Origin of the sequence: Erythrobacter westpacificensis (assembly GCF_039542285.1) — a bacterium.
GTDB classification, from domain to species: domain Bacteria; phylum Pseudomonadota; class Alphaproteobacteria; order Sphingomonadales; family Sphingomonadaceae; genus Alteraurantiacibacter; species Alteraurantiacibacter westpacificensis.
In genome coordinates this window covers 555,448-670,422 of the sequence record NZ_BAABHV010000009.1, presented here as the reverse complement: position 1 = coordinate 670,422, position 114,975 = coordinate 555,448, and the positions used below count along the sequence as shown (strand labels likewise).

General features: G+C 63.7%; 99 protein-coding genes and 4 pseudogenes (2 of these 103 cut by a window edge). 54 read left to right on the top strand and 49 right to left on the bottom strand.

The annotated features are described in order from the left end of the window. Nucleotides 1-364, bottom strand: partial view of a recombinase family protein gene (locus ABFX23_RS07940; protein ID WP_346032547.1) — the 5' portion only. Its footprint begins 1,301 nt before the window's first position; only the first 364 of its 1,665 coding nucleotides appear in the window; it begins with the start codon at nt 362-364; the stop codon falls past the left edge of the window. Then, the gene (locus tag ABFX23_RS07935) at nt 361-783 is read right to left on the bottom strand and encodes a DUF2924 domain-containing protein (RefSeq protein ID WP_346032546.1); all 423 of its coding nucleotides are present in this window, start codon (nt 781-783) and stop codon (nt 361-363) included. Before ABFX23_RS07935 ends, ABFX23_RS07940 begins: the two co-directional genes overlap by 4 nt. A gap of 584 nt (nt 784-1,367) precedes the next feature. Between ABFX23_RS07935 and ABFX23_RS07930 the strand changes: the two genes are divergently transcribed. The 3 genes from ABFX23_RS07930 to ABFX23_RS07920 all read left to right on the top strand — a co-directional run bounded on the left by ABFX23_RS07930 (nt 1,368) and on the right by ABFX23_RS07920 (nt 3,679). After that, nucleotides 1,368-2,903, top strand: coding sequence for an ADP-ribosylglycohydrolase family protein (locus ABFX23_RS07930; RefSeq protein WP_346032545.1), 1,536 nt, complete (start codon nt 1,368-1,370; stop codon nt 2,901-2,903). A gap of 153 nt (nt 2,904-3,056) precedes the next feature. Beyond that, complete coding sequence (locus tag ABFX23_RS07925) at nt 3,057-3,404, top strand: hypothetical protein (protein WP_346032544.1); 348 nt, start codon at nt 3,057-3,059, stop codon at nt 3,402-3,404. Continuing rightward, complete coding sequence (locus tag ABFX23_RS07920; protein ID WP_346032543.1) at nt 3,404-3,679, top strand: HGGxSTG domain-containing protein; 276 nt, start codon at nt 3,404-3,406, stop codon at nt 3,677-3,679. Before ABFX23_RS07925 ends, ABFX23_RS07920 begins: the two co-directional genes overlap by 1 nt. A 164-nt stretch (nt 3,680-3,843) precedes the next feature. Here the strand turns inward: ABFX23_RS07920 and ABFX23_RS07915 are convergent, their stop codons facing one another. From ABFX23_RS07915 to ABFX23_RS07870, 10 genes are all read right to left on the bottom strand, one after another. Beyond that, a complete protein-coding gene (locus ABFX23_RS07915) occupies nt 3,844-4,677 on the bottom strand; it encodes a hypothetical protein (protein ID WP_346032542.1) in 834 nt (277 codons plus the stop codon). Continuing rightward, the gene (locus tag ABFX23_RS07910; RefSeq protein WP_346032541.1) at nt 4,674-5,399 is read right to left on the bottom strand and encodes an META domain-containing protein; all 726 of its coding nucleotides are present in this window, start codon (nt 5,397-5,399) and stop codon (nt 4,674-4,676) included. The genes ABFX23_RS07915 and ABFX23_RS07910 overlap by 4 nt, the downstream gene beginning before the upstream one ends. 107 nt (nt 5,400-5,506) lie before the next feature. Continuing rightward, entirely contained in the window at nt 5,507-7,303 is a 1,797-nt protein-coding gene (locus tag ABFX23_RS07905; RefSeq protein ID WP_346032540.1) for a hypothetical protein, read from the bottom strand. A gap of 127 nt (nt 7,304-7,430) precedes the next feature. Then, nucleotides 7,431-8,141: a hypothetical protein gene (locus ABFX23_RS07900; RefSeq protein ID WP_346032539.1), complete on the bottom strand. Its 711-nt coding sequence runs from the start codon at nt 8,139-8,141 to the stop codon at nt 7,431-7,433. Next, nucleotides 8,126-9,622, bottom strand: coding sequence for a hypothetical protein (locus tag ABFX23_RS07895; RefSeq protein ID WP_346032538.1), 1,497 nt, complete (start codon nt 9,620-9,622; stop codon nt 8,126-8,128). Before ABFX23_RS07895 ends, ABFX23_RS07900 begins: the two co-directional genes overlap by 16 nt. Continuing rightward, a complete protein-coding gene (locus ABFX23_RS07890) occupies nt 9,619-11,988 on the bottom strand; it encodes a hypothetical protein (RefSeq protein WP_346032537.1) in 2,370 nt (789 codons plus the stop codon). The genes ABFX23_RS07895 and ABFX23_RS07890 overlap by 4 nt, the downstream gene beginning before the upstream one ends. Continuing rightward, complete coding sequence (locus tag ABFX23_RS07885) at nt 11,985-13,259, bottom strand: serpin family protein (RefSeq protein ID WP_346032536.1); 1,275 nt, start codon at nt 13,257-13,259, stop codon at nt 11,985-11,987. The genes ABFX23_RS07890 and ABFX23_RS07885 overlap by 4 nt, the downstream gene beginning before the upstream one ends. Next, complete coding sequence (locus ABFX23_RS07880) at nt 13,256-14,578, bottom strand: hypothetical protein (protein WP_346032535.1); 1,323 nt, start codon at nt 14,576-14,578, stop codon at nt 13,256-13,258. Before ABFX23_RS07880 ends, ABFX23_RS07885 begins: the two co-directional genes overlap by 4 nt. 50 nt (nt 14,579-14,628) lie before the next feature. Then, on the bottom strand, nt 14,629-15,048 hold the full coding sequence (locus ABFX23_RS07875; protein ID WP_346032534.1) for a hypothetical protein: 420 nt from the start codon (nt 15,046-15,048) through the stop codon (nt 14,629-14,631). Beyond that, nucleotides 15,024-16,541 (bottom strand): hypothetical protein, encoded by a 1,518-nt coding sequence (locus tag ABFX23_RS07870; protein ID WP_346032533.1) that lies wholly within the window; start codon nt 16,539-16,541, stop codon nt 15,024-15,026. Before ABFX23_RS07870 ends, ABFX23_RS07875 begins: the two co-directional genes overlap by 25 nt. A gap of 183 nt (nt 16,542-16,724) precedes the next feature. On the opposite strand from ABFX23_RS07870, the gene ABFX23_RS07865 reads away from it, so the two are divergent. Then, nucleotides 16,725-17,258 carry a hypothetical protein gene (locus ABFX23_RS07865; protein ID WP_346032532.1) on the top strand — a complete coding sequence of 178 codons (534 nt, stop codon included), beginning with the start codon at nt 16,725-16,727 and terminating at the stop codon, nt 17,256-17,258. 539 nt (nt 17,259-17,797) lie between these two features. On the opposite strand, the gene ABFX23_RS07860 is transcribed toward ABFX23_RS07865, so the two are convergent. Beyond that, nucleotides 17,798-18,850: an IS110 family RNA-guided transposase gene (locus ABFX23_RS07860; protein WP_346032531.1), complete on the bottom strand. Its 1,053-nt coding sequence runs from the start codon at nt 18,848-18,850 to the stop codon at nt 17,798-17,800. Between the two features lie 59 nt (nt 18,851-18,909). Between ABFX23_RS07860 and ABFX23_RS07855 the strand changes: the two are divergent. Continuing rightward, a pseudogene (locus tag ABFX23_RS07855) lies at nt 18,910-19,920 on the top strand (IS3 family transposase); the annotation flags it as partial. 212 nt (nt 19,921-20,132) lie between these two features. On the opposite strand, the gene ABFX23_RS07850 reads toward ABFX23_RS07855, so the two are convergent. Next, a complete protein-coding gene (locus ABFX23_RS07850) occupies nt 20,133-20,549 on the bottom strand; it encodes a hypothetical protein (RefSeq protein WP_346032530.1) in 417 nt (138 codons plus the stop codon). Between the two features lie 187 nt (nt 20,550-20,736). On the opposite strand from ABFX23_RS07850, the gene ABFX23_RS07845 reads away from it, so the two are divergent. The 3 genes from ABFX23_RS07845 to ABFX23_RS07835 are packed head-to-tail and all read left to right on the top strand — an operon-like array spanning nt 20,737 to nt 23,703. Then, nucleotides 20,737-22,782, top strand: coding sequence for a Tad domain-containing protein (locus ABFX23_RS07845; RefSeq protein WP_346032529.1), 2,046 nt, complete (start codon nt 20,737-20,739; stop codon nt 22,780-22,782). 4 nt (nt 22,783-22,786) lie between these two features. Continuing rightward, complete coding sequence (locus tag ABFX23_RS07840) at nt 22,787-23,296, top strand: TadE/TadG family type IV pilus assembly protein (RefSeq protein WP_346032528.1); 510 nt, start codon at nt 22,787-22,789, stop codon at nt 23,294-23,296. Beyond that, the gene (locus tag ABFX23_RS07835; RefSeq protein WP_346032527.1) at nt 23,293-23,703 is read left to right on the top strand and encodes a TadE/TadG family type IV pilus assembly protein; all 411 of its coding nucleotides are present in this window, start codon (nt 23,293-23,295) and stop codon (nt 23,701-23,703) included. The genes ABFX23_RS07840 and ABFX23_RS07835 overlap by 4 nt, the downstream gene beginning before the upstream one ends. 734 nt (nt 23,704-24,437) lie before the next feature. Here the strand turns inward: ABFX23_RS07835 and ABFX23_RS07830 are convergent. Next, on the bottom strand, nt 24,438-26,729 hold the full coding sequence (locus ABFX23_RS07830) for a TonB-dependent receptor domain-containing protein (protein WP_346032526.1): 2,292 nt from the start codon (nt 26,727-26,729) through the stop codon (nt 24,438-24,440). 163 nt (nt 26,730-26,892) lie between these two features. Here ABFX23_RS07830 and ABFX23_RS07825 point away from each other — a divergent pair, with 163 nt between their 5' ends. The 3 genes from ABFX23_RS07825 to ABFX23_RS07815 all read left to right on the top strand — a co-directional run bounded on the left by ABFX23_RS07825 (nt 26,893) and on the right by ABFX23_RS07815 (nt 30,209). Further along, complete coding sequence (locus ABFX23_RS07825; protein ID WP_346032525.1) at nt 26,893-27,597, top strand: class I SAM-dependent methyltransferase; 705 nt, start codon at nt 26,893-26,895, stop codon at nt 27,595-27,597. 723 nt (nt 27,598-28,320) lie between these two features. Continuing rightward, on the top strand, nt 28,321-29,043 hold the full coding sequence (locus ABFX23_RS07820) for an IS6 family transposase (RefSeq protein WP_346032524.1): 723 nt from the start codon (nt 28,321-28,323) through the stop codon (nt 29,041-29,043). A gap of 143 nt (nt 29,044-29,186) precedes the next feature. Next, nucleotides 29,187-30,209: an IS110 family RNA-guided transposase gene (locus ABFX23_RS07815; protein ID WP_346032523.1), complete on the top strand. Its 1,023-nt coding sequence runs from the start codon at nt 29,187-29,189 to the stop codon at nt 30,207-30,209. Between the two features lie 378 nt (nt 30,210-30,587). Here the strand turns inward: ABFX23_RS07815 and ABFX23_RS07810 are convergent. Beyond that, nucleotides 30,588-31,759 (bottom strand): annotated as a pseudogene (locus ABFX23_RS07810) (IS3 family transposase). Between the two features lie 168 nt (nt 31,760-31,927). On the opposite strand from ABFX23_RS07810, the gene ABFX23_RS07805 reads away from it, so the two are divergent. Then, on the top strand, nt 31,928-32,320 hold the full coding sequence (locus ABFX23_RS07805; RefSeq protein WP_346032522.1) for a PilZ domain-containing protein: 393 nt from the start codon (nt 31,928-31,930) through the stop codon (nt 32,318-32,320). A 73-nt stretch (nt 32,321-32,393) separates the two neighbouring features. Then, nucleotides 32,394-32,480, top strand: a pseudogene (locus ABFX23_RS17750) (IS6 family transposase); the annotation flags it as partial. Nucleotides 32,481-32,744: 264 nt separating this feature from the next. Here ABFX23_RS17750 and ABFX23_RS07800 read toward each other — a convergent pair. Further along, nucleotides 32,745-33,263 (bottom strand): annotated as a pseudogene (locus tag ABFX23_RS07800) (IS110 family RNA-guided transposase); the annotation flags it as partial. 60 nt (nt 33,264-33,323) lie between these two features. Between ABFX23_RS07800 and ABFX23_RS07795 the strand changes: the two are divergent. The 8 genes from ABFX23_RS07795 (at nt 33,324) to ABFX23_RS07760 (ending at nt 40,053) form a co-directional block, all read left to right on the top strand. Then, entirely contained in the window at nt 33,324-34,040 is a 717-nt protein-coding gene (locus ABFX23_RS07795) for an IS6 family transposase (RefSeq protein WP_346032521.1), read from the top strand. A gap of 66 nt (nt 34,041-34,106) precedes the next feature. Further along, nucleotides 34,107-34,295 carry a hypothetical protein gene (locus ABFX23_RS07790; RefSeq protein ID WP_346032520.1) on the top strand — a complete coding sequence of 63 codons (189 nt, stop codon included), beginning with the start codon at nt 34,107-34,109 and terminating at the stop codon, nt 34,293-34,295. After that, entirely contained in the window at nt 34,292-34,996 is a 705-nt protein-coding gene (locus ABFX23_RS07785; protein WP_346032519.1) for a nuclear transport factor 2 family protein, read from the top strand. The genes ABFX23_RS07790 and ABFX23_RS07785 overlap by 4 nt, the downstream gene beginning before the upstream one ends. Next, complete coding sequence (locus ABFX23_RS07780; protein WP_346032518.1) at nt 34,993-35,763, top strand: nuclear transport factor 2 family protein; 771 nt, start codon at nt 34,993-34,995, stop codon at nt 35,761-35,763. Before ABFX23_RS07785 ends, ABFX23_RS07780 begins: the two co-directional genes overlap by 4 nt. Continuing rightward, nucleotides 35,763-36,548: a nuclear transport factor 2 family protein gene (locus tag ABFX23_RS07775; protein WP_346032517.1), complete on the top strand. Its 786-nt coding sequence runs from the start codon at nt 35,763-35,765 to the stop codon at nt 36,546-36,548. Before ABFX23_RS07780 ends, ABFX23_RS07775 begins: the two co-directional genes overlap by 1 nt. Nucleotides 36,549-36,552: 4 nt before the next feature. Continuing rightward, nucleotides 36,553-37,347 (top strand): nuclear transport factor 2 family protein, encoded by a 795-nt coding sequence (locus ABFX23_RS07770; RefSeq protein ID WP_346032516.1) that lies wholly within the window; start codon nt 36,553-36,555, stop codon nt 37,345-37,347. A 4-nt stretch (nt 37,348-37,351) separates the two neighbouring features. After that, nucleotides 37,352-39,514 (top strand): PQQ-dependent dehydrogenase, methanol/ethanol family, encoded by a 2,163-nt coding sequence (locus tag ABFX23_RS07765; protein WP_346032515.1) that lies wholly within the window; start codon nt 37,352-37,354, stop codon nt 39,512-39,514. Between the two features lie 26 nt (nt 39,515-39,540). Continuing rightward, nucleotides 39,541-40,053, top strand: a complete 513-nt coding sequence (locus ABFX23_RS07760; RefSeq protein WP_346032514.1) for a nuclear transport factor 2 family protein — start codon at nt 39,541-39,543, stop codon at nt 40,051-40,053. Here ABFX23_RS07760 and ABFX23_RS07755 read toward each other — a convergent pair. The 6 genes from ABFX23_RS07755 to ABFX23_RS07730 all read right to left on the bottom strand — a co-directional run bounded on the left by ABFX23_RS07755 (nt 40,010) and on the right by ABFX23_RS07730 (nt 47,713). Further along, nucleotides 40,010-40,855 (bottom strand): OmpA family protein, encoded by an 846-nt coding sequence (locus ABFX23_RS07755; RefSeq protein WP_346032513.1) that lies wholly within the window; start codon nt 40,853-40,855, stop codon nt 40,010-40,012. The two genes, ABFX23_RS07760 and ABFX23_RS07755, sit on opposite strands and share 44 nt — an antisense overlap. Nucleotides 40,856-40,857: 2 nt before the next feature. Then, the gene (locus tag ABFX23_RS07750; RefSeq protein WP_346032512.1) at nt 40,858-42,402 is read right to left on the bottom strand and encodes a hypothetical protein; all 1,545 of its coding nucleotides are present in this window, start codon (nt 42,400-42,402) and stop codon (nt 40,858-40,860) included. A gap of 28 nt (nt 42,403-42,430) precedes the next feature. Next, nucleotides 42,431-43,357, bottom strand: a complete 927-nt coding sequence (locus ABFX23_RS07745; RefSeq protein ID WP_346032511.1) for an alpha/beta hydrolase — start codon at nt 43,355-43,357, stop codon at nt 42,431-42,433. Nucleotide 43,358: 1 nt separating this feature from the next. Then, nucleotides 43,359-44,339 carry an alpha/beta hydrolase gene (locus tag ABFX23_RS07740; protein ID WP_346032510.1) on the bottom strand — a complete coding sequence of 327 codons (981 nt, stop codon included), beginning with the start codon at nt 44,337-44,339 and terminating at the stop codon, nt 43,359-43,361. A 60-nt stretch (nt 44,340-44,399) separates the two neighbouring features. Beyond that, nucleotides 44,400-47,000, bottom strand: a complete 2,601-nt coding sequence (locus ABFX23_RS07735; RefSeq protein ID WP_346032509.1) for a TonB-dependent receptor plug domain-containing protein — start codon at nt 46,998-47,000, stop codon at nt 44,400-44,402. Between the two features lie 233 nt (nt 47,001-47,233). Continuing rightward, on the bottom strand, nt 47,234-47,713 hold the full coding sequence (locus ABFX23_RS07730; protein ID WP_346032508.1) for a MarR family winged helix-turn-helix transcriptional regulator: 480 nt from the start codon (nt 47,711-47,713) through the stop codon (nt 47,234-47,236). A 166-nt stretch (nt 47,714-47,879) separates the two neighbouring features. Here ABFX23_RS07730 and ABFX23_RS07725 point away from each other — a divergent pair, with 166 nt between their 5' ends. The 6 genes from ABFX23_RS07725 (at nt 47,880) to ABFX23_RS07700 (ending at nt 55,424) form a co-directional block, all read left to right on the top strand. Beyond that, nucleotides 47,880-50,303 (top strand): TonB-dependent receptor, encoded by a 2,424-nt coding sequence (locus ABFX23_RS07725; protein WP_346032507.1) that lies wholly within the window; start codon nt 47,880-47,882, stop codon nt 50,301-50,303. 264 nt (nt 50,304-50,567) lie between these two features. Continuing rightward, on the top strand, nt 50,568-51,731 hold the full coding sequence (locus ABFX23_RS07720) for an acetyl-CoA C-acetyltransferase (RefSeq protein WP_346032506.1): 1,164 nt from the start codon (nt 50,568-50,570) through the stop codon (nt 51,729-51,731). A gap of 26 nt (nt 51,732-51,757) precedes the next feature. Further along, complete coding sequence (locus ABFX23_RS07715; RefSeq protein ID WP_346032505.1) at nt 51,758-52,210, top strand: MaoC family dehydratase; 453 nt, start codon at nt 51,758-51,760, stop codon at nt 52,208-52,210. Next, the gene (locus tag ABFX23_RS07710) at nt 52,207-53,049 is read left to right on the top strand and encodes an HpcH/HpaI aldolase/citrate lyase family protein (RefSeq protein ID WP_346032504.1); all 843 of its coding nucleotides are present in this window, start codon (nt 52,207-52,209) and stop codon (nt 53,047-53,049) included. The genes ABFX23_RS07715 and ABFX23_RS07710 overlap by 4 nt, the downstream gene beginning before the upstream one ends. An 81-nt stretch (nt 53,050-53,130) precedes the next feature. Further along, a complete protein-coding gene (locus tag ABFX23_RS07705; protein WP_346032503.1) occupies nt 53,131-53,958 on the top strand; it encodes a S1/P1 nuclease in 828 nt (275 codons plus the stop codon). A gap of 11 nt (nt 53,959-53,969) precedes the next feature. Continuing rightward, nucleotides 53,970-55,424 carry an AMP nucleosidase gene (locus ABFX23_RS07700; protein WP_346032502.1) on the top strand — a complete coding sequence of 485 codons (1,455 nt, stop codon included), beginning with the start codon at nt 53,970-53,972 and terminating at the stop codon, nt 55,422-55,424. A gap of 89 nt (nt 55,425-55,513) precedes the next feature. Here the strand turns inward: ABFX23_RS07700 and ABFX23_RS07695 are convergent, their stop codons facing one another. The 3 genes from ABFX23_RS07695 to ABFX23_RS07685 all read right to left on the bottom strand — a co-directional run bounded on the left by ABFX23_RS07695 (nt 55,514) and on the right by ABFX23_RS07685 (nt 60,471). After that, nucleotides 55,514-58,027: a TonB-dependent receptor gene (locus tag ABFX23_RS07695; protein WP_346032563.1), complete on the bottom strand. Its 2,514-nt coding sequence runs from the start codon at nt 58,025-58,027 to the stop codon at nt 55,514-55,516. A 191-nt stretch (nt 58,028-58,218) separates the two neighbouring features. Further along, nucleotides 58,219-59,142 carry an isopenicillin N synthase family dioxygenase gene (locus tag ABFX23_RS07690; protein ID WP_346032501.1) on the bottom strand — a complete coding sequence of 308 codons (924 nt, stop codon included), beginning with the start codon at nt 59,140-59,142 and terminating at the stop codon, nt 58,219-58,221. A 9-nt stretch (nt 59,143-59,151) separates the two neighbouring features. Beyond that, entirely contained in the window at nt 59,152-60,471 is a 1,320-nt protein-coding gene (locus tag ABFX23_RS07685; RefSeq protein ID WP_346032500.1) for a NupC/NupG family nucleoside CNT transporter, read from the bottom strand. Between the two features lie 130 nt (nt 60,472-60,601). On the opposite strand from ABFX23_RS07685, the gene ABFX23_RS07680 reads away from it, so the two are divergent. Both ABFX23_RS07680 and ABFX23_RS07675 read left to right on the top strand, forming a co-directional pair. Beyond that, entirely contained in the window at nt 60,602-61,297 is a 696-nt protein-coding gene (locus tag ABFX23_RS07680; RefSeq protein WP_346032499.1) for a queuosine precursor transporter, read from the top strand. Next, nucleotides 61,294-61,722, top strand: coding sequence for a cytidine deaminase (locus ABFX23_RS07675; protein ID WP_346032498.1), 429 nt, complete (start codon nt 61,294-61,296; stop codon nt 61,720-61,722). Before ABFX23_RS07680 ends, ABFX23_RS07675 begins: the two co-directional genes overlap by 4 nt. On the opposite strand, the gene ABFX23_RS07670 is transcribed toward ABFX23_RS07675, so the two are convergent. Then, a complete protein-coding gene (locus ABFX23_RS07670) occupies nt 61,723-63,297 on the bottom strand; it encodes an alkaline phosphatase D family protein (RefSeq protein ID WP_346032497.1) in 1,575 nt (524 codons plus the stop codon). It abuts the gene before it with no gap. Nucleotides 63,298-63,499: 202 nt separating this feature from the next. Here ABFX23_RS07670 and ABFX23_RS07665 point away from each other — a divergent pair, with 202 nt between their 5' ends. Beyond that, nucleotides 63,500-64,216: an HAD family acid phosphatase gene (locus tag ABFX23_RS07665; RefSeq protein WP_346032496.1), complete on the top strand. Its 717-nt coding sequence runs from the start codon at nt 63,500-63,502 to the stop codon at nt 64,214-64,216. A 1-nt stretch (nt 64,217) separates the two neighbouring features. Here the strand turns inward: ABFX23_RS07665 and ABFX23_RS07660 are convergent, their stop codons facing one another. Genes ABFX23_RS07660 through ABFX23_RS07650 form a run of 3 tightly spaced genes read right to left on the bottom strand, consistent with a single transcriptional unit; the run spans nt 64,218 to nt 69,771 of the window. Further along, nucleotides 64,218-65,564, bottom strand: a complete 1,347-nt coding sequence (locus ABFX23_RS07660) for a TolC family protein (RefSeq protein WP_346032495.1) — start codon at nt 65,562-65,564, stop codon at nt 64,218-64,220. Next, nucleotides 65,561-68,692: an efflux RND transporter permease subunit gene (locus ABFX23_RS07655; protein ID WP_346032494.1), complete on the bottom strand. Its 3,132-nt coding sequence runs from the start codon at nt 68,690-68,692 to the stop codon at nt 65,561-65,563. Before ABFX23_RS07655 ends, ABFX23_RS07660 begins: the two co-directional genes overlap by 4 nt. Continuing rightward, nucleotides 68,689-69,771 carry an efflux RND transporter periplasmic adaptor subunit gene (locus ABFX23_RS07650; RefSeq protein WP_346032493.1) on the bottom strand — a complete coding sequence of 361 codons (1,083 nt, stop codon included), beginning with the start codon at nt 69,769-69,771 and terminating at the stop codon, nt 68,689-68,691. Before ABFX23_RS07650 ends, ABFX23_RS07655 begins: the two co-directional genes overlap by 4 nt. A 186-nt stretch (nt 69,772-69,957) precedes the next feature. Between ABFX23_RS07650 and ABFX23_RS07645 the strand changes: the two genes are divergently transcribed. From ABFX23_RS07645 to ABFX23_RS07625, 5 genes are read left to right on the top strand one after another with little or no spacing between them, the layout of a single operon-like run. Next, on the top strand, nt 69,958-70,572 hold the full coding sequence (locus tag ABFX23_RS07645) for a CerR family C-terminal domain-containing protein (RefSeq protein WP_346032492.1): 615 nt from the start codon (nt 69,958-69,960) through the stop codon (nt 70,570-70,572). Beyond that, on the top strand, nt 70,569-72,011 hold the full coding sequence (locus tag ABFX23_RS07640) for an efflux transporter outer membrane subunit (protein ID WP_346032491.1): 1,443 nt from the start codon (nt 70,569-70,571) through the stop codon (nt 72,009-72,011). Before ABFX23_RS07645 ends, ABFX23_RS07640 begins: the two co-directional genes overlap by 4 nt. Continuing rightward, nucleotides 72,008-73,297, top strand: coding sequence for an efflux RND transporter periplasmic adaptor subunit (locus ABFX23_RS07635; RefSeq protein ID WP_346032490.1), 1,290 nt, complete (start codon nt 72,008-72,010; stop codon nt 73,295-73,297). Before ABFX23_RS07640 ends, ABFX23_RS07635 begins: the two co-directional genes overlap by 4 nt. Beyond that, the gene (locus tag ABFX23_RS07630) at nt 73,294-76,572 is read left to right on the top strand and encodes an efflux RND transporter permease subunit (protein ID WP_346032489.1); all 3,279 of its coding nucleotides are present in this window, start codon (nt 73,294-73,296) and stop codon (nt 76,570-76,572) included. Before ABFX23_RS07635 ends, ABFX23_RS07630 begins: the two co-directional genes overlap by 4 nt. A 51-nt stretch (nt 76,573-76,623) precedes the next feature. Continuing rightward, the gene (locus ABFX23_RS07625) at nt 76,624-77,322 is read left to right on the top strand and encodes a Crp/Fnr family transcriptional regulator (RefSeq protein ID WP_346032488.1); all 699 of its coding nucleotides are present in this window, start codon (nt 76,624-76,626) and stop codon (nt 77,320-77,322) included. 15 nt (nt 77,323-77,337) lie between these two features. Here the strand turns inward: ABFX23_RS07625 and ABFX23_RS07620 are convergent, their stop codons facing one another. Continuing rightward, nucleotides 77,338-78,018, bottom strand: a complete 681-nt coding sequence (locus ABFX23_RS07620; protein ID WP_346032487.1) for an OmpW/AlkL family protein — start codon at nt 78,016-78,018, stop codon at nt 77,338-77,340. Between the two features lie 214 nt (nt 78,019-78,232). Here ABFX23_RS07620 and ccoN point away from each other — a divergent pair, with 214 nt between their 5' ends. The 10 genes from ccoN to hemN are packed head-to-tail and all read left to right on the top strand — an operon-like array spanning nt 78,233 to nt 87,515. Continuing rightward, a complete protein-coding gene (ccoN, locus tag ABFX23_RS07615; protein WP_346032486.1) occupies nt 78,233-79,888 on the top strand; it encodes a cytochrome-c oxidase, cbb3-type subunit I in 1,656 nt (551 codons plus the stop codon). Nucleotides 79,889-79,899: 11 nt separating this feature from the next. After that, nucleotides 79,900-80,706 carry a cytochrome-c oxidase, cbb3-type subunit II gene (gene ccoO, locus ABFX23_RS07610; protein WP_346032485.1) on the top strand — a complete coding sequence of 269 codons (807 nt, stop codon included), beginning with the start codon at nt 79,900-79,902 and terminating at the stop codon, nt 80,704-80,706. After that, nucleotides 80,703-80,873, top strand: coding sequence for a cbb3-type cytochrome c oxidase subunit 3 (locus ABFX23_RS07605; protein ID WP_346032484.1), 171 nt, complete (start codon nt 80,703-80,705; stop codon nt 80,871-80,873). The genes ccoO and ABFX23_RS07605 overlap by 4 nt, the downstream gene beginning before the upstream one ends. Beyond that, on the top strand, nt 80,866-81,777 hold the full coding sequence (gene ccoP, locus ABFX23_RS07600) for a cytochrome-c oxidase, cbb3-type subunit III (protein ID WP_346032483.1): 912 nt from the start codon (nt 80,866-80,868) through the stop codon (nt 81,775-81,777). Before ABFX23_RS07605 ends, ccoP begins: the two co-directional genes overlap by 8 nt. Then, nucleotides 81,764-83,218, top strand: a complete 1,455-nt coding sequence (gene ccoG / locus ABFX23_RS07595; protein WP_346032482.1) for a cytochrome c oxidase accessory protein CcoG — start codon at nt 81,764-81,766, stop codon at nt 83,216-83,218. Before ccoP ends, ccoG begins: the two co-directional genes overlap by 14 nt. Then, nucleotides 83,218-83,676 carry a FixH family protein gene (locus ABFX23_RS07590; protein ID WP_346032481.1) on the top strand — a complete coding sequence of 153 codons (459 nt, stop codon included), beginning with the start codon at nt 83,218-83,220 and terminating at the stop codon, nt 83,674-83,676. The genes ccoG and ABFX23_RS07590 overlap by 1 nt, the downstream gene beginning before the upstream one ends. Then, nucleotides 83,673-85,787 (top strand): heavy metal translocating P-type ATPase, encoded by a 2,115-nt coding sequence (locus tag ABFX23_RS07585; protein WP_346032480.1) that lies wholly within the window; start codon nt 83,673-83,675, stop codon nt 85,785-85,787. Before ABFX23_RS07590 ends, ABFX23_RS07585 begins: the two co-directional genes overlap by 4 nt. After that, the gene (ccoS, locus tag ABFX23_RS07580) at nt 85,784-85,939 is read left to right on the top strand and encodes a cbb3-type cytochrome oxidase assembly protein CcoS (protein ID WP_346032479.1); all 156 of its coding nucleotides are present in this window, start codon (nt 85,784-85,786) and stop codon (nt 85,937-85,939) included. Before ABFX23_RS07585 ends, ccoS begins: the two co-directional genes overlap by 4 nt. Further along, nucleotides 85,936-86,169, top strand: coding sequence for a hypothetical protein (locus ABFX23_RS07575; RefSeq protein ID WP_346032478.1), 234 nt, complete (start codon nt 85,936-85,938; stop codon nt 86,167-86,169). Before ccoS ends, ABFX23_RS07575 begins: the two co-directional genes overlap by 4 nt. Nucleotides 86,170-86,201: 32 nt before the next feature. Further along, a complete protein-coding gene (gene hemN, locus ABFX23_RS07570; RefSeq protein ID WP_346032477.1) occupies nt 86,202-87,515 on the top strand; it encodes an oxygen-independent coproporphyrinogen III oxidase in 1,314 nt (437 codons plus the stop codon). A 74-nt stretch (nt 87,516-87,589) separates the two neighbouring features. Here the strand turns inward: hemN and ABFX23_RS07565 are convergent, their stop codons facing one another. Together ABFX23_RS07565 and ABFX23_RS07560 are read right to left on the bottom strand one after the other, a co-directional pair. Continuing rightward, complete coding sequence (locus tag ABFX23_RS07565; RefSeq protein ID WP_346032476.1) at nt 87,590-88,444, bottom strand: class III extradiol dioxygenase family protein; 855 nt, start codon at nt 88,442-88,444, stop codon at nt 87,590-87,592. Further along, entirely contained in the window at nt 88,441-88,848 is a 408-nt protein-coding gene (locus ABFX23_RS07560) for a protocatechuate 4,5-dioxygenase subunit alpha (RefSeq protein WP_346032475.1), read from the bottom strand. Before ABFX23_RS07560 ends, ABFX23_RS07565 begins: the two co-directional genes overlap by 4 nt. A gap of 147 nt (nt 88,849-88,995) precedes the next feature. Here ABFX23_RS07560 and ABFX23_RS07555 point away from each other — a divergent pair, with 147 nt between their 5' ends. Together ABFX23_RS07555 and ABFX23_RS07550 are read left to right on the top strand one after the other, a co-directional pair. Next, nucleotides 88,996-89,286 (top strand): DUF4212 domain-containing protein, encoded by a 291-nt coding sequence (locus tag ABFX23_RS07555; protein WP_346032474.1) that lies wholly within the window; start codon nt 88,996-88,998, stop codon nt 89,284-89,286. A gap of 13 nt (nt 89,287-89,299) precedes the next feature. Further along, complete coding sequence (locus ABFX23_RS07550) at nt 89,300-91,075, top strand: sodium:solute symporter family protein (protein WP_346032473.1); 1,776 nt, start codon at nt 89,300-89,302, stop codon at nt 91,073-91,075. A 195-nt stretch (nt 91,076-91,270) separates the two neighbouring features. On the opposite strand, the gene acs is transcribed toward ABFX23_RS07550, so the two are convergent. Beyond that, nucleotides 91,271-93,205 (bottom strand): acetate--CoA ligase, encoded by a 1,935-nt coding sequence (gene acs, locus ABFX23_RS07545; protein WP_346032472.1) that lies wholly within the window; start codon nt 93,203-93,205, stop codon nt 91,271-91,273. Nucleotides 93,206-93,271: 66 nt separating this feature from the next. Continuing rightward, entirely contained in the window at nt 93,272-93,910 is a 639-nt protein-coding gene (maiA, locus tag ABFX23_RS07540; RefSeq protein ID WP_346032471.1) for a maleylacetoacetate isomerase, read from the bottom strand. Nucleotides 93,911-94,025: 115 nt separating this feature from the next. On the opposite strand from maiA, the gene hmgA reads away from it, so the two are divergent. The 3 genes from hmgA to ABFX23_RS07525 all read left to right on the top strand — a co-directional run bounded on the left by hmgA (nt 94,026) and on the right by ABFX23_RS07525 (nt 97,399). After that, the gene (gene hmgA, locus ABFX23_RS07535) at nt 94,026-95,303 is read left to right on the top strand and encodes a homogentisate 1,2-dioxygenase (RefSeq protein WP_346032470.1); all 1,278 of its coding nucleotides are present in this window, start codon (nt 94,026-94,028) and stop codon (nt 95,301-95,303) included. Then, nucleotides 95,300-96,607, top strand: coding sequence for a fumarylacetoacetase (fahA, locus tag ABFX23_RS07530; RefSeq protein ID WP_346032469.1), 1,308 nt, complete (start codon nt 95,300-95,302; stop codon nt 96,605-96,607). The genes hmgA and fahA overlap by 4 nt, the downstream gene beginning before the upstream one ends. Nucleotides 96,608-96,703: 96 nt before the next feature. Beyond that, nucleotides 96,704-97,399 carry a pirin family protein gene (locus ABFX23_RS07525; RefSeq protein ID WP_346032468.1) on the top strand — a complete coding sequence of 232 codons (696 nt, stop codon included), beginning with the start codon at nt 96,704-96,706 and terminating at the stop codon, nt 97,397-97,399. Between the two features lie 34 nt (nt 97,400-97,433). Here ABFX23_RS07525 and ABFX23_RS07520 read toward each other — a convergent pair whose 3' ends face one another. From ABFX23_RS07520 to ABFX23_RS07505, 4 genes are read right to left on the bottom strand one after another with little or no spacing between them, the layout of a single operon-like run. After that, on the bottom strand, nt 97,434-98,633 hold the full coding sequence (locus ABFX23_RS07520; RefSeq protein WP_346032562.1) for an ABC transporter permease: 1,200 nt from the start codon (nt 98,631-98,633) through the stop codon (nt 97,434-97,436). Nucleotides 98,634-98,662: 29 nt separating this feature from the next. Beyond that, on the bottom strand, nt 98,663-99,385 hold the full coding sequence (locus ABFX23_RS07515) for an ABC transporter ATP-binding protein (RefSeq protein ID WP_346032467.1): 723 nt from the start codon (nt 99,383-99,385) through the stop codon (nt 98,663-98,665). After that, nucleotides 99,382-100,671 carry an efflux RND transporter periplasmic adaptor subunit gene (locus ABFX23_RS07510; RefSeq protein WP_346032466.1) on the bottom strand — a complete coding sequence of 430 codons (1,290 nt, stop codon included), beginning with the start codon at nt 100,669-100,671 and terminating at the stop codon, nt 99,382-99,384. The genes ABFX23_RS07515 and ABFX23_RS07510 overlap by 4 nt, the downstream gene beginning before the upstream one ends. After that, on the bottom strand, nt 100,668-102,134 hold the full coding sequence (locus ABFX23_RS07505; protein WP_346032465.1) for an efflux transporter outer membrane subunit: 1,467 nt from the start codon (nt 102,132-102,134) through the stop codon (nt 100,668-100,670). The genes ABFX23_RS07510 and ABFX23_RS07505 overlap by 4 nt, the downstream gene beginning before the upstream one ends. Nucleotides 102,135-102,282: 148 nt before the next feature. On the opposite strand from ABFX23_RS07505, the gene ABFX23_RS07500 reads away from it, so the two are divergent. Genes ABFX23_RS07500 through ABFX23_RS07485 form a run of 4 tightly spaced genes read left to right on the top strand, consistent with a single transcriptional unit; the run spans nt 102,283 to nt 105,721 of the window. Continuing rightward, on the top strand, nt 102,283-103,341 hold the full coding sequence (locus tag ABFX23_RS07500) for a HupE/UreJ family protein (RefSeq protein ID WP_346032464.1): 1,059 nt from the start codon (nt 102,283-102,285) through the stop codon (nt 103,339-103,341). A gap of 2 nt (nt 103,342-103,343) precedes the next feature. Further along, nucleotides 103,344-104,303, top strand: coding sequence for an MBL fold metallo-hydrolase (locus ABFX23_RS07495; protein WP_346032463.1), 960 nt, complete (start codon nt 103,344-103,346; stop codon nt 104,301-104,303). Between the two features lie 4 nt (nt 104,304-104,307). Beyond that, a complete protein-coding gene (locus ABFX23_RS07490) occupies nt 104,308-105,150 on the top strand; it encodes an XdhC family protein (protein WP_346032462.1) in 843 nt (280 codons plus the stop codon). After that, nucleotides 105,143-105,721: a nucleotidyltransferase family protein gene (locus tag ABFX23_RS07485; protein WP_346032461.1), complete on the top strand. Its 579-nt coding sequence runs from the start codon at nt 105,143-105,145 to the stop codon at nt 105,719-105,721. Before ABFX23_RS07490 ends, ABFX23_RS07485 begins: the two co-directional genes overlap by 8 nt. Here ABFX23_RS07485 and ABFX23_RS07480 read toward each other — a convergent pair. The 10 genes from ABFX23_RS07480 to ABFX23_RS07435 all read right to left on the bottom strand — a co-directional run. Continuing rightward, a complete protein-coding gene (locus ABFX23_RS07480; protein WP_346032460.1) occupies nt 105,718-106,530 on the bottom strand; it encodes a nuclear transport factor 2 family protein in 813 nt (270 codons plus the stop codon). The genes ABFX23_RS07485 and ABFX23_RS07480 overlap by 4 nt on opposite strands. Next, on the bottom strand, nt 106,527-106,940 hold the full coding sequence (locus tag ABFX23_RS07475) for a lysozyme inhibitor LprI family protein (protein ID WP_346032459.1): 414 nt from the start codon (nt 106,938-106,940) through the stop codon (nt 106,527-106,529). Before ABFX23_RS07475 ends, ABFX23_RS07480 begins: the two co-directional genes overlap by 4 nt. 3 nt (nt 106,941-106,943) lie before the next feature. After that, entirely contained in the window at nt 106,944-107,732 is a 789-nt protein-coding gene (locus ABFX23_RS07470) for a heme-dependent oxidative N-demethylase family protein (protein WP_346032458.1), read from the bottom strand. After that, on the bottom strand, nt 107,729-108,166 hold the full coding sequence (mce, locus tag ABFX23_RS07465) for a methylmalonyl-CoA epimerase (protein WP_346032457.1): 438 nt from the start codon (nt 108,164-108,166) through the stop codon (nt 107,729-107,731). The genes ABFX23_RS07470 and mce overlap by 4 nt, the downstream gene beginning before the upstream one ends. Before the next feature lie 23 nt (nt 108,167-108,189). Beyond that, nucleotides 108,190-108,987 carry an HAD-IIA family hydrolase gene (locus tag ABFX23_RS07460; protein WP_346032456.1) on the bottom strand — a complete coding sequence of 266 codons (798 nt, stop codon included), beginning with the start codon at nt 108,985-108,987 and terminating at the stop codon, nt 108,190-108,192. 190 nt (nt 108,988-109,177) lie between these two features. Next, nucleotides 109,178-110,638, bottom strand: coding sequence for a biotin carboxyl carrier protein (locus ABFX23_RS07455; RefSeq protein WP_346032455.1), 1,461 nt, complete (start codon nt 110,636-110,638; stop codon nt 109,178-109,180). Next, on the bottom strand, nt 110,638-111,147 hold the full coding sequence (locus tag ABFX23_RS07450) for an acetyl-CoA carboxylase biotin carboxyl carrier protein (protein ID WP_346032454.1): 510 nt from the start codon (nt 111,145-111,147) through the stop codon (nt 110,638-110,640). The genes ABFX23_RS07455 and ABFX23_RS07450 overlap by 1 nt, the downstream gene beginning before the upstream one ends. Further along, nucleotides 111,144-112,187: a PEP/pyruvate-binding domain-containing protein gene (locus ABFX23_RS07445; protein WP_346032453.1), complete on the bottom strand. Its 1,044-nt coding sequence runs from the start codon at nt 112,185-112,187 to the stop codon at nt 111,144-111,146. Before ABFX23_RS07445 ends, ABFX23_RS07450 begins: the two co-directional genes overlap by 4 nt. 3 nt (nt 112,188-112,190) lie before the next feature. Then, nucleotides 112,191-114,032 carry a PEP-utilizing enzyme gene (locus tag ABFX23_RS07440; protein WP_346032452.1) on the bottom strand — a complete coding sequence of 614 codons (1,842 nt, stop codon included), beginning with the start codon at nt 114,030-114,032 and terminating at the stop codon, nt 112,191-112,193. A gap of 166 nt (nt 114,033-114,198) precedes the next feature. Further along, nucleotides 114,199-114,975, bottom strand: the 3' portion of a protein-coding gene (locus ABFX23_RS07435; protein ID WP_346032451.1) for an alpha/beta hydrolase. Its footprint extends 90 nt past the window's final position; only the last 777 of its 867 coding nucleotides appear in the window; its start codon lies off the right edge, out of view; it ends in the stop codon at nt 114,199-114,201.

Here is a 114,975-nt window from a genome sequence, read left to right as displayed (position 1 = left end):
TGGTGGTCGTGTTGAAGGCCTGGGTGATCGAGACAAAGCTGGTGCCAGCCTTGTCGAGCGCTTCCACCAGCTTGGCAAAGTCGAGCAGCGAACGGGTCAGTCGGTCGACCTTGTAGACGACGATGATGTCGACCTTACCTGCAGCGACGTCTGCCAGCAGCGCCTTGAGGCCAGGCCGCTCGAGCGTCCCCCCAGAAATGCCGCCGTCATCGTATGGCGTCTCCAGCAGCTCCCATCCTTCGCTTGCCTGGCTCTTGATATAGGCGGCACAGGCCTCGCGCTGGGCATCGAGCGAGTTGAACCCCTGCTCGAGACCTTCCTCGCTCGACTTGCGGGTATAGATGGCGCAGCGAACAGGTTTCATGCCGACCTCCGCCGCTTCTGCGAAAGGCCGAAGAAAGCAGGGCCCGACCAGCGCGTGCCGGTAATCGCGCGGGCAACTTCGCTCAGCGAGTTCCAGGTCTTGCCGTCCCAGCGAATGGTCTCATCGCTCTCGATGAGGACGACATGGAGCGTGCCTTTCCACTCGCGCACGAGCCGCTGGCGTGGGGGCGGGGCCTCGGCGCTGGCCCGGGCGCTTGCGCGGGCCAGCCGCTCGCTGCTGCGGTTCGAGAGATGGCCGTGGGCGCGGGCCTGGAGCTCGTAGGCGAGCGCGAGGCGCAGCAATGCCGCGCTTGCCTTGGGCGCGGCGGTGCCGGTGAGGCTGGCGAGACGCTGGCGCAGCTGCGCGCGGCCAAGTGTGGGGAGAGCGGCGAGTTCGTTGTCGAGGTTTGCAGGTTCCATTGATCCTTGTCCGGTTTGCTAGGCGAACAGCAAGTGCTGCTCGCACCGAACAAGGCCCCAAGGTGCATGTGAGCACCGGGGCGAGATATGGCCAGGGACCGTCCCTGTGAATCGCTGATCACAATGGCGAGGCAACGCGGTTAGTCCAGAAGAAACCGAAGGCGATCGTGTATTTAACGAACCCACGCTTGCAGGCTTCGGAAAAAACGCCTATTAACAAGGGGAAGGCGCGGCATCCTCCCAACGGCTAGATCGCGCCTTCTCTCCCCATCATGACTGAATAGGTACGTCCAGTGTCACGCTGTAGGGAAGGGGTTTTACGTCTCGACCGGTGTGAGTTGCGGGGTATCCGGTCCCGCAACCGCATCAAGGGCGGATGATATTTGAAGCTCTGGCCTTGCGGCCTCCAAGCTAGCTTGAATTACCTCGTTTAGGCTTCTCTCCGCCGCCGCCCGATAAGTTTCGACGACCGTCCTAGAAGGGTTGCGGCCATCCCCGTTGGATTGTCGCCCTTCTATTAGGAGTCCACTCAGTGGACCGCGTGACTAAACAGTCGCTTCTAAAATTCGAGCGAAGCCAGATAGTTGTTGCCTATCAGCGCCAGCTATGGCGCAACCGTTCGCCCTGATGAGGAGAACAGCCGCATGCGTACCAGCCAGTCCCATCCGCTGCAGATTGCCGAGATACCGGTCAAGGAAGGCATGGGGAGCATCGGGATTACGTTTTGCCCTGGCAAGAAACAGCCGGCCGCAGCAACCGGCGCCTGGGACCGCGACCTGGGGCTCGACATCGCTGCCATCGCCGACTGGAACGCTGCGGCGGTGGTGACCTTGATCGAGGACCACGAGCTGCGCAGTCTCGCTGTCGAGAACCTGGGCGAGGCGGTACGCAGCGCGCACATGTCCTGGTACCATCTGCCGATCCCCGACGTGAGCCCTCCGGGAGCGAGCTTCGAGGCTGAATGGTCCAGCGCGGGCGCAGAACTGCGCCGCATCCTTGGGGCAGGGTTCAACGTGCTCGTCCACTGCAAGGGGGGGCTTGGCCGAGCGGGCACCATCGCCAGCCGCCTGCTGGTGGAGCTGGGGTGGGATCCCGATCAGGCGATAGAAGCCGTGCGCGCGGCGCGGCCGGGAGCGATCGAGACCTCGGCCCAGGCAGCGCATGTCCGCGAAGTATCTGCTGTCATGCCGGATCTGCCCCAACAGACTACGAATGCGTGTCGTGATCGTGCAGTCGGCGCACTTGTCGGCCTGGCTGTTGGCGACGCGCTCGGCACGACGCTTGAGTTCAGCGCGCGTGACACCAGGCCGCAGGTCACCGACATCGTGGGCGGTGGACCTTTTCGCCTCAAGGCCGGTCAATGGACCGATGATACTGCCATGGCCCTTGCACTTGCGGCCAGTCTCGATGCCTGTGGCGGTCTCGACGAGCAGGACCTGATGGAGCGCTTCGCCAGCTGGCGCGACACCGGAGAATATTCGGTGACCGGCACTTGCTTTGACATCGGCAATACAGTCGCCGGCGCGCTACGGCGTTTCAAGGCAACAGGTGACCCTGTCGCGGGTTCGACCGACCCGATGAGTGCAGGCAATGGTAGCTTGATGCGGCTCGCGCCCGTTGCCATCCGCTATTGGCGTGACCCCGAACGGCGTGCAGATGTTGCTGCCCGCCAGAGCCTGACCACGCATGGGGCGCCCGAGGCCATCGCTGCCTGTGTCGCTTATGCCGATCTCGTTGCCGAGGCCATCTCCGGGGAACCGAGAGACGAAGTTCTGCACCCTCGCGATCACGATCATGCGGGCAAGGTCGCGAGTATCATGGCGGGCTCGTGGCGCGGCAAGCCACGCGATGCGATCAGGGGGTCAGGCTATGTCGCCCATTCTCTCGAGGCTTCGCTTTGGTGCATTGGCCGGACAGGAACGTTTGCTGACGCGGTCATTCTTGCAGCGAACCTTGGCGAAGATGCCGATACCACAGCAGCGATCACCGGGCAGCTTGCCGGCGCGATCTATGGATTGAGCGCGATACCCGCAAGCTGGCTGGACAAGCTGGCTTGGCGCGAGCGGATCGAACAGCAGGCAGGCCAGCTGTTCGATCAGTGCCTACAAGGTGGTAGCTGACCGGCAATCGGCTTCCGCTGGCTTTGGCAAACTTTTTCGTCAAACAACCCCATGCACCGTAGCCTGCGCTGGAGGCCGGCATGGAACGCTTTGCGCTGCATAGGTCGTGACAACACGGTTTTTCCTATCCGCAACAGATAGGACTGGAAGACCATGGCGAAACAATCAGGCATCAAGCCAACAAAGATCACGCCGAGCGAGCAGGCTGCACAAGCGAACTGCGAGGATGACAGGGATGTTGCCCCAACCGCGTCTCTGAAAGAAGACCAGGCTCTCATCACGAAGCCTGACTTTCGAGATCACTTTACCAAGCTCGAAGTGCTCGCTCTGTGCATGTTCGAATGTTCTCTCGATACGTTCCGAACTGCTGACGTGTACGCAGACACGCCGCGAGAGGCTGTCGCGATGAAGCGAGAGGCCGCCTCGATCGGCAAGGCGTATGCGAGCCTGCTCATGACAATTGATCGGCTGCAGGAGACCGCCAGGAAGGAGGTTCGCTGATGGCAGGAAAACATCCGCGCAATCTTGCTGGACTTCAGGCAGCCCTCCGCTGCGGAGTGAAGACCCGTAGTGGCGAGCCGTGCCGGGCTCCTGCCATAGCCGGCGCGCTTCGTTGCCGCATGCACGGCGGAAAGGGTTCTGGCGCGCCCAATGGCAATCGCAACGCACAAAAGCATGGCGCCTACAGCAAGAGAGTGCGCAACCTCAGAGCAGCGCGCCAGGCGTTTGAAAAGGCAATGCGCGTGATGATTGAGCAGCTCGACAGCTTCAGCTGAGGCTGACATGGGAGTGGCAGCTTTGCGCCCCACGTCGGTCATTCGAAGCCTTTTCGCTATCGCTCAAAAGCGGTCATCAAATTTGGTTCATGCAGACCAATGGGAATGGTGGCAGGCGGGAGGCGCAGTGCTGACCTCTTTGATGCCAAGCCGCCCCTGCTGCCTCAGAATCCCCAGAACCGGTTGCAGTCGATTGGGTCGAGGCCTGGATCGCGCAGCCGGCGGTCCGCTTCGCGCTGCGCCTGCTCGACTGCGCATTTGTTGGCGCGTTCCACGATCTGTTTCTCGGTCGCGCCGCTGCGTTCGCCATAACGACGCAAGGCAGGATTGAAGCGTTCGGGCGAGGCGAATGGATTGCTGACGGTCGTCACGCTCACGACCTTGTGGTTTCCGCAGGCTTCAGCCAATGCCGGATCGGGTTCGGACGGTTCGCTGTACCAACCTGTTTCGGCGGTTAGCCCCACACGCATGCTACCCATTGTGTTGGGCTTGTAGCGCGATCCGAAGGCGAGATAGCCTTCATCGTCGATCACGAGAGCTGCGGCGAAGGGAAAAAAGACCAGCGGATCATCTTCACCCTCACGATCGAGAAAGAAGCACCCGTCGCGCAGTACGATGACGTGCTCGGTACTGATCGATAGCACGTCACCTGCAGGTCTCTCTTCCTGCGGGAACGCCCTGATATAGTAGGATAGCTCTGTCGGCATCGCCGGGCGCGCGATTTGCGGCTCTGCTTCAACCGGATCGGGCGGCCATTTCTTGTCGAGATCAGTAAACGGTGCCGGAAGCGGCGCTTCGAGGATCGTGAGGCGGCCGGTCGGCTCTTGCGTGGCGCCACGCGGGATTGCCGTAGGCTCGACGCACGCTGCAGTGTACCTGCCGGATTCCGTGATGATCCTGCCGTTTTCGTCAAGGGTGCACAGCAGAGCTGCATCGTCGGTCCGCGAGCAGGCGGTAGCCAGTGCGACCAGAGGCAGTAAGAGGGAAACCCGCATCATGGCGCCCTGTCTCCCGTCAGAACATGGTCTCGGCCAGCGACAATCAATTCGCCATTGGGGCCGATCATATAGTGCGGATCGTCGCGCATCAGCTCGGCGAACGCATCATCTAGGGCAACATAGTCATCCCGGCACTTCTGTTCGGTGCTGGTGATTTCATCATCGACGATCAGGCGTCCATCGCCAGTTGCGTATGTGCCAAACAGCGTGGCGCATGATGCAAGCCCCTGCCATGTGTCCGATGCAAAACGCAGATGCCGTTCGTCAGGACTGGAACTGGCGGTTTCGCGGTCGATCGCGCGGATCACCCAATCCGTGTCGGCCAGCGCCTGGCCCGGCGGATTCGCGACGGGAATATGCATCGGGTCTGGCGAGCGGTTTTGGCCGTTTTCACTGTCCATGCGAGTGAGTTCGACAACATGATCGCGCGAGCGCAGGCGCAGTGCATCCCCGGACAGGCGGACCTGAGGATAGGCGCGGAATAGCGTTGCAATCGATTCTTCCCATTCGCCCACGCGGCCCGGGCAGGCCATTGAATCGCCGCCCCAGCTGTACACGGCGATGCGCCCTTCGGCGTAGAGCGCGGTGCCACCAAAGGCATTGCAGCCGACAGAGCCGCCCGCCGCATCCGCCGAAAAGGCCAGATATGGCACCGGCTTCGACACCGGTAGCGCTTCACCGTCGATCCGCACGATCCGCCAGCGCCCCTCGATCTCCGCCAATTCGGGGATGGTGAGGTCCGATCGGGTATCCGTCTGGTCGGCGGCTCGCTCATTGCATGCCGGATTGCAGGCAGACAGGGCTGCGGCCAGGAGGACCGCGAAACGTCTCATCGCAGCATCGGCTTCAGGGTGACGTCGCCGCCGGGCAGCGGGACGGTGTAATCGGGATTGATCGGGCAGCTGCTTGTGCAGATGACGTATGGGAAGCTGTGCTCATCGATCCAGCGCACCACCTCGGCCACCCCCGGCTCGGTGATCGGTGTGCCGTCTGGCTGGTTCCCCGGACAGGCGACCGCAATTGCATAAACCGTCCAGCCCGCTTCCGAGCGCGCCCTCCCGACTGGCGTGCAGCCATCGAAATAGGCTGTAACCCCGCCATAACCGTGGGGATTGCCGAAATTCGTGCTGCCGTCGTATTCGATCCAGAGACGGGTCGGATCGGCCAGTTCGCGCTCCCCGATACGGGTAATGAAATAGCGGCGCACTGTCGCGTTGCCGAAATTGTCGCTGGCGCGGGGGGCGAGCTCGGCCATCCTGTTGCCGACCGAAATCGCCAGCGCGCGCGCATCTTCCACTGACGTCCCGGTAAAGCTTGCCGAGCCCACCACATTCGCGCCTGCCACCGCTTCGGCCAGAGTGCCATCGACGATCCGCATCAGTGGTAGCGTCATCTGCACCACGCGCGTGTCGAACGATGGCGCCGCGCCGTCTGCCAGACGACCGGCAAGATAGCCGGTGCGACTCGCCAATAGCAGCACCTCCTCGCCGGGTTCGGGCGTGATGACCGGAGAGCGGCTTTTGCCCTCCAGCGGCGGCATCCGCACGATCAGCAGGTCGCCTGCGTGTTTCCCGCCGCGCCAGCCCTCGCGTACGCGGTAAAGGTAATCGAGCGACAGACCGTCTGCGCGATCAACCGGGCGGATGCCTTCCAGCACGGCGCGCACGACGATGGGCGCAATAGCAAGGTGCTCGCCGAGGGTGCGCGACTCTGAGCCCGCCTTGGGCACCAGCCCCGCCTGTCGAGCCTGCGCGTAATGCCATGATGTCATACCCGCAAAGGCTAGACCGCGTGGATCGACGGGCTGTTCGCCCCCGGGCATCCCCTCTCCGCCAAATCCGATGGCCCTCAACGCCAGCTCGACGCGCTGTTCGGGAGGCATCGCTGCGGCCTTTTCGGCGAGTTCGACCGCCCAAGGGTGGGGCGGGACGCTTTCGGCATCGGTGGCCAATTCTGGATAGCGCGCTGCGGGCACGAGCGTCGCCCGCTCTCCCCTGATCTCCACCGTCATCCGGGTCTCGATAGGTTCGGCGCGGTAGCTGACTTCGCTTCCAAGTTTCGCCAACTTATCGCCCAGAGTCTGGACACGGCAGCGTTCGGTCATTCGGTGATATGAGCCGCCAGTACGCACTTCTCCATCGCGGTCGGTGTGCCATCCATTAGAAGCGAAATCGCAGTTTTCCGCGTCAACGCTGTATTCCGGCCCGAAGGTAACGCGGGTCAGTTCCTCGCCGCGATAGGGTCTGCCGCGCCGGTCGGCGAGCAGCCATTCACCGCGCACGAAATCTTCCCGCGGGACGGTCGCTCCCACATCGATCTTGGCGAACACCCATGTTTCGCCGCCGCGCTCGATCCGGATGGTGTCGCTATCGACCGGAACGATGTGCACTTCGCCTGCATCGAACGGGGCAAGCGGGGCCTGCGGTTGGCAATGCGAGGCAAGGCGCGTGTAATCGTCAAGCGCGTATCGGCCATCGCCCCTATCGCGCAGTTGGCCCTGCGTCAGCTCACAGCCGCTGCCGAAGGAAAACATCGGGCTCCAGATATTAAGCCTGTCTTCCGGCGAGACACCTGGCCCGGACACGGGCCGCCATTCACCATAGAGCGCCTTCACCGCATCGGTCATGGGCGCGAGTGTTCCTTGCTCTGACGACTGCGGCGCAGGGGGCAGCGGCATGGCTGGCGGCTCGCGCGCAGGGCCGGAAGCCGCACAGCCTGAAAGCGCGATTGGACCGACGAAAGCAACAAGCAATCTAAGAGACATCGACGTAATCCATGCAAAGATTTTCCGCGTCGCGCGGTCGCGAAGCGGGTGGCGGGGGCGGAGCGGGTGGTTCCGGCTCCGGTAACGGAGCGACCGGTGGCGGGATAACGGACGGGCCTTCGCGATAGCCGGGCGGCGGCACAAATTCGGGCGGTGGTTGCGGGAACATCAGTCCGCATTCCTGCTCCGCGCTCCGCATGCCGACGCTGGCCAGCGTTTGCAGCACCGCGTCGCAATCGGCATCGCCATAGCAGGTCCCCCAGAAAATCGGCTCTTCCTGCTCTTGCCATATCGCCACCGCTGCACTTGTCGCGCCGTCGTAATGGTTGGTGATCAGATAGCGCGTTCCGCCGTCGGCCAGATGCTTGCGAAAGGCGGGCCTGCTATTGATGGTAATGGGATCGCCCCACTGATCGTCTTTCATCGCCTTTCCGAACTGATCGAGGACATAATCGAACCGCAGGTCGCCCGAACGCCAGACCAGGTGAACACTGTCGTCCCCCAGCGGGCATTCGCTCGCACCGTTCAAGCAGGTTTCTGTCGCGCCATCGAGGGTGAGGCCGACCGGAAAGAAGAAACTCATGGTGCCGAGCGATATGCCCGCAGACGGTCGCACCGCCGGTTCGGGCACGACGATATCGGTCGGCTCACCGCAAGCCGCGAGCCCCGCTATGAGCGCGACGATCAGCCGCCGCCACATTGCAGGCCATCCGCATTTGCGGTCAGCGTCACGCCGCGCGGGTTGACGCGGAAGCCGCCTTCCCAACCTGCCCACAGGACGCGCACCGTTGTGCTCGGTGCCAATCTGCAGCTGAGCGTGCCGTTCGAAGTGGTGCATTGGGCCGCCTCAAGGTCTGCGAACACCTGCAGATCGTCCAACCGCCCCACTTCGGGCAGGTGAGACAGGAGGGCCGCTTCCTCGCGCCCGAAACGGATGCAATCCATGTAGGAGAAGGGATCGGGTTCGGGTTCCGGCGGCTTGTCTATCGCGTCGGGGATCGGACGGTCTTCGGCCACGGCGGCGAGGCGGGCCAAGAGGCTGTCGGTCGTTTCACGCCAATAAGAATCATCGTCAGCCGGCGTGCCGCCCGAAAGCCCCATCCACAGCGCGCCGTCTACAAGTGGTCCGTCGATTAGCGTGACATCGCCCGGGTTGGCGCGCAGCCGGGCAATGGCTTCGGGCGATCCGGTCAGGTCGAACCCCGCGACGCGCGGCTCCCCGCCGGATCGAAACCGGTTTCCCGCTTCGGCGACCATCCATGCGTGGCGGCGGAGCAGCGCGTCATTCTCGAGCGTTTGGGGATCAAGCGACAACACCATAGTGTGGGCGAGATTGCTCAGCGGCCCTGCGCCTGCGTTTTTTTTCGCATCGCCAAGCGCACGATCGACCAAGTCCACCGAAGCCTGTTCGGGCGGAACGCGCGTTTCGTCCAGCAGCGCAGCATCTGTTACCTGCACCGCATAGGGAAGCAGGCCGCGCTGTTGCAGCCACCGGCGGGCTTCGCGCGCAGGCAGCGGCTGCGCGAAGCGCACGCGGATGCGGTCTGGCCGGATGGTGTCCAGGCCGTCGGATGCAGCAGATTCGGCAGCGCCAAGCGGCGGGATCATGGACAACCAGCCCTCGCGCGTGCCTAGCCCGGCGCGGACCAGCGGGAAAGCAGTCGTTTGCAGATCGTCATACAGCGCGAAGCGGCCAAGCAGGCGACCTTCGCCGTCGCGGAAAACCAGATAGGTTTCGCCGCTGCGCACGGCCAGCGTGCCGGGATGGCAGCTGTTGAGATTTCGCACACCGGCGATCGCATATTCGGCCTCGACCGGATAGGGGAAGGGCGTGACCCGGCCATTTTCGTCCACCCAGTGCATTGGCTGCGGATCGCGACTGTCCGGCGTTGCTTGCGCCACCAGGAGCGTGAAGCGATCGGGCGAGCGGCCCTTGATCCGGTCGATGACATGGAACGTCGTGGACGAGATGCCCCAGCGCGGATCGCTGTCAAAGGCACTGCGCGTCTCGCCTGCGACTGCGATATCGACCGTGGCGCCGGCCTGCATCATCTTGCCGGTGAAGAACGCTGCGGAAGCCTCGCCGACCGGTTCGGGGACCTGCGTATAGAGACATGCGGCAGCCGGACTGCTGGCCAGCAGTGTCGCCGCCGTGAGCGCAGGGAGGAAAAAACGCATCATGGCTGTTCTCCGACAAGTCCTGCCTCAACCAGTGCCGCCTGGATTGGTGCAATGGCTGCGCGCAGTTCGTCCAGCGGCATTGGTTCCGGGTAAAGCGCGAGCGGGCGCACCATGCCATCGGCTTCGATCCGGGCAGGGGGCATTGCGGCGGTCACGAACCATTTGCCTTCGGTGCGCGCCGCGCCTTCGCCGCCTTGCACATAGGCGGCATGGCGATAGAGCCGGTCGCTGAGGTGCAGTAACCAGCGCGAACCCGGCTCGAGCGAATCCGGCAGGCCCGGCAGCAGCACTGGCTCTTCCATCGCTTGCCCGTAGCGGGTCACGCCCGCCTCGTCGGTACGCACGCCCGAAGCGAGGCGCTGGCGCAGCTCATTGCCAACATCAGCGGAGCCCTTCAGCACCTCGATTACCCGCCAGCGGACCGACGATGAATAGCCATCAGGCCCGGTGTCGGCGATGTCGATACCGACCGGCTCGGCCACCACCACATCGCTAGCCACGAGCGCGCGTGTTTCCACCGTCTGTCGGCCGTTCATGTCCTCCTGCGCACCAATCGGATCGAAACCGGCAGCGCGCAGGGTCTGTATTTCGCGCAAGGTCCGACCGAAGGCGATCAGGAAGTGCGTCTGCTGCAGCGATCCGGCTTTCGACGGCTTTTGCGCGACCCAGCGATCTTCGGTCTCACCGGGACGGGGCGGCTCTGGCCGCATGATTGGCGTCCCGGCCACGAGTTCTCGAATTGCCGAGAAGTCGGGATGTGCTTCCAGCGGATACCAGATCGCGTCGGGATCGCTGCGGATCGGCAGATCCTGCCGGTAGATCGCACTCTGGTTGTCCATTTCCAGGCGAACCAGCGGAGGCACTGTGAAATTGCCCGCCACAGCGGCCTGCGAGAATGGTTCCAGTTCACGCACCCGCACGCCGACATAGCCACCAATCGGCTCGATATAGATGTCACCTTCCAGCGCCGCCTGTCCCATCTGCGTGGCGATAGCGTCGCGCGCCTCCGACAGCGCATTCCCGCCCTGCGGCACGATCTGCGCGGTCACGTGCGGTTGCAGCGCTGCGGGCACAAGCGCTTCGCGCGTCGCCCCATCGGTGTGGAACATATGCGCGGTGCCCTGATTTTCATCGACCCAGATTTGCGCCACGATGTCGCCACGCTCCAGCATCATGCCGTCTCGCCAAGCGCGCAGTTCCGCGACCCGCGCCATGTCGGCGGCATAGTCCGCTTCGGCGGCGGCGCGACTGCTCAGTTGCCGTTCGCGATCTGCGATCCCCGCCTCGCGCCGCTGTGCATCCCACACCTCGCGCGGAAGAAATCCACGCACCACGCGATAGGGTCCGGGACAGGCATCGGTGCCGACCAACTCTGCCGGTGGATTTACCTCGCCCGGTTGCAGACCCATCAGGACAATGTCGGTGTTTGCGAACACGCGCGCGCCGCCCAGACGATTGAGCACGGAGACCCGCGCCGGATCGGACAGGTCGAGCGCGTCGCTCGCCTGCCACAGGGCCATGCGTGGCTCCTCGCCTTCGGGGTAAAGCATCAGACAGCCATCCTCGAGCGCGAGGCGCGCGGGCACGTCGGGCACGCCCACCAGCGTGCTGGGGTACATATCGGTGCGGAAGGCGAATTGCGGGAAGCTTTTCACCCGCGCGTCGCCAGCGGCGGGCGCAGGCGGCGCAGCAATCGGCAGCGGGCGCGCTTCCACCAGATTGATGTAATCGGGCAGTTCCAGTTCACCGCGCGCCGCCGCCGCCCGGATCGGCGCGGCCTCCTGCGCCAGTTCGACCTGAACGATCCCGAAGTTCTCGCGCGAGCCTATCGAAGCCCAGCGAAAACCGAGCCGCTCGAAATCTGCGATGAGCCGCTCCTGCGCCGCGCGCAATTCGATCAGTGTGGGGCCGGGTCGGTCGACCGGCACATAGAGCGGGTCGCTGGTATACTTCGCCAGTGTCACCGCCGCATCGCGGGTGAAGGCAACCATCACACCATAGGTCGGGCGATGCTGAATCCAGAGCCCTGCAAAGGTATCGCCTTCCTTTTCGTGCAGCGTCTGCGCCAGCAAGCCGATGGAATCGTCGGGCGCTTGCGGCGGGAGCGGTGGCCCCGGCTCGGTACGCGGGCCGATCGCGCCGCGGTTCTGGATCTCCATCCGCCGCTCGGCCTCTTCCACGCTGACGCAATAGGCGCGCGCGTACCAGGCATTTTCGGAGAACTGCCCTTTGTAATTCTCGATGCCATCGATCTCTTCCGCCGTCAGGTTGGGGCAGGTTTCCGAGAGCGGTTTTTCGTCCTGGGCCATGGCAGGCGCGGTGTGCGCCAGCGCGACCAGGCTGGCGGCGACAAGCAGGCGTTTCATTCGGCTTTCTCCACTTGGGTCGGGTCGGCGATGCGCCCGAAGAAGATAAGCGCGCCGCTGGCGCGGTCGCGAATGGTCAGTAGAAACGGGCGGTCGACGATCATTTGCGGCAGATCGTCAGGCAGGCGGCGAGAGGCCGTAACCACGATTTTGACCGCCGTCACCGCCGCCGCTTCGGTGCCTTTCTCGTCCACGCGCAGGAAGGTGGCGTGGGCGACATCGTCGATCTTCAGCGGTTCGGCGGCCATGCCGGAAAAGTCCGCGCAACCTGCGCTGAAGGCGCATGGCATTCCGGCGGCAATCAGCGCAGCCTTCACACTATCGTCGAAGCGCGCCTCGAAGCGAGGCAAACGCAGCAGGATTTCGCGTTCTTCTGCCGCTCCGAGATCGAACTTGCCGTCGCTGCCCTGCGTGGCGAGATTGAATGAAAGACTGTCGAGATCGCGTTCCCAGCGGCGCAGCGTCGCCATGTCTTTGGGCAGGAACACTTCCATCGTGAAGCGCCCATCCTGGCCATAGGGCAATTGCACCGCCTGCCCGTCGCGCGTTTCGCGGTAAGCCATCGGCGCGATGCGCTCCATCATGTAGATGTCTTTCTTGGTCCCGTCGCCGCGGGTAAATTCGCCGGTAGAGCCGTCTTCGAACGGCACCGACCAGTCGGCTTTGAACCACACCGCATTGGTCAGCACGGCCGCAGTAAGATCGCTGAACCAGCTGGCATCGACGATCTTCGTGATCCGCTCGCCCGTCTGCTCGCTGACCCAGCCATTGATCGTGTCGGCAGAGCCTTGCGGATCGCCGCCAAAATCTACCGCTCGCGCGGTGGCACCAAAACCGTCACTGGCCGCGCGCAGATAATCCGGCGTGAAGGTCAGACGATCCGACAGCCACAAGGCATTGGCGACCGACAGCGCAACCTTGTCGTCCCCCGTGCGGGTCAGGAACCGGTCGTAATCCCATATGCCCAGCTCCGGGCGGGTGGCAGCATCCCAACCCAGCAGCGTGCGCATTTCCGCCTCGGCCTGCCCGCGTGCACCGGGCAGGGCGAGGCCGATGCCTTCGCTGAGCGACAGCGGCGAGATAAACAGATTGTCGTTCGGCTCAGCAGCTTCGGCAAGTTTCGGATAGAGCTGCGCCGCAAGCCGCGCCTGTCCGGCAGTGATGTCGTAGGGGATGGTCTGTTCGACGCCGTCCGCAACGGACTGCTCGGGCGTGGTCGTGCATCCGGTGGCCAGCAAGGCGCAACCGATTATCGTCAGAAGTGTTCTCATCTGTCCTGCTCCAGAAATTCGGTGAGCCATTCGGGAAGTGGGCGGAGATAGCCTTCGGGCGTGCGGCAAAGGCCGGATACGAGGCTGGTCCCTGCCGGACATTCGGATGCGTTCATCACCGGGCGCGGCGGGGTGTCGATCGTCATGGCGGCGGTGATCGGAAGCAGGGCGATGCCGTCTTCCGTCACCTGCCGGTTCGCCTCCTGCCGCCGGTCGAGCCATGCCATCGCGCGGCGCGCCTGCGCTTCGTCGAGGCCATAGCTGTTTTGCAGGCGTCGCAGCGCATTGGCGTTGTCATCCACGGCATCCTGCCGATCCTGCGCAGAGGCGCTTTGCAGTCCTTCGACCTTGATGACCTTGCCCGGCCCGCAAGCCGCGTGGATCGGGTTTACCAGTTCGGGCACGTCGACTTCGTGAACCGAGCCCATGAAGGTCACCACTTCGCCCACCCGCGCATAGCGAGGCGTTTCCGCCGATCCGAAGGCGAGATAATTCGCGCTGTCGACGAACAGCTGCGCGCCGAACGGAAACAGCACCAGCGCATCTTCGCGGTCGGCAGCGCGAAAACAACCGTCCTTGAGCACCACCTTCACTCGGCTGTTGATCGCATTGAGCGCGCCCGCCGGCCGGTCATGGCGCGGGAAGATGCGGATATGCGGGGCCACGGCGGCGGGCACGGCCTCGTCTTGCAATGCTGCACGCGGAGGATTGCTGATCGGAACGACAGGGGCGGCATGGAACACCAGTTTGACTGGCTCGGGCAGGGTCACGCCCTTGCGTTTGACCAGCGCCCGGAATTCGTCCTCCGAGACACTGATCTGAGCGGTGACGACCTGTGTGGCAACACCTGTCGACTGGATCACGCGATCATCGCGGAAAGTGTCCCACATGAAATCAGCGGCGGCCATCAGCTCTTCCTGCGACCAGCGTACGGTTTCGCCGCGGAAGGTGGGATTGCGGCTATATTTGCGCAGCGTGGAAGGGCCATCGCGCAGGAATTCGAAGACGACACCGAGTTCGCCTTCATTGTCGTAATGCAAAGTCTGGAAATTTCCGCGTTCTTCCCGTCGCAGGCGGTCGGCCAGCGCCTGAACCTCGTCCGTCACGCTATTCTGAAACTCGGCAACGCGCATGAATTCCGCATCCGCAGCATCCTGCTCTGCAGTGCGCGGTACGGGCGGCGGGGCCTCCACCGGGTCAAACGCAGCAGGCGGTGCTGACAGGATCGTGGCAAGGCCGTCTGCGTTGAATTCAGCCCGGAACGGCTGCGATGCTTCTGAGACGTTCCCATCCGGGCTGTTTGCGGTGCATGCTGCCAACCCCGCAGACGCACTCAATATTGCCAGATTGGCAGCGGCTCCTCGCATCCTCATTCGGCAACCTCCTTCATTGCATGCAGCCGCATCACGTTATCCATCGGGCACCCGGAAGGGATGCTAACCTCATAGAAACGCTCGATATCCAAAATCGGCCATCCCTTGCCGTTCTCGCGCAGAATACCGCCGCCGCCCTGCATTTCCTGGCCGAAGCGGATGGTGTTGCCGGTGCGCGGTTCGTAAAGCCCGTCGCTGTTCGCAGTCAGCACCACGCCGGGATCGAACAGCACCGGGAAATTGCGCCTAGACGATACGATGCATCCGTCGCGAATTTCGAGTGTGCCGCGATAGAGCGCTTCGCCCGCAAAAGCGTCGCGCGCGATAGTGATCGGCCGCGGCTGTATTGGCGCGCTCTGGCATGCGCCGAGGAGCAGCGCGCCCGCCAGGGCTACCAGTCTCCAGGTTGTCGGCATTCGAAAATCTCCGGCCCCGAATAGAGATAGATCGGCCCGTCGCGGTCGGGATAAATCCACAAATCGGGCAGCCCCTCGCGCTCGGCGACGATGCGGAAGCCGGGCAGCACCATGCCTTCGTCGATAAAGCCGTTGGGGTGATCCCACAGCGCCGCGCCTTCATCGGCCCAGAAAATCATATTGGAATTGCGATTGGTTGCGATGAGAACCTTGGGTCGCTCGGACGGATCGCGTTCCTCGAACCGGCATACGCCATTTTGTGCCGGCTGCAGCTTCTTGGGCGGTGACGGCAGGCGGAACGGTTCGGTTGCTGATACGCTCTGCATCTCGGGCGGCAGAGGTGCCGGCGGAGGCGGCACAGGCGGATTGCCCCAGATGCCATATTGCTTCGCGCATTGCGTGGGGTGCGCGCGCGTGCCACGCAGGCGGTTGTCCGCCATCGTCTGTTCCTGTTCCAGCAGGCAGGCATTGGCGCGGCGCATCGCTTCGACGCTGCTGATCCCTTCGCGGTCGCGATATTCACGCACCGCGAACCAGTCACTGCCATAGCCTGCCGCCTGATCGAGCGAGGTCACAGCCACCACCGGGTGTTCGCCACAGGCAGCGGTAAGTTCCGCCGGGGGATCATTCACCTGACCACGATAGCCAAGCTGCAAGCGTGTCCCGACCCGTCCGAACCCGCGAGTGTCGGTTGAAACGCGGGGACGAAAGGCGAGGTGCCCCTGCGCATCACGCCAGACACCAGCCTCGAACGGAAACAGGACAAGCGGATCATCCTCCCCCTGTTCGTCGATGAAGAAGCAACCGTCACGCAGGACGATGGCATCGAAACTCGCCAAAGCAGGCGGCGGGACAGACGATAACTCTGCCTGCGCAAAATAGCGTATCTGGCCTGCCACATCGGGCGCGAGCGGTGGCAAATCGGGATTGGCGCGCGGTTCGAAGCGCAGCAGCAGGTTGGCGGGAATGTCCCAGCCTTGCTCTTTTCGCAGCGTGTCGAACCCGGCGCGCGGCATGACAATGGACAGCCACGGCACACTCATATTCCCGAAACCGGGATAGGCCCGTTCGGGACCGATGCGTTCCGCCCAATCACGAACGATCCGGTCCTGATCCGACCGCGAAAAATCCGCCTGCCCGGCGCGGAACAGCGGGTCCGATGTGTAACGCGCCAGCGAGGCCGCCGGATCGCGCAGGAAGAAGGCGATACCCTGCACAGTTCCCAGCCCATCGTTTTCCGGCCCGTCGGTCCACCGCCACTCGATGCCGCCGAAATTGCCGATCTCGCCGCGCTTCAGGCGGCGCAGCATCGGCAGGTGCTGGTTCTCCAGCGCTTCGGCAAAGCGCATCCGCCGGTCTTCGACAGTCGGCACATAGGTGTCGGGACCAAGCCGCGTGATCGGCGTGTAGGGCGGTGCCTCGACGATCGTGGCGTAACCGTCGTTATCCGCGCCAGAATTTTGTGCGGAGCAAGCCGCCAGTGTTGCGCACAAAGCAGCAGAGAGCCGAATCAATACACCATCTCCCAATGTGATGCTGTATCATGATTCATTCTCGCTGAACGGCATTGAAACGAAATGTTTTCTTGAAATCAAAAGCTTCCGCTTTTGTAGGCTTTTTCCCGATCCGAGATAATCCGTTGAGCTTAGTCGCCCTGGACTGATATGCATTCCGGTATGAAGATATCCCGCTCCATCTGGCTGGTTTCAGCTATTGCCGCAGTCGTGATAGCGGCCGGGGGAAGCTGGTATGCTTTTGCGCCGAGGCTGGCGATTGCGGCACTCAGCGATTGGGACGCTGCTCCCGAGGAGTTGCTAGCCCTGTACGATCGGCCGAGCGTGCGAGCAGCATTCGAGCGGCAAATGTTGCCTCAGGTCGACACCTATGAGCCGTCCTATTCGAAGGATGTCGTCCTGGATGCGATGTCGGACCCGCGTGCAGTGCGGATGTTCGTCAACGAACCTTACGGCGAATGGCAGTTCGCAGCCGCCGCCGGTTTGCCCGCAGATTTTCCCGAGGGGGAATCTGCAGGCCCAATGCCCCGCCTAATGGAAATTACCGATAGTTGGTCATTCGACTGGTCTGGACTCAATAAGATCGTTGCGACACCGTCGGGCCGCAACGAAGTAAGTGGCAACAAATATCGCTTCGAGCGGGATGGCCTCAGCTGGCGTCTGGTCGCCATCGATCTTACCGTGCCTATCGGATGAGAGGCCAAGAAGGGCGTCTTCCCAAGATCGTTCGCGGCTGCAAGTCTTCGAATTGGGGGAGGCAGCCGAATGGCGGCTTTGGACCGTTTGAACACCGGAAGCTGACAGTCTCCTCTCGGCCCCATTTCGGCCGGCCCGAATGACCGCAATCTCTGGTGTGGACATTGGCCCAAGCGCCGTCTGGCTGGTGACACTGCGCGTGCTGCGACCACGGACGAGGTGAAGGACCTGCGCCGTGAGGCCCGTGATCTGAAGGAATGTGTGGCCGATCTCACCCTCGAGAACCGTCTGCTCAAAAAATGTATGACCCGCCCTGTCCATGCAAGGGTCGATTGGTGTTGACGGTGCCAGTCTGCACAAATGTATCCGGCCTCTCGCGAGTGGGCCGCTGTTGCGGCCAGGCCTTGATGAGATCCGCGCGCCTCGTTCCCAGATAAATGCTTCGGGCTTTCTGCCCGCTTTTTTGACGGGGCTTACGATGCGCTGGTCTACTGTCTCGTCATCACTCTTACGAACCTCGCAGTTGGTGGCGGCGCCGTTCAGCCGAACGCTGGAACGCGCCGCTCGTAGGTGGCGCCCGGCTTGGTCAGAATCACCCAGACAACGCGAGCGATCTTGGCAGCCAGGGCGACCGTGACCTTGTTCTTGTGCATCCTGCTCTCAAGCCCGTCGAGCCATGGGCCCAAGCGGTCCCTGCTTCTATCGAGATGTGTAACACAGGATCGAGCACCATGGACGATCATCCTTCGCAGGTATTTATTGCCGCGCTTGCTGATGCCAAGCAGCTTAGTCTTCCCGCCGGTCGAGTGTTCGCGCGGCACTAGACCGAGCCAGGCAGCGAGATCACGTGCCCTGCGGAACTGACGTCCCGACCCTGCCGCCGCCAGCAGAGCGGTCGAGGCCAGCGGTCCGATGCCCGGCACAGTCATCAGGCGCCGTGCGGTATCGCTGCGCGCGGCGATGGCTTCGATCTCGTGGTTCATGGCTGTGATGCGCTGTTCGAGTTCCATCATCTCGCCGTAAACCTCCGTCAGGATCCGGCGCATCGAAGGGGTGAGCTCGTTGGTCTCATCCGCAAGCACGCGCGGTATCTCGGCCTTGAACTTGCCTGCGCCCTGATGGATCGCGATACCATACTCGAGACAGAAGGCGCGCATCTGGCTGATCAGCCTCGTTCGATGGGCGATCATCCGGTCTCGCACCCGGTGGAGTGCTTGCAGGTCGATCTGCTCCGGTGTCCTTATCTCTACGAAGCGCATCGTCGGCCTAGTGACGGCTTCCGCAATGGCTTCCGCGTCGATGATGTCGTTCTTGTTCGACTTTACGAAGGGCTTCACGAATTGTGCCGGCACGATCCTAACTGTGTGCCCCATCCCTAGCAGCTTGCGCGCCAGCCACTGCGAACCGGGGCATGCTTCCATCCCGACCAGAACCGGCGACGCGCGTTCGAAAAACTGCAGCAACGTCTCCCGCCTGAATGTCGCCTTCTGAATCGGTGCATGGGCCGCATCGAGGCCGACAACGTGAAAGACTGTTTTGCCAATGTCGATGCCGAAGACGGCTGCATCTCTTGGTTGGTTGCGTATGCTCATAATTACCTCCTTCTCAGTCCGCCGAATGTGCATGGAAGGACAGGGCGGGTCATCCCATTAAGCATGACCGGGCTTGGGGACGACGACGCATGAGGTATCCCGCATCCGAGAAGCTGGAGATCATCCGGATCGTCGAGCAGTCGCACCTGCCCGCCAAGCGCACGCTGGACCAGCTCGGCGTGGCACGGCGAACCTTCTACCGTTGGTATGACCGTTACCTCGAAGGCGGGCCGGAAGCACTGGCAGACCAGCCATCCACGCCGAGCCGGGTATGGAACCGCATCGGAGACGATATCCAGCAGCAGATCGTCGAGATGGCGTTGGAGAAGACCGATCTCAGCCCCCGCGAGCTAGCGGTGCGCTTCACCGACGAGAAGCGCTATTTTGTCTCCGAAGCCACGGTTTACCGGCTGCTCAAGGCCCACGACCTGATCACCAGCCCGGCCTATACCGTGATCAAGGCAGCAGAGGCGTTCCACACCAAAACCACGCGGTCCAACGAGATGTGGCAGACGGACTTCACCTACTTCAAGATCATCGGGTGGGGCTGGGTCTATCTCTCGACCGTGCTGGACGATTACTCGCGCTACATCATCGCCTGGCGGCTGTGCTCCACCATGTGTGCCAGCGACGTCACCGATACGCTCGATATGGCCCTGGCCGCCTCAGGCTGCGATCATGCCAATGTGCTGCACAGGCCGCGCCTGCTGTCGGACAATGGACCCAGTTACATCGCGGGCGAACTGGCCGACTATCTCGATGGCAAGCAAATGGACCACGTGCGCGGCGCGCCCTTCCATCCGCAAACGCAGGGCAAGATCGAGCGCTGGCACCAGACGCTCAAAAACCGCGTCCTGCTGGAGAACTACTTCCTGCCCGGCGATCTCGAACAGCAGATCGAGGCGTTCGTCGAGCACTACAACCACCAACGTTATCACGAGAGCCTCGACAACGTGACACCTGCCGATGCCTACTTCGGCAGGGCACCGGCCATCATCAAGCAACGAGAAAGGATCAAGCGAAAGACACTCGAATATCGGCGCTTGCAACACCGCAGGCTCGCCGCCTAAATATCAATCCAGGACGAGGCCCACGCTCCGTAAATCTACGCCGAGAATTGTGCCAAATGTTCTGACGACGGACACACCATGCCTGCCAAACCCGCTTCACACTTGTTTGTTTCCAACGAGAACGGCGCGCTTGAACACGCTTTAAGGCGGGAAGATAGGATCGATACTCCGCAGAAGCCGCGTTCGCGCGACGCCTGCGTGTTGATCTGGTCCTAGAACTCCGAGTGTCCACGCACAGTGGGTGCCGGAACAAATGTCGTCGGTGAATTAGATCCAATCGGCGCCTGGGCCTCGGGGTTATAGTCCTCGATCAGCGGTTCGATGCCGGCATCGGCGTCGTCGGCATTTTGGTCTTCGGTATCATCCGGCTCGACAATTGTATCAGGGACTTCATACCACGAGGCGTCAGCTACGCTAGCGTCGTGACCCTCGCTGGAGTGAGCCAGCGCGGCCCGAGATGTTGGTTCGATGCTCCCGGAAACCCCAAGATTTTCATCGGCTCCGGATTTACCTGCAATGACCTGCTGCGTTGCAGCTTCCAGTCGACTGGTTTCCTCGGTGTCTTCGAAAATGAAGGCGACGCCTGCGAGGAAAAGGCAGGCAATCAAGAACGTTGGCTTGCTTTTCACGATTTGTCTCCTGCCGCGATTGCCCCGATTGGTGGCGACAGGGGCCTAGCTAGAAAACTCGAAAAAGTTCTTAACACGTTTCCTCGGGGAGATCCTTCCTGCCCCGGCGAGTGTAACCGAGTGATAACGATTTTTTAAGGCCGATCAGCGAAATGGCATTGGCTATGTGTTAAGAAGAGGCGTCAAAATGCGCGCGAGTAACAAGGTCAGTCAGTTCCTTGACAAGCTAGTCGCTTGCACCCGAGGCGGCGTCACTACCCTTGCCACTCTGGCTCTTCCCGTCGTCATCGGCTCCGCTGGACTGGCCGTCGATCTGAACCGCGGATATCAGCAACGCATCATCAACCAGCGTGCTGCTGACATGGGCGCCTTGGCCGCGGCGATTGCGTTCCAGAACACCAGCGATGCCGCGATTCTTACCCCGACCGCCCGCGATGTAGCGGTTGCGAACGGGCTGGTTGGTGCAACTGTCGTCGCAACGCTCGTCAACGATCTGCCTAACGCCGGCGATCAATCCGTGCGCGTCACCGTGAACGAACTGGTGCCATATACCCTGGCGAGCGTCCTCGGATTATCGGGTTCCTTCGATGTCGCTGCAGAATCTATGGCAAGCCTTTCTGGTGGCACCAGCTTTGCGGCACCGTGCTATCTCGCGCTCGACGGCGGAAAGGCGGCCATTTCGGTAACCGGCGGCGCCTCAATCGACGCACCCAACTGCTCGATCGCAGCGATCGGCGAGATCGAGAACAAAGGCATGCTGATCCGCGGCGCCGATATCATCTCTGGCAGCAGTGACATCTACGTGAACCATGGCGAACTCGACGCAGCAACCCTGCGTTTTGCGGGCAGTTTCAGCAAGCCGCACTGGAACAACGCCGTTCCTCCGCCAGAAGACCGCATTAACGAGGCTACCCCTCTCGCAGACCCTTGGGCGAACAATCCCGATCGCGTTGCCGCGATGGCGCAGCTTGGCAATTTCAGAAGTCCGCCGGCGCTCAGCAATCCGTCGACGCCCGGGGGTAATGACTGGAAGTTCACCTGGAACCCGAGCAGCGCGGTTGCGAGCTTTCGACAAGGGAGCAGCGGCAACTTCATCGTCCCTGCCGGGGTCTACGACATCAAGAAGTTCGAAGTCGCAGGCGGGATCAACGTGACCTTCGAAAACGGCTCCATCATCCGGGTGCGCCAGGGCGTTTCCATCGGGGGTGGTTCGAATGTCAATTTCGGCGACAGCGATGTCTATGTGAACGGCGGCTTCGACAGCGGATCGAACGGCGTCACATTTGGCAACGGTGCGCTCTGGATCGGAAGTGGTCAGGTCCGCTTCCAGGGTACCAATCGCAAGGGTGATGGCGATGTGCTGATCAATGCCGACGTCAGCCTGGGCGGCGGCCAGCACCTCGTCGTCGGTGACGGCAATCACTATTTCGGCGGGCTCGACATCGGGGGCGGCGGCACTGCACGCCTTGGTGCAGGTGATTTCGTCGTTGCCAATGGTATACGCATCAGTGGCAACAGCGAATTGGCCATTGGCGATGGTGACATCACCGTGGGCCCCGGGAACGGCAATCGCGCCATCTTTCTCAGCGGCAGCGCGCGGTTCTTCATGGGCGATGGGCAATTCAGCGCCAATGGCGATATCGATACAGCGGGCGGCAGCCGCCTTGCTTTTGGCCGAACGCCGAATCATTACATCAACGGCAACATGAAAATCGCGGGTTCCGTGCTCTTCGGTGCAGGCCGCTATACCATCAACGGTGATTTCGAGAACGGCACTGGGGGCACCACGTGGCCCTACACCTCAGGATTGACGGGCGAAACTTATGGTAGCGTTCTCGAAGGCGAGAGCGTCTCGGGTTTTGATATGGCGGGCATCAATGTCACCTTCGTTCTGGAAGGCACGATCAAGCTCGCTGGCGGGGCAAAGACCAAGCTCGAAGCGGCGACCTACACCCAGGCCGGCGGTTTCATTTCGGAACTGTTGCTGACGACCGAGAATGATGACGATGCAAACTGGACCGGCGGAAGCCTGAGCTCGTTTGCCGGAACCCTGCATCTGCCAAATGCGCAGGTAAAAATGGCAGGCGGCAACAGCACCAGCACCACAAAGTGCATGACGCTCATTGCCAACACGATTCGCGTCAACGGCGGCGCCGCAACGGGCTCGGCCTGCACGATGATGGAAGACCTGGGCTCAGGCGGCAACAACACGAGAGTCAGGCTGATTGGATAGATCGATGCATATTTTCTCCTTTTCGACCTTGCGGCGTGACGAAGATGGCGTGGCCACCGTGGAGTTCGCCCTTTGGGTCACCGGCTTTTTCATGATCGTCATGGTAGCTCTGGATTTCGGAATGTTCTTCATTGAACGTGGCAAGGTCAACGAGGCCGTCGCAGCATCTGCCGTCGCGTCCTTCGAAGAAGCAGACAACGTCAACTTCGGTGTCCTTCCTGCCTACGTCCGCAGCATCGCCGACAACCAGTCTATTGCGGTAGCAACATCCTGCAATGGCGTGGCCGGAAGCTGCACGAACCTGAACCGCACGTGCGCCTGCCTGAAAACCGATGGGTCCTATGTCGCCGCCGCTTGCGGCAACATCTGCACCGGGCCGGAGGTTACCGGGGGGTCGACAGCGGGATATTATCTGACGATCGAAGCGACCCAGGGCTTTAACCCTGTCGTCTTGCCAGCCGGTATGCTGGCGGATACGTCGGTTACGCAGCAAGCCACGGTTCGCCTGCAATGAACTTCATCCAAAAGCTTCGCCGGGATCAACAGGGTGCCTCGACCATCGAGTTCGCCCTGTTGGCCCCGGCCTTCCTGACGCTGATTTTCGGCACGATCGAGGGTAGCCGGATAGTGTGGACCAAAAACACGCTGGATGAGGTGGCTTTCGCAACAGCGCGGTGCATGTCCGTCAGTCTCGGATGCGAAACCGAAACGCAGCAACAGGATTTCGCTGTCGACCGCGCGGCCTCCTACGGTATCGCAATCGTGGCGGCAGACGTGACCGCCACAGCCGATGCGGACTGCAACGGATTTCCTGATTCGAGCCGCATCACAATCACACACGATTTCAATTCGGTGATGGGTGGCTTCATGCCGAGTATGGCGGCCGATCTGGAGGCCGATAGCTGCTTTCCGCAGCTTTAAGCGATAGCGCACGAGCCGGTGAAGGCGCGCCTGTTCGTCTATACGGAATAAGGCGTGCTAATTGACCGCGTGGCTGGCTGGGAGACGCCCGAACGCTACGTTTTCAGCATGATTCCACAGATGGAACTTTCTGTCGCCGACAGATCGGCTCGGCCTCGACGCGATGGTCGCGTAATTCGTGATCGCGTTGCTGGTCATCGTGGCAGGGCTAAGGATGGACCTCGCACAGAGGCTGCGAGGACGAGGACAGGCTGCTATAAGTAAAAAAGTCACGCTAATGTTGATCTATCGGCCTAGTGAAATAGGTCGGATGAAGAAGGCTCGGCGAGACCGGTCAGTCGGCAAACGGCTCAATTCTTGCCGTTCGCGGGAATCGAGATTCTAGGTTTATAGTTGGGCCGTTTGCTGACTGTCTGCTTGTGGCTCTCAGAGTGCGAAAGACCGCCGTTCACTTTCGGCGGGCCGGGTGGCAGCTACCGACCCTCTCGCATCGTTTGCCAGGTGGGCTATGATTAACAACCTTCACCAAGCGCTGACTAATCGGTCGGCGGCGATCCATCTGCCAGCTACGCACTCTAACCTAAGGTTTCTGATTGTTCGAGAAACTGTCTCGCGCCATTCCGTCTGTAGGCGATGGTTGGTGTGCGCTATAGCCACCGTTTGGTTGTCATCTTTCAAGCATGCCCTCTTTTGATCACGATGGCGCCCGGTGGGTGCCGGCCGCCGTGCCATAATCAGAACTGGTGCCGCAATCCGACGACAACGCTGCGCCCGCGCAGGGGCGACTGGTCCTTGACGAAGGAGGTGTGCACGAAGGCCAGCTCGTTCGTCAGGTTCGTGCCCCGTGCATACAGCTCAACATCACTCGCGCCCGGAATGGCAAAGCGATAGGCAATGGTCGCGTTCACCATATTATACCCATCGGTCGGCGTTTCGTAGAGCGCGACCCCCTCCTGTGCGAACGTACGGTAATACTCCACATCGGCCGACAGCGGCCCAAAGCGCCCCTGATAACGTGCGCCAAGCCGTCCGGGCGGTATGCGGGGCAGATTGTCGCCCTCGCCCTTCAGGTCGGTGGCGACATAATCGCCGAACAAGGTCACCAGCGATTCTGGCGACACGGTGTAACTGACCTGTCCGTCGATACCGGTAAAGCTGGCATTTGCGGCGACATATACCAAATAATTGTGGGGGATGCCCGTCGCGATCTCCGTCTCGATCAGGCGGGCAAAGATGTAGTCGTCCACGTCCTGATGATATAATCCGACTTCGAATTCGAACGGCCCGTCGGTCTTGCGCAGGGTCAGGTTGACCGTTTTGGCGGTTTCCATGACATCGGTGGTTGGCTCAGGCAGGAGAGTGCGCGATCCATAATGCGTCCGAGCAAGGCCAAGCTCAAAGCTGTTGGTGGCGAGGTTGTTGCCCTGTGCGTAAAGCTCGCGGACGTTCGGTGCACGCTCTGTCCGGGCAAGGGACAACGCGGCGGAATAGCTGCCATCAATGTTCCAGGTGGCGCCGATCGAGGCCGAAAAAGGATCGTGCTCAGCCGCCGGATTCTCTTCCAGATATAGTTCGGTGTAAAGCTCCTTCATGCCTTCCACAAAGCCGGCGAAGCCACCGGGCAAACTTTCAAAGATAGCTTCGGTTGCAGGCGGCACGACCGCGGCGAAGACTTCGGGAAGGGGATGGGTAATCGTGCGCCAGTCCTTGCGTGCTGCAATCTCGATATCGATAGGTCCAAAGGAGCGGCGTTCGTTCAGGAATACGCCCCAGTTTTCGGTCACTTTATAAAAGGGCGGCAGGAACGATGTGTATCCACGAAAGCCCTCTGGCGCATTGCTGAAATCGAAATCAATCGGAAGCCGGTGCCGATCACTTTGGTTGAGGCCGTCGAACTTCGCATCGGTATATTGAACGCCCAGCGTGCCGACGAAGCCAAACAGCGGCTTGTGCGTCAGTTCGATGCGGCCGTCATACGCTTCATTGCTATAGAGCGCGAAAAGGGCGGGACCGTCGACCTCGTCATGCCGATAATCGGTATACGAACCGCGCACACGAAGGTTGGAGAAACCCGGCAGCAGATCGGTAAAATCGCCGCGCACATCGACCCGCTCGCTGCGCAGCTTGATGAAGGCCGTATGGCTGTCATCTATATTGAAAAAGGGGTCGTTGAACGATCCATGGCTTTCGCAATGCAGGTCGAGCCCGTGGGTATGGCACACCCCGTTAATGTGGCTATGGCCCGGTAGGCCATATTCCGCATTCTGCCGCGTATAGGCAACGCCAATATAGCCCTTGTCCATCACCCACGAGGTGCCAAAGGCATAGCTTGAGCTATCTCCGAACGAATCGCGAAGCCGGTCCGTGCCGTAACTGTCCGGCACGTCGTAGTCCTCGCGGTAGGACCGGGACCCTTCGGCGTGCAGCGCGATCGGGCCCAGCGCCGCCGTGACCCGTCCGGCGGCGGTCATTTCTTGATCGGCGGTCCCATAGCGAAGTTCGTAGGCACCATCGAAGCCGCTTTCTGGCAAGGCGCGGGGCACCTTGCCGTCGATCAGATTGATCGCCCCGTTTACCGCATCCCCGCCATAGCGGACCGCGGCGGGCCCGCGCTGTACCTCTATCGCGTCTAGGAGGAGAGGATTGGTGACGATCGCATGATCAGGGGATACGGACGAAGCGTCGAACAATTCGGCACCGTCACTGAGAACCGCGATACGCGGAAAGGTCTGCCCACGGATCACCGGCCTCGATGCGCCTGCACCGAAATTATCCATATGAACACCCGGCAGACCGTCCAGTGTTTCGCCCAATGTGCCGCGTCGCCGATGGGCAAGCGCATCACCCAACAATATCATGACGGGAAGCTGCGGCTCGACATTGGGAAGGCTGAGCGACTGACCGGTGACGACGATGGCGTCCCCTTCTACGCCCTTACCCGTATCGTCCGCGATCGATCGCGTGGACGCGCCAGCCTGCGCCCAGCCCGGCGTAGGGACGACGGCCAGCGCAGATACGAATGACATTAGGCAGGTTTTCACCCGTTGTTCTAAGGTAGCAGACACCACAAAATTTCCCATCCATGAAACGCGGCGTTGCTATGGAGATGATATCACATTACGTCAAGGCGGCTGCGGCCGTTCTAGCAGCGTGAGACTTGTGTGATGCTTTGGGGTGACGCGACAGAACATGACAAAACATGCATCTTTCAGCACGTCCGGTTTCTTTAACCGGGAGATGGCCGAGGCCTATGACCAGCGGAACAGCGGCTTGCAGCCCATAGCAGACTCGCTGCACTTTCTGATGGGATTGGTGCTGGATCGGCTGCCGGAACAGGCCCGTATCCTGTGCGTCGGCGTCGGAACAGGGGCAGAGATACTTGCCCTGGCCAACGATCACCCGGGATGGACATTCACTGGCGTCGACCCTTCGGCAGAGATGCTTGAGGTTGGCCGCAGAAGGCTGAAGGATGCAGGCGTTCTTGACCGCTGCCGCCTTGTTCAGGGGTATGTCGGCGATGTGACCGATACTGATTTCGATGCGGCCGTCAGCCTTCTTGACGCCCATTTCATCAAGGCGGACGAACGCCCCGCCTTCTACCGCGCCATATACGACCGGCTGAAGCCCGGCGGTTGTTTCATTAGCGCCGAGATCAGTGCCGCGCTTGATGCCCCTGAATTTCCGTTAATGCTCGACAACTGGAAACAGGTGCAACGACTGATGGGCGCATCCAACGAATCGCTCGCTAAGCTTGAGGGGATGCTTCGAACCACACTGGGCGTCGTATCCCCCGCCGACACAGAGGCCCTGTGGCGCGACGCCGGTTTCCCCCTGCCGGTCCCGTTCTTTCAGGCGTTCATGGTCCGGGGCTGGCACGCCCTGAAACCCATCTAGAAGGATATTTCACCGGAATTACTCAGGGGCGGCCATTCGGTCGCTGTATCAGTGGTGTCTATTTTAAGGCGATCTACGGTCAGACGTTAGTGGCCGGTATTGGGGCGCAAAGCAGATAAAGATCGACCGCTTCATTCGGAGCCGCAAAATCAATTTCGGGTCCCGAAAAAGCTACATCATCGACAATTTAGATCTCTGGAATGAATCCGAACGTGAGATTGCATCGTGTGTCGAGGCCCGCACATGAGCCCGCAAAACTCTGAAGTTATCGGTCCCGTGACAGGGATTGGGCCTTCAGCAGACTGTCCGGTTCTGGATGCGCGGGCGCATAACGCCACCTCTCCGCAGACCACCCAAATTTGGGTCATTCGACGAGATCGGGCAGGCATGACCATAGTAACAGGTAAATGCCGGACTGTCGTTTCCCGGCTCCCCGTGAAATTTGGGCTTGAACGAGGCCATCCACGCAAAGCTTGCAATTGCAAACGATTCGCATTAGCGGACCGTCAAGCGCGCCGTGTTAGGCCACCACAACTAGGCTTCAGGGAAAACCATCATGAGAACTTACAAGGCGAGTCTCCTCGCCGCAGCCACGCTTTGCTGCCCGTCTTTTGCACTGGCGCAGACTGCCCCCGACATCGAGCCGGGTAACGGCACGCAGGCTGCACCTGGCGTTGTCAGACTAACGTGGCAGCGGCGGGCGAGGGCTGCTAGCCGAGTCCGATGAGCCGAAAATCACGTGCCAAACCACCAAGCCCATTTCGCCGTTTCAACTCTTCGCCTGAAGTCATCCGCCTGGTCGTGATGATGTATGTGCGCTTTCCGCTTAGCTTGCGGAACGTGGAGGACCTGCTGTTCGAACGCGGGATCGATGTCTGTCATGAGACTGTGCGGTTCTGGTGGAATCGGTTCGGCCCCCTGTTTGCTGCTGACATTCGTCACCAACGGGTCAGCCGGATGAAGGGCTTTCGCCACTGGCGCTGGCACCTCGATGAGGTATTTGTGAAGATCAATGGCGAGACGCATTATCTGTGGCGCGCTGTCGATCATGAGGGTGAGATCCTCGAGAGCTACGTCACCAAGAAGCGGGACAAATCTGCAGCTTTGCGGTTCTTCAAGAAGACGCTGAGGCGGAACGGCAAAGCCGAGAAAATCGTAACGGACGGACTGAAATCCTACCCTGCAGCGATGAAGGATCTTGGCGTTGAAGAGCGCCGCGAGATGGGGAGATGGCTCAACAACCGAGCCGAGAACAGTCACCTTCCATTTCGACGAAAAGAGCGTGTGATGCTCAGATTTCGCCAGATGAAGAGCCTACAGAAATTCGCCTCCGTCCACGCCAACGTCCACAACCACTTCAACCAGGATCGCCATCTCGTAGATCGCCAGACTTACAAAGCCGCCCGCTCAGCCGCGCTGGCTGAGTGGCAAAACCTCGCGGCCTGAATTGCGGATGAGGGTAGGGCGAGTACTGCCGAGTGGAGACGAGTTGCGATTAGAGTGATGGGGTGGATGGCCCCTGTGACTGACGACTGGTGAGTCGTACTGTGGGCTGTTGTCGACGCAACCCAAGCAAAGGACCATCCACCATGGAGATTACCACGATCGGCCTTGATCTGGCCAAGCCTGTTTTCCAGCTTCACGCTGTTGATGCCAATGGCAATGTTGTCTGGCGCAAGAAGCTGCGGCGTTCGGCACTTCTCGATACGCTGGCGAAGGTTCCTGCCTGCCTCATCGGTATGGAGGCTTGCGCAACAGCGCATTACTGGGCGCGTGAGATTGCGGCGCTGGGGCACTTGGTCCGGCTCATGCCACCAGCTTACGTGAAGGCCTATCTCCGGCGCCAAAAGAACGATGCTGCCGATGCCGAAGCGATCTGCGAGGCGGTACGCCGTCCGACCATGCGCTTCGTGCCGGTCAAGAGCGCGGAGCGACAGGCAGTCCTTGCCTTGCACCGCTCGCGCGAATTGCTGGTCCGTCAGCGCACCATGCTTATCAATGCCATCCGCGGTCATTGCGCCGAGTTCGGTCTGGTCACAGCACAAGGCGTTCGCGCTGCGCGCGAGCTCATGGAGCGGGTTGAACAGGCCGACAGTTCAGTGCTGCCAGACATCGCTCGATCTGTAGTGATGGCTCTGACCGAGCAGTTCAAGACCTTGGCCTATCAGATCCAGGCTCTGAGCCGACAGCTGCTGGTCTGGCACCGGCAGGACGAGACCAGTCAGAGGCTGGCGACCATTCCTGGTGTTGGTGTCATAAGCGCCACCGCACTAGCGGCTTCGGTGGTTAATCCTGCCCAATTCCGCTCGGGCCGCGAGTTCGCCGCATCGCTGGGGCTGGTGCCACGACAGAACTCGTCGGGCGGCAAGGACAAGCTTGGGCGCATCTCGAAGATGGGAGATCGTTACCTCAGGAAGTTGCTTGTGGTCGGAGCGACATCCGTGGTGCGGCGGGCAAGGACCAGCGACGCTCCGACCGCCAGTTGGATCCGCAGCCTTCTTGAACGTAAACCTGCCCGGCTCGTCACCGTAGCCATGGCCAACAAGACCGCCCGGATTATCTGGGCTGTGCTGGCGCGCGGAGAGAATTATCGTTCCCCGGCCACCATTTGAGAATAATCGCGGCGCGCAAAGCGTAGCCCGCGTCGAACTGTAGGGGTGCTGCATTGAGTTGATGATGACGATCTGAAAAGCGGCCGCAATGGCCGGGACAACCCGAGGTGCTGTCGGAGCTTCGTGCTCGCTAGACTGAGTGGGACCCGGCCTGCGGACACCATCAGGGCCAGCGGTCATCACGCACCGCATAAACAGGCCGGACAGATGACCGCACCCTGACAGATCACAACATCAAATCAATTTTACCCTTGCAGCGCAGGGGCCATCCACAGATGACAGCACCGTTCCGAGAGATCAGCACTTTGGGAAGAGGTCTGAGGTGGTCCCGCCTTCTTGGACAGGTTGGCGGCGAAGTTAAGCTAATCCCGGATGTGATTATGCCGCCAGTTTGGTCATCAGATCATGGGGGGCATGCCCCCCATGATCTGGTTCGCTGATCCGCCCGTAGACCTCTGCCGGGGTTCGCCCGGCCAGACCCGAGTGCGGTCGCTGCGTGTTGTAATAGGTGATCCAGCGCCGAAGGCCAGCGCGCAGCTCCGAGCCGGTCTCGAAGGCGTGGAGATAGACGCATTCGTATTTCAGGGAGCGTCAGAGGCGCTCGATGAAGACGTTGTCCATCCACCGGCCCCGACCATCCATGCTGATCCGGACCTCAGCATCGCGCAGCACGCTGGTGAACGCGAAGCTGGTAAACTGGCTGCCCTGATCGGTATTAAAGATTTCAGGACGACCGAAGCGCGCCAGCGCTTCCTCCAGAGCCGCCACGCAGAAGCCGGCATCCATCGTGTTCGACAGCCGCCAGGCCAGCACCTTGCGGGTTGCCCAGTCCATCACCGCAACCAGATACAAGAAGCCCCGCCGCATCGGGATGTAGGTCACATCTGCGCACCAGACATGGTTGGGCCGGTCGATCGCCAGCTTGCGCAGCAGATAGGGATAGACACGGTGCTGAGGGTGCGGATCGCTCGTGCGCGGCCGCTGGTAAATCGGCGACAAGCCCATCTTCGCCATCAGCCGCCGCACACGGCGGCGACCGACCTCGTGGCCCTCCCGGCGCAGGTGCCGAACCATCTGGCGACTGCCATACCACGGCATGTCGAGGAACGCCGCGTCGATCACCCGCATCAGCGCCAGCGTCTCCTCGGTCTCCGGGACCGGCGCGTAGTAATAGGACGAACGACTGATCGAGAGCAGGCGGCATTGTGCCGCGATCGACAGGCGGTGGTGAGCAGGTTCGATCATCGATCGCCTCCGTGCCACGCTCATCGACCGGAGGCTTTGGCTAAAAAATCCCGCTCCACGACCAGCTGGCCGATCTTCGCGTGCAGTTTCTCCACCTCGGCCTCGCTGGCCACCTTGGCTGCATCGCCTGCCCCGGAGAATGTCCCCGCCATTCCCTCAACTGCCTGCCGCTTCCAGGCCGCGATCATCGTGTGGTGGATGCCATGCTTCGCTGCCAGCTCCGCCAGCGTCAGGTCACCCCGGATCGCTTCCAGCGCCACCTTTGCCTTGAACTCCGCGCTGTAGCGCTTCCTCGTCTTCTTCATTTCCCGTCCATTCCTCAGGTCGGGATTAGCTTAGCACCCTGTCCGAAATTCCGGGACCACCTCAGTCGCCGCATAGGTAAAGAAACCATAGCTCCCTATTTACGTTGCTACCATCGAGCGGTACCTCAAACGCTGCAGGCATATCTCTAACTGAAGGAGCAGCATTGAATGGCCGGCTTCGGTCGTAAAGGATTAGCACGTCCTCCTGTTCAATCTGGCGAGAAGCGGTCTGGAAATAGGTCTCCAGCTAGGCTTTCAGCGGTCTTGGAGACTCCAGCGGCAAAGCTCTCCGTGGCTCTAGTAAACGCCTCAGCGGGAGGAGTATGCGTAAAAGGCGCCGAACTGCCTAAGGTGGGGCGATTTGCCAAGCTGAAGGTCGGGAGTGTGACAGCCTTCGGCGAAATCGTTTGGCAGGATGGAGGCGCTTGCGTACTACGCTTCGACAAGAAACTAAGTGAAGAAGAGATGGAAGAGTTCTATCAAGCAGTTCAGGAATCGACGGACTTAGGAATGAGCGTCGAGCAAATGCTCGCAATAAACGCATGGTTGAACGGACTCTGAGATGGCCTGAACCGGCCCTGTCAGAGCAAATGCACCTGATTGACGGCTGAGGCTGTGAGGGTAGGGCAGTGCGATGCCCAGACTCAGGAAGCCGGCCAGCCCGTTTCGCTATTTCAACTCGTCGCCGGAGGTGATCCGGCTTGTAGTCATGATGTATGTCCTCTGTGGATGGCTCCCGCGTTGCAAGTGGTGATTTGAGGGTCTGGCGTTTTGGTCGGGTGCAGTCTTCTGTCCGGCCTGTTTGTGCGGTCGAACATTTGACCGCTGGCCATGATGGTATCCGCGAGCTGGGTCCCACTCTGCTTTGCAGGCTTCGATGCCTTGGACATTCAGCGGGGTGTCCCGGCTCCCGGTCTGACCGGTGCGCCATCATCTCTCATCGTCCTCACAACCTCGTGAAGTCTGTTTCCTTCGTTCTATCTGTTCATGCGGCAGCCGCTCGCGCGGGTGCTTGATAGGTTCCGCCACGCGTCATGATAGCCCAGGCCACGCGCGCAGTGCGGTTTGCAGCGGCGACCGTGACAACGCGCGCCGGCTTGCGTTCGAGCATAGCGGCGATGCGCGGATCGACCGAGTCCGGTCTCGCTCTTGCCCGGCGGATCAGCGAGGTCATACCGATTACCAGCAGCCTGCGCAGATAACGGTCTCCCATGCGCGAGATCCGACCCATCCGCTCCTTGCCGCCCGAACAGTTCTGAAGTGGCGTGAGCCCGAGCGATGCTGCGAACTGCCGACCCGAGCGGAAGCGTTCGGGCTCGACGACTGAAGCGGCAAGCGCGCTCGCCGAGATTACACCGACACCCGGAATGGTTGCCAGGCGCTGGGACAGCTCGTTCGATCGGTGCCAAGCGAGCAGTTCCTTCTCAAGAGCCGCCAACTGGACCTGCAGTGCACCAATCTGATCGGCTAGGCTCTTCACGACCCGCTGGGCAAGCGTCGGCACGGCACTGTCAGAGCAAATGCACCTGATTGACGGCTGAGGCGGCGAGGGTACGGCAGTGCGATGCCCAGACCCAGGAAACCAGCCAGCCCGTTTCGCTACTTCAACTCATCGCCAGAGGTCATTCGGCTTGTGGTGATGATGTATGTCCGATTTCCGCTGAGCCTGCGCAATGTCGAAGATCTGCTGGCCGAGCGCGGCATCGACATCTGCCACGAGACCGTGCGGCATTGGTGGAACAGGTTCGGACCGCTGTTTGCAGCCGACATCAGGAGGCAGCGGGTGAGCCGGATGAGAGGCTTCCGCCAATGGAAGTGGCACCTCGACGAGGTCTACGTGAAGATCAACGGCGAGATGCATTACCTCTGGCGCGCGGTCGACCAGGAGGGCGAAGTTCTTGAAAGCTACGTCACCAAGACCCGTGACAAGAAGGCAGCACTGAGCTTTATGAAGAAGGCGCTGAGGCGCCACGGATCTCCTGCGGAGATCACCACTGACGGTTTGCGCTCATACAAGGCTGCGATGGACGAGCTGGGCAATGCCCACAGGCAGGAGATCGGCCGCTGGGCCAACAACCGGGCCGAGAACAGTCACCTGCCGTTTCGACGACGAGAGCGGGCAATGCTGCGGTTCCGGCAGATGAAGAGCTTACAGAAGTTCGCCTCGGTTCACGCCAACGTCCACAACCACTTCAATCTCGAACGTCACCTCATCGACCGCCAGACCTACAAGACCCGCCGCTCGGCCGCACTGGCCGAGTGGCAAACCCTCATGGCGTGAGGAGAGCCGCGGGTAGGGCGTGCTTTGCCAACCGGAGAGCGGTTCGCGTTAGACTGACAGCTCCCCGTGGAGGGGGATCGTGCCACGGTCACTCCCGTTGCAACCGGCCTCGATTCCTCGCCCGGCGTAACGCGTGTCGGGTCCATCGGCTACGTTACCGAAGGCAAGATCGGATACCTGATCGATCCTGCGTTACAGGGGCAGGATCCGGGGGATTTCTACATCCGCGCCTTCACTCTTCCGGAGGGACTATGAAAAGACTTGTGATGCTCGCCGCATGCCTGGCGCTGATGCCGCAGCCGGCATTCGCGCAAGGCGCGCTCGATCGGGAGATCGCGGAATTGACCCAGCGCGTCGAACGGCTGGAGGGTGGCCGGGCCGTGAAAAAGCTCCAGCGCGCATTCGGCTTCTATGTCGACCGGGGCCTCTGGCGTCAGGCGGCAGACCTGTTCGCCGAGGATGGCTCGATCGAGATCGGTCTCGACGGGGTCTATGTCGGCCCGGACAGGATCGAGGAGTACTTGCGCCGGCTGCATGGCGGCCAGGAAGGTCTCATCTACGGACAGCTCAACGAGTGGATTACCCTGCAACCCGCGATCTTGGTGGCGGAAGACGGCGAGAGCGCCACGGCCCGCTGGCGCGATCAGGGCATGCTGGGCCAGTACAACGAACACGCCGAATGGCGCGACGGCGTGTATGAGAACACCTACGTGAAAGAGGACGGGGTCTGGAAGATCCGGTCGCTCCACCTGTTCGTCAATTTCGTTGCTCCGTTCGAAGACGGATGGGCGCGCCTCCAGCCCGGCGAGGGACTGGCGCGCAGCCAGACATCGATCGATTTCCCGCCCGATCGAGGTTCCACAGTGAACTACGAGCCGTTCCCGGCCGTGCAGATACCGACCTTCCAGGCACCCAACCCCGTGACCGGCCGTGCGGTGGAAGGAGACATGCGATGAGAACGCCTGCACTCTTGCGCAAGGGCCTGCTTTTCGCTGCCGTGCTGTCGCCGCTGGCCCTGCCACTTCCCGCCGCTTCGCAGTCGCTCGAGCAACGCGTTGCCGAATACCGCGAGCGCGTCGAACGACTGGAGGACCAGGCGGAGATCGAGAACCTCACGGCCACTTTCGGCTACTATTTCGACAAGGGCCTGTGGGACGAGGCCGCTTCGCTTTTTGCCGACGACGGCGAGTTCGAATACGAGCAGACCGGCGTCTATGTCGGCCCGGACCGTATCGAGCGGGCGATGCACATGCTCGGCCCCCAGGGCCTGGCCCCCGGTTATCTCAACAACCACATGATGCTGCAGAACATCATCTACGTGGCGGAGGACGGCCGCACGGCCACGGGGCGCTGGCAGGGCCCCGTCATGCTGGCGGAACCGAATGCCAACGGGCAGTGGGCTGTCGGGATCTACGAGAACGACTACGTCAAGGAAGACGGGGTCTGGAAGTTCGACAAGTTGCATTTCTACCTGACGGCGAAGACCGACTATGACCGTCCCTGGCCGCAGGGTTCCATCCCGATGCGCGGGGTCAGCGCCCTGTACCCGCCGGACGAGCAGCCGACGGAAGTCTATCGTTCTTTCCCCGGTGCCTACATTCCGCCGTTCAGCTTCGATCACCCGGTAACGGGCGAACCGCTGACCGACCTGCCCATGGCAGGTGATGACGTGACCGGACGCGAGGAGATTCCCTTCACCGGCCACATTGAGGGAGGCGAGTGATGCGCGCCCTGCTTCTCGCTGCCTCGGCCGCGACACTGGCAGTCTGCTCGGCTCCGGCCACGGCCCAGTCCGCTGCCGAAAGGCTCGACGCGCTCGACCAGCGGATCACGCGGCTGGAGGATCTCAACGAGATCGAGCGGGTGCAGCGCGCCTATGGCTATTTCGTCGACAAGAGCCAGTGGACCCCGCTGGCCGACCTGTTCACCGAGGATGCGACGCTGGAAATCGGCGGCAAGGGCATCTTCGTCGGGCGCGACCGCGTGCTGGAATACATGCAGACCGCATTCGGCCCGGACGGGACGAGGGAAGGGCTGCTGGCCAATCATATGCAGTTCCAGCCCATCCCCGACATTTCGGAGGACGGGCAGACCGGCTGGATGCGCGCGCGCGCCTACGTGATGAGCGTGGGCTGGGGCCTGCCGCTTTACGAAAACGAATACGAGAAGGGCGAGGACGGCAAGTGGCGCATCAGCCGGCTGACCGGGCCTTTCACGATGTACACGAACTGGGATGGCTGGGGCGAATACGCGCTCAACAACACCTGGCCAGACAAGTTCGACCCGCCGCCGGACCTGCCGCCTTCGGTCGTCTACCTGACCTACCCGGCCTATTACATCATCCCCTTCCACTACCCCAATCCCGTGACGGGGGAAGCGTTCATACCGGCCACGGGCGAAGTCGGCGCCTACCACCGCCCGCCGGGTACCGCAGCTCAGGAAGAATCCATGCGGGTCGGGCGAACGGTGAACGGCACGCAACCCATTGCAGAACCGCCGAGGGATTGAGCGCGTGCGCCTAGCGACATGCCTCGTCCACGCCGCGCTGGGGGCTGCAGCGCTGATGTTCACCACCGCTGCTGCCGCCCAGACAGCGCAGGAGCGGCTGGACGATCTGGGGGAGCGGATCGACCGGCTCGAGGGGATGAACGATATCGAGCGGCTGCAGAACGCCTATGGCTACTTCGTCGACAAGGCGCAGTGGACGCCGCTGGCGGAGCTGTTTGCCGAAGATGCCACGCTGGAGATCGGCGGGAAGGGTATCTTCGTCGGCCAGGACCGCGTGCTGGAGTACATGCAGCAGTCCTTCCGTCCCGACGGTATCGCGCCGGGCGTGCTCATCAACCACATGCAGTTCCAGCCCATCGTCGACATCTCGCAAGACGGCACGCGCGGCTGGATCCGAAGCCGTGCCTACGTAATGGCGAACGAGAGTTGGGGGCTGCCGCTTTACGAAAACGAGTTCGTGAAGGAAGACGGCGTCTGGAAGATCGCCCGCCTGACCGGGCCTTTCACGATGTACACCAACTGGGATGGCTGGGGCGAATTCGCGCTCAACAACACCTGGCCGGACAAGTTCGGCCCCCCGCCGGACCTGCCGCCGTCGGTCGTCTACCTGACCTATCCTGCATACTACATCATCCCCTTTCACTATCCCCATCCAGTGACGGGTTCCGTTTTCCGGCCGGACCGGGGCGAGGTAGGCGCCTACTTCCGCCCGCCAGGCACGGCGGAGCAGGAAGCCGCGCTGCGGACCGGCCGCACCGTTCACGGGGATCAGCCGATTGCCCAGCCCCCGGAGGACTGACCGCTTGCTTGCGAAATCGAACCTGAAATCCCCGACCCGGCTCCTGGCGGCGCTGTTCGGTCTGCTTGCCCTCGCTGCCTGCGCAACCGCAGTCGTGGAAAGCGAGGGCGACTGGCTCGCCAGCCACAGCGACGATGCCGGTGTCTGGCTCAGCGACGGGCGCACCTATGCGGCGCAGCGCTATAGCCCGCTGACGCAGATCAACGCCGGCAACGTCGATCTACTCGGCATCGCATGGTACGACGATTACGACACCTATCGCGGCATCGAGGCGACGCCCCTCTACGCCGACGGCGTGCTCTACAACATCCTCGCCTGGAACATCACCATCGCCTACGATGCGCGTACGGGCGAAAGATTGTGGACCTTCGACCCGGAGGTTCCCCGGGAAATGGGCCGCTACGCCTGCTGCGAACCCGTTTCGCGCGGCCTCGCTCTCTGGGAAGACAAAGTTATCATCGCCACGCTGGACGGGCGGGTGATGGCCCTCGACCGCGCTACGGGCGCGCCGATCTGGTCCACGCAGACCTTCGATCACGAGATGCCCTATACCATCACAGGAGCACCACGCGTGTTCGACGGGAAAGTGGTCGTCGGCCAGTCCGGCGGCGACCTGGGCGTGCGCGGCTTCGCCATCGCTCTGGACGTCGATACCGGCGAGGAGCTGTGGAAGTTCTACCTCACGCCGAACCCCACGGGCGAACCGGATGGTGCCGCCTCCGATCCCGTCATGCCGATGGTCCGCGAAACATGGTCGGACGATGGCATGTGGACCGAGCTTGGCGGCGGGGCGAATGCCTGGGATTCGATCGCATACGATCCTGATCTCGACCTCGTCTATATCGGCACCGGCAACGGTTCGCCGCTGGCCTGGCAGCATCGCAGCAACAGCGAAGGGGACAACCTCTTCATCTGCTCGATCGTCGCGCTCAACGCGTCGGACGGCAGTTATGCCTGGCACTACCAGATGGTGCCGGAGGAGGACTGGGACTACACCTGCACCAGTTCGATCGTCAGCGCCGATCTCGAGATCGAGGGCGAGATGCGCAAGGTCATCATGCAGGCGCCCAAGAACGGATTCTTCTACGTGCTGGACCGCGCGACGGGCGAAGTTATCAGTGCCGAGACATATGTGAAGGTTAACTGGGCGAGCGGCATCGACCCTGCAACGGGCCGCCCCGTCATCAACCCCGAAACGCATTACGGCACCGATCCGGTGCTGGTCTATCCGGGGCCGGGCGGAGCGCACAACTGGTTCCCCATGGGCTACAGTCCACGCACGAAACTGGCCTATTTCCCGGCCTATCAGTCGGGCATGGTCTATGCGCTCGATCCCGATTTCGAACCAGCGCCGTTTCGCTCGAACGCGGGCTGGGGTGGCTATTCGGGCGAGGCGCTGGAGACACGCCAGCAGCTGATGGAGCAGGCCAACGCGGACGAGAAGGCCTGGCTGGTAGCCTACGACCCGGTGCGGCAGCGCATCGCCTGGCGCAACGAATTGCCGCGTCATGGGAACGGCGGCGTGATGATCACCGCGTCGGACCTGGTGTTCGAAGGCACTACCCACCAGACCTTCGCAGCTTTCGATGCCCGCACGGGCGGTCAGCTATGGTCCTTTCCCATCCAGAGCTCACCCGTTGCCGGCCCGATCACCTATGAGCTGGACGGTGAGCAGTACGTCGCCGTCAATGCCGGCTGGGGAGGCGGGGCGGCAGGCGTCGAACGGTCCATGGGTATAGACCGTGCGCGTGCGACCGCGCGGCTGGTCGTCTTCAAACTCGGCGGCGATGTCGAACTTCCGCCCCTCGCCGTGCAGGAGCCGATACCGTCCCCGCCAAGGCTCACGGCGACGGAAGCCGAGGTCGGTCGGGGTGCGCAGCTCTACGCCCAGACCTGCGCCACCTGCCACGGTCGGAACGCCGTAGGCGGGGTAGCCGACCTTCGGCACATGGATGCCGAGACCCACGCCCAGTTCAAGGATATCGTGCTCGGCGGCATCTTCCTCGAGAAGGGCATGGCCAGCTTTGCCGACATCCTGAGCGAAGAAGAGGTCGAGGACATCTACGCCTATCTCATTGCCCGCGCCAACGAGGACTGGGGAGAAGACGGCGTGGGCGGAGGCGCCGGCGATGTAACATCGAGCGCACCGTCTGGCGGGCCGCACTAGCGAGGCAGGGTAAGAGGGAAGACGTTATGACTGGGATGAATTGGCGAGCCGGCTTGCTGGCGTGCCTGATGGTTGCCATGCCTGCTGCCGCTCCCGCCCAGGCGCAGCAGGCACCGAGCGAGTTACAGGAATTGCGCGACAGGGCCGCGATAGAGGAATTGCTGCGCGCCTATGGCAGGACCATCGACGAACGCGATTTCGAAGCTTTCGGCGCACTTTTCGCCGAGGACGGCGAGTACGGCAGCGGACCGGTCACGAGCGTGGGGCCGGAAGCGATCGCGGAGTCAATGCGATCCGTGTTCGAAGCCAATGCGCTGGGATTTGCAGAGCCCAATTTCCACGTATTCTTCAACGAGGTCATCGCGATCGACGGTGACAGTGCACGCGCCAGCAGCATGTCTTTCTACATCGTGCCGGGGGAAGACGGCCTGCCCGAAATCGCGTTGATGGCGCGTTATGACGATGAACTGATACGGGTGAGCGAAAGATGGAAGTTCAGGAGCCGCCGCGTCGAGGGGCTTTTGCCTGCCCCGCGCTAGGCTGTGATACGCGCAGTTCAACTCGCCGACCCTGCCAGTCGGCATGGCCGTCCGGTTCCGATGCCGCATCGAAAATTTCCAGTGTGATTGCATTCGCCGGTGCGCCCAGCCCGGCCAGGATGTCAGCGATCTTCTCTCCCCTCTGGCGCGCCATGTCCTCGCGCTCCGCGAGAATCTCGCCGGTATCGAGCAGGGTCGCGCCCCGATAGGCACGGATCGAAACAGCAGCGCCCGGCGTGGCTCCGGCAAGGCGGGCGAGTTCCAGCATCACCATGGCGTCGGGGCTGGAGGCGCGGTCGCGTTCGAACGGGAAATATATCGTTTCCGTTCGGCCCAACGCCACTTCGGGCACGGGCAAGGCCGGAAGACGCACGATCTGGAGGGAAGCGGATGGATTGGCGAGGATCATCGCCCGCTGCGCCTCTGTGATGTCAGGCCGCCGCCCCAGTTCCAGTGCCAGGATTTCGGGCGTGGCGGGCGCGATCTCGTCGCACTCGGGGGATAGTTCCGGCATGACCGAGGCTCTCCCCTCGATTTTCACCCCGCCGCATTCCTGCTCGTCGTCGCTCACTACACCTTCCACCAGCAGCTTGTGGCCAAGCTGCGGGTTGCCCCAGTCCGGTGGGCTCGACACGCCATAGCGGATACCCTCGTGCCGCACGAAAAAGCACACGTCGCTGCGCTCCCCCGTGTCCTGCGCCACGGGGCAGGCGATGAAGTTGAGGTGCTCCTGCGCCGAAGCCGGCACACCGCTGGCGATCGCACCGAACGCAAGGACGGGCGCGAGATTTGTGAAACGCATTTTCACAGCACACTCATGAAGTTGACCAGATCCTGCTTTTCCTGCTCGGTATAGCGGATGTTGAAGCGACGATCGTAGAAGTCGACCATCTCGCGCAGGGTATCGGCTTCCCCGCCCATGAAATAGGGCGCACGGGCGGCAAGACCGCGCATCTGCTGAGTCATGCTGGCACCTATGTCGCTACACCTGCCCGTGACCAGGGCGCGGCCCGGATCGTGGGTGTAGATGACCCTGCCCAGATACGACTGTGGCACTGCATCGTCGTGGCAGGTTGCCTTGAACAGCGGAAGGTCCTCGCGCCGGTTCCACGGCCAGTTGTTCAGCCCCAGGTCCATGAAACCGGGTGCCAGGTCCATGCCGGCCAGCACGGTATTGTGACAGCCCGACGCGCAGCTGCGCTTGAACGGATTGCCCAGTCCCTTGTCGTTGTAAACGCCGACGTCCCGAATGAAGAAGCGCTTGTCGAAGAAGACATTCGCGCCCCGCGCGACGGAGGCCTGGAATTCTTCCTGCGGGGTCAGCTCCTCGTCTTCGCCGCGCTGGTGCAACCACATGGCGAAGGTGCCGAACACGCGGTTCACCGGATTGTTACCGAGTTCGCCGGGCGGGCCGTCGCGCATGGCTTCGGGGCCAAGGCCCGGCGGCGCGCCGGGACCGCCGAGTTCGCCTGCCTGGTTGCTGAACCCTTGCGCAACGTAAATCGACCGCTCGAACTCCTCGATCTGGCGCAGATCTTCCTCGGTCAGTTCGGCGATCATTTCCAGATGGGTGGAACTGGCATCGCCCGCCTGTCCGCGCAGGGTTGGCAACCTGCCGTCCGACATCAATTGCACCGACACGAACTCGCCGGTTTCCGGGTCGGTCGGCAGCAGGCTCTTGTCGTTGTACATGAAATATTCGTGCGGGGTCACGCCGTTGGGCAGCGTGAGCAGGTATTTCATGTTCGCCACCGGACGCGGTCGGCGGAAGACCGAAATAGCGGGCTCGTCGCTGAACATGCCCCATTGGGGATCGAGGTTGCAGCCCGTGGGGTCGCTGATAACCTCAAGTTCGAATTCGGGTTCGATCACTGAGCCGTCCGCAGCGCGCGGCGGCCAGGGGCGCGGGATGCGGAAAAGGCCCTTCTCCAGCAGCAGCGAGTGGGAGGCTTCCTCACCCTGCGGCAGGCTGGGGCAGTTGGAGCCGTCGATCGCTGCGAACAGCGGGTCGGTGCCGTCGGTCGCCACCCACTGCGCGCGGATCGTCTTTACCGAAAGGCTCATCGCATCGGACGGCTGGTGACAGGTGACGCAGGCGCGTCCGTTCTCACCCAGCGGTTCGAAGAAGGGATGCCCTGTCGTGTTGATGGGCTCGCCCGTATTGACCAGGCGAAGGCGGCCGTAATCGTTGGGGAATTCCAGAGTTTCGCCGATAACGAACTCCTCTCCCGGCCCCCACCACTGGCTGCCGGACTCTTCGGCACCCTGGCTGAAGGCAGCGACGCCGAAGGTCAGCGATGCGCCGACCAGCAGGGCGGCCGAGATACGATGAAGGGAATGCCGGCTCATGATCCTGTACTCTTACGAAGCTTAGCAGTCATTCGGGCGCGGTTTCCAGCAACTCGCGCTCCCGCATCCACTCCAGCAGGCGGTCTCCCCACAAGTCCGGCGTCATCGTGAAATTGGGAACGTCGTAGACGTGCAGTTCGGCATTCTCGCGCTCGGCAATCCACATCTGGAACAGCGCGACGAGCCCGTCGGTCACGGGGCCGTGCCAGGATTCGGTTATCAGGAACAGCGGGGGCGCGTCCTCGGGCACGGCAATATCCTGAAGCGCAGGTCCGAAATTGGAGACGATGAAATCGGGCGTTGCCCCGTCCTCGCCCGCCATCATCGTCCCGAAGGCGACACCGCCGCCTGCGGACGTGCCGAACATGCCCACACGGTCGGGGTCGATGCCCCATTCGGCCGCGCGGCTGCGCACGAGGCGAAGCGCTGCCTGCCCGTCAGCCGTGGCGAGGCGAAGGACTTCACTCAACACCGGGTCGTCAGGCGAGGGATTGGCGTTGGCATTGCGGATTTCCATTGATGGGAATTCGATGGGACCGGATGCCGGGGGACGCGGCGCGGTCGCGCGGACGATCTCCTCCGGCGTGCGTTGCAGCGTGCGGTATTCCAGCACGATCACGGCCACGCCTTGCTCGTTCAGCAGCGCAATCGTCTCATGCATGTCGCCGCCCATGCCCAGCACGCGCAGCCCGCCTCCGGGTAGCATGATAATGGCCGCACCACCCGCCTCATCAGGCTCCGGCAGAAAGACCTGCAAGCGCGGCTGGGTGGTGTTGTATCGATCTTCCCCGCCATCGGTTGGATGCACCACTAGCGGCTGCGTCCAGTCCTGCGAACCGGGAGCGGGGCCATCGTACAAGTTCAACGTGTGCTGCTGCGCCAATGCCGCGCAGGACGGCAGGAAGGCGAGACAAGCCGCGCAGAGTGAGTGCAGGATGGCTTTGCGCAAGTTCACGTCAGAAGCCCTTCGCTTCGTAAGTCCACTCCGCATCGTCGCACAGGCGGCAGTCCTCGCCAGTGAACCAGCGCGCAGCGGCCTCGTCACCGCGAAGTTGCCATTCGAGCCACTGCGCCGCGACCGTGCCGACCCGGCCACCGTTCGGCTCCCGGAATGTGCCGCCGTGGCCAACGTCGAGGTTCGCGACGGCGACCGGCACGTGGTCGATGCGCGCGAAATCGTCCATGCCGTTGGGATAGGCGACGTCGCTCTTGCCGCCCAGGATATAGAGGACCGGGGAATGCATGTTGCGTAGCTCTTCCTTGGCTACGGAGAACCCGGTGATGGGATTGAAAGCCTCGGGGTCGAGCACGCCGCTGTTGTGCACGATGCTCGTGGCGATGCGCGGATCGGCGGCGACGCTGATCGCCTGGAGGCCGCCGCAGCTGTGCCCGGCGACTGCCACCTTGGCGGGATCGACGCGGCCGTAGAAAGGACCTCCGGCACGCTCATTCTCGGCCAAGATCCAGTCGAGGCCCGCCAGCAGGTCGGCGGGCATGGTCTGTACCGGCGGGAAAGCGCCCTCGGTGGGCGGAGCCTCGCGCGGTGGCTCGGGCAAAGCGCCAGGACCGCTGTAGGCCTTGCCGGGCGCAATGGCGACGTAGCCGTGCGAGGCGATTTCCAGCAGGTGAAACCGGGCGGAGGCCGCATCGGCAGAGCATCCGCCATTGCCCCACAGTACCACGCCCAGTTGGCCGTCGGCCACCGCACCAAGGTCATCCGGCCGGTAAACAAGGTGATCGGGAAGGTTGGCCCGAACGTCACGTATCGCGGGGAAGGGGCCGCTGCCCGATGTGTCCGGCGCGGCGTCGAAGGCGACCGCAGATGCCCCGCGCGCTGACGCCTGATCGGTCGCAACTTGCGTCTCGCCGACAGGCGCGCAGCTTGCAAGCAGGATGGCGAAAGCAACTGCCGCGCTTTGCAATGAGGCGTTTCTCATAACTCTCTCCAGTACGAAAGATAACGGCCGGCAAGGGAGGCTTGCCGGCCGTTACCTGGTTCAGAACCCGGCGCGCAGGCCCACCGCGATCGTGCGTCCGATCGGGCTGTGCGCATTGGGATCGAAGGCGAGATTGCCATTCTGCACGTAAGGCGGATCGTTATCGAAGATGTCCTGCACGTCGAGCGAGAGGGTTATGTTTTCGGCAAAGGCGAACGGCTGCTCCAGCGTGTAACGCAGCGCCAGGTCGAACTCGGTGTGCGCGGGCACGTCCTGGATCGGCGTCACGGAATCGTTGTCGTAGCTGCCGTAGTGATTGACGAACACGGTACCCGACAGGCCCCCAACTTCCGCCCCGGCGTAGGCACGCGCAACGAAGGACGCGGGGTTGTTGATCGTATCCAGCACATCGCGCAGCGGCGTGCCGGAAATGATCGTGCGATCGAACGACAGGATCTTGGTGGCGTTCACGCCCACGCGCCATGAACCCCAGTCGGTGAAGCCTTCGTAGCTGCCGATGAATTCGAGCCCGTCGGTCTTGTTAGCACCCAGGTTCACCTTGCGCCCGTCGACGATGGCGTAAACGTCCTCAGGTGCGGCGGGCGGGGCACTGAACAAGCCTCCCGCAACGATCTCGTTCACCAGATCGATGGGCGGGTCCAGCGTGACGATGGTCGCCAGTTCGGGCTTCTGCAGCGCCAGGCGATCGTTGCCCGGCGTGGCGATGCGGTTGGTGTAATCGACGTTGTAGTATGTGACCGACAGGCTGAGACCGGGCACGGTATCGGGCTGCCAGTCGGCACCCAGCGACCACGTCGTTGCTTCTTCCGGCTGCAGGTCGGGGTTGCCACCGCGCAGGAACAGGACGTTGCGCAGCACATTGCTGCCATCCACGAACTGCGTGTACTGGTTGAACGGCAGGCCCGTATCCGACAGCGTCGGCGCACGGAACGAGGTGCCGTAACTGCCGCGCAGGGTCAGCGATTCCACCGGGCGGAAGGTAACGCCGAATTTCGGATTCAGCGTGTCGCCCACGTCGTTGTAATCGTCATAGCGCACGGCTGCCGACAGGTTCAGTTCGGGGCCTTCACCGCCGATGATCGGCACGAACACTTCGCCGAAGACCGAATTGATCTTGCGGTCGAAATCGCTCTGGAACGGGGCGAGATCCTGGAAATTGATCTCCTGCCGCGAGGCGCCCAGGGCAAGGCGGATTTCGCCCGCGGGAAGGCTGGTTACCGGCCCGTCAACCGACACGCCGTACTCGTGGATGCCGTAGTTGGTATCCACCCGGAAGCTGCCACCGGCGATGGCTGCGATGGTGGCGGGGTTGTTGTTGCCGGTGGAGCTGAACGGGTTGAAGGCCGTCGCCGGGTCGGGATCGGCCAGGGCTGCAGTCAGCGCGGCATTGTCGATCCGACGGTCGAACGACCGCTCCTTGTCGTGGCCGTAGGCGTAGAAGACATTGCCCGACCAGTCGGCGCCGAGCTGCGCATTCAATCCGCCCGTGATGTGATAGGCCTGCTGCGACGAAGGGTTTCGTTCGAAGCCCAGTTCGTTGACGAAGGAGTACGATACCGTCACGCGTTCGCCCGGCGCACCCGGATTGACATAGAACGGGTTGCTGGTCGGCACGTCGAATTGCGCAGCAAGGGCACTGGCGGCCAGCGTACCGTCACGTTCTGCATAGAAACCCTGCGCGTAGAACTCGATGCTCTGCGTGATTTCCTGTTCGAACGTGGCGGCCGCGCTGTAGCGTTCCTGCGCCGGCAGGGCGCCCGCGCCGAGATAGGCGCTTTGCAGGTTGCGAGTGCCTGCGGTGAAATCGCCCGCCGTCAGGTTTTCGCCATCCCCCGTGGGAATGGCATAGGTCACGCCGCCTACCGTGATGTTGCCCGGCGCTGCGTTGGCGGAGCGAAGGTCCGGCCCGCCGAAGGGGCGCAGATCGTCGGTGTAGAAATCCCGGTCCGCCGCAAACAGGATGCCGCGGTCGTTGTATTCACCTGCCACCATGATGGAGCCTGTGCCCCAGGTCTTGCCGAGCACGAGGCCCGCCTGATATTCCTCGAAACCGTCGGCGAACTTGACGCGGCCCATTGCTTCGGCCCCGTCGAAGTTCTTGCGCAGCAGGATGTTCACCACGCCGCCCACGGCGTCGGAACCGTAGATGCCGGAACTGCCATCGGCCAGAACTTCCAGCCGCGCGATAGCCATGGTCGGGATGACGGAAGGGTCGAAGAACTGGCTCTGCGTGCCCGCCGCGGGAAGGCGGCGTCCATCGAGCAGAGTCAGCGTGGATTCGGTCCCCAGGCCGCGCAGGTTGATACCGGTGCCGAAGGTGCGGTTGGCGTTCTGGTTGTTTGCCGAAGTGAACGACGCATCGGTCGCGCCGAAGTTGAACACCTGCGGCAGTTCCGAAAGCAGTTCGGTCGTGGTCGAGGCCGAGCTTGCCTCGATGTCCTCGCGCCCCAGTCCGATCACGGGCGAGCCGGTCGGCTCGATACCGCGAATGCGGCTGCCGGTGACGATAATGGCTGGCGGCGCGTCTTCCTCGATCCCGGCCCCGGCATCCTGCGCCATCGCGGCCACTGGTAGGCACAGGGCGACCAGGGAGCCGCTGCCGAGCAAGGTCCCGCATTTCGTCTTGATATTGCTACGCATAGTTTCCTCCTCCCGAAAGGCCTCGTCATGCAGGCGGGCCAATTTGCGGTCCGCATCGCTCGATTGGCTCGCGGAAAACAAGTGAAAACTATTCAACAATATTGTCGACAATCTGGCGAGTGATCGCGCTTCAGGCGACCGCAGAATGGGGCGTGTCTTTGCTGAGATGCGCGGGAAAGGCGGCAAGCGGTTCTTCGGTCCGGCTCGTACGCTCCCGTCCGAATTTCTATCATTCAGTTGGCGTCACCACCTTCGATGATCTTGCGAAGAACGATCTGGAGCGTTCGGCGCTCGTCGTCGGAAAGCGACGCTGTCAGCGCCCGGTCATGCCTTGCAACCTGCTTTCGCAGTTCGATCAGCGTGCCTTCCCCCTCCTCGGTCAGGTGGACGCCGCGTGCCCGCCCGTCTTCCGGCAGCCTGCGCCTGCTCAGGCAATTTCGCGCTTCCCAGAAATCGATCGCCAGGGTGGCGGCGGGCTTGCTGAGGCCAAGGACGGCGGCGAGTTGCATTTGGCGCAAACCGGGGTTGGCTCCGACTACTTCGAGCACGGAATAGCGCAGGGGCGTGATCGAACGATCGCCGATTTCCTCGGGAAAGGTGCTGAAGTCGAGAAGGCTGGCGCGGCGCAGGTGAAAGCCGATCAGGCTGGGAAGCTGGCCGTAATCGAAGGTTCGATCGAAAAGCGCGATTTTCGCGTCGGACTGTGTCGCCAAGGTCACTCTCCCCTCTTCACTGATAGCGTTTTCACCGCCGGCTACTGGCTTTGCAAGCACCTTGGCCTGCCTACAGGCAAAAGTAGTTATTGACGATAATCATACTTGCTTGCAATTCACGGCATCAAGAATTGAGCAACAGATTCAATCGCTGCGAGAGGACGATATGATGGTTACTTGGTCGAAGGTGAATTTCCTGTCGGGCGCAGCCTTGCTGGCTCTATCTGCTGCGGCGACAGGTCTTGCTGTACCGGCGATGGCGCAGGGCACGCAGAACGGTGACGCGATTGGCGATGAAGAGCAGGCTGGCGCGGCCCCGGCACCGGATTCGGTCATCGTCGTGACCGCTCGCCGTCGCGAGGAATCGCTCCAGGAGACGCCGGTCGCGATTTCCGCTTTCTCCGCCGAGACATTGCAGGATCGCCAGATCCAGCAGACATCCGATCTCGAGCGCATTACGCCCAGCCTGCAGTTCAAGCCGGCCGGGCAATTGTCGGGCAACAGCGCTTCCTCGGTGGTTTTCATCCGCGGTGTCGGACAGCTTGACCCGACAGCTGCGGTCGATCCGGGAGTCGGCATTTACATCGATGAGGTCTATGTCGGCCGCGCGGTGGGCGGCACGATCGACTTCGGCGATATCCAGAGCGTGGAAGTGCTACGCGGTCCGCAGGGGACGCTGTTCGGGCGCAACACCATCGGTGGCGCGATCCTGGTCCAGACCCGCGAGCCCGAGTTCGACGAACTGTCGGCTCGCGGCCGTTTCCGCGTGGGCGAATACGACCTTTTCGAGGGATTTGCCGCGTTCAACCTGCCGATTTCCGAGACGGTCGCTGCGCGCGTTTCCGGCGGTTTCCGCAAGCGTGATGGTTATGTGATCAGGGAATTCGACGGTCTCGACCTCGGCAATGACGACAGCGTGACGGTCAACGGCGCGCTGCGTTTCGAACCCACGGCCGACTTCGAACTCCAGTTGCGCGCTGACTATACCAAGCGCGACGAGAACGGCGCTCCGTTCGTCTTCGCCGGTATCAACGAAAACGCGCCGGTGGCGGCCATCGTCAGCGTGGCGGCGGGCTGTCCGGGAGCGACGATACCCTTTGCGCCGCTGCAACCGGGCGACCCGCGCTTCGGTGCGCCGAATGTCCCGCTGATCGACGACGCGCGCTGCGCCAACGATTTCCAGGACCGCGGTAACTTCGTCAACGGAGGTACTGCCGACGTTCTGAGCACGTCCGAGGTCTGGGGCATTTCGGGCACGGCTACGCTGGATGTCTCGGACAACGTGCTGCTCAAGAGCATCACGGCCTACCGCTCCACCGAATCCCGCGGCATTCGCGATGCGGACAACACGCCGTTCCTGCTGATCACGACAGACGTGGGAAGCAAATCCGAACAGTTCAGCCAGGAACTGCAGGTGCAGTACGATGGCGGGCCGCTCAATGGCATCCTCGGGGTCTACTACTTCGACGAGGACACGAACGAACGCGCCACGGTTCCACTGTCCTTCCCCCCGTCACCGCCGGTAATCGGCTCCATCCTCGCTGGCGGACCGGGTTCGCGCGACCTGCAGGTGTCCCAGCTGGAAACCCGCTCCTGGGCGATATTCGGCGAGGCATCCTACGAGATCACGGACGCCCTCGAGGTGAGCGGCGGCCTGCGTTACACCGAAGATCGCAAGACCTTCCAGGGGACGGTGCTGAACCTGTTCCCCGCCACGCTGCCCGATCCCGATCCGCTGCCCGATACAGCAATACCCGACGGCGGGCCGTTGTTCATCTACCCCACACCCAACCGGGAAACTTTCAGCGCGCTGACCGGCTCTGCCAGTGTTTCCTACGAAGTCGCGCCGTGGCTCAACACCTATCTGTCCTACTCCCGCAGTTTCAAATCCGGCGGTTTCAACACGCGCTACAATGCGCCGCCTCCTGGGTTCGAGCCGGTTCCGTTCGACGAAGAAACGGTCGACAGCTATGAAGTCGGCGCAAAGATCGAGGCGGGTGACTTCCGCCTGAACCTGGCTGCTTTCCAGGCGGACTACGGCAATATCCAGCTCGTCTTCCGTCAGGGCGTGGTGCCGCTGCTGTTCAACGCCGGTGAAGCACGCATTCGTGGTTTCGAGGCCGAGGCCAGCTATCGGCCGTTCGACACCGGCCTGTTCATCGATGCAGGCATGAGCATTCTCGACGACGAGATCCTCTCGATCACCGAAGTCCCCGGGGCAACGGCCACGGTCCAGCCCGGAGACGAATTGCCGCTCACGCCTTCCTTCCAGGGCAACCTGGCGATCGGCTACGACATCGAGATCGGTAATCGCTACGTCCTCACTCCGCAGTTCGACGGCTCCTACACTTCGGACGTCGTTTTCATCACCGGCAGCGTCCCGGAGATCGAGCAGGAAGGTTACTTCGTGGCGAACGCATCCATTCAGTTGGAGATCGACGAACGCTTCTCGGTGCAGGCCGGCATCATCAACCTGTTCGACAAGGAATACCTGATACAGGGCAACGCCTCGCTGGGTACGCTGGGCTACGCGGAGAAAATCTACGCTCGCCCGCAGAGCTGGTATCTGCAGGTCTCGGCGGAGTTCTGATGCTGCTTTCATAAGACTCCTCGCCAGCAGACAGGCGAGAATGGGGCGGGCGCGAAGGGCATTCCGGTAAGCGGAGAGTCCGGACGCGCCCGCCATGCTCGGTTTTGCATTCCGTTCCGGGCGGATCGATCCCATCGGATCGAGGCGAGAGGCGGAGGAATCGAGCACCGTGACTTCCCAATCCGGGCAGTTGTGCGGTAGTCCATGCTGCCGTGGTTGCCGTTACACGGCTGCACACTCCCGGTTTATGAGAAGGGAAACGTTATGGCCGAGGCGTACATCGTAGACGCGGTCCGCACTCCCGGAGGCCGCGCGCGCAAGGGTGGCCTGGTGGACGTCCATCCTGCCGACCTTGGCGCGACGGTGCTCGATGCGCTGGTCGGTCGCACCGGCATCGATCCGCAGGCTATCGAGGACGTGATCCTTGGCTGCGTCACGCAAGCGGGCGAGCAGGCCTTCGCGTTCGGGCGCAACTGTGTGCTAGCCTCAACGCTGCCCGAGACGACGCCGGCCGTGACGATCGACCGCCAATGCGGCTCGTCGCAGCAGGCCCTGCAATTCGCTGCGCAGGCGGTGATGTCGGGCACGCAGGACGTGGTCATTGCGGCCGGTGCGGAAAGCATGACGCGCGTCCCGATGGGGTCGAACTGGCAGTTGCACCAGCAGAACGGGATAGGCATCGGCCCTTGGCCGCCGTCGATCCAGCGTCGATTCGGGGTGAAGCAGTTCAGCCAGTTCCACGGCGCGCAGGCCATCGCCGACAAGTACGGCTTCACGCGCGAAGCGATGGATGCCTTCGCCCTGGAAAGCCACCGCAAGGCGGCCGCCGCAATCGACAGCGGCGCTTTCGAGGCAGAGATCGTCCCGGTCGACACGGGGAACGGCATGGTTGAAACCGACGAGGGCGTGCGCCGCGGTGGCACGATGGAGAAGATGGGCGAGATCCCGCCCATCAGCGAAGGCGGATCAATTACGGCAGCAAATGCCAGCCAGATGACGGACGGCGCATCGGGCGTGCTGGTGGTGAGCGAGCAGGCGCTCAAGGACTACGGTCTCACGCCGCTGGCTCGGCTGCATCACTTCTCGGTAAGCGCGGGCGACCCGGTCATCATGCTGGAAGAACCGATTCCGGCAACGCGCAAGGCACTGGCCAAGTCCGGGATGACCCTGGACGATATCGACCTGTTCGAAGTGAACGAAGCGTTTGCCTCGGTGCCGATGGCATGGTTGCAGGTGATGGATGCCGATCCGGCGAAGCTTAACGTCAACGGAGGCGCGATAGCTCTTGGCCACCCGCTGGGCGCGACGGGCACGAAGTTGATGGCTACTCTGATCCATGCGCTGAAGGCGCGGGGCGGGCGCTATGGCCTGCAAACCATGTGCGAAGGTGGCGGGATCGCCAACGTCACGGTAGTAGAGGCGCTCTGACTTCAACGAAAAAGGGTCGAGCATAGATGGCAGGCAAGTTTTTCGACGAGTGGCGGGTGGGAGAAACCATCGCCCACGAAATTCGTCGCACGGTGACAGAGACGGACAACCTGCTGTTCTCCACCATGACGCACAATCCGCAGCCGCTCCACCTCGATGCGCAGGCGGCGAGCGAAAGCGAATTCGGTCAGATCCTCGTCAACGGCACGTTTACCTTCGCGCTGATGGTGGGGCTGAGCGTGGGCGACACCACGCTGGGCACGCTGGTGGCCAACCTTGGCTATGACAAGCTGGTGCATCCCAAGCCGACATTCCTGGGCGATACCCTGCGCGCCGAAACCGAAGTGGTGGACAAGCGCGACAGCAAATCGCGCCCCGGCTCCGGCATCGTCACGTTCAGGCACCGCCTGCTCAACCAGCGGGACGAAGTGGTGTGCGAATGCCTGCGCATGGCGCTTATCAAGGGCAGCCAGGCGTGAGAATGCGCAGCCTGCTCTTCGTTCCCGCCGACCGGCCCGAACGCTTTGCCAAGGCGGCGGCGAGCGGGGCCGATGCGATCATTATCGATCTGGAGGACTCCGTCGCTCCGGTCAGCAAGCCGAAGGGCAGGGAGGCCGTGGCCGAATTCCTGCAATCGCCGGGCGACGTGCCGGTGATCGTGCGGGTCAATCCGCTCGGCAGCGGAGATACGGAAAGCGATCTGGCCGCCGCCCTGCCGCATCCTCCCGCTGGCATAATGCTGCCCAAGGCCGAGGGGGCAGCGAGTGTCGAGCGATTGGCGCGGATGATGGATGGCGCCGCGATTCCGATCCTGCCGATTGCGACCGAAACGCCCGCCGCCATTTTCGAACTCGGGTCCTACCGGGAAGTCACCACCCCGCTGATGGGTCTCACCTGGGGCGCGGAAGACTTGCCAGCGGCCATGGGCGCGGCCACTTCGCGCGAAGACGACGGGAGCTACACTGCGCCATACGAGATGGCGCGCAGCCTCACGCTGCTGGGCGCGCATGCGGCCGGTATTCCCGCGATCGAAACGGTCTATCCGGACATCAGGGATACCGATGGCCTAGCCGCCTATGCCGCGCGAGGGCGGCGCGATGGCTTCACCGGCATGATGGCAATCCATCCGGCACAGGTGCCCATCATCAACGATGCCTTCGAGCCGAGCGAAGCGGAAATCGCCCACGCGCGGGCCATCGTCGACGCTTTCGCCAAGCAGCCGGACGCGGGCGCTCTCCAGCTTGACGGCAAGATGATCGACAGGCCGCATCTGGTGCAGGCGAAGCGACTGCTTCAGCGTGCCGGCAAAGCCTCCTGAACACGCTGCCAACAGGCGCTTCACTTTCCTGCCACATGTCCGCTATAGCGGGCAGGAATGAACACGAAACTCCCAGCATTATTGCTACTTTCACTCCTCGGCCTGTCCTCCCCCGCACAGGCGTGGGGGCCGATAGGCCACCGGATCAGCGCCGAGATTGCCGAAGACAACATCAGCGGGAAGACCCGCGCCGAGATCGAGAAGATCCTCGCGCACGAGGGCCTGCCCGAGGCGAGCACCTGGCCTGACGAGGAACGTTCGAACCCCTCGCCATTCTGGCAGGAAACCGCCTCGCCGTTCCACTATGTCACGCTGCCGCCGGGGACCGATGTCGAGACGATGGTCCACCCGCCAGAGGGCGATGCGCTGACCGCGCTCGAAGGGTTCGCGGCGACCCTGCGTGACGAGACCGCCTCGCAGGAAGACCGGGCGCTGGCGCTTCGGTTTATCGTCCATATCGTGTCCGATCTGCACCAGCCCTTGCATGCCGGGAACGGCAGCGATCGCGGCGGCAACGATTTCATCGTCGACTGGTTCGATATGCAGACGAATTTGCACTGGGTCTGGGACGAAGGCATGATCCTTCGCCAGCAGCTTTCCTACAGCGAATATGCCGAGCGTCTCGAACGCCGCGTCGGCCCTCAGGAAGTCCTCGACTGGTGGGATGCCGACCCCGCAACCTGGATTGCCGAAAGCACTGCACTTCGGGACGAGATCTACCCTTCGACGGGGGGTGAAGCAGGCATGGGCACCTTCGAGGCACCCGCGATACTGCGCTATCGTTATCACTGGGAGTGGGTCGGGCCTGTCGAACAGCGCCTGGCGCAATCGGGCGTGCGCCTTGCAGCCTTCCTCGATCAGGTGTTTGCCGACGATGCGGCCGACACTTCCGCGCAAGCCGGTTCGTGAAGGGAAGACGCGTGGCAACTACCCTTGAACAGATCGACGGCATCCTCGACGAACTCGAAGCCATCTACGACAGGTCGCGGCAGAACCTCGTGTCTGCCCTGCGCGCTTACGGGAAGACGCGCGAAGCGCCCGACCCTGCAGACCGGGAAGCGGGCATCTTCGCCTATCCGCAGCTCACGCTCAACTTCGCAAGCGATGAGGGCATTGCCTATCCCGCGCGGTCCTATGCACGGCTGAACCAGGCCGGCACCTACTCCAGCTCGATTGCCGAGCCGCGCATTTTCAGGCCCTACCTGAAAGACCAGTTGCAGCACCTCGTCAGCGATTACGATGTCGAACTGCAGGTCGGCCGGTCGGCGCAGGAGATACCCTACCAGTACGTACTGGATGGCCTCGCGCCGGACCTGAACCAGGCCAGCAGCACCGAACTGACGCGGCATTTCCCCGCGTCGGACCTCGTCAGCATCGGGGACGAGGTGATCGACGGCACGTGGATGCAGCCCGAAGGCGGCCACCGCCCGCTCTCGCTGTTCGATGCCCTGCGCACCGATTTCAGCCTTGCACGCCTGCGGCACTACACCGGCACGCCCGCCGGGCACGTGCAGCGCTATGTCTTGTTCACGAACTATATCCGCTACGTCGAGGAATTCATCGATCTTGCATTGGCGGAGCTGGCCGATCCCGACAGTCGTTTCGAACGCTTCTCCGCCCCCGGCGTGGTGATCGAGCGAGACGATCTGGAGGGCGCGCGCGACAGGGTGACGGGCGGCACGTGGCGCAGGCACCAGATGCCCGCCTACCACCTGATCGGGAAGGACAATTCGGGCATCACGCTGGTGAACATCGGCGTCGGCCCGTCAAACGCCAAGACGATCTGCGACCACATCGCCGTGCTGCGACCCGAGGTTTGGCTGATGATCGGCCACTGCGGCGGGTTGCGGCCCAGCCAGACCATCGGCGACTACGTGCTGGCCCACGCCTACCTGCGCGACGACAACGTGCTCGACAGCGCGCTGCCGCCCGAGATCCCCGTGCCGCCGATTGCCGAGGTTCAGACCGCCATGTTCGAAGCGGCCCGGCGCATCACCGGGGACAGCGACGAGCAGTTGAAGCGCCGCCTTCGCACAGGCACGGTGGTGACGACGGACGACCGCAACTGGGAACTGCATTTCACCCGCTCCGCACTCCGGTTCAACCAGAGCAGGGCGGTGGCCATCGACATGGAATCCGCCACCGTGGCGACGCAGGGCTACAGGTTCCGCGTACCCTACGGCACGCTGCTGTGCGTGTCGGACAAGCCGCTGCACGGCGAGATCAAGCTGCCGGGACAGGCCAACGCCTTCTACGAGAAATCGATCAGCCAGCATTTGCGCATAGGTATCGAGACGCTGGCCTTGCTGAGCAAGGAAGCGGGCAGCTTCCACAGCCGCAAGCTGCGCAGTTTCGATGAACCGCCGCTGCGCTAGCCACGCGGTTCACTTCTCTTCCGGCCAAAGAAAAGGCGGCGGCACTCTTTCGAATGCCGCCGCCCTTTTTGTTTCAGGCTAGCTGAACCTTAGAAGCCGACCAGCAGCGAGACGCTGGCAGCGCGCGGGGCGCCGATCTGGGCGAAGCCGAAGCCATCCAGCGAACCGCCGAAGAACCCGATGTAGTATTCATCGAAGATGTTCGTCACGTTCAGCTGCAGGGCAGCGGTCTGGCCGTTGTCGAATTCCGCCAGGTTGATACGCAGGTCAAGGTCGACCAGCGTATAGGACGGAGCCTTCAGTTCGTTCAGATCGTTGATCCAGCGCGGACCGGTCAGCTTGGCCTGGATGCCGAGCTCGGCCGGGCCGAGGTTCGCCTGGGCGCGGCCACCGAAGCTGTAGGTCGGCGTGCCCGATTCAGCGTTTCCGGCAGTCGGTTCGAACACCGGGTTGCCATCGTCATCGAAACCGGTCTGCACGTCATCCTTGATTTCCGATTCGTTGATCGAACCGAAGACATAGAGCAGCGTGTTGTCGGTCGGCGCAAAGGACACGGAAGCGTCCACACCGTACTTGTCGACCTGGCCAAGGTTACGGAACACCGTGGCACCTTCGCCGTTACGCGCCGTCGGGTCGAAAGCCGAAGCCAGACGGTTTTCGTAGCGGGTGAACCAGCCGGCAATCTGCGCCTGCACGCGTCCGCTGGTGAAGCGGAGGCCCAGGTCGAAGCTGTCGGTGGTTTCCGGAACCGGGCGGGCACGCTCGTCTTCGGGGATGTAGAGCGAGTCGTACAGCGGGTCGGTGCCGGGTACCGAGATGCCCATGTTGTAGTTGGCGAAGGCCGAGACTTCACCGGTGAAGTTGTAGACCACACCGAACGAAGGCAGGACCTTGTCGTAGTTGTACTCACGCGACAGCGGGGCCACGTAGTCCGGGTTGGCGGCTTCGTAAGCCGTCAGGTCCTGACCGGGGTTCGGGCAGTCGACGAAGCCGTTCTCCGAAGTCGTGTAGCAGTTCTGGTTCAGCTCGCGGGTGAAGAACGGCACACGCAGGCCGGCGTTCACGTAAAGATCGCCGAAGTTACCGGCGTACTCAGCCGAAAGCTGGTTCAGGATTGCGTAGGACAGACGGTCACGCTTGTTCACTTCGTATCCGTCAACAGCCAGCAGCGGGCTGTCGATGGCATAGACGTCGCGGATTTCGCCGTTGGCCAGCATCGTGGTGATTTCACCGGTCTGACGGTGACGTGCGTGATCCAGCGTGTAGGCTGCACGAACGGTGTGGTCAGGAGTGATATCGTAGATGAGGTTGGCAACCAGGCCAAAACGGTCGGTGCGGGTCTGGCTCGGGTCGTTACCGGCGATACGGTCCAGCATGTCGCCGTCGCCATTGAGGTCACGGCCGAAGTAATAACCGCCATTGAACGCGCCGACGAGGTTGGAATCCGTGCCGAACGGCGTGAAGAACGCTTCACGCAGATCGTCGGGTCCGCCACCGTTGGCCTTCACGTACTGGTAGCTTGCGTCCATCGCGAAGGTCAGGTCGTCGGTCAGCGTGAACAGCGAGTTCGCGCGCAGGTTGCCGGTGCGTGACGGGTTGTAGCGACGGTAGAAGGCGGCGCCGCAGCCATTACGATCGTCGTAACGCTCGGATTCGCCGTTCTCGCCGCCACCGCCGATCAGCACGTTGCTGGGCACGGTGCAGGGGTATTCGCCGCTGAAGCGATAGAGTTCGAAGCGTGCTTCGCCGACCGACAGGCCGGTTTCTTCCTCGAGAGCTTCCTGGACGTCGCCGTCCGAAAGCGCGACGAGTGCGCCGAGGCTTTCCGAACCCGCGAAGTTGTTGACGTTCTCGTTGTAGTGGGCGGTCAGCGAGATGAAGTCGCCGTTGTCACCGATGTCCTGCCAGATACGGGCGTTGAACTGGGTCTTGTCGATTTCGCCGTACGGATTGTAGGGCACGCCGTAGTTCGTGTAGCTCAGCGACGCGAAGGCCTTCAGGCCGTTGCCGGTGATGTCGCCGGTGTCGAACATCGCGAAGCCGCGATAGTAATCGGTGTTCGTGGAGTTGCTGGCCAGCACCTGGCCATAGGTGGCCGTGGCGGTGACGGCTGCAAAATCCGAAGGCTCGCGCGTGCGAATGTTGATCGTGCCGCCGGCAGCCGAAGCGGTCGGGCTGTCGACGTCGGTGGTGCCTAGGTTCACGTTGATCGAGGACAGCACCTCGGTATCGACCTGCTGGTTGGTGTAGAGGGCGTAGTTGCCGCTGTCGTTCAGCGGAATGCCGTCCAGCGTCTGCGACACGCGGTCGGCGCCGAAGCCGCGGATGGTGAAGCCACCACCCGAGGATCCCCAGGGGTCGTTGTTCTGGAAGCTGACGCCGGGAACCAGGTTCACGATGTCGTTGAGCGACTGGCCGGGACGCTGGCGACGAATCAGTTCCTCGTCGATCACCTGCTTCGCGCGGGGCGTCTCGGGGATCTGGATCCCGCCCACGTCGATGTCGCGCGCACCGGTGACGATAATGGTGTTCTCTTCGAAATCGGTCGAACCGGTCGATTGCGCGTGGGCAGGCGCGGCAATGCCGAGCGCGATGCTGGGCATACTCACCGCAAGAAGCAGGCGGAGTTCCAGACAGGCGTCCACAACCCCAGTGGCATGACAGTGCAGTTACAATGGAGTCAGTTTATTGCAACGCAGCATATTCGTGTCGGATTGTTGCGGCAGCGCAACACCGTCGCGTCTGAAACCACTATGGATTTGATACATCGCCGGCCGAGCCAACCCCTTGGAAATCAGGCCAAACCGATTTCGCGTAGCCTTTGCATCAGGTAATCATGCGCCAGGATCGGCGGCTCCGGAGTCTCGCCGGAATCCACGCATTGCGGCAGCGGCTCGATCAGGAAGTCGGGCCGGAAATGCAGGAAGAACGGCATCGAATAGCGCGAACGCCGGGCGGCCTCGCCCGAAGGATTGACGACGCGGTGAGTCGTCGAGCGCAGCTTGCCGTTCGTCAGCCGGTCCAGCATGTCGCCAACGTTCACGGCCAGCGCGCCGGGCGGCGGCGACACGGGCATCCATTCGCCCTGCTTGTTGAGCAGTTCGAGACCGGCTTCCTCGGCCCCCAGCAGCAGGGTGATGGTGTTGATGTCGCCATGCGCGGCGGCCCGGATGGCGCCTTCGGGCGCGTCAGTGGGGAGGGGCGGGTAATGCAGCAGGCGCATCACCGAATTGCCGTCCTTCACGGTCGGCTCGAACCAGTCCTCTTCCAGTCCGAGGTGTAGCGCGATGGCGCTGAGGATGCGCGCGCCGGTGGCCTCGAAGGCGCTGAACAGTTCCTCGAAAGTCTCGCGGAATTCGGGCAGTTCGGCGGGCCACAGATTGGGCGGCATCACGTCCGACAGGGGGTGGCCGTCTGGCAGGCTGCGGCCCACGTGCCAGAATTCCTTCAGGTCGTGGACCGTGGCATCCTTGGCGATCTCGGTGCCGAACGGCGTGTAGCCACGCGCGCCGCCGCCGCCTTCCAGGTGGTAGGCGCGCTTGGTTTCCAGCGGCAGGTCGAAGAAGCGGCGGGCCATTTTCTCGGCGCGGTCGATCAGGTCCTGATCGATGCCGTGATCGCGCACGATGGCGAATCCATATTCGGCGAAGCTGCGGCCAAGGTCGTCGGCAATCTGGGCGACGGGGCGGGACAGGGAAATGGTGGCGATATTATCCATGACGGGAACCTAGAGAGGGAGAAACAGGCCGGCCAGCGCCGCGCTCATCAGGTTGGCGAGCGAACCGGCGGCCAGCGCCTTGATGCCCAGCTTGGCGATGACCGGGCGCTGGTTCGGGGCCAGCCCGCCGGTGACGGCCATCTGGATGGCGATGGAGCTGAAATTGGCGAAGCCGCACAGGGCGAAAGTGACGATGGCCGCGGTGCGCGGGGCGAGGGTGCCGTCTTCCAGCGCCCCCAGGTCGATGAAGGCGACGAATTCGTTGAGCACGATCTTTGTGCCGAACAGGCCGCCCGCCGTTCCGGCCTCTGCCCATGGCACACCGATCAGGAACATGATCGGGGCGAAAACCCAGCCGAGGATCTGCTGGAACGAAAGGTCCGGCATGCCAAACCAGCCGCCGATACCGCCAAGGATACCGTTGGCGAGAGCGATGAGGGCCACGAAGGTCAGGACCATCGCGCCCACGGCGACAGCGAGCCTGAGACCGGTCTGCGCACCTTGCGCTGCGGCCTCGATGATGTTGGCCGCGCGGCCGTGCTCATCGAAATGCGCTGCGGCTTCCACTTCGTGCGGCACTTCGCCTTCGGTCAGGGCTGCTGGGCCTTCGGAGCTTATCCGGCCTTGCGGCAGGGCCAGTTCGCCCTCGGCTTCGGGGGAAGGCTCACCGGTGTCGGGCATGATGATCTTCGCCATCAGGATGCCGCCGGGTGCCGACATGAAGGCAGCGGCCAGCAGGACGGGGAGGTAGGCAGGCCCCAGCAACCCGGCATAGGCGGCAAGGATCGTGCCCGCGACACCGGCCATGCCCACGGTCATCAGGGTGAACAGGCGCGAGGGTGACAGTGCGGCCAAGTAGGGGCGCACCACCAGCGGGCTTTCCGACTGGCCGACAAAGATGTTCGCCGCCGATCCCAGCGATTCGACCTTGGAGATGCCGGTGATCCAGCCGATCGCGCCGCCCAGCCAGCGCACCAGCCGCTGCATCACGCCAACGTGATAGAGGATCGATACCAGCGAGGCGAAGAACACGATCACCGGCAGCGCGCCGAGTGCGAAAGTGTTGGACAGGGGGTTCGCCTCGTTGCTGCCGAACAGGAACTGCGTGCCCGCATCTGCGTATGACAGCAGCGCGGCGACGCCATCAGCCATGGTGCGGATCACCGCCGCGCCCCAGTCGGTCCGCAGCACCAGTGCAGCAATCGCAGCCTGCAACGCAAAGGCGGAGCCGACGATGCGAAGGCTGATCTGGCGCTTGGCGTTCGAAAGCAGGAAGGCGAGCAGGAGGATCACTGCGATCCCCGCAAGCGAGATCAGTTGGGGAGGCACGGCTTCTCCTGAAATTTGGTGCAGGTGCACACATTGCCCGCCTGTCACGATCCTTTCAATTGAAATTTCCTGCCTGTGAATATCTTCCCACCCCCTTCCATTTGCGCGGTCGGTTGAATAGCCACCTTCCATGGATCGTCATTCATCGCCTGACTCGCCCCCGGTATCGCCCACCGATTCGCAGCCGCGATCATTCTTCGTGCTCTCGCTGCTGTATGGCGGCATGACCGTTATCGCGGGCGTTCTCGCCTACAAGCAGTTCGCCATTGGCCCGCTGGTGGTGGAGAGCGGCATCCTTGCTTTCCTGCTCCTGGTGGTGATTTCCAGCGCGGTCTCTCAGCTCCACGGCAAGGCAGCGGCGGATCGGCTGGTGTTATGGGGTTTCCTGCCGCTGGCGTTCTCGGTCGCACTGATCGGCCTCGTCCTGCTGCTGCCCGCATCGCCGGACATGCCGGCCGAAAACCTCGCCGCGTTCGAGCGCGTGCATGGACAGACGCCGCGCATCATGGCGGCGGGGCCGGTGGCTTACGGTGTGTCGCTGCTGCTGAATGTGTGGATTTTCGACAAGCTGCGCGGGAAGGGCAGGCAAGGGGGAGGCTTTGGCCTGATGGTTCGCGGGGCGGTGGCTTCCGCCATCAGCCAGGCGGTCGACACGCTGATTTTCATCACCCTGGCTTTCTACGGCGAGTTTCCCATCGGCAGCCTGCTGGTGGGGCAGGCCATTGCCAAGATCGTTCTGTCCTTCGTGCTGGTGCCGTTCCTGATCTTGGGAGCGGTCGCCGTGGCGCGGCGGCTGGATGCGCCGCGAAAGGGCCTCGCGGCATGAACGGGAAACTGATCGAAGCTGCCATCGAAGCGCGCGCCAAGGCGCATGCGCCCTATTCGGATTTTCTCGTCGGCTGCGCGGTCGAAAGCGAGGACGGCGAAATCGCGCGGGGCGCCAACATGGAAAACGGCTGTTACCGGCTGGGCGTCTGCGCGGAACAATCCGCGCTGGCCGCGGCGCAAGTCGCTTTCGGCCTCGGCAAGGTTTCGCGTATCGTCGTTGTCGGCGGCCCTCGCAGCGCGCGGGACGGGGAGACGGGCGAAGCGGTGATGCCCTGCGGCGGGTGCCGTCAGGCGATCCAGGAAGCGGCGGGTCTTTCAGGCCGCGATATCGAAGTCGTGTGCTGCGATCATTCAGGCGGCAACGCGGTCACCACCACGATCGGTGCGCTGCTGCCCGCCGCCTTCGTTTTCGACAAGGACTGATCAGGCTTCGGCCAAAGATTCCGGTCGCCCGTTCTCGACCGTCATCGTCATCCGCGTGCGGATTTCGCCGCCACGGTCGGTCACGGAATCGATGGTCCGGAACTTCGTCGTCCAGAGATCCGGCGTCACCTCGCACATCACGTAGCCGCGCTGGGCGTTGTGCCACTTGAGTTGCGGGTTTTCCTGCTGGATCGCCACCGTGTCACCGCGCTGGTCCACGCCGTTGCCGCCCGAGGTGATCGAGGTCGCGACGAATTCGGTGGCAATCGGGCGCGGGCCGGGAGCCTTTCCGTCCACGTGCAGTTCCCCGGCGTAGTTCTGGTGCTCGTCGCCCGTCAGCACCACGACGTTGCCACGCCCCTGTTCGCGCACGGCCTCCAGCAAACGGCGGCGCGGTTCGCGGTAGCCGGCCCAGCTGTCGAGGTTTTCGGTGCGAGGATCGCCGGGCGTGCGGTCGAGGTCCATCATCATGATCTGCTGCGCCAGCACCTGCCACCGAGCGTCCGATGCGCGCAGGCGGCCCATCAGCCATTCCTCCTGCGCGCCGCCCAACACTACGGCATCGCGCCTGTCGATAGCCTCGCACGGCACGCCCCAGCGGTCGTCGCAGGGTTGGTCGGACCGGTACTGGCGCGTGTCGAGCAGGTTCAGATCCAGCAGGTCGCCGTATCGCGCCTGCCGGTAAAGCTGCATCCGCGTGCCCGCAGGCATCGACGACGCGCGCAGCGGCATGTTCTCGTAATAGGCCTGCATGGCAGACTGCTTGCGCAGCGCGAAGATGGCAGGCGGCGTGCCGTCCTGGTCGATATCGCCGACCCAGTTGTTGTCGATCTCGTGATCGTCCCAGGTCATGAACCACGGCGCAGCCGCGTGGGCCGCTTGCAGGTCCGTATCCATCTTCGTCTGCGCGTAGCGCCGACGGTAGTCGCCAAGGGTGTAAAGCTCGTCGCCCTCGTACTGGCGCACGTTTTCCAGCGGGCCCATTTCCCCGCCGTTCCACACCCGGTTGGAGCGGCCTTCGTAGATGTAGTCGCCGTAGCAGAAGACGAAATCGGGTTCTTCGGCGGCGAGATGGCGGTGCGCAGTGTAATAGCCCTGCTCGTAATGCTGGCACCCGGCCACGCCGAAACGCACGCGATCCAGCGGCTGGCCCGGCGCGGGCAGGGTCATCGCGCGGCCCCACAGACTGCGTTCGCGCCCGCTAGTGAAGCGATACCAGTAGGGGCGATTGGGTTGCAGCCCGCCAACTTCCACGTGCACGCTATGGCCGAGCTCGGGCCGCGCGAGGGCCGTGCCTGTCTGCACCACCTCGCGGAAGCGGTCGTCCGCGGCAACTTCCCAGTTCACCTCGATCGCGGCGGCGGGCAAGCCGTAGTCGATCTCCAGCGGCTGCGTCGCCAGCCGGGTCCAGATCACGAAGCCATCCGGCGCGGGATCGCCTGCGGCAACGCCAAGCTGGAAGGGGTAATCACGGAATACGGGCGCGGCCAGCACGCGGGCGGCGGGCAGGAAACCGAAGGCCGACACCGCAGCAGCGCCGAAGCCGCGCAGCAGGGTGCGGCGGGTGGTTTCCATCAACTTTTCATTCCGATGAGTCACGCGGTCGATCCCGTCAGTTGGCTATGCCTTGGCCATTGGCAGCAACACGTTGCGAATTGAAGTCTCTTGCGGCAAGCGACGTCGACCGCTCGCATTTTCGCATCGCTCCCGATTGCAGTTGTATCCGCGCAGCCCGGATGCGAGAGGCGTGGAGCCTTTTATCAAACGGAATCACACCATGACCAAGCTTGTCAAACTCGCCGCTTCGCTGGTCTGCCTGGGCCTTGCCGCCTGCACACATACCGGCGGCATGGAGCCCGTGACCGAGTTGAAGCCGGGCACCGCGTGGGTGCTGAACTCTGACGACTGGGCAAGTGAAGCGCGGGAAGTCTTCGCAGAGGCCACGCAGCACACCGATGCGGTGGAAGGCGAGCGGCCCGACGGGAGCTGGTACGTCGTGCTCGATCTGGACGAGACGGTGATGAATAATGTTGCCTACCAGGTCCAGCTGGACCGGACGGGCACCAGCTATCAATCCGACACGTGGTTCGACTGGACCCAGCAGGAAGCGGCGACCGCCGTGCCGGGCGCCATCGCATTCGTGAATTACGTCAATAGCGCAGGAGGCCACGTCGTCTTCGTCACCAACCGGCGCGATACCGAACAGCTGGCGACAGAGGTCAATCTGGCAAAACTCGGATTGCTGCGCGGTCGCGATTTCCGAGTGCTGCTGACAAGGGCTTCCCCCGAAGCGCCAAGTTCGAAAGAGGCGCGGTTCGCGCTGGTGCCGGACATGCTTGAAGTGCAAGGCTATCCGGATACGGTCGCGCTGGCCTACGTCGGCGATGCCAAGGGAGACCGGCCCGCCGAGTGGAACTCCGAAGCGTTCTTCTGCATCGACAATGGCGCGATGTACGGCGATCCGTGCGCCAGCGTTCCGCTCAGCGGCCGCTGAGCTATTGCGCGCCCACCGCTGAATAGAGGTCGATGTAGGACGCGGCCAGCGCCGCCTCGCTGTCGATCAGCGATTGGCGGCTGCTGATGAGCTGGCGCTGGGAATCGAGCACGTCGAACAGGCTGGCAAGGCCCTCGCGGTAAAGCGCATTGGACTGCTCGAAAGCGCGTTCGCTCTCGGCAATGGCCTGCTGCAGGTCGGCATTGCGGTTGGAATAGGACTCGATCCCGACCAGCGCGTTCTCGACTTCGGCCATCACCCCCAGCACACCCTGCCGGTATTCGAGGAACCGCGCCTGCAATTCGTATTGCGCCGCGTCCACTTCCGCGCGCCGCCGCCCGCCGTCGAACAGCGGCAGGTCGAGCGCAGCGCCGAGGCTGCCGAGGAAATCGGAGACGATGCCACCGAACGATCCGTCTCCCAGCAGCACCTGCCCGCTGATCGTGAGCGATGGGAGCAGGTCCGAACGCTCGATCCCGACGTTTGCGGCGGCTTCCAGCAGGTCGGCCTCGGCTACCAGCAGGTCCGGCCGGCGGCGCAGCAGGTCTGCGGGCATGCCGATGGCGGGGCCACCGTCGAAGGCGGGCACGGCACCAGATTCCTCGTCCACCGGCGGAGCTTCGCGCGGCATGTCGCCCGTCAGCACCGCAAGGGCATGGGCGGCGCGGGCGCGTTGCAGTTCCAGCAATCCGCTCTGCGCACGCGTCTGGGCAAGGTCGGCAGCAGCGCGGCGCACGTCGAGATTGGCGGAAAGGCCCGCTTCGAAGCGCAGGGTGACGATCCGTAGCGTCTGTTCCTGAAGCCGCGTGGATTCGCTCAGCAGCACGAGACGCTCCCCGGTGCGGCGCAATTCGATGTACTGCCGGGCGACTTCGGCCGCGACCAGCCGCTCCCTGTCGGCGACAAGGTATTCGGCAGCGGCGGCGCGGGCGGCGGCGGCTTCGATCTGCGCCGAGAGGCGACCCGAAATGTCGGGATCGAACAGCGCCACCCCGCCTGCGGAAAGCGTGTCGCCCACATCGCCCGTTGTCGCATCGATGCCGACATCGGCCACCCATGGCAGCCGGTCCCCGCGCGCCGCCAACAGCAGCGCGCGCGAGGCGGCGAGGCGTTCGCGGGTGGTCGCAATGTCGAGATTGGCGGCTAGCGCGCGCTCCACCAGTTCGTCGAGACGCGGATCGTCGAAGCCCTCCCACCAGCGAGTGCCCTCGTCCACCGGCGGGCGGTAGTCGGCAGCGAATTCGGCCGGCATGGCGATATCGGCAGGGCCGGGCGCTTCCGGCACCGTCGTGGCGCAGGCCGAGAGCGCCAGGGCGCTGGCTATAGGGAACAAGAAAACTCGCATCATGTAGCCGACAGCGCCGCTGCCTCGTCCGCGCTGTCGATCTCCTCGCGCACGCGGTCCAGGTCCACGCTGCGCGGCTGTCCGAAGCGGGCGATACCCATGTAGATGACAGGCGTCAGGAACAGGGTGAAGACGGCAGCGATGCCAAGCCCGCCGAAGATGACCCAGCCGATCGACTGGCGCGCTTCCGCCCCGGCGCCGCTCGCCAGGATCAGCGGCACGGCGCCGATCACAGTGGAGACCAGCGTCATGGCAATCGGTCGCAGGCGGATGGCGGCGGCTTCCTCGATGGCCTTGCGAAGCTCGCGCCCTTCCTGCCGCAACTGGTCTGCGAACTCCACGATCAGGATGCCGTTCTTCGCCATCAGGCCGATCAGCATGACGAGGCCGATCTGCGAATAGATGTTGAGCGAGGTGCCCGACACGAACAGCGCGAAGACGGCTGCGGCGAGGGCGAAGGGCACGGTGAGCATGGCAACCAGCGCGCTCGTCACGCTTTCGAACTGCGCCACCAGCACCAGCAGCACGATCACCAGCGCGAACAGGTAAGTCAGCAGCAGGTCGTTGCCGGTCTCTTCCAGCGACTGCGCTTCGCCCTGCAGCAGCACGTCAACATCGTCGGCCACGGTCTCGTCCGCCAGCCGCTCGATCTCCTCCACGGCATCGGCCAGTGCCACGCCGGGCGCGATGGCGGCTTCCAGTTCGATGGCGCGGCGCTGCTCGGTGCGGTCAAGTTCTGCGGCGATACCCTGTTCCACGATGGTGGTGACGCTGGAAATCGGCACGAGAGCCCCGCCGTTGCCGCGCACGTAGAGGCTGCGCAGGTCTTCGGGATTGCTGATGGAGACCGTTTCGGCGGTGAGGAAGATCGGGATGGACTGGTCGCCCACGTTGAGGTCCACCACTTCGTCCCCGCCGACCATAGCGCGCAGGGTGAGCGAGAGATCGTCGAGGTCGACGCCCACGTCGGCGGCGCTGCGACGGTCGATCTGCATGGAAATCTGCGGCTGGGTCGGCTGGTAGGAAATGTCGGGGTTGGAAAGGATGTCGGACTGTGCGTCGATGGCTTCGGCCAGCGCGCGGGCGGATTCGTAAATGCCCTCGTATTCCGCGCCGGTCAGCGCGACTTCGACGGTATCGTTGCCGCCGCCGCCGAAGCTCAGGGTGCCGCGCCCGCTGGCATTCACGCGGGAGCCGGGGAGCTGGTTCAGCGGTTCGCGCAACTGCTCGACCACTTCGGTCTGCGTCACATCGCGCTCGCCCCAGTCGACCAGTTGCGCGTTCACCTGCACCCGGTTGGGATCGTAGCGCCCGACGATGGACAGCATCGACGTGATGACGCCTTCGTCCACCAGCGGCTGGAGCACGGCCTCGATCTCGTCCAGTTCGCGGTCCATGAAATCGAGGCCCACGCCGTCCGGACCTTGCGCCCACACGCTGACGGAGCCGCGATCCTCGTCCGGCACCAGTTCGTTCTGCAGCTGGGTGTAGAGCAGCCCCGCGGCCCCGGCCACCACGACGGAAATGCCCACCGTCAGCCAGGGCCTGCCAAGGCACCGGCCCAGCGCGCTCGAATAGCGGTCGCGAATACCCACTCCGATATTGGCGGTCCATTCTCGAAAATCATGCAGCCGCCCTTCCGGCGCATCGTCCTTGCCGGTGAGGTCGATCCTCGCGGCAAGGGCGGGGACGAGCGAGAGAGCCACGAACGAGGACAGGATAACGGCGACGGCCAGCACGAAGCCGAATTCGCGGAAGAGGCGCCCGGCCTGCGAGGGCAGGAAAGAAATCGGCACGAACACCGACACCAGCACCGCAGTGGTGGCGACCACGGCGAAGAACACCTGCCGGGTGCCCAGAACGGCGGCGGCGCGCTTGCCGAAGCCTTTCTTCTGCAGGCGCTGGGCATTCTCCAGCACCACGATCGCATCGTCCACGATCAGGCCGGTGGCCAGCACCAGCGCCAGCAGGGTAAGCAGGTTGACCGAGAAGCCCATCAGCCAGATGCCCGCGATCACGCCCATCAGCGCGACGGGGATGGACGTGCTGGGTATGATCGTGGGGCCGAGCGCGCCGAAGAACAGCAGCATCGTCAGGACCACCACCAGGATGGTGAAGCCCAGCGTGATGAGCACCTCGGTGACGGACGTCTTGATGAATTCGGCATCGTCGGAGATCACCCGGATATCGATGTCCTCGAACCGCTGGTTCACCTCCTCGACCGCTTCGTTCACCGCCGTGGAAATCTCGATGGTATTCGATCCCGCCTGTCGGATCACGCCAAGCCCGATGACAGGCTCTCCGTTGAGGCGCACGAAATTGGTGGCATCGGCGGGCGCGAAGTAGGCCTCGGCCACGTCGCCCACGCGCGTGCTGCCCTGGATCACCACGTCCTTCACCTGTTCAGGGTTGGCTGCCGTGGCTTCGGCGCGCACGATCAGTTCCTGCGCGTCGCTGCGGAAGCTGCCCACCGGAACGTCGAACGGCGCGCGTTCGAGCGCGGTGGCAACGTCGGAAATGGTGAGGCCGAAGCGGTTCAGCCGCTGCGGATCGATGGCGACGCGCAGTTGCAGCGGGCGGGAGCCGAATTCCTCGATGCTGGCAACGCCCTCCGCCGTCAGCAATTCGGGGATGATATCGTTCTGCACGATCTGGGTAAGCTGCGCCGTGTCGTAGGCCCTGCTGGAGACAGCCAGCGTCAGGATTGACTGGGCATCGGAATCGGCTTTCACCACGCGCACCTGCTCCACCCGGTCGGGCAGGTCACGGGTCACGCGGGAAACCGCCTCGCGCACGTCGGAGGCTACCGCGTCGAGATCGGTGCCGGGGTTGAATTCCACCCGGATGCGCGAATTGTTCTCCTCGCTGGAGGAGCGGATCTCGCGCACACCGCTGACGCGCGCGACGGCGTTCTCGAGGACGCTGGTGACCTCTGCATCCATCGTCTCGGGCGCGGCGCCGGGCAGGTTGGCGCTGACGGTGACGATGGGACGGTCGACATCGGGCAGTTCGCGCACCTCGATGCCGAAATAGGCAGCGACCCCCGCCAGCACGATCAGCAGGTTCATCACGCCGATCAGCAGCGGGCGCTTGACCGCCAGCAGCGGGAGATCGTTGACGTCGGCCTTCATTCGGGCGGGCCTTCCGTCTCGGCCTGTTCGCGAAGCTCGACCGGCTGTGCGGCCTGCTCCAGCGGCTGGACGATGTTTACCGCCTGTCCCTCGCGCACCTTCTGCACGCCTTCCACGATCACGAGATCGTCCTCGCCGATGGCCGCATCGACCAGCGCCATGCCATCCCGGCGCGAGACGATGGTGAGCGGCACGCGCTGCGCCGCCCGGTCCACCACCTGCCACAGGTAAGAACCCTCGCCGCCCCAGACGATGGCCTGTTCCGGCACGGCCGGGCGCACCACGCCGGAGCCGGCGAAGCGCACGCGGAAACTCATGCCGGGGCGCAGGGTGTCATCCGAATTGTCGATGGCCGTGCGGACGGTGAAGGTGCGCTGATCGGTGGCGATGGAGCTGTCCACCGTCACGATGCGCGCCTCCACGGTCCGGTCCGGGTCGGAGAACGGCGTCACTTCCACCACGGTGCCCGGCGACAGGCGCGAGAAGGCGGCCTCCGGCGCGGGGAAATCTACGAAGAGCGTGCCGCGCTGGTCCAGCTGGGCGATCAGGGTGTCGGGGCCGACCCGGTCGCCGATGTCGATCTCGGTCAGGCCGATGTGCCCGCTGAAAGGTGCGCGCACCGTGCGATCGGCCAGTGCTTCCTGCGCCTGCTGCAATTCCACGCGGGCGGAGGCGAGGGCGGTTTCGCCGGCCTCGATCTGGCTGTCGGAAATGGCGCCGGTATCCTCGATCCGACGATAGCGGGCCAGAAGCTGTGAAGCTTCCTGCACCTGAACTTCGGCCAGTTCCACCGCCAGGCGTTGCTGGCGGCTGTCGAGCACCAGCAGCGGTTGCCCGCGCTGCACGAAATCGCCCGCGGTAAAGCGCACGACCGTTACCCGGCCGGCGGTCTCGGGATAGATATCGGCAGAGGTCGCTGCCCGCGCCGAACCCACGGCTTCCACCTGCAACACCTCGGACAGCATCACGGGATTGTCGGCAACCACGGCCACGGCCTCGTCGCCGCCGCGTTCCTCGCTTTCGGAACAGGCGGAAAGGATCAGCAGCGCCATGAAAAGGCAGGCTTTGCGAATATTCATCGGCTGGGCTTGTAAAGACATTCCCTGCCAAAGAAACCCGCGCCTTAGGTCTTGGTACGCTTTGTTACAATTGCGCTGAACAGGACCGTTCGGGGCAGGGCAGGACCATGGACAGGCCCGCCTTGAGAACCACCTGACCGAAAGGCCGGGCTTGTTTTTGTTCAGTCGAACGAATAATGGGCCGCCATGCGCGACAAGCTCATTCATGCGGCCATCGAACGATTCGGCAAACGCGGCTTCGATGCCGTGGGCACGCGGGAGATCGCGGCGGCTGTCGATACCCCCATGTCCTCGATTACTTACCACTTCGGCGGCAAGGAGGGGCTCTACCTCGCAGCGGCGGAGCATATCTTCGATCATATCCACGACGTCGTGGGCATGGCGGACCTCGAATTGCCGGGCGAGGGCGCGAGGCGGGAAGAGCGGATCGCCGCCATCTGCGCTCTGGTCCGTTCTGTCGGCACCTTCATGCTCAGCGAGACGAGCGCGCCCTTCGCCCTGTTCATGGGGCGAGAGCAGCAGGCGCCTTCACCCGAATTGCTGGCCCTGATGGAAGCGAAGATCATGCCCATGATGCAGGCGCTTGCCCGGCAGGTCGCGATCCTGCGGCCCGAGCTTTCCGAAAAGGAAGCCAAGTCCGTCAGCGTGTTCCTGTTCGGCATGGCCGTTACCTTGCGCCACTCTCACGCTTCGCTGGGACTGCTCATGAACTGCAAGAATTTCGACGCGCCCACGCGCCAGATGCTGCTCGACCAGCTGGAACAATCGGCCCGCGCGGTGCTGGCGGGAGGCGGAGCGTGAGGCATCTCGCAACCCTTGCCCTGATCGCCGCGCTGGGTGGTTGCGTGTCGCTTGCGCCGGAGCCGGAAGTACCCGCCGTCGTTGCAGACCTGCCTCCTGCCTACCCGGACATGGACGCAGGTGGCGACTATCGCCCCGCCGCGTGGTGGACGGGCTTCGAGGACCCGGTGCTCGATACGCTCGTCGCCGATGCGCTCGATGCCAACCTCGACATTGTCCAGGCCGCCGCGCGGGCGGAGCGGGCTGCGGCGCAGGCGCGGGTGGCCCGCGCGGGGCTGCTGCCCTCGCTGGAAGGCAGCGCGGGCGCCAGCTATTCGGACACCCCCGTTTCCGGCGGGGCTTTCGCCAATTTTCCCGGTGCGCCCTCGCGTATTGTCAACGAGACCTATTCGCTCGGCCTCGCCGCCGCCTACGAACTCGACCTGTTCGGCAGGGTTCGCAACGATCTTGGCGCAGCGCGGTCGGACGCGGTGGCGGCGGAGTATGACCTCCGCGCTGTGCGGCTGGCGACGGCGGCGGAAGTGATCTCTGCCTATTTTGACATCGTCGATGCGAGATTCCAGATCGAGAACACGCTGCAAAGCGTTGATATCCTTGCCGAGCGTACGGACCGCACCGAGGAGCGTTACCTGCGCGGCCTGGCCCAGAGTTTCGAGCTTTACCAGGTGCGCGAACAACTGCGCGCCGCCGAAGCCAGTCTGCCCGCGCGCGAAGTGGCGCTGACCAATGCCGAGGGGCGGCTCGCCACCTTGCTGGCGCAATATCCCGAAACGCTGTCCGAAGCCCTGCGGCAACCGTTGAAGCCGGAACTCGTGTTCGATCCCGTGCCCGCCGGGCTTCCCGCCGAATTGCTGGCCCAGCGTCCTGACGTTGCGGCAAGCTGGCAGCGGCTGGAAGCGGCACGCCAGCGCATCGGCGCGCGCCGGGCGGAGCGGTTTCCGGCGCTGCGTTTGTCCGCCAGCACCGGCACGCAGGGCGCATCGCCCGTTGACGTGGTGGACGTTGGACAGAACTGGTTGCTTTCGCTGGGCGCAAACCTTGTCGCGCCGATCTTCGACGGCGGACGCATTTCCGCGCAGGTCGCCGCCGCACGCGCGACTTACGACGAGGCCGCCGCCGCCTATGGTCAGGCCGTTCTCAGCGCCTATCGCGAGGCGACGGTCGCCATCGAGACCTACGAGGAACAGCGTCAGCGCTATCGCCTGATCGCAGCACAGGCCACGGAGGCGCAGGCCTCGCTCGACTTGCAGGCGCGGCGCTTCAATTCAGGGGTCGGCGACTACGTCGGCTACCTCGATGCGCTGCGCAGTTACACCCAGGTGGAAAGCAGCCTTTCGGCCGCCGGGCGCGATGTCGCGCTGGCGCGGCTGGGCGTTCACCGCGCGCTGGGCGGGGACTGGTTCCTCCGGCCTGAATTCGAAGAGGAAACGAGCGAATGAGCAAGCAGGCACGATGGGCAATCCTGCTCCTGGTGGGTGCCGTGGCAATCGCCGCGCTGATGATCGCGCTGCGGCCCGAGCCGGAGGAGCAGGAAGTTGTGACCGGCGCGCCGCTGGTGCAGACGGCGGCCTACGAAGTCACCACCGGGGCCATCGAGATACAGGGTTCGGGCACCGTGCAGCCGCGCGAGGAAGTGACGCTGGGCGCGGAAGTGTCCGGCAAGCTCGTTTACGTCAATCCGGCGTTCCAGGAAGGTGGCCGCGTGCCGAGCGGTGCCGTGCTGTTCCGCATCGACCCCTCCGACTACAACAACCGTGTGCAAAGCGCCCGAGCCGATATCGCGGCGCAAGAGGTGGCTGTTCTCCAGGCGCAGGAGGAAATGGCGATTGCCGAGGCCGAGCTGGAGCGGTTTGCCGAGCGCCAGTCTTCCCGCGAGGCGCTGAGCCAGTCCATCGACAGCAACGATTACGCCGCACGCATCCTGCCGCCCGAGGGGTTGCGTACAGCGCCTCCGGCGCGAGCCTCTGCGCAGGCCGAAGAGCCCAACATCCTAGCCACGCGCGAGCCGCAGCTGCGCTCCGCCCGCGCTGCGCGTGAACGGGCCGAAGCGCAGCTGGCCGATGCCCGGCTGGCGCTGTCCCGCACAGTGGTGCGCGCGCCCTTCGCGGGCATCGTGCGCAGCGAAAGCGCGTCGGTCGGCACGCTGGTGCAGCCCGGCCAGTCGCTCGGCACGCTGGTGGCGAGCGGAGCCTATGAAGTGCGCATTTCGCTGACCGAAGCCGAGGCCGCGCTGGTGCCTGCGCTGTTCAGTGCAGGTAGTACCCGCGTGCCCGCGCAGGTGATGCTGGACTACGGCGACACTACCTGGCGCTGGGATGCCTATGTCGACCGGGTGGACCCGATCCTCGATCCCGAAACCCGCACGATCGACGTTTTCCTGCGCGTGAACAATCCGATGCGCGGCGGTGTTGCGCTGGGTTCTGATGCCGAGGTCACCAGCGCCGGCCCGCCGCTGCTGCTGGGCAGCTTCGTCAACGCGACCATCACCGGCGGCAGCGAGCAGCCCTATGTCCGCATTCCTCTCACTGCCCTGCGTACCGATAACCAGGTCTGGGTGAGGCGCGGCGGCAAGCTGGCGATCGTGCCGGTGGACGTGCTCCAACGCACCGACGACTTTGCCTGGGTCAGCGGCGAGGGACTGGGCGAGGCAGGCCACGTAGTCACCAGTCCGCTGCGCACGCCGGTGGAGGGCATGGCTCTGCGCCGCGAGGGTGACACCCAGTGACCGAAGGCGCTTTCCCGCCAGCCGAGGGGCCGGACGAGTCCCCCAAGGATCGCTTCGGCAAGCCTGCCGGAGACCGCGCCCGCGATCGCAAGGGCGTGATCGGCTTCATGGCGCGCAACGGCGTGGCCGCAAACCTGCTGATGGTGGTCATGCTGATCGCGGGGATCGCCTCCTACAACACCATCGTGCAGGAGGTTTTCCCGGAGATCAGCCAGGACGCGATCACCGTCTCCGTCACCTATCCCGGCGCAACGCCGGAGGAGGTGGAGGAATCCATCGTCCAGAAAGTGGAGGAAGCCGTCCAGGCCATCGACGATGTGAAGAAAGTTATCGGCACGGCAGCCGAAGGCGTCGGCACGATCACGGTGGAGCTGGAGAACGGCGCGGACGTGAACCGGGCGCTGGACGACGTGAAGAGCGAGGTCGACCAGATCCAGACCTTCCCCGTCGATGCCGAGGAACCCGACGTGCGCGAAGTGACCACGCGCCAGAGCGTGATGCGCATCGCCCTCTACGGCGACGTGCCCGAGCGCACGCTGAAGGAAACCGCCTACCAGGTGGAGGACCAGCTCGCTGCTCTGCCGGAAATCAGCTATGTTTCCACCAGCGCGGTGCGGCAGTACCAGGTCTATATCGACGTGCCGCAGGAGCGGTTGCAGGCACTCGGCCTCTCGCTCACGGACATATCCCGCATCGTCTCGCAAAGCAGTCTCGACAGTCCGGCAGGCTCCATCGAGACCGACCGCGAACAGGTGCGCGTGCGCACCGTAGGCCAGAATTACAACCAGCAGGATTTCGAGAACATCGTCCTGCGCACCCGCCCCGATGGCACGATCCTGCGGCTGGGCGACGTTGCCACCATTACCGACGGGTTCGAGGACAATGACCTGATCACCCGCTTCAACGGAGAGCCCGCCGCTTTCGTGGACGTGTACCGTACATCGGACGAGCGCGTGCTGGACGTGGCCGATGCCGCGCTCGCCTACATGGAAGAGGATGCGCAGCGCATCCTGCCACAGGGCGTCGACTACGCGATCTGGGACGATAGCTCCGAGCTGTTCGACGACCGCCTGTCGCTGCTGGTGAAGAACGCCGGGATCGGCCTCGTGCTGGTGCTGGCGGCGCTGACCCTGTTCCTCGACGTGCGGCTGGCGTTCTGGACGGCGCTGGGCATCGGCGCGACCTTCGTCGGCGCGATCTACGTGATCGAGCTGATGGGCACCTCGATCAACATGTTCTCCCTCTTCGGGTTCATCGTGGCCCTCGGCCTCGTGGTGGACGATGCCGTGGTGGTGGGCGAGAATATCTATGCAGAGCGAGAGCGCGGGCGATCGGGCGTAGGTGCGGCCATTGCAGGTGCCCAGCGCGTGAAAGTGCCGGTGATCTTCGCCGTTGCGACCACCATCGTGGCGTTCTCTCCCCTGCTCGCCGTGGGCGGCACCATCGGCAAGGTGCTGGCGGACATTCCCTTGGTGGTCATCGCCGTGCTGGCGCTGTCGCTGGTGGAGGCGCTGCTGATCCTGCCCTACCACCTCAGTCACCTGCCCGCCGCGGGTACGCATACGAAGAACCGGTTCCTCGCCCGTTTCGAGAGCGTGCAGCGCGGCTTTGACAAGCGCTTGCAGGCATTCGTCGACGGACCGCTCGACAGGGCGCTGAATTTCGCGGTGAACATGCCCTACCTCGTGCTGTCGGGCGCGCTGGCGATCCTGATCCTGATCGTTGCCCTGGTGCCCGCCGGGATCATCAAGGTGCAGTTCTTCCCCGAGATCGAGGCCGACGTGATCTCCGCGCAGCTGGAAATGCCTGCCGGCACCTCGGTGGAGCGAACCGCAGCGATAACCGAACGTATCGAAGAAGCAGGGGAAAGGGCGCTCGCCCGGTTCTCCGAGCAGGAGGAAGGCTACGACGACGTCTTCGTGGCATCCTACACCACGATCGGGCTGATCGGCGGCGGTGCTAACCCGATCAACAACAACGCGACGCTGCGCCCCGACGTCGCCAATATCCAGTTGAGCCTCGTTGCCGCGGCAGAGCGCGATTTCTCGGCCACCGAGTTCGAACAGGTCTGGCGCGAGGAGATGGGCGAATTTCCCGAAGCGCGCTCTGTCTCACTCAATTCCAGCCTGATTTCCGCCGGCGCGCCCGTGAACGTGCGGGTGTCGCACCAGGATCGCGAGGTGCTGGAGGAAGCCACCACCCGCCTGATGGAAGAGATGCGGCGCGTCACCGGGGTGTTCGATATCGAGAGCGATCAGGACGACGGCGTGCAGCAGGTGGACCTGACGCTGAAGCCATCGGCCCGCACGCTCGGCATCACGCTGCAGGACCTGGCGGGGCAGGTGCGCGCCGCATTCTTCGGCGCGGAGGCGGTGCGCGTGCAGCGCGGGCGCGAGGACGTGCGCGTCTATGTGCGCCTGCCCGAGGAACAGCGCGATTCCGTGCCCGATATCGGCAATTACCGCGTGCGCGTGCCAGGCGGGCAGGTTCCGCTGTCCAGCCTTGCCGACGTGTCGATCACCAGCGCGCCGACTTCCATCCAGCGCGAGGACGGTTTCCGTATCCATACCGTCACGGCGGACCTCGATACCGACACCATCACCAGCCAGGAGATGGCAAACCTGCTGACGAACGAGATCATGCCCGAAATCACCGCGGACTATCCCGGCCTGCAATTCGAATTCGGCGGGGAGCAGGAGCAGCAGCAGGAAAGCTTCGGCGATATCGGCGGGGCCTTCCTGCTGGCGCTGGCGGGGATCTACGCGTTGCTGGCCATTCCGTTCAGGTCCTACGTGCAGCCGATCATCATCATGGCCGCGATCCCCTTCGGCATGATCGGCGCGCTGATCGGGCACCTCTTGCTGGGCATCTCGCTAGGCCTGGTTTCGCTGTTCGGCATCATCGCGCTGTCCGGCGTGGTGATCAACGGGGCGCTGGTGCTGATCGATTTCATGAACGAGAACCTGGAATCGGGCATGGACCGCAAGACGGCGATCATCGATGCCGCCAAGTCGCGCTTTCGCCCGATCATCCTCACCGCGATCACGACGTTTCTTGGCGTTGCCCCGATCACCTTCGAGACGAACCTGCAGGCGCAGTTCCTCATCCCGATGTCGGCCAGCCTCGGCTTCGGCATCCTGTTCGGCACGGTGATGCAGCAGTTGCTGGTGCCGGCCCTTGCCATGTTGCAGATGCGCGCGGTGGACCGGATAAAAGGCTGGTTCGTCAGCGAGGATCAGGACGAGGCGAGCGAACCCCGGACAAGCGCGGCATGACCTTGCGAATAGGCGATTGAGACAGGAGCGCAAAATTGCTAGCGAAAAACGATGGCTGCATGTGACACCTGTGTCGTGCGCAATCGCGCGATCTGTGCCGGGTTGGCGAACGACGAGCTTGCCGCGCTCAACAACATCGGCCGCCGCCGTAACCTTGAACCGGGCGAACCGCTGATCTGGGAAGGCGACGAGAGCGTTCTGGTCGCCAACGTCATCGAGGGCGTGCTGAAGCTCTCCTCCTCCACCGAGGACGGGCGCGAGCAGATCGTCGGCGTGGTCTACCCTTCGGATTTCATCGGCAGGCCCTTTGCGGGCGCTGCGGGCCACTCGGTCACGGCGCTTACGGAAGCGCGCGTCTGCGTGTTCGCCCGTGCCGATTTCGACAGGTTCGCCAGCGAGCATCCCAAGTTGGAGCACAAGCTGCTGGAACGCACGCTGGGAGAGCTGGACCGCACGCGCAAGTGGATGCTGCTGCTCTCGCGCAAGACCGCGCAGGAAAAGGTCGCCACCTTCCTGCTCGAAATGTCCGACAGGCTGCTGGAAACCGGCTGCGAAGGTCCCACCCTCGGGCCGCTGCGCAAGTTCGACCTGCCGTTCTCGCGCCAGCAGGTGGCCGATGTTCTGGGCCTGACGATCGAGACCGTCAGCCGCCAGATGACCGCGCTGAAGCGCGACGGCATCATCGGCCTGCCGACGCGCCGCTCGGTCGAGATCGTCGACCGAACGGCGCTGGAGGACATCGCCGGTTAAGCGGCGGTCAGCCGGTTAGAAGCGGAAGCCAACGCCCGCGCTGAGCACCCACGGATCGAGGTTGTGCTCGGTCTGGATTACCGGCGTGCCATTGGCGAACCAGGTGGCCGTGGTGTCGATGAAATAGCGCTTCGCATCAACGGACACGAGGAAGCTCTCGCTCACCGGCACATCGAAGCCCGCCTGCAGCACGAAGCCGAATTCGTCGCTGAGCGAAAAATCGTCCGCGCCAAGCGCCACGGCGGTCGCGCCGGGTTCGTCGTCCAGCCAGATGAAATAGGCGACGCCCGCGCCGACATAGGGCTTCACGCCGCCGGCGTTGACATGGAACTTGCCCGTTACCGTTGCGGGCAGCAGCAGCCCGTCGGCGACCAGCTCGGTCCCGGCGGCACCATCCACTCCGTCGACATCGTGCTGGGTTACGCAGCAGATCGTCTCGATCGAGAAATTGTCGGCCACGAAATACTCGATGACGACAGTTGGCACGACATTGTCGTTCGCTTCGGTCTGGGTGCCGGCGGGCAGGCCGACCAGGTCGAGATTGACGGTGTCGATCTCGCCATCCGGCAGGACCGCAGTGGCCATGACCTTGGCCTGGAAATCTCCGGCTTCCTGCGCGGCGGCAGGCAATGCAGCAAGGCCGGCAGCAGCGGCGAGGGCCATCGCGCTCGCCTTCGAAACCATAGCAGTTGTCATCGATACTTCTCCATCATCGCCGTCATGGATGCCCGGTCCGTGGGCCCTTGCAGCGGCGTGAGGCCCATCTGCTCCCGGCCGCGGCGACGTGCTTTGATCGAACGCAATTTTTGCGCACGAAAATTTCTTTTTGGCGAAACGATGTTTTTGACGCAGGTCAACGAATCCGGTGCTGCGCTGCGGCAAGGGCCTCCTGTTCTCAAGGGGTCAAATTATGGACGCTACACTCTCCCGCACCGGCATGTGGTTCGCGATACTGCTGCTGTGCCTTGCTGCGCTTGCTGGCGCGCAGGACGCGGCATTCTCCACGCACATGCTGGTTATCTCGATCGCCGCTTTCATCGGCCTGGTCGCCACCGTCTGGAATACCGAGTTCGACGCGAAGACGCGCGACGTGCTGCGCCTTCCGGTGGACGATTCCCGCTATGACGATGCGCCGGTGCGCTGGGGCGTCATCGCCACCGTCTTCTGGGGCATCGCCGGTTTCCTGGCCGGACTGTTCATCGCGCTGCAGCTGGTCTGGCCGGAACTGAATTTCGAGCCTTACCTGAATTTCGGACGCGTTCGCCCGCTGCACACCAGCGCGGTGATCTTCGCCTTCGGTGGCAACGCGCTGATCGCCACGAGCTTCTATGTCGTCCAGCGCACCTGCCGCGCGCGCCTGGCTTTCCCGGGAACCGCGCGCTTCGTGTTCTGGGGCTACCAGCTGTTCATCGTGCTGGCGGCGACCGGCTATTTGCTGGGCGTTACCCAGTCGAAGGAATATGCAGAGCCCGAATGGTACGTCGACTGGTGGCTGACCATCGTGTGGGTCGCCTACCTCGTGGTTTTCGTCGGCACGATCCTGAAGCGCAAGGAACCCCACATCTACGTGGCGAACTGGTTCTACCTCGCCTTCATCCTGACCGTGGCGATGCTGCACATCGTCAACAACCTCGACATGCCCGTGAGCCTGCTCGGCTCCAAGAGCTATCCGCTGTTCGCAGGCGTGCAGGGCGCGCTGGTGCAGTGGTGGTACGGCCACAACGCGGTGGGCTTTTTCCTTACCGCCGGCTTCCTGGCGATGATGTACTACTTCGTGCCCAAGCAGGCTGAACGGCCGGTCTATTCCTACCGCCTGTCGATCATCCACTTCTGGTCGCTGATCTTCCTCTACATCTGGGCGGGTCCGCACCACCTTCACTACACCGCGCTGCCCGACTGGGCGCAGACGCTGGGCATGGTGTTCTCCATCATGCTGTGGATGCCCAGCTGGGGCGGCATGATCAACGGCCTGATGACGCTGAACGGCGCATGGGACAAGATCCGCACCGATCCGATCATCCGCATGATGGTGATGGCGCTGGCCTTCTACGGCATGAGCACCTTCGAAGGGCCGATGCTGTCGATCAAGAGCGTCAACTCGCTGTCGCACTACACCGACTGGACCATCGGCCACGTCCACTCCGGCGCGCTGGGCTGGAACGGCATGATCACCTTTGCCGCAGTCTATTTCCTCGTGCCGCGCCTGTGGAAGCGTGAGCGGCTCTATTCGCTGCGCATGGTCAACTGGCACTTCTGGCTCGCGACGGTGGGTATCGTTTTCTACGCCGCCAGCATGTGGGTGGCGGGCATCACGCAGGGCCTGATGTGGCGTGAATACGGCATCGACGGATACCTGGTGAACAGCTTCGTCGACACCGTTGCAGCCTTGCACCCGATGTTCCTGCTGCGTGCGCTGGGCGGCCTCATGTACCTCGCCGGCGCGCTGATCATGGTCTTCAACGTCTGGATGACCATCGCCGGCAAGCTGCGTGCCGAAGCTCCCATGAGCGATGCCGCGTATGACGAAGCGGCAGATCGGCCTCACGTTGCAACTCCTGCCGAATGAAAGAGACGGACATGACCGATAAAGACAACGTAACGTCCGCACCGCCGCTTTCCGAGGTGCCGCCCGATGTCGCGGCCACGGTAAAAGGCCACCAGCGGCTGGAACGCAACGTCACCATGCTGGGCGCGGCTGCGCTGGTAACGGTGGCCATCGGCGGCATCGTGGAGATCGCCCCGCTGTTCTGGATCGACAACACCATCGAGGAAGTGGAGGGCATGCGTCCCTACACCCCGCTGGAGCAGGCCGGGCGCGACATCTACGTGCGCGAAGGGTGCTACACCTGCCACAGCCAGATGATCCGCCCCTTCCGCGACGAGGTGGAGCGTTACGGCCACTACTCGCTGGCGGCGGAATCGATGTACGATCACCCCTTCCAGTGGGGCTCCAAGCGGACCGGGCCTGACCTGGCGCGCGTGGGTGGCCGCTATTCGGACGAATGGCACGTGCAACACCTGCAGAACCCGCAGAGCGTGGTGCCGCAGTCGATCATGCCGCAGTACAGCTTCCTGTCCGAAACGAGCCTGAAGGTGCCCGACCCCGAGGGCATGCTGAAGGCGCTCCGCATCGTCGGCGTGCCCTACACCGATACCCATCTCGAAATGGCCGAGCAGGACCTGATCGCGCAGGCCGATCCCGACGTGCCCGCCGGGGACCTGGAGGAACGCTATCCCGGCGCGCAGGTGCGCGATTTCGACGGCGATCCCTCCCGCGTGACGGAGATGGATGCGCTGGTCGCCTACCTGCAGATGCTCGGCACGCTGGTGGATGTGAACAGCGCCGCCGCGCAGGAAGAACTGGCAACGGAGACAGGACGATGAGCGACCACTCCACCTACGAATTCCTGCGCCAGCTGGCTGACAGCTGGGGGCTGCTGGCTATGGTCCTGCTGTGGCTGTTCTTCGGCCTGTGGGCCTTCCGCCCCAGCGCCAAGCCCCACCACGACAATGCTGCCAAGATGATCTTCAAGGACGAAAACGATGGGTAACAAGCGTGTTGACGAGCCCACCGGCACCGAATTTGTCGGCCACGAATGGGACGGCATCGAGGAACTGAACACGCCGCTGCCCCGCTGGTGGCTGTGGACCTTCTACGCCACCGTCGTCTGGGCGATTGGCTACGTGATCCTGTTCCCGGCCTGGCCGCTGATCGAGAAGGGCACCGAAGGCGTGCTCGGCTGGACCAGTCGCGGCCAGTTGGCCGAGGAGATGGCCGTTGCCGACCAGGCCCGCGCCACGGTGCGCGAGGAGATCGCCCGCATCCCGCTGGAGCGGCTTTCCGAGAACGCCCCGCTGATGCAGCAGGCCGTGGCCGGTGGCCGCGCGGCGTTCCAGATCCACTGCATCCAGTGCCACGGTTCCGGCGCTGCTGGCAGCCAGGAACTGGGCTACCCCAACCTCAACGACGACGACTGGCTGTGGGGCGGCGATATCCGCGCCATCGAATACACGCTCGTCCATGGCATCCGCCAGCCGGGGGACCCGGAAACCCGGACCAGCCTCATGCCCGCCTTTGCCGGCATCCTTGGCCCCGATGAAGTCGATGCGGTGGTCGATCACGTGCTGTCGCTGAGCGATCAAGCGCCTGCCAATCCGCTTGGCGCGCAGCTGTACGAGCAGAACTGCGCCGTTTGCCACGGCCCGAACGGCGAGGGGATGCGCGAGTTCGGCGCACCTAACCTTGCCGATGCGATCTGGCTGCGCGGTAGCAGCCGCGAGGCGATCACGGCGCAGATCCTGAACCCGAAGATGGGCATGATGCCCAAGTGGGAAGGGCGTCTCGATCCGGTGACCATCTCGATGCTGGCCGCCTATGTTCACTCGCTCGGGGGAGGTGAGGACTTCATCGAAGTTGCCGAGAATCCCGAGGTAGAGGTCGATGAACAACCCTGATCCCCAACTCCACCACAGCCTGCTGGGCACCTACGAGGCCCGCAGGAAGGTGCATCCCAAGCGGATCGACGGCTTCTATCGCCGCTTCAAGTGGCTGATCATGCTCGTCACCCTGGCGATCTATTACGGAACGCCGTGGATCCGCTGGGATCGTGGGCCCTACGCGCCGGACCAGGCGGTGCTCGTCGACCTGGCGAACCGCCGGTTCTACATGTTCAACATCGAGATCTGGCCGCACGAGTTCTACTTCGTGGCGGGCCTGCTCATCATGGCGGGCGTGGGCCTGTTCCTGATCACGTCCATGGTTGGCCGCGCATGGTGCGGCTACGCCTGTCCGCAGACGGTGTGGACGGACCTGTTCCAGCACGTCGACCGCTTCGTGGACGGTGATCGCAACAAGCGCATGAAGCTGGACGCCGCGCCGTGGACCGCCGGCAAGATCGCGCGGCGACTGTTCAAGTGGTCGATCTACCTCGTCATCGCCTTCTGGACCGGCGGTGCGTGGATCATGTATTTCGCCGACGCGCCCACGCTGGTGCGCGACTTCTGGTCTCTGGAAGCACCCTTCGTCGCCTATGCGACCGTCGGCATCCTGACCGCGACCACCTTCATCTTCGGCGGCTTCATGCGCGAGCAGGTGTGCATCTACATGTGCCCCTGGCCGCGCATCCAGACCGCGATGATGGACGAGAAATCGCTGACCGTCACTTACAAGGACTGGCGGGGCGAACCGCGCGGCAGCCTGAAGAAGGCCGAGAAGAACCCCGGCGAATTCGGCGACTGCATCGATTGCAACCAGTGCGTGGCCGTGTGCCCCACCGGCTGGGACATCCGCAAGGGACCGGACATTTCCTGCATCACCTGCGCGCTGTGCATCGATGCCTGCGACCGCGTGATGGACGAGGTGGGCCGCCCGCGCGGCCTGATCGACTATCTCACGCTGGAAGATTCCGAAGGCGAGATCCGCGGACAGGACCATCGCCCCACCTGGAAGAAGGTTCTGCGCCCGCGCTCGGTGCTGTATTTCTTCGTCTGGGCGGGCATCGGCCTTGGGCTTCTGTTCGCGCTCTCCGCGCGCACGCACACGGAGATCAGCGCCGCGCCCGATCGCAATCCGCCCTACATGCTGATGAGCGATGGCGAGGTGCGGAACAACTTCACCGTGAAGCTGCGCAACATGGAAGCGCGTCCGCGTGAAATGCGCGTAGGGATCGAGGGGCTGCCCGGTGCGGTCATGTGGTCCGACACGATGTCGGGAGACGATGCGGCCCGCACGATCGACGTGCCCGTTCCCGCCGACGCCACCCAGACCGTGCGCCTCTACGTACGTGCACCGCTGGGTACGGCTGCGCAGGATTTCAGCCTGTCGGTCGTCTCGCTCGACGACCAGGCAGAAACCGATGCGGTGGAAGTCCGCTTCGTGACACCTGGAGACGAATGATGGCCAAGACATCCCGCAAACGCTTCACCGGCTGGCACATGACCGGCATCCTCGTCGCATTTTTCGGCAGCGTGGCCGCGGTCAACTTCACCATGGCGAGCTACGCCAGCTCCACTTTCGGCGGCATCGTGGTGGAGAATTCCTATGTCGCCAGCCAGGAATTCAACGGCTGGCTGGAGCAGGCACGCGAAAGCGAAGCGCTGGGCTGGCAGGCCGTGACCACCTGGCGGCCCGACGGACGACTGGTTGTTTCGGTGAGCGAGGCGCCGGATTACCTTACCGCGCAGGCAACGGCCCGCCACCCGCTCGGTCGCAAACCGGACCAGATGATCGCTTTCACCCGCATCGGCGAAGGCGCCTACCTCTCCGACGAGGGGCTGCCCGAAGGCCGCTGGACCCTTCGGCTGGAACTCACCGACGGCGTATCGACCTGGCGGCGCGAGGAAGACCTGTCGTGAGCGCGCTGCCGCAGCTGCCGGACGAACACGTCAGCGTCCTCGCCGTACCGGGGATGCATTGCGCCGGTTGCATGAGCAAGGTCGAGCGTGGCCTTCTAGGCCATGACGGGGTGATCGCGGCGCGCGTGAACCTGTCGTCGCGCATGGTCACGGTGACGCACGATGGCAGCGTGGACGAGGGCGACCTGACCCGCTTCATCGCCGAGGCCGGGTTCGAGGCGCAGCCCCGCCGCAGGCAGGCGGAAAAACCGTACAGCGCGGTGAAACCGCTGCTGGCACCGCTCGCCGTGGCGGCATTCGCGGCGATGAACGTGATGCTGCTGTCGGTCAGCGTGTGGTCGGGCGCGGAAGGCTCCACGCGCGAACTGTTTCACTGGATTTCGGCTCTGATCGCCTTGCCCGCCATCGGTTTTGCCGGGCGGCCCTTCTTCAAGTCGGCGTGGGGCGCGGTAAAGCGCGGCACCACCAACATGGACGTGCCGATCTCGCTCGGCGTCATCATCGCCAGCGGCCTCAGCCTCTACGAGACATGGGTGGGCGGCCAGCATGCGTGGTTCGACGGCGCGCTGATGCTGCTCACCTTCCTGCTGGCGGGCCGCGTGCTTGACGCGATGATGCGCGACAAGGCACGCAGCGGCGTGGAGGCACTGGTGAGCCAGGCCGCCAAGGGCGCGCAGGTCGTCGGCGCGGACGGCTCGATGACCTATCTTGCCGCCGAAGACCTTCAGCCCGGCATGGTGATGCGCATTGCCACGGGCGAACGGCTTGCCGCCGACGGCGAGATCGTTTCGGGCTCCAGCAAGTTCGACCAGTCGCTGCTGACAGGCGAAAGCCGCCCGGTCGCGCTGGCCAAGGGCGAGACGGCGCTGGCGGGCACACTCAACCTCGAAGCGCCGGTGGATGTGCGCGTCAGCAGCGCGGGCAAGGACACCACGCTGGCGGAGATCGCCCGGCTGATGGAAGCCAGCACGCAGGATCGCAGCCGCTACGTGCGCTTCGCGGATCGTGCCGCGCGGCTCTATGCCCCCGCCGTCCACTCGCTCGCGCTGTTGACGGTGGTCGGCTGGCTGGTGGCCGGGGCCTCGCTTTACGAGGCGCTGGTGATCGGCGTTGCCGTGCTGATTATTACCTGCCCCTGCGCGCTGGGCCTTGCCGTGCCGGTGGCGCAGGTGGTGGCCAGCGGTGCGCTGATGCGCGCAGGCGTGATGGTGAAGGACGGCAGCGCTTTCGAACGGCTCGCCAGCGTCGACCGCGCGCTGCTCGATAAAACCGGCACGCTGACGCTGGGCCGGCCCGTGCCGGACGCGCAGGCGCTTGCCATGCTGGACGACGAGGAAGCGGGCATTGCGCTCGCGCTCGCCTCGCACAGCCGCCACCCGCTCTCGCGCGCGATGGCGAAGGCGCTGGTCGCAAGGGGCGTGACCCCTGCCGCGCTCGAAAACGTGGTGGAGCGTGCGGGAGAAGGCGTGTTTGCCACCTGCCATGGCCGGGCGGTTGCGCTGAAGCGTCCCGACAGTTCCGGCACCACCGCTGTCCTCTTGCGCACAGGCGAAGGCGCGGATCGGCTGATCCCGATTGCGGACACTCTGCGGCCCGACGCGCGCGAGGCGATTGCCCGGATGCGCGAGCAGGGTATCGAATGCTCGATCCTGTCCGGCGACACTGCCAGGGCCGTTACCGCCGTGGCGCACGAGACCGGTCTGACCGCGCAGGGCAATGCCCGGCCCGAGGACAAGCAGGCGCTGGTGGGCCGCCTGCGCGCGTCCGGTCGCAAGGTGCTGATGGTGGGCGACGGGCTGAACGATGGCCCCGCTCTCGCCGCCGCCGATGCCTCGATTGCGCCTGGCTCCGCCAGCGATGTGGGGCTGCAGGCCGCCGACTTCGTGTTCGTGCAGGACTCGCTCTCCGCCCTGCCGCGCACGGTGCAGGCGGCGCGGCGCACGATGCAGGTGGTGAAACAGAACTTCGCGCTTGCGATCGTCTACAACCTGTTTGCCGTGCCGCTGGCGATTGCCGGGCTGGTCACGCCGCTGATTGCCGCAGTCGCCATGTCCGCCAGCTCGCTGCTGGTCGTGGCCAATTCGCTGCGGCTGGTAAGGGCGGCGAAATGAACGGCGTGCTGATCCTGCTGCCCATCGCCCTGCTGCTGGGCCTTGCGGGCCTGGCCGCCTTTTTCTGGGCGCTGCGCAACAACCAGTTCGACGATCCCGACGGCGCTGCCGCGCGCATCCTGATCGACGACGAAGAGGACGACGCCGCATGAGCATTCTTGGCGAAATGCTCGGCATTGCCGCGCTGGTTCCTGCCATGGCGGGATCGATTGCCTTGCCCGACGACGGCGGGCCGAGCCAGCTGGTCCTGGCCCTGTGCCGGGGCGGCGCGCTGGCCATTCCGATGGACCGGGGCGAACGCCCGGCCATGCCGGCCACCATCTGCTGCGCCAAGGGGTGCCAGCGGCGCGACAAGCGCAATCCTCTTGATCCAGAACAATGAAACCGCGCGCTGAAGGGGCGAGGGACAATCGCATGTGGCCCTATCATCCAGACCTGCTCGCGGTGCCCGTTCCGCGATACACCAGCTATCCCACTGCCGCCGAGTTCGGTGACGACATCGGCCCTGCGGACCTGGCTGATGCCATCTCCATGGCGACGGGCGAGGTGTCGCTCTACATCCACATCCCGTTCTGCGAGAAGATCTGCTGGTATTGCGGCTGCAACACGGCTGCCGCCAACCGCAAGCAGCGGCTCGACAGCTACCTGGAAGCGCTGCACCGCGAGATCGGGCTGGTCGCCGCGCTCCTGCCCGCCAACGCGCGGGTGACGCGCATCGCCTTTGGTGGCGGCAGCCCCAACGCGTTGGCGCCGGTCGACTTCGTGCGCCTGTTCGAGCAACTGGTGATCAAGTTCCCGCTGGATGCGCCCACCGTCTCGATCGAACTGGACCCGCGCACGCTGACGGGTGACTGGCAGGCGGTACTGCGCGGCATCGGGGCGACCCATGCCAGCATGGGCGTGCAGACCTTCGCGCCGCGCCTGCAGGAAGCCATCGGCCGCGTGCAGCCGATGGAAATGATCGAAAAGGGCGTGGAAATCCTGCGCGGGGCAGGCATCACTTCGATGAATTTCGACCTGATGTACGGCCTGCCCGGCCAGACGATGGACGATCTCGAGGACTCACTGGGCCACGCGCAGCGCTTCGGCGCCGATCGTATCGCGCTGTTCGGCTATGCCCATGTGCCCGGCATGTTCCCTCGCCAGCGCCAGATCGACGCCACGGATCTTCCGGGCAGCGAAGCGCGCTTCAACATGGCGGCGCTGGGGCACGAGCGGCTGGTGGCAGCAGGCTACCAGGCCATCGGCTTCGATCATTTCGCATTGCCCGCAGATCCGCTGGCCGTGGCCGCGCGCCAGGGCAGGCTGCGGCGCAATTTCCAGGGATTTACCGAGGACCAGGCGACCGCGTTGGTCGGCATGGGCGCATCGGCGATCAGTTCCTTTCCCGGACTGCTGGCGCAGAACGAAAAGAATTCCGGCCGCTACCGCATGATGCTGTCACAGGGAGATCTGACTGCGACGCGTGGCAAGCGGCGCAGCATCGAGGACCGCCGCCGCGGCGCGATCATCGAGGAACTGCTGTGCCGTGGGCGCGCCCGCGTCGATGCCGCCACACTGGACGCGGCGCACGAAAGGCTGGCGCCCTATCTGGAGGCCGGGCTTTGCTCGCTCGACAACGGCCAGGTCGTCATTGGCGATCACGCGGTGCCCTATGCCCGCAGCATCGCCGCCGCTTTCGATCCCTATCGCCAGCAAAGCGCGCGCAAGTTCAGCAGCGCCATCTGACCGGATCCTGCCAAAAAAGAGGCCCCGCAATCAGATTGCGAGGCCCATCAGGCTGGGAGATTCCGATTAATCCGTCAGGCGCTTACCGTCGTCCGGTTTTCCAGCAACACCGTGGCTGCCGCCGTGTTGGAGATCGGCACGTGGTAGTTGCTGGATAGCTCGCGCACACTGCCACGCATCGCGCCGCGGGCGGCGATCCAGTTGAGGATCTCGACCCCCTGGCTGCCTGCCAGTTCGACGATGTCGAGCGTGTCGTGCTGCAACAGTGCTTCGGGATCGGGGGCGAGGTTGCGCAGGCAGAACTTGTCGTAATCGACATTGATGTGGCCCGCCCGTTCGCCTTCCAACTGGTGCGAAAGGCCGCCCGTGCCGAACACCACCACCTTCTCGTCGCTGTCGAAACTCTCGATGGCGCGGCCCACGGCCTTGCCCAGTTCGAAGCAGCGCTTGGGGCTGGGGAGGGGGTGCTGCACCGTGTTGATCGCGATGGGCACCAGTTTCGTGGTGAACGGCGCATCGCCCGGCCAGCACAGTTCGAACGGCACGGCGACGGCATGGTCCACCAGCATGGACTGACACATGACGGGATCGAATTCGCTTTCCACCACCTGCCCGATGATGTGCCACGAAAGGTCGGGCGAGCCGGGGTAGGGGCGCTCGAAGGCTATGCCCCAGCCTTCGTCCTCGTGCCGGTATTCGGGCGCTGCGCCGATCGCGAACGTCGGCATCTTGTCGAGGAAGAAGTTGAGGCCGTGATCGTTGTAGAACACCACTGCCACATCGGGCTTCTCGGCAGCGAGCCACTTGTGCACCGGATCGAACCCGTCGAAGAACGGCTTCCAGTACGGATCCTGTTGCAGGCCCTTGGCAATGGCCCCGCCGATGCCGGGCACATGGCTGGTGAAAATCCCTCCGCAAAGCCGGCTCATGCCACGATCCTTTCATCGTCTGCCACGCGGGTCTCGGTCGTCGCGTGGTCCAGCAGCGCGGCTTTGAAATCGTCCACCGACATGCCGGTTTGCAGCGCGCCGAGGTCCTGCACGTTCAGCCCCAGTATCCCGGCCAGCTTGGCGAGGTAGTAGACGTTGCCGCCGGCACTCAGCATGGCGATCACGTCGCGCGCACGCACCGCTTCGCGCTGGGCGGAAGTCAGGCCGAAGCGGTCCATGTAGGCTTCCTCGTCCGCCGCGAACGCCGCGCGGTTTTCGGCATCGTTGAACGAATAACACATGGCGTTGAGCGCGTAGCCCGCCTGCGCCGCATCGCCATCGAAGACCAGTGTGCCGGGAATGGCACGCTTCTCCCCGCCGGCTTTTCCTGTCTGGTTGAGCATGTCGGTTCTCCTTGCGTGAGGGTAGGTCTGCCGTGCCGCGCGGGCAGGCGCATTGTGCAAAATCAAATTTTGGCGGATGCGCTGGCTAACCGCTGGCAGCGCTGCGACGATTGCGTTAGCCTCCCGTCGCAAAAGGGGAGGACAGCGTTGGACGACACGGATAACGAGGCCGAACGGCTGGAAGCGGCCAAGAAAGCCTACTGGCGCGCCAACATCCGGCTGCTGGTCGTGCTGATGAGCGTGTGGTTCGCGGTATCGTTCGGTGCCGGTATCCTCTTCCGCGACTTTCTCGACCAATTCAGCATCGGCGGATATCCGCTGGGCTTCTGGTTCGCGCAGCAGGGCGCGATCTACGTCTTCCTCGCCCTGATCGCGATCTACGTGGTCGCCATGCACCGGATCGAGCGCAAGTTCGATCTCGACGACGACGATAGCTGAGGCGGGGCGGGCCATGGAAACGCAGTCGCTGATCTACCTCTTCGTGGGGCTGAGCTTCGCTCTCTACATCGCCATCGCCATCTGGAGCCGCGCGGGCTCCACCGCCGAGTTCTACGTCGCGGGCGGCGGAGTGAACCCGGTGGTGAACGGCATGGCCACCGCCGCCGACTGGATGAGCGCGGCCAGCTTCATCTCCATGGCGGGTCTCATCGCCTTCCTCGGTTACGACGGCAGCGTCTACCTGATGGGCTGGACGGGCGGCTACGTGCTGCTGGCGCTGCTGCTGGCACCGTATCTTCGGAAGTTCGGCGAATTCACGGTGCCCGATTTCATCGGCACGCGGTACTACTCCAAGGCCGCCCGCGTCGTGGCGGTGATTTGTCTCATCTTCATCAGCTTCACCTATATTGCCGGGCAGATGCGCGGCGTTGGCATCGTGTTCAGCCGCTTCCTCGACGTGCCGATCCTGTGGGGCGTGGTGATCGGCATGGGCATCGTCTTCATCTACGCCGTGCTGGGCGGGATGAAGGGGATCACCTATACGCAAGTTGCACAGTACTGCGTGCTGATCTTCGCCTACATGGTGCCCGCCTTCTTCATCAGCTTCATGCTGACGGGCAACCCGATCCCGCCGCTTGGGCTGGGGAGCGAGGTAAACGACGGCAGCGGCATGTACGTGCTGCAAAAGCTGGACATGGTGCTGACCGACCTTGGCTTTGCCGCCTATACCGATGGCAGCAAGTCCACCATCGACGTGTTCTGCATCACCATGGCGCTGATGGTGGGCACGGCGGGCCTGCCGCACGTGATCGTGCGCTTCTTCACCGTTCCCAAGGCGTCGGATGCGCGCAAGTCCGCGGGCTGGGCGCTGCTGTTCATCGCTCTGCTTTACGTCACGGCTGGCCCGGTGGGTGCCTTTGCGCGGCTCAACTTCACGGAAACCGTCAACGAGCAGGCCTACTCCGAAGCGCCCGCGTGGTTCACCAACTGGGAAGCGAACGACCTGATCGCCTGGCGCGACAAGAACGACGATGGCGTGATGCAGTACCGTCCCGGAGACGCTTTCGAAGGCGCGCCGGTGTTCAGCGAAGTGGGACAAGGCGCATCGGGAGAGCGACTGCTGGAGAACCCGGCGACCGCGAATGATAACGAGGTCTACGTGGACCGCGACATCATGGTGCTGGCGAACCCGGAGATTGCGAACCTGCCCGGCTGGGTGATCGCGCTAGTGGCGGCAGGCGGGCTTGCCGCTGCGCTTTCCACGGCGGCGGGTCTGCTGCTGGTGATCTCCTCCGGCGTCAGTCACGACCTGCTGAAGAAGACATTCCGGCCCGACATATCAGAGAAAGGCGAACTACTGGCCGCGCGCGTGGCGGCGACGGCGGCGATCGTGGTGGCAGGCTACCTTGGCGTCTATCCGCCGGGCTGGGTGGCGCAGGTGGTGGCCTTCGCCTTCGGGTTGGCGGCGGCGAGCCTGTTCCCGGCGATCTTCATGGGCATCTTCTCCATGCGCATGAACAAGGAGGGGGCGATTGCCGGGATGGTGAGCGGCCTTGCCTTTACTTTCCTCTACATCGCCTATTTCAAACTATGGGAGCCTGCCGCGAACGTGGAGGCCAACTGGCTACTGGGCATTTCGCCCGAGGGGATCGGGGTCGTCGGCATGGTCATCAACTTCGCCGTGGCCATCGGCGTGGCGAGCTTCACCAAGGCCCCGCCCGCCGATATCCGCAAGCTGGTCGACAATATCCGCGTGCCGCGCGGCGCTGAAAAGCCGCACATGCACTAGGGCATCCGCGCCTTTCCTACTTGCAGCATCGTGGCCAGCACGAGGGCCATGCATACCGCCAGTCCCCAGACGAGACGATTTTCCGGAAGGTTACAGGTCCAACCGGAGAAATCGCCGCAAGCCCTTGGCAGGACTGGGAAAAGTGGCCCGATAAAGTTTTACGAAACGCCCCTGTCGGCGTTCCATGATCCCCGCTCAGCGGTTCTGTCGCCCTTCTATCAGCCGATCCACCAGCGACGGGTCTGCCAGCGTCGAGGTGTCGCCCAGCGAACCGTAGTCGTTCTCCGCGATCTTCCTGAGAATGCGGCGCATGATCTTGCCGCTGCGGGTCTTGGGCAGGTCGTCGGTGAAGTGGATGTGGTCGGGCGTGGCGACGGGGCCGATCTCCTTGCGCACCTGCTGTCTCAGGTCCGCCTTCAGGTCGTCGGTCGCCTCCTCGCCTTCCATCAGGGTGACGTAGCAGTAGATGCCCTGTCCCTTAACATCGTGCGGGTAGCCGACCACGGCGGCTTCGGAGACTTGGGAGTGCAGCACCAGCGCGCTCTCTACCTCGGCGGTGCCCATGCGGTGCCCGGACACGTTGATCACGTCGTCCACGCGGCCCGTGATCCAGTAGTAGCCATCCGCGTCGCGGCGGCACCCGTCGCCGGTGAAGTACCGGCCAGGGAAGGTGGAGAAGTACGCCTCGATGAAGCGGTCGTGATCGCCGTAGACGGTGCGCGCCTGCCCCGGCCAGCTGGCGGAAATGCACAGGTTGCCTTCCGTCGCGCCGTCCAGCGGCTGGCCCTCGTTGTCGACGAGCAGCGGCTGCACGCCGAAGAACGGCTTGCCCGCGCTCCCCGGCTTCATGTCGTGGGCATAGGGCAGGGTGGTGATCATGTGGCCGCCCGTCTCGGTCTGCCACCAGGTATCGACCACGGGGCAGCGGCTTTCGCCCACCACCTCGTAATACCAGCGCCAGGCCTCGGGATTGATCGGCTCGCCCACGGTGCCGAGGATGCGCAGGGAAGAACGGTCGTGCTTCACCACCCACTCGTCATGCTCGCGCATCAGGGCGCGGATGGCGGTGGGGGCGGTGTAGAAGATGTTGACCTTGTGCTTGGCGACGACTTCCCAGAACCGGCCGAAGTCGGGGTAATTGGGCACGCCCTCGAACACCACGCTGGTGCCGGCGTTCAGCAGCGGGCCGTAAGTGACGTAGCTGTGGCCCGTCACCCAACCGATATCGGCGCTGCACCAGAACACTTCGCCGGGCTGGTAATCGAAGGTGTAGTGGAACGTCGCTGCCGTCCACAGTGCATAGCCTCCCGTGGTGTGCAGCACGCCCTTGGGCTTGCCGGTGGAGCCGGAGGTGTAGAGGATGAACAAGGGGTCTTCCGCGCCCATTTCCTCGCACGGGCAATCCGCGTCGCTGGTAAGGTCGTGGTACCAGTGGTCGCGGCCTTCTTTCATGGTGATCTCGCCGCCGGTGTGGCGCACGACCAGCACGCCCTTGACGTTCAGCGTGTGGTCCGGCTCTTCCAGCGCGGCATCGACATTGGCCTTCAGCGGAATGTGCTTGTTGCCGCGCAGCCCTTCGTCAGCGGTGATGACGAAGTTACTGTCGCAAGCCTCGATGCGTCCGGCCAGAGCCTCGGGGGAGAAGCCGCCGAACACCACCGAATGGATCGCCCCGATACGTGCGCAGGCGAGCATGGCCAGCAGCCCCTCGATCACCATCGGCATGTAGAGCGTCACCCGGTCGCCCTTTGTCACGCCGAGGGCCTTCAGCGCATTCGCCATCTGCACCACTTCGCCGTGCAACTGGGCATAGGTGAGGGTGCGGCCCGGCGAGGCGGGATCGTCCGGCTCGAAGATCAGAGCGGTGCGGTCGGCATGTTCGGGCAGGTGGCGATCGACGCAGTTGTGGCAAAGGTTCAGCGACCCGTCGGCGAACCACTTGATGTCGACCGGATCGAACGACCAATCGCCCGCCTTCGTCGGCTCCTGGTACCAGTCGAGCCGCTTTGTCGCCTCTTCCAGCCAGAAAGCGTCCGCATCCTCGACAGAGCGCTGATAGCGCGCATCGTACTCCTCCGGCGTGCAGTGGGTGTCGGGGGAATTTGCGGGGTAGCGGACGATGTCAGCCATGAAATTACTTCTCCTTCGCCGGCCTATCTAACGGGCATCGCGACGGGGGCAAGGCTGGCTTTCATGCTAGACCTCGGGCGCGTCTGGCTGGTTGTCCGGATGGGCGCGCTGGAACTCCGGAAGGGCGAGGCAGGCCTGTTCGATGCGCACCATCTTGTCGCAGGCGTCGAGCTCGAAATCGAAACGCCGCGCATTGTAAAGCTGCGGGACCAGCACGGCTTCGAAAAGGCCGGGACGGTCGAACAGGAAGTCGCCGGTATCCAGTTGCTTCAGCCGCTTCTCGACCGGCACGAGTGTGGCGGCGAGCCAGTGGCGATACCAGGTGTTGATCTCTTCCTGGTCGTGACCCAGCGGGTCTTTCAGGTATTTCAGCACTTTCAGGTTCAGCGGCGCGTGCAGTTCGGTTGCTACGGCATAGGCAAGCTCGCGCGCGGTGAAACGCTGTTCGACATCGGAGGGCAGAAGCGGCTTGTCGGGATAGCGTTCGTCCAGCCAGGCGATGATGGCCATGCTCTGCGCACGGTCGCGGCCATCGGCTTCCAGCATCGGCACCCCGGCAAAGGGGTTGCGCGAGGTGAAGCTGTCCTCCTTGTGGCGCGCCTCGATCAGGCTGACGGGATCCTGTTCGTACTCAAGCCCTTTCAATTCCAGCGCGCAGCGCAGGCGATAGCTCGTCGAGCTTCGCCAATATCCATACAGCTTCATTGGCACCTCCTGAGGTTTCGGTCGTTGTCCAACTACGAGCAACGATTACTGGCATTGATCATACGCGCGAAGCGAGGCATTGAGCCTGAAAAGAAGTTTCAGGTGAGACTAACAGATGCATTACCAGACGGGATTTCTCAACCACTTCGCCACCGAGGCTGTCGAAGGCGCTCTGCCGGAAGGGCGCAACAGCCCGCAGCGGCCCGCATTCGGGCTATATGCGGAGCAGTTCAGTACAACAGCCTTCACCGCCCCGCGCGTGGAGAACCGACGCAGCTGGCTCTACCGTATGCGGCCCACCACGGCGCACGGCGCGTTCCGGCCTTACAACGGTGCGCGGCACCTGGCCGCTCCCGATGGCAGCCACACTACCCCCAACCGGCTCCGCTGGGATCCGTTGCCCATGCCGGAAAGCACCGTCGATTTCGTGGATGGCATAGTGACTTTCGGCGGTAACGGCGATCCATCGACCAGCGGGATCGGCATCCATCTTTATGCCGCGAATGCCACCATGGACACGCGCGCGTTCCAGAACAGCGACGGCGAGATGCTGATCGTGCCGCAGGAGGGCGATCTTCGCATCGTTACCGAACTCGGCCGCATGGAAATCAGCCCCGGCCACATCGCCCTGATCCCTGCCGGCATGCGCTTCCGCGTCGAGATCGACGGGCCGGTGCGCGGCTATGTCTGCGAAAACTTCGGTGCGCCCTTCCGCCTGCCCGATCTGGGGCCGATCGGCGCGAACGGCCTTGCCAACCCGCGCGATTTCCAAACGCCCGTCGCCTGGTTCGAGGACCGCGACGAGGACTTCGAGATCGTCCAGAAGTTCAACGGCAAGCTGTGGACGACCACCATCGACCATTCGCCGTTCGACGTCGTCGCCTGGCACGGCAATTCCGCGCCCTACCGCTATGACCTCGCCCGGTTCAACACCATGAACACGGTCAGTTTCGATCACCCCGATCCCTCGATCTTCACCGTGCTTACCAGCCCTTCCGACACGCCGGGCACCGCCAACTGCGATTTCGTGATCTTCCCGCCGCGCTGGATGGTGGGCGAGGATACGTTCCGCCCGCCGTGGTTCCACCGCAACGTCATGAGCGAGTTCATGGGGCTGATCCACGGAGTCTACGATGCCAAGGAGGGCGGCGGCTTCGTGCCCGGCGGCGCATCGCTTCACAACCAGTTCAACGGCCACGGCCCCGATGCCGACAGCACGCGCAAGGCGATGGAGGTCGATCTCAAGCCGACCAAGATCGAGGATACGCTGGCTTTCATGTTCGAGAGCCGGGCGATCATCCAGACCACCGACTTCGCCATGAACGGCGGAACACTGCAACCCGATTACGATGCCTGCTGGGAAGGCTTCGAGAAAGCGAAACTACCCAAATGACCGACACGACCATCGACACCGATTTCACCCACGATCCCGAAGCGGAAAGCTGGGTGGAAAGCGCCAACGGCCATCCGGATTTCCCGGTGCAGAACCTGCCGCTGGGCGTGTTCTGCCCCAGCGACGGCAACCCGCGGGGCGGCATGGCCATCGGTGACATGATCCTGGACCTTGGCGACATCGCCGGTTTGCTGGAACTGGAAGCTGCAACGGCAGCGCGCCTCGCCGGCCAGTCGACGCTGAACGAACTGCTGGATCGCGGCCCGGATTCGCTGCGCGCGCTGCGCCAGGGCGTGTTCAAGCTGCTGACCGATGAGGACAAGAAGAGCGCCGTCGACGCCGCCCTGCACAAGGCCAAGGACTGTCAGCTCTACCTTCCGGTGACGGTGGGCGATTACACGGATTTCTACACCGGCATCCACCATGCCGAGAACATCGGCAGCCTGTTCCGCCCGGACAACCCGCTGCTGCCGAACTACAAGTACGTCCCCATCGGCTATCATGGTCGGTCCTCGTCGATCCGCCTGTCCGGCGTGGACGTGAAGCGGCCCAGCGGCCAGAAGAAGCCTGCCGAAGAAGGCGCAGAGCCTCCCTTCGGCCCCAGCGCGCGGCTCGATTACGAGCTGGAAATGGCAATCTGGGTCGGCCGGGGTAACGCTCTGGGCCACCCAATTCCCATCGGCGAGGCAGAAGAGCACATCGCCGGGATTTCGATACTCAACGATTGGTCCGCGCGCGACATCCAGGCGTGGGAATACCAGCCGCTTGGGCCGTTCCTGGCGAAGAACTTCCACTCCAGCATCTCTCCGTGGATCGTGACGATGGACGCGCTGGCCCCGTTCCGCACCGCGCAGCCCGCGCGGCCCGCAGGCGATCCCAAGCCACTGGAATACCTTTTTGACGAGCGTGACCAGGCCACCGGCGCCTTCGGCATCACGATGGAAGTGTTCATTGCCACTGCCAAGATGCGCGAGGACGGCGAGGCACCGCACAAGCTCAGCAGCGGTCCGATGACAGCCATGTACTGGACGGCGGCACAGCTCATCGCCCACCACTCGGTTGGCGGGTGCAATCTGCGCAGCGGAGACCTGCTCGGCACCGGCACCCTGACCAGCGGCGAGGAGGGCGGCGAGGGTAGCTTGATCGAGCTGACCCAGGGCGGGAAGAAGGCGATCACCTTGCCCAATGGCGAAACGCGCACGTTCCTGGCAGACGGCGACGAAGTGATCATCACCGCCTTTGCCGAGAAGGATGGCTTTGCGCGGATCGGCCTTGGCGAATGCCGGGCAGTGATCAACGGCTGAGCGTGGAAGGCTAAAGCCCGGCTTGAGGGTGCCCAAGAAACGGCGACATTGCGCGATCCGTTGGTCGCACCATCTCTCGTGCAAAGGAGACAGGCGATGATTGAAGTTCGCAAGTTCGATAGTCTGGGCAAGGCCAACCACGGCTGGCTCGATGCCAATTTCCACTTTTCCTTCGCGCAGTATTTCGACCAGCGAAGGATGCACTGGGGCAAGCTGCGAGTGTGGAACGATGATATCATCGCGCCACGCTCCGGCTTCCCGCCCCATCCGCACGAGAACATGGAAATCATCACCTACGTTCGCAAAGGCGCGATTACGCACAAGGACAGCCTTGGCAACGAGGGCCGGACCGAGGCCGGCGATGTGCAGGTGATGAGTGCCGGCACAGGCATCCAGCACGCAGAATACAACATGGACGACGAGGAGACCCACTCCTTCCAGCTCTGGATCCTGCCCGACCGGCAGGGTCACAAGCCGAGCTGGGGCACCAAGCGCTTTCCCAAGGACGCGCGCTCTGGCCGGTTCGACGTGCTGGCGAGCGGGCGTGAAGAAGATACCGATGCGCTGCGCATCCACGCCGATGCGCGCGTGCTGGGCGCTACCATCGCGGCGGGCGAGATCGCGACCTACGACCTTGGCGGTCGCAAGGGCTACCTCGTGCCCGCAACCGGCAAGCTGGAGATCGAAGGTGAGGTGGCAGAAGCGCGCGACGGCGTGGCGATTGCCGATCTCGATACGCTGACGGTGAAGGCGCTGGAAGACAGCGAGGTCGTCCTAGTCGACACCGCCTGACGATCAGGGCCGCGTCCGACAGCGGGCGCGGCCCTTATTCGTGTCGGAGCGCGTCGATAGGGTCGAGCTTGCTCGCCCGGTGCGCGGGGTAATACCCGAAGACGATCCCCATGATCGCGCTGAACACGAAGCTGAGAATGTTGACTGCCGGATCGAAAATGAACGGCAAGTCCGCCACGCCTGCCAGCACGATGGACAGGCCCAGCGCCAGCAGGATGCCGATCAGGCCGCCGAAGCAGCACAGCACCACGGCCTCCATCAGGAATTGGAGCCGCACTTCGCGCGCAAGCGCACCGATGGCGAGGCGAATGCCAATCTCCCGCGTGCGCTCCGTCACGGAAACCAGCATGATGTTCATGATGCCGATGCCGCCCACCAGCAGGCTGATGGCGGCGATCATGGTGACGACGGCCGTCATGGTGCCGGTAACGGTGTTGACGGTGTCGTTGATCTCCGCAGTGTCGACGATGTTGAAGTCGTTGTCCTCGCCGTCCTGGATCACGCGGCGTTCGCGCAGCAGGTCGATCAGCTGCTGCTGGATGACAGAGCTTGCATAAGCCGGGTCGTATTTCACGACGAAGAACTGGACGTTGTCGGCATTGCCGATGAAGCGGCGCTGCACCGTTTTCAGCGGCATGAAGATGACGTCGTTGGCATCGCCGCCGCCGACCGAGTTGCTGCGCTCGTCGATCACTCCGACCACCTGGCACGACACGTTGCCCACGCGCATGTCCTCGCCGATCACCCGGTCGGCGACGAAGATTTCCTCCACAACCTTGGGGCCGACGATGCACACGCTTTCGCCGCGTGCTTCTTCCTCGGCGTTGAATTCCCGGCCCTCGATCACGTCGATGGACTGGGCGGCGAAGAACTCGCCGTCCGCGCCTTCCAGGCTTGTCGACCAGTCCTGCCCGTTGTGAAAAGCGGTAACATTCGTGCTGACGGAGCCCGCCGTGTTCTCGATTCCGGCGATCTGGTTTTCCACCGCGCGGATATCGGCCTCGTCGAACGGCGGCGGCGCGACGTTGGGATCGGCCTGCTGGGGGAAAACGATGAAGACATCTGACCCGAGGCCCGAGACCTGTTCCTGCACATCGGCGGTCAGGCCCTGTCCCAGCGTCACCATGGTGATGACGGCGGCAACGCCGATGATGATGCCCAGCGTGGTCAGGAAGCTGCGCAGCAGGTGGCGGCGGATTTCCCGCAGCGCCAGCAGCATCGTGGCGCCGATCATGCCCAGCCTGAGGCGCAGGTTTTGCAACATCAGGCGCTCTCCTGCACGGTGTGGGCGGAGCGCGATCCGCGATCGATGCGTTCCACCAGCCCGTCGCGGAAATGCACGATGGTCTTGGCGAATTCCGCCATCTCCGCCTCGTGCGTCACCATCAGAACGGTGATGCCCCGCGCGTTCAACTCGGTCAGCAATTCCATGATTTCCACCGAGCGCTCTGTATCGAGGTTGCCGGTCGGCTCGTCCGCCAGCAGCACGTCGGGATCGGTGACGAGAGCGCGGGCAATCGCCACCCGCTGCTGCTGGCCGCCCGAAAGCTCTGCAGGCGTGTGATCGGCCCACGGCAACAGGCCGACAAGGTCCAGCGAACGCTCCGCAGCTTCGCGCCGCACTTTCTTGCTCTCGCCGCGATAGAGCAGGGGCAATTCGACGTTCTCCAGCGCCGAGGTTCGGGCAAGCAGGTTGAACCCCTGGAACACGAAGCCGAGATAACGCCGCCTGAGGAGGCTGCGCTGGTCGCGGCTCAGGTCCTGCACTTCCACTCCGCGAAAACGGAAGCGTCCACTGGTGGGCGTGTCCAGGCACCCGAGGATGTTCATTGTGGTGGACTTGCCGGACCCCGATGGGCCCATCACCGCCACGAAATCGCCGCGCTCGATCGTCAGGTTCACGCCCTTCAGCGCCTGGAACGCTGCCGCGCCCTCGCCGAAGGTCTTGGTGATCCCTTCCAGTTCGATGAGCGGCGCTTCGCTCACTGGCGTCCTGCCCTGATCCCGGTGACGACTTCCATGCCGACTTCGAGTTCGTCAGACGTCACCACCGTTTCGCGTCCATCGCTCTGGCCTGTCACGACTTCGATTGCGCGAAGGCTGCCGTCGGCTTCAACGACATACACGGTCTGGCGGCTGCCGACCCCGATGGAGGCGCTGTCATCGGTGTCGAGGCCGAACTGCTGCGGTCCAAACACGCTGCCTTCTTCCTCTTCCTCGTCCGGATCAAAGCGAAGCGCGCCGTTGGGCACCAGCATGGCGGTGCCGGTATTGGTCGTGGCGATGGTGGCGGTTGCCGTCATGCCGGGACGCAGGAGACCGTCGTCGTTGGACACGATAAGGCGCGCCTCGTAGCTGACGACCTGCTGGCCCTGCTGTTGCTGCTGCTGGGCAACGGCGATGTTGTTGGAGGCAAGGTCCACCCGCTCCACCACGGCGGGGAAGCGGCGACCGGGGTAGGCATCAACGGTGAAGGTGGCTTCCTGCCCCGGTTCCACCTGGCCAACGTCCGCCTCGTCGATATCGACGCGCAGTTGCATCGTCCCAAGGTCTTCGGCCAGCACGAACAGCGTAGGGGTGTTGAAGCTGGCAGCCACGGTCTGCCCCGGCTCCACCTGCCTCGCAAGCACCACGCCTGAAACGGGCGAACGGATCACTGCGCGATCGCGATTGGTCTGGGCGCTCGAAAGCTGCGCCTGGGCAGCGGAGACGTTGGCGCGCGCGCTGGCGACGGCGGCCTGTCCGCGGCTGACGGCGGCTTCGGCCTGTTCCAGTTCGGCCTGGCTGGGCACGCGGCCATCGGAGAGGCGGCGCACTTCGCGAAGGCGCTCCAATTGCGCGGTATCGGCCTGCAGGGTTGCCTGCGCCTGCAGCACGGCGGCGCGGGCGGCGTTGAGATTGGCCTGCCCCTGCTGGATCTGGTCCTCGATCACGTCGGTGTTGATCCGCGCGAGAACCTGCCCGCGCGTAACCACGTCGTTCACATCGACATAGATATCGTCGATCCGGCCGGAAACTTCGGAGCCGACTTCCACCTGATTGGTGGGCCGCAGGTTGCCCGTGGCCGTCACCGTCAGATCCAGCGAACGTTCCTCCACCTCGGCCGTGATATAGTCGGGGCCGGCATCGTCGCCGGAAAACACCGTGAATGCGAGGATCAGGACGAGGACGATGGCGGCGACGGCCCAGACCCAGCGCTTCTTGTACCATTTTCGCGGTTTCGCGGTCGCCAGGTACTCGCCGATGTCCTGTTCTGTGTCCGTCTGGCTCATTGCGCGGTCCTGTTGCTGTCCGCAGGGGCGCCAGCCACCGGCGGGAGATCGTAATCGGAAATGCTCCATCCGCCGCCCAGCGCCTGCGTCAGGCGAACGAAGGCGATGGCCCGGTCGGCCTGGGCGGACACGAGCTGGTTGCGGGCGGAGAGCAGCTGGTTCTCTGCCGTCAGCAGTGTGCGGAAATCGGTGAGGCCCGCCTGGTACTGGCTGCGCGCCAGCAGGGCCGAGTTGTCTGCGGCGTCGAGCGCTTCCTCGTTGATGGCGACACGCTCATCGGCGGTGCGCTGGTCAACGGCGGCAGTCTCCACGTCCTCCAGCGCGTTTAGGATGGATTGCTCCCACGCGGCGAGCGAGGCGTCGGCCCCGGCCTGCGCAATATCCACCTGCGCTGCGGTGCGCCCGCCGTCGAAGATGAGCTGGCTAACGCCTGCGAACAGGCCGCCGGTGATAATGTCGAACAGGTTGCCTGCCGTCGCCTGCCCGGTGCCGATGCTGCCCGAAAGGCGCACCAGCGGCAGCAATTGCGCGCGCGCCACGCCAATGCGGGCCGTGCTGGCGAAGAGGCTCGCCTCGGCCGCGCGCACGTCGGGGCGGCGGCGCAAGACTTCGGCAGGCGCCTCGAACCCTGCCAGCATCGGCGGGGAGGGCACAGGCTCCGGCTCGTCCGCGACAATCGCTGCCAGAACCTGTCCCGGTGCCTCCCCGATCAGGGTGGAGATGGAGTTGGCCGTGGCGGTCAGGCTGCTTTCCAGCAGCGGAATGGTGGCGGCGGTCTGCGCGCGCTGCGTCCGGGCTTGCTCCACATCCAGGCTGGAAACCAGCCCCGCCTGGTTGCGCCAGCGTGCGATCTGCAGGTTGTCGTCCTGGTAGGCGAGCGTGGAGCGTGCGATATCGAGCTGCTCTGCCGTGGCGCGGGCGTTGATCGTGGCAATCGCCACCTGCCCAACGATCAGGCGCTGCAGGTCTGCCAGAGAGAAGCCCTGCGCCGCCAGCTCACCCTCAGCCGCGGCAACATTGCCCGAGATCTGGCCGAACAGGTCCATCTCCCATGCGGCATCCGCGCCGAGCGAGAATTGCACGCCGTCGCGGGCCAGATCGCCGATATCGCGGTTCACGCCGCCCGTTGCCGAGAGGGAGGGCAGGTAGCCCGCCCGCGCCTGCACCAGCGAAGCGCGCGCCTGGTCGAGCCGGGCGGCGCTTTGTGCAAGATCGCGGTTCTGGAGAATCGCCTGCTCGACGAAACTGGTCAGCAGCGGATCGTCCAGCAGCGTCCAGTACTGGGTGATATCGGCAGAGACGGGGGCAGGATCGGCAATTTGCCATTCGGCGGGGACGACGATATCGGGCTGCGCCATGTTTGCAGATGGAGTGGCACAGGCGCTGGCCACCAGAGGAAGGACAACGACGAACAGACTGCGCCGCCAAACAGCAATGCCCGCCATACCGTCAGCCCCGTCCATTTGTTCCCCGATCTCCTAGTAACGGGTTTAAAGCCGGTAATAAGCTCTTCCAAGCATCTGCTTGTAAATATGCCCACAATCCGCATCGCCGTGTTATTCACGCAACAAAGTGTTAATCTTGCATCCGTTTCGAACTTTTCTCGCTCTGATGTTGCTGGCGGTCCTGACGATTTCAGGACCAGCACAAGCGCACCCTGCGCCCTTCAGTTATGCCGACGTCGAACTGCGCGAGCAGCACATCGAAGGCACGCTAAGCGTTCACACGATCGACGTCGCGCATGAACTGGGTATCGAGGAACCGCGGACCTTGCTCGACGAGCGCGTGTTGGCGTTGCAATACAGCAGGATTGTGGACGTGCTGAGCGACCGGCTGGTTTTAGCGAATGCGAATGGCGAGGCCATCCCGCTGCAATTCCATGATATTACAGCCGCAACAGCCGATGACGCCCTGCTGCTGCAATTCCGTTCGGATGCAGCTCCTCCGCCTTCGCTGGTCGTCGATGCGCACCTGTTTCCCTACGATCCCGCCCACCAGACCTTCGTGAACATCTACGAGGAAGGCGAGCTCAGACAGCAATTCCTGTTCGGCGCCGAGAGCCCGCCGCAAACGCACTATGCGGGCACGGCCGCAGGCGTGGCGGCGGTGTTCGGCACGTTTGTGCCATCGGGCGCGCATCACGTTCTGATCGGGCCGGATCACGTGCTGTTCCTGATTGGCCTGATCCTGATCGGCGGATCGCTTCGGCGGTTGGCGGTGATCGTCACTGCCTTCACCGTGGGCCATTCCGTCACTCTGGCTCTCGCCGCTACCGGCACATTCGCGCCGCCTGCCTGGCTGATCGAGCCGCTGATCGCGCTCAGCATCGTGATCGTCGGGGCGGACAATCTCCTGCGCAAGGAAGGGCAGCGGGACCTGCGACCAATATTCGCCCTGCTGTTCGGCCTCATCCACGGCTTCGGCTTTGCTTTTGTGCTGCGCGAATTTGGCCTGCCTACCGGAAACCTTGCCTGGTCCCTGCTGGCTTTCAACATCGGTGTGGAGATCGGCCAGTTGGCCATCGTCGTGCCCTTCGCCCTGGCTCTTGCCTGGCTGCGGAAGCGCGCGCTGCAGGTGACAAAGCGCATCGTTATCGGCGGATCGCTTGCGGTGGTGCTCGCAGGTGCCTATTGGTTCGTTGACAGAGTCCTGAATCTGGGGAGCGGATAACAATGCAACGAGTAACAGTTCTTTCGGCAATTTGCCTTGGCGGTATCGCCATCACTGGCGCAATGGCGCAAGGGTTGCCGGGCGTTACCGATGCCGAACAGATCAGCGAGAACGTCTGGCGCATCCCCGGTTCGGGTGGCAATACGATTGTCTTTGTCCGTTCCGACGATCTTGTCCTGGTGGATACGAAAGTGCCGGACCAGGGCGATGCGATCATGGAGCAGGTGCGTTCCATCAGCGACAAGCCGATCACCATGGTCATCAACACCCACTCGCACCCTGACCATGTCGGCTCCAACAGCTATTTCCGCGAGAATCACGACGTGCAGGTGGTGGCGCAGGCCAAGACGGCGGCGCGGATGCAGGCCGAGGGTGGGCCGTTCCCGCCGAACACGGTAGACATGGAATTCGCCAATTATCGCCAGATCGGCGAGGGCGACGACCGGATCGAACTGCACTACTTCGGCGCCGGCCATACCGATGGCGATGCCTTCGTGGTCTTCCCGGAAGACCGCACGATGATGGCGGGCGATATCTATGCCTGGCACATGAGCCCGCTGATCGATCCCGGCTCGGGCGGTTCCATGCTGGCGCTGCCCACCACGGTGACGGCGGCTTACTATAACATTCCCGAAATCGACCGCGTGATCGCCGGGCACGGCACCGTGCACACGCGCGAGGAATTCCTCAGCTGGATCACGTTCAACCGCGGCCTCGTGCAGATTGCCGAGGAAACCGCGCAGCGTGGCGGCACGCCGGAAGATGCGCTGGCGCAGCTTGAATCGGTGCCAAGCTTTGCAGTTTTCATGGGCGATACGCCGCTGCCCGGCCTTGAATACGGTGGCACTCCGCGCGGGCGCGCCTATATCAACCTGATGGTGGCATTCGAGGAACTGCGCGGCGAAGAACCGCAACTGCGCATGGGTATCGACCCGTCCGAGATTCCTGCGCGCAGCCAGTAACGGGATGAGTGCAGAGCTGGCAGGCGACCAAGCCGCATTGCGCGCGGCCTGCCAGACCGGCGTCGGCCTGTGCACGATTGTCAACATCGAAGGCAGTTTCTCGCGCCGCCTTGGCGCGCAACTGGCCGTGCATCCCGACGGACGCGTAACCGGCAGCCTGGCCGACGGCTGCCTTGAGCAGGAACTGGCGCGGCAGATTGCTGCTGGCGGAGAGCGGCGCGTGATCCGCTACGGCGCAGGCTCCCCCAAGATCGATTTCCGCCTGCCTTGCGGCGGCGGGCTCGACATCCTGATCGACCCCAACCCTGACCGTTCAGCGTGCCGCGAAGCCGTGGTACGGCTTGATGAGCGCAAGGAAGCTCACCTCGCTTTGCCGGAGCCGAGCCTACTGGCGAAGCGGCGCTACGTGCCCGAACTGAGTCTCGTACTGTTCGGCGAGGGGCCTGAACTGGCGGCGATGGCGCAGGTGGCCGGGGCTGCCGGGATCGCTGTCGAGACCCATGGCCGCGACGACGGTTCGCTTTCGCTTGGACAGGTTCCGGATCACCTTGAAGCCGACCGCTGGACCGCAATCGTGCTGCTTTTCCACGACCACGAATGGGAGCGCGCAATCCTGCGATGGGCGCTCACCACACCGGCTTTTCTGATCGGCGCACAGGGCGGCGCCCCCGCCCGCGCGGCGCGCGAGGCAGAGCTGATTTCGCTTGGTTTCGCGCCGCAGCAGATCGGCCGCATTGCCAGCCCCATCGGCACGGTGAAGCACAGCCGCGAGCCACTTGGCCTCGCGCTTTCGGCGCTTGCCGATATCGCCGGAGCCTACGAATTGCGGCATCCGCACCATGGCTGAGATGCCGCTTGTCGCGGTGCTTGCGGCCGGGCAGGCGCGACGTTTCGGCGGTGGCAAGCTGGATGCGGACTGTGCCGGGAAACCGCTCGGGAGGTGGGCGCTCGATGCCGTCGCCGAGGCTGGGCTAAGGCCGGGACTGATCGTCGTCGGGTCCACTTCTCCGGTTTTTGCCAACGATGCCACGGACTGGACCCTGGTGGTCAATCCGGATGCGAACGACGGGCTGGGAACATCCGTTCGCCTCGCAGTGGGAAAAGCCTTGTTCGCCGGGCGCGATCTCCTGATCCTGCTTGCCGACATGCCATTGGTCACTGCCGGTCATCTCAAAGCGCTGATCGACTGCGAAACCAGCGCGGCCACGCGTTACCCCGATGGGGCGACGGGAGTGCCTGTCTGCCTGCGCGGGTTCGACGTCGAACGGGTCTATGATGGGCTGGGCGAACGCCGCGGCGCAGCGTCGATCATTCGAGATCTGGATGGCCTGACGGCGATGGATGCAGAACCCGACGTCTTGCTTGATGTCGACACGTCCGAACAGCTCGAACGGGTCGCGGCGAAACTGCGAGGTTAGCCTGCGCTTGCCACGGGATCGCGGGTCCGCTCCACGGCGATGTGGCAGATCAGGCCGTCCCGCAAGGTGTAGGTGACCCTCACTCCGACCTCCACGAACTCGCCCTTGGCAAGCGGCGCCACGACGAAGTCCGGCGCATCGGCGGTTGCCGTGAAGCGGCTTGTGCAGTCTACGACGATGCGCTCGTCGGTCGCTTCGAGCTCGTGGATAGTCAGCGTCTCGCGAACCGTCTCGAACATTCTCGAGTAGAAATCAGCAATGCCTTCGGCGCCCTCGATCCGGCCAACCGACGACAATTCCAGCACCACGTCCGGCGTGTAGAACCGCGCGAACCGTTTGGCATCGCCGTTGGAGAATGCAGCGGCGTACGCGTGGTAGGCGGCGACCTGGCTTGGATGTCCGCCTAGCCGGGGCAGGCTCGTCACCCCCTGGTTTGGCGGCCAGGCCGATGTGGTAAGCGTCTTCACCCTCTGGTTTTCGTCAAGGTCGTAGCGGGCGAGGAACTTTACCGTGATGCTGTCGCCGGGATGCATTTCACCGAAGGGAAAATCGGGACGATGGCCGGTGGCGTGGAAATCCATGTCGATGTCGGCGAAGACGGTGCGCTCGTCCTGCAGGTAATGCTGGACGCGGGGGCATTCGCGCACGCCGTCGTGCGCCCAGGCTAGGAATTCGCGCATCCCCGCATGTCCCCGCCGTACGCCGCTGCCCGAATGCATGGCGCACTCCTCGGCATAGAACCGCTGTATCAGCGCCTCGTCGTCGCCTGTCAGGAAGCAGGCGATATAAGCTTCGAAGTCAAAGTTCATTGCGGCCATTCCGCCAGGTCCTCGAGCTGTCCGGTTCGCTCGCGCGTCAGTTCGGTCTTGCAGGTGCTCACCAGCAGCGGCTCCAGCGATCCGCCGCGCGCGTTATAGCCGACGCTGGCACAATGATGATCGCGGTAGACCAGCCATGCCCGCTGTCCACGAAGTAGCTGGCTGAAGTAGCCCGGCCTGCCGTCATCCGGCGTCGTCGCCCGGTCCATCCGGCGCATTCGTGCAGCCGTTTCCTGCCACTGGGCATTAAGCGCGGCATCGGCCTCATCCCATTCCAGCGCGGCACAGTGGTTCATCGCCCGCTGCGTTTGCGGTTCGGCGCAGTCCGGCGTGTATTGGGCGGCATCGACTTCGAGACCAGCCTGCAGGAGCAGTGGTAGCAACAGGTGGGCGATCGTCATGGGCTATCCTCTCGCATAGGCGGCCAGTTGCGGCGCGAACCATCGCGCCCCGCGCCGCTCTGCCTCTTCCGGCGGGATGGTATCGAGCGAATGGGCAAGGCGCGCAAGGTTTGCGCCGGAAAGTGAACCGAGCGCTGCCACGTAAACGCCGATGGTGAACACGATTGCACCCGTTTCGGGCAGGCGGCGCAGGGTCTGGCGCTCGCTGCGAACGAACAGGGTTTTGCCGGCGTTTTCCGGCGTGATGTGCGCGAATGTCTCGCTTGGCGGCGCGGTGTCTATCCAGCGCAAGGAGGGGGTGGGAGCGACGAACCAGTTGCAGCGGCCGAAGATCCTGCCGGGCCTCAGCTTCGCCATGAAGTGGTCGACCCCGGTGGCAAGCTGCTGTTCGTATCCGTGGATCGGTGCGTGCAGGGCGACGAGTGGCAGTCCCAGCTTGTCCGCCGGGTGCCAGTCCGTAGGCCAGGCGACGGCGGCACCGATCAGGCGGTAGACGTCCTCGCCCGGCTCCGTAGCGAGCAGGCACATGTCCTCGTGGGCGGAACGGGCCGCGCCTTCAAGGCCGCAGCCCATGCCCAGCATGGCGGCAAGTTCGTCTCCCGCCGCTTCGGCGCGCGGGGTAAGTTGCACGCTTTCGGGATGGGCATCGAATGCCTCGGCCCGCGCGGCAAGATCGGGCGCGGGCTGGAGCCACTCGTCCTTTCCCAGCGCCACCAGCCCCATTTTCAGCGCTCCGCCGCCGCGCGCCTTGGGCAGCAGGTCCTCGACCGAGAAGCCGAGCTTCGCGCTCAATGATTGCCCTTGGGTGTTTCCATGATCTCGGTCAGCTGGCCCATCATGTCCTTGGGATGGATGAAGAAGATGGGCGTGCCGTGCGCGCCGATACGGGTGGGGCCGAGAATGCGCTTGCCCTGCCGTTCGAACTCGGCGCGCGCCTCCCCGATGTCGGGCACTTCGAAGCAGACGTGGTGCTGGCCGCCCAGCGGGTTCTTGGCGAGGAAGCCCGTTACCGGCGAATCCTCGGAAAGCGGGGCCAGCAGTTCGAGCTGCGTGCCCTCTGTTCCGTCGTGGCCCGGCGTGTTGACGAAGCACACCTTCACGCCCTGCTCGGGCAGGTCGAAGGGCTCGGTAATGTCCGTCGCGCCCAGCACTTCCTGGTAATGCGCGATGGCGCTGGCAAGGTCGGGCACGGCGATGCCGACATGGTTGAGGCGGCCTAGCTGCATGGTCTTTCTCCTTTGGCGCGGCCTTAACCCAATCCCATGCGCGCCGCCAACTCGCCGATGTTCTCGATCACCACGTGGGGCGTCTTGTTTGCTGGCTGCTGCGCCCATTCCTCCGCGCTGGTGAAGCCGCTGGTGACGGCGATCCCGATCGCGCCGCCTTCGCGCGCCATCTGCATTTCCGCGGTGGCATCGTCTCCGACTACGCCCACGTCTTCCTTCGCGATGCCAAGCTGGTCGGCAATGAAGTCCAGCGCGTGGGCGGAGGGCTTGCCGGTTGGCTGGGGCTCCACGCCGGTTACGCGGCTGACCGCGCCGTTGATGGCGCAGGAATAGCCGAAGCTGCGGCCTTCCTTGGTGGCGAAGAAGGGCACATCGGAGGCGGTGAGGAATGCCGCGCCGTCCAGCACGGCTTCGCAGGCGGCGTGGATGTGCGGCATCGAGCAATCCGGGTGCCAGGCGATGTAGACGGCATCGCAGTCCTTGTGGTCACCGCTTGGCGGCACGCAGGTAACGCCCAGTTCCTCCAGCGCGTCCACCACGCCGTCAGTGCCCAGCACCAGCACCTTCTCGTAGCCGCCGTCCGCGATCACCTTGGCGGCGACGGAGTTGGGCGTGAACAGCCTTTCGTCCGGCACCGGCAGTCCGACTTCGCGCAGGCGAGGGGCCTGTACGCGGCTGGCATAGGCGCTGCCGTTGGTGAGTGCGATCCACGGAACGCCGAGATCGTCGAGGTGGCGCAGAGCCTCCGCCGCGCCGGGGATGGCATCGTAGCTGCCCAGCTTGCGGTTGGAGAGGATCAGCGTCCCGTCCAGATCGAACATGAAACCCTTCGGAGTTCTTGGGGGTGTGCGCATCACTGTCTAACCTAACCTGGAACACATGGAACACTGTCCAGGGGAAGGAATCGCTCCTCCGCCCGGACCGAATGAAAAACGCAGTAATTCAGGAAGATGAGTGGAGGTCATGCCGCGAGACTGGCGTGTCTGAAACGGAGTAGGAAAGCTCCGCTTCCTACCGCTCGACCTCCAGCTTGATATCGTCCTTCTCCAGCTCGAACTCGTCGATGTCAGTGCGCGCCAGCACCTCTTTCAACAGGTTCATCAGCGGCACCTTTTTCGGATCGTATTCCCGCTCCGCCGGGCCTGCCGCCTGCATCGCATCGACAAGGTTCTGCGGCATGGTGGCGCGCAGCAGGAATTCCTCGTCCGACAAGTGCGCGCCCAGCTTCTTTCGCAGCGTTGCAACGTCGGCCATGCCCTTTTCCGCCTCCAGCTCCTTCGTGCGCGGGTTGGCCATGATGCGGTCCATCACGTTTTCATCGACCGGCGCATTGGGCCTGCCGAACTTGCCGATGGCGAAGCGGATGATCTCGTCGGGGATCACGCTCCAGCGCTCGTCCGAGGTCACGTTCATCACCGCCTGCGTCTGCAACATCTGGGCAAACGGCGTCATCACGATGGGCCAGCCCAGTTCGCGCCGTACCCGGCCCATTTCCTCGATCACCGCGCCTTCCAGTTCGGGCACGCCCTGATCGGCGAGGTGGCGGCGCATGGTGCCCACCATGCCGCCGGGCAGGTTGTGCTGGAAGTAGGCGGCATCGAAATGCATCGGCTCGCCCTTGGGCAGGTTCTCGGCATCGGCGATGGCGGTGAACCAGTCGGAGATCTCGTCCACGGCCTCGTCATCGATGTCGACGGTGTGGCCGGTGGCGCGCAGGTTCGCGACGGTGCCGCGCACGGATGGGTGCGAAGTACCGCTGGCGAGCCCGCCGCTGGCGCATTGCAGCGCGGCGATGCCCATGTCGGCGGCCTCGCAATAGGCCTGCTCGGCAAGGCCGATGGTGGAATGCGAATGCAGTTCCAGCGGCAGGTCCCCGATCTCGGCCATGATCGCGGGGATCAGGGTGGCCGCGCGCTTGGAGGTCAGCAGGCCACCGGGATCCTTGATGTAGAGCGCGTCGATATCCTCGCTCGCCGCCATGGTGCGGGCAGCCTCGGCGTAGTGCGCATCGTCGTGGATCGGGCTGATCGAATAGACCAGCGCGCCCACCACCTGCTCCCCGCCTGCGCGTTTTACCATGCGGGCGACCTCGACGTTCGATTTCGCATCGTTCATCGGGTCGGCCAGGGCAAAGCGACGGATGCCGTTCTTCGCCAGCGTGGCAAATGCCAGCTCCATGAATTCGGGAGTGGCGGTTTCCCAGGCGATGAAGCGGAAGCCGGTGGAAAGGAACTGAAGCGGCGTCGTCTTGCAGATGTCCGCCATGGCGCGGATGCGTTCCCACGGGTCCTCCTGCTTGTAGCGCACGGCCACGCCCATGTGGGTGGAAGTGGTGAAATCGATGGCGGAAAAACCGGCGCGCTCCATGGCGGGCGCGATGGAGAGCGTCTTCGCGGTATCGATGCCGGTGGCGCCCCACAGGCACTGGTTGCCATCGCGCAAGCTGGTTTCGACGATCTGGATATTGGCCATCAGTCCACCTTTACCCGGATGATTGCCTGCCCCTTCTCGATGGCGCTGCCATTCTCCGGCAGCACGGCCGTGACCGTGCCGGAAACGCCCGCGCGCACCGAGTTCATCAGCTTCATCACCTCGATAATGGCGATGATCGTATCGGGTTCGACGCGGTCACCCACTTCCACGAAGGGGTCTTCGCCGGGGCGCGGGGCGGCGTAGTAGTTGCCCAGCAGCGGGGCGGGCACGTCCACTTCACCAGCGCCTGGACCAGCACCGGCCTCGCTTGCAGGCTCGGCGCTGCCGGACGGGGGTGGAGATGGCGGCGGCTCCACACCTGCCTCGCCTTGCGGCTGCGTTTCGTCGCTGCTCTCGTCCTCGTCGGCCACCCATCGGCCACGGCTGCCGCCACCGCCATCGCGGCGAATGCGCAGCTTCGTGCTGCCCAGCTTCAGGTCCAGTGAGCTGAACTGGCTCTCGCTCAGCAGACGCGCGATTTCGGCAACGTCCTTGCCTGTCAGGCTCATTTCTTCTTGCCCCCGAAGATCGCCATCACGTGGTTGTAAGCCTTGCCTTCCGGCTTCTTGACAGGCTGGCTTTCGGCGTCCTTCATCGCCCAGACCGTTTCCGGCCGCGATTGCAGCAGCAGAACCTTCCCGTCCTGGTCCAGCGCCCACTCGATATCCTGCGGCTTGCCGTAGTGCCGCTCTATCCGGCGGCCTACTTCGCGCAGCGCCAGCAGTTCGTCGTCGGTGAGGCAAGGTGCGTGGCGTTTCTCGTCGTCGTTCTCGATCTCGACAATGCCGCCACCGTCGGCGGGCACCTGCCGGGCGTGCTTGTCGGAAATGTCGCGCTGGCTGATCTCGCCGGTGATCTTGCCGACCACCCATTTGTCGGGCGTCACCTCGCCGGAAACCACGCTAGAGCCGAGGCCCCACGCGCCCTCGATGGTGATGACGGACTTGTCGCCGGTCGTCGGGCTACGGGTAAACATCACGCCCGCGCATTTCGCATCCACCATGCGCTGCACCACCACGGCCATGGCAACGCCATCCTCAGGGAAGTCCTGCTTACGGCGGTAGGTCATGGATTCGACCGAGTAGAGCGAGGCCCAGCATTCGCGCACCCGCTCGATCATGTCCTCTGCGTTCAGCACCCAGAGGAAGGTGTCCTGCAGGCCCGCGAAGCTCGCGTCCTCGGCATCCTCGGTCGTGGCGGAACTGCGCACGGCGACGGGCTGGCCGTCCTCGCACAGCCGCGCGTGGGCACTCTTCAGCGCGTCCTGCACCTCGGCGGGCATGGCCTCTTCCATCACACGGGCGCGCAATTGCTCGGACAGCTTCGTCGCCGCGCCAAGGTCCTGCGGGTCGAGCGCCTCCACCAGCGGGCGGATCGGTTCCCTGGCTTCCAGTTTCTCCAGGAACTGCTCGAATGCGGCCACGGTGACGACGAAGCCGGGCGGCACGTCGATCCCGGCCTGCGTCAGTTCACCCAGCGAGCCGCCCTTGCCGCCAACGGTCGGGCGGTCCGCGATGCCGACGTCTGCGAACCATGCAACCGCGTCCATGGCTCAGGCGTCCTCCAGCTCGCGGGTCTCGGCGGGCTGTTCGAGGATGGTGACCGTACCCTTGCCGCCATCGACGCGGATGCGCGCACCGTCGCGGATTTTCTGGCTGGCGTTGCCGGTGCCCACCACGGCGGGCAGGTCGTACTCGCGCGCCACGATGGCCATGTGGCTCATGGAGCCGCCGATGTCGGACACCGCCGCGCTGATCTTCTGGAACAGCGGGGACCAGGTGGGGTTCGTCACCTGGCAGACGAGGATATCGCCCTGCTGGATGCGGTCGATCTCCTTCACCGACTTGATGACTCGGGCGGTGCCTTCCACCACGCCGTTGCAGGCGGCAAAGCCGCGCAGTTCGTTGGGATCGCCTTCGCCGTCGGACAGCCAGGTATCCAGGCTTTCGCGGGTGATGCCCCACAGCATGACGATGGCGGGATCGTCGATCGCGTCGGGAACCTGCCCCAGTGCCGGCGGAACTGTCTCGCCGGCCCACGTGTCGATCGCCTTTTGACGTTCTGCGACAATCGCGGGCCAGCGAGACGGCCCCATCGGGGGCGACCCGGAGGACCAACTCAGCATCAGGTCGATAATGGCGCTTTCCAGCTCGTAATGGGTGAGGTGGAAGACATCTTCCTCCTTCTCCCAGAAGCCGTGCTCCGCCAGCAGCGCGCCGAATTCGCGGATCTTGTTGAAGAACAGGTTGGTGTACCAGTGCTCGCAGTAAAACTTGTGACCCTCCACGTAGGGGAACACGCGGTGCGCCAGCTCGATAAGCTGGTCGTAGGTCGCCTTGTCCTCTTCGGTGTCCAGCAGCTCGCGGTAGTCGGCGACCATCTGGTCGCGCTCCTTGATCAGCTGGTCCATCGGACGCTCGATATTCTCGCCCGCCTTGATCTTCTCGATATAACCGGGAAGCGCGGCGAAGGGCATCGACAGGTCGTCGTTCCAGCTGCGGTGATAGTGGTAGAAACCGTCACCCACGTTCACGTTGAACCACGGGTTGCGGCTGGTTTCCAGCTCGCCCAGCCATTCCTTGCCGGGGCCGCCCACCTTGTCGAGATCGGCCAGCACGGTGTCGATATCCATTTCCGGCGTGAAATGCTGATCCACGCCCAGCTCCACCGCGCGGCGGGCGAGGCGCTTCACTTCCTCGTCAGGCTTGAAGATTTCCGCTTCCATGCCCGCCACCATGCGGCTGATCGCCTGGTCGGAAATCTCGGGGAAGGCCGTCTTGCAGAAATCGAAGAAGGTCATGTAGGCGCCGTAGCCCAGCAGCAGGAACTCGAAGTGGTGGTGCCACATCTGGTAATAGCCGTTGAGCTGCTTGCGATAGGTCTCGATCAGCGCGTGGTTGGCGGCCACGCCCTTGCCGGTGTGGGTCGTCTCCATCGGCTCCAGCTCGGGCAGGTGAGGCACGGGGAGGTCCTGCGCCTCCGCGATCAGCGCCTTCATCTTGTCCTTCCACTGGTCGTAGAGCTTTTCCCAGTTCTCGTAATAGTAGAAACCGCGCTTCTGGAATTCCGCCGCGCGCGCCTCCACCTCCTTGGGGTCCGTCACCGGCACGCCGCCGATGAAGACGCGGCCGTTGATGATGCGGTGGTCGATCCCCTTGGTGGTGGGCAGCACGTGGACGCGGGTGTTGAACGCACCGAGCGCGCAGTAGGCCGCTTCCGCCGTGATCATGTCGAAGTGATGCATCGGTTCGGGAAAATGCATCGAGTTGTAGAACCAGAACCGCTCGTCATCGCCCGGCTGGAACTGTGCGTAATAGGGGTAGGCGGCCTGCGCGGCCTCCGTCCCCGGAGTCACTTCCAGCGAGCTGGGCAGGGGAAAGCTCTTTTCCGACATGTGCGTGCATCCTCTCAAATGCCTCGCCCGCCGCGCCGACCCTTTTCGGGTTCATCCACGAAGAGCAAATTCGATTGCGAGGTTACGCACAAGCACCGATTTGACAAAGGATTCCCGCGCAAGGCCAGTAGGAGAAAAGCGCAGGGGAAATTGTCTGGATCGGCTCTCAGATCCCGCCCGTGCGGCTTTGGGCAAAGCGCGTGAGGTCTTCCAGCACCGTGCTGCGCGAACGCAGGGGCCGGGCAAGGTGGATGAGAACGTCGACGTGGTCCACCTCTTCGTATTCGATCACCTGCGCCTCCACGCCCGCCTCCTCCAGCGCGGCGGCCAGCGCGATGGAATTGCGCGGCTTCACCGTAGCATCCTGCGCGCCGTGCAGCAGCAGCGCGGGGGGATCGCCTGCGCCGGCCCAGTTGACCGGCTGCGTCTCGGGCAGGTCCGGCCATTCGCCGAAGGCGGCGCGGGTGGAATCGGTGTCCAGCGGCAGGAAGTCGAACGGCCCGGCAAGTCCAGCAAAGCCGCGCACCATCGCGCGATCCTCGCCCAGCCAGCGCGCGTCGTAGGCGAGCATCGCCGCGATATAGGCGCCTGCGGAATGCCCGCTCAGCACCACGCTTTCGGGATCGCCGCCGTGCTCCGCTATATTCGCCTGAACCCAGCGCAGCGCCGCCGCGCCATCCTGCACGAAGCCGGGATAGCGCACTTCGGGCACCAGCCGGTAATCGGGCACCACGACCACGAAACCCCGCGCCGCCAAAGCGCGCCCGGCGAAATCGTACCCCTCGCGCGTGCCGCTGTTCCAGCTGCCGCCGTAGAAGAACACGATCACCGGCAGGCGAATGTCGGGCGATTCCACCGGCGCATAGATGTCGAGCCGCTGGCGCGGGTGATCGCCATAGGCCAATCCCTCCGCCACCTTTCGCGTATTGCCATCCTTGGGCAC

Coding starts and splice junctions, on each gene's coding strand:
- ccoS (WP_346032479.1), top strand. CDS start 85,784: ATGAACGGCGTGCTGATCCTGCTGCCCATCGCCCTGCTGCTGGGCCTT.
- ABFX23_RS07635 (WP_346032490.1), top strand. CDS start 72,008: ATGAGCAAGCAGGCACGATGGGCAATCCTGCTCCTGGTGGGTGCCGTG.
- ABFX23_RS07590 (WP_346032481.1), top strand. CDS start 83,218: ATGGCCAAGACATCCCGCAAACGCTTCACCGGCTGGCACATGACCGGC.
- ABFX23_RS07935 (WP_346032546.1), bottom strand. CDS start 783: ATGGAACCTGCAAACCTCGACAACGAACTCGCCGCTCTCCCCACACTT.
- ABFX23_RS07690 (WP_346032501.1), bottom strand. CDS start 59,142: ATGGATAATATCGCCACCATTTCCCTGTCCCGCCCCGTCGCCCAGATT.
- ABFX23_RS07450 (WP_346032454.1), bottom strand. CDS start 111,147: ATGAGCCTGACAGGCAAGGACGTTGCCGAAATCGCGCGTCTGCTGAGC.
- ABFX23_RS07895 (WP_346032538.1), bottom strand. CDS start 9,622: ATGATGCGTTTTTTCCTCCCTGCGCTCACGGCGGCGACACTGCTGGCC.
- ABFX23_RS07875 (WP_346032534.1), bottom strand. CDS start 15,048: ATGCCGACAACCTGGAGACTGGTAGCCCTGGCGGGCGCGCTGCTCCTC.
- ABFX23_RS07860 (WP_346032531.1), bottom strand. CDS start 18,850: ATGAGCATACGCAACCAACCAAGAGATGCAGCCGTCTTCGGCATCGAC.
- ABFX23_RS07460 (WP_346032456.1), bottom strand. CDS start 108,987: ATGTTCGATCTGGACGGGACGCTGATCCTCTCCAACCGCAAGCTGGGC.
- ABFX23_RS07500 (WP_346032464.1), top strand. CDS start 102,283: ATGTTGCTGGCGGTCCTGACGATTTCAGGACCAGCACAAGCGCACCCT.
- ABFX23_RS07840 (WP_346032528.1), top strand. CDS start 22,787: ATGCATATTTTCTCCTTTTCGACCTTGCGGCGTGACGAAGATGGCGTG.
- hemN (WP_346032477.1), top strand. CDS start 86,202: ATGTGGCCCTATCATCCAGACCTGCTCGCGGTGCCCGTTCCGCGATAC.
- ABFX23_RS07825 (WP_346032525.1), top strand. CDS start 26,893: ATGACAAAACATGCATCTTTCAGCACGTCCGGTTTCTTTAACCGGGAG.
- ccoG (WP_346032482.1), top strand. CDS start 81,764: ATGAACAACCCTGATCCCCAACTCCACCACAGCCTGCTGGGCACCTAC.
- ABFX23_RS07625 (WP_346032488.1), top strand. CDS start 76,624: ATGGCTGCATGTGACACCTGTGTCGTGCGCAATCGCGCGATCTGTGCC.
- ABFX23_RS07785 (WP_346032519.1), top strand. CDS start 34,292: ATGAAAAGACTTGTGATGCTCGCCGCATGCCTGGCGCTGATGCCGCAG.
- ABFX23_RS07440 (WP_346032452.1), bottom strand. CDS start 114,032: ATGTCGGAAAAGAGCTTTCCCCTGCCCAGCTCGCTGGAAGTGACTCCG.
- maiA (WP_346032471.1), bottom strand. CDS start 93,910: ATGAAGCTGTATGGATATTGGCGAAGCTCGACGAGCTATCGCCTGCGC.
- ABFX23_RS07760 (WP_346032514.1), top strand. CDS start 39,541: ATGACTGGGATGAATTGGCGAGCCGGCTTGCTGGCGTGCCTGATGGTT.
- ABFX23_RS07505 (WP_346032465.1), bottom strand. CDS start 102,134: ATGGACGGGGCTGACGGTATGGCGGGCATTGCTGTTTGGCGGCGCAGT.
- ABFX23_RS07620 (WP_346032487.1), bottom strand. CDS start 78,018: ATGACAACTGCTATGGTTTCGAAGGCGAGCGCGATGGCCCTCGCCGCT.
- ABFX23_RS07775 (WP_346032517.1), top strand. CDS start 35,763: ATGCGCGCCCTGCTTCTCGCTGCCTCGGCCGCGACACTGGCAGTCTGC.
- ABFX23_RS07830 (WP_346032526.1), bottom strand. CDS start 26,729: ATGTCATTCGTATCTGCGCTGGCCGTCGTCCCTACGCCGGGCTGGGCG.
- ABFX23_RS07560 (WP_346032475.1), bottom strand. CDS start 88,848: ATGCTCAACCAGACAGGAAAAGCCGGCGGGGAGAAGCGTGCCATTCCC.
- ABFX23_RS07550 (WP_346032473.1), top strand. CDS start 89,300: ATGGAAACGCAGTCGCTGATCTACCTCTTCGTGGGGCTGAGCTTCGCT.
- ABFX23_RS07920 (WP_346032543.1), top strand. CDS start 3,404: ATGGCAGGAAAACATCCGCGCAATCTTGCTGGACTTCAGGCAGCCCTC.
- ABFX23_RS07735 (WP_346032509.1), bottom strand. CDS start 47,000: ATGCGTAGCAATATCAAGACGAAATGCGGGACCTTGCTCGGCAGCGGC.
- ABFX23_RS07865 (WP_346032532.1), top strand. CDS start 16,725: ATGAAGATATCCCGCTCCATCTGGCTGGTTTCAGCTATTGCCGCAGTC.
- ABFX23_RS07755 (WP_346032513.1), bottom strand. CDS start 40,855: ATGCGTTTCACAAATCTCGCGCCCGTCCTTGCGTTCGGTGCGATCGCC.
- ABFX23_RS07815 (WP_346032523.1), top strand. CDS start 29,187: ATGGAGATTACCACGATCGGCCTTGATCTGGCCAAGCCTGTTTTCCAG.
- ABFX23_RS07915 (WP_346032542.1), bottom strand. CDS start 4,677: ATGATGCGGGTTTCCCTCTTACTGCCTCTGGTCGCACTGGCTACCGCC.
- ABFX23_RS07605 (WP_346032484.1), top strand. CDS start 80,703: ATGAGCGACCACTCCACCTACGAATTCCTGCGCCAGCTGGCTGACAGC.
- ABFX23_RS07885 (WP_346032536.1), bottom strand. CDS start 13,259: ATGAGAACACTTCTGACGATAATCGGTTGCGCCTTGCTGGCCACCGGA.
- ABFX23_RS07725 (WP_346032507.1), top strand. CDS start 47,880: ATGATGGTTACTTGGTCGAAGGTGAATTTCCTGTCGGGCGCAGCCTTG.
- ccoO (WP_346032485.1), top strand. CDS start 79,900: ATGACCGATAAAGACAACGTAACGTCCGCACCGCCGCTTTCCGAGGTG.
- ABFX23_RS07890 (WP_346032537.1), bottom strand. CDS start 11,988: ATGAAACGCCTGCTTGTCGCCGCCAGCCTGGTCGCGCTGGCGCACACC.
- ABFX23_RS07455 (WP_346032455.1), bottom strand. CDS start 110,638: ATGGCCAATATCCAGATCGTCGAAACCAGCTTGCGCGATGGCAACCAG.
- ABFX23_RS07495 (WP_346032463.1), top strand. CDS start 103,344: ATGCAACGAGTAACAGTTCTTTCGGCAATTTGCCTTGGCGGTATCGCC.
- ABFX23_RS07575 (WP_346032478.1), top strand. CDS start 85,936: ATGAGCATTCTTGGCGAAATGCTCGGCATTGCCGCGCTGGTTCCTGCC.
- ABFX23_RS07905 (WP_346032540.1), bottom strand. CDS start 7,303: ATGACCGATGCGGTGAAGGCGCTCTATGGTGAATGGCGGCCCGTGTCC.
- ABFX23_RS07900 (WP_346032539.1), bottom strand. CDS start 8,141: ATGTGGCGGCGGCTGATCGTCGCGCTCATAGCGGGGCTCGCGGCTTGC.
- ABFX23_RS07650 (WP_346032493.1), bottom strand. CDS start 69,771: ATGAATATTCGCAAAGCCTGCCTTTTCATGGCGCTGCTGATCCTTTCC.
- fahA (WP_346032469.1), top strand. CDS start 95,300: ATGACCGACACGACCATCGACACCGATTTCACCCACGATCCCGAAGCG.
- ABFX23_RS07750 (WP_346032512.1), bottom strand. CDS start 42,402: ATGAGCCGGCATTCCCTTCATCGTATCTCGGCCGCCCTGCTGGTCGGC.
- ABFX23_RS07490 (WP_346032462.1), top strand. CDS start 104,308: ATGAGTGCAGAGCTGGCAGGCGACCAAGCCGCATTGCGCGCGGCCTGC.
- ABFX23_RS07680 (WP_346032499.1), top strand. CDS start 60,602: ATGGATCGTCATTCATCGCCTGACTCGCCCCCGGTATCGCCCACCGAT.
- ABFX23_RS07780 (WP_346032518.1), top strand. CDS start 34,993: ATGAGAACGCCTGCACTCTTGCGCAAGGGCCTGCTTTTCGCTGCCGTG.
- ABFX23_RS07675 (WP_346032498.1), top strand. CDS start 61,294: ATGAACGGGAAACTGATCGAAGCTGCCATCGAAGCGCGCGCCAAGGCG.
- ABFX23_RS07835 (WP_346032527.1), top strand. CDS start 23,293: ATGAACTTCATCCAAAAGCTTCGCCGGGATCAACAGGGTGCCTCGACC.
- ABFX23_RS07805 (WP_346032522.1), top strand. CDS start 31,928: ATGGCCGGCTTCGGTCGTAAAGGATTAGCACGTCCTCCTGTTCAATCT.
- ABFX23_RS07670 (WP_346032497.1), bottom strand. CDS start 63,297: ATGGAAACCACCCGCCGCACCCTGCTGCGCGGCTTCGGCGCTGCTGCG.
- ABFX23_RS07480 (WP_346032460.1), bottom strand. CDS start 106,530: ATGAACTTTGACTTCGAAGCTTATATCGCCTGCTTCCTGACAGGCGAC.
- ABFX23_RS07445 (WP_346032453.1), bottom strand. CDS start 112,187: ATGGACGCGGTTGCATGGTTCGCAGACGTCGGCATCGCGGACCGCCCG.
- ABFX23_RS07665 (WP_346032496.1), top strand. CDS start 63,500: ATGACCAAGCTTGTCAAACTCGCCGCTTCGCTGGTCTGCCTGGGCCTT.
- ABFX23_RS07645 (WP_346032492.1), top strand. CDS start 69,958: ATGCGCGACAAGCTCATTCATGCGGCCATCGAACGATTCGGCAAACGC.
- ABFX23_RS07485 (WP_346032461.1), top strand. CDS start 105,143: ATGGCTGAGATGCCGCTTGTCGCGGTGCTTGCGGCCGGGCAGGCGCGA.
- ABFX23_RS07740 (WP_346032510.1), bottom strand. CDS start 44,339: ATGAGAAACGCCTCATTGCAAAGCGCGGCAGTTGCTTTCGCCATCCTG.
- ABFX23_RS07660 (WP_346032495.1), bottom strand. CDS start 65,564: ATGATGCGAGTTTTCTTGTTCCCTATAGCCAGCGCCCTGGCGCTCTCG.
- ABFX23_RS07845 (WP_346032529.1), top strand. CDS start 20,737: ATGCGCGCGAGTAACAAGGTCAGTCAGTTCCTTGACAAGCTAGTCGCT.
- ABFX23_RS07565 (WP_346032476.1), bottom strand. CDS start 88,444: ATGAGCCGGCTTTGCGGAGGGATTTTCACCAGCCATGTGCCCGGCATC.
- ABFX23_RS07525 (WP_346032468.1), top strand. CDS start 96,704: ATGATTGAAGTTCGCAAGTTCGATAGTCTGGGCAAGGCCAACCACGGC.
- ccoP (WP_346032483.1), top strand. CDS start 80,866: ATGGGTAACAAGCGTGTTGACGAGCCCACCGGCACCGAATTTGTCGGC.
- ABFX23_RS07715 (WP_346032505.1), top strand. CDS start 51,758: ATGGCAGGCAAGTTTTTCGACGAGTGGCGGGTGGGAGAAACCATCGCC.
- ABFX23_RS07925 (WP_346032544.1), top strand. CDS start 3,057: ATGGCGAAACAATCAGGCATCAAGCCAACAAAGATCACGCCGAGCGAG.
- ABFX23_RS07695 (WP_346032563.1), bottom strand. CDS start 58,027: ATGCCCAGCATCGCGCTCGGCATTGCCGCGCCTGCCCACGCGCAATCG.
- ABFX23_RS07510 (WP_346032466.1), bottom strand. CDS start 100,671: ATGAGCCAGACGGACACAGAACAGGACATCGGCGAGTACCTGGCGACC.
- ABFX23_RS07820 (WP_346032524.1), top strand. CDS start 28,321: ATGAGCCGAAAATCACGTGCCAAACCACCAAGCCCATTTCGCCGTTTC.
- ABFX23_RS07520 (WP_346032562.1), bottom strand. CDS start 98,633: ATGATCGGCGCCACGATGCTGCTGGCGCTGCGGGAAATCCGCCGCCAC.
- hmgA (WP_346032470.1), top strand. CDS start 94,026: ATGCATTACCAGACGGGATTTCTCAACCACTTCGCCACCGAGGCTGTC.
- ABFX23_RS07795 (WP_346032521.1), top strand. CDS start 33,324: ATGCCCAGACCCAGGAAACCAGCCAGCCCGTTTCGCTACTTCAACTCA.
- acs (WP_346032472.1), bottom strand. CDS start 93,205: ATGGCTGACATCGTCCGCTACCCCGCAAATTCCCCCGACACCCACTGC.
- ccoN (WP_346032486.1), top strand. CDS start 78,233: ATGGACGCTACACTCTCCCGCACCGGCATGTGGTTCGCGATACTGCTG.
- mce (WP_346032457.1), bottom strand. CDS start 108,166: ATGCAGCTAGGCCGCCTCAACCATGTCGGCATCGCCGTGCCCGACCTT.
- ABFX23_RS07720 (WP_346032506.1), top strand. CDS start 50,568: ATGGCCGAGGCGTACATCGTAGACGCGGTCCGCACTCCCGGAGGCCGC.
- ABFX23_RS07655 (WP_346032494.1), bottom strand. CDS start 68,692: ATGAAGGCCGACGTCAACGATCTCCCGCTGCTGGCGGTCAAGCGCCCG.
- ABFX23_RS07475 (WP_346032459.1), bottom strand. CDS start 106,940: ATGACGATCGCCCACCTGTTGCTACCACTGCTCCTGCAGGCTGGTCTC.